General features: G+C 57.9%; 128 protein-coding genes and 2 tRNA genes (2 of these 130 only partly in view). 44 read left to right on the top strand and 86 right to left on the bottom strand.

From position 1 onward, the window contains the following. From secY to rpmC, 13 genes are all read right to left on the bottom strand, one after another. A protein-coding gene (secY, locus tag C1J04_RS13940) for a preprotein translocase subunit SecY (protein ID WP_037945112.1) crosses the window boundary here: on the bottom strand, window positions 1-1,128 show its 5' portion. Its footprint begins 237 nt before the window's first position; 1,128 of the gene's 1,365 nt are visible here — the first part of the coding sequence; its start codon is at window positions 1,126-1,128; its stop codon lies beyond the left edge, outside the window. Window positions 1,129-1,248: 120 nt separating this feature from the next. Next, on the bottom strand, window positions 1,249-1,731 hold the full coding sequence (gene rplO, locus C1J04_RS13945; protein WP_009825296.1) for a 50S ribosomal protein L15: 483 nt from the start codon (window positions 1,729-1,731) through the stop codon (window positions 1,249-1,251). Between the two features lie 240 nt (window positions 1,732-1,971). Then, window positions 1,972-2,160: a 50S ribosomal protein L30 gene (gene rpmD, locus C1J04_RS13950; RefSeq protein ID WP_005849797.1), complete on the bottom strand. Its 189-nt coding sequence runs from the start codon at window positions 2,158-2,160 to the stop codon at window positions 1,972-1,974. A gap of 2 nt (window positions 2,161-2,162) precedes the next feature. Then, on the bottom strand, window positions 2,163-2,744 hold the full coding sequence (gene rpsE, locus C1J04_RS13955) for a 30S ribosomal protein S5 (protein ID WP_005849799.1): 582 nt from the start codon (window positions 2,742-2,744) through the stop codon (window positions 2,163-2,165). A 109-nt stretch (window positions 2,745-2,853) separates the two neighbouring features. Beyond that, entirely contained in the window at window positions 2,854-3,213 is a 360-nt protein-coding gene (gene rplR / locus C1J04_RS13960; protein ID WP_005849801.1) for a 50S ribosomal protein L18, read from the bottom strand. An 11-nt stretch (window positions 3,214-3,224) separates the two neighbouring features. Next, complete coding sequence (rplF, locus tag C1J04_RS13965) at window positions 3,225-3,758, bottom strand: 50S ribosomal protein L6 (RefSeq protein ID WP_005849804.1); 534 nt, start codon at window positions 3,756-3,758, stop codon at window positions 3,225-3,227. A gap of 10 nt (window positions 3,759-3,768) precedes the next feature. Further along, on the bottom strand, window positions 3,769-4,161 hold the full coding sequence (gene rpsH / locus C1J04_RS13970; RefSeq protein ID WP_005849806.1) for a 30S ribosomal protein S8: 393 nt from the start codon (window positions 4,159-4,161) through the stop codon (window positions 3,769-3,771). A gap of 12 nt (window positions 4,162-4,173) precedes the next feature. After that, window positions 4,174-4,479 carry a 30S ribosomal protein S14 gene (gene rpsN / locus C1J04_RS13975; protein ID WP_005849808.1) on the bottom strand — a complete coding sequence of 102 codons (306 nt, stop codon included), beginning with the start codon at window positions 4,477-4,479 and terminating at the stop codon, window positions 4,174-4,176. A 19-nt stretch (window positions 4,480-4,498) separates the two neighbouring features. Next, window positions 4,499-5,062, bottom strand: coding sequence for a 50S ribosomal protein L5 (gene rplE / locus C1J04_RS13980; RefSeq protein WP_005849810.1), 564 nt, complete (start codon window positions 5,060-5,062; stop codon window positions 4,499-4,501). Further along, window positions 5,055-5,366 (bottom strand): 50S ribosomal protein L24, encoded by a 312-nt coding sequence (rplX, locus tag C1J04_RS13985; RefSeq protein WP_005849812.1) that lies wholly within the window; start codon window positions 5,364-5,366, stop codon window positions 5,055-5,057. Before rplX ends, rplE begins: the two co-directional genes overlap by 8 nt. Next, a complete protein-coding gene (rplN, locus tag C1J04_RS13990; protein ID WP_005849814.1) occupies window positions 5,366-5,734 on the bottom strand; it encodes a 50S ribosomal protein L14 in 369 nt (122 codons plus the stop codon). The genes rplX and rplN overlap by 1 nt, the downstream gene beginning before the upstream one ends. A gap of 157 nt (window positions 5,735-5,891) precedes the next feature. Beyond that, entirely contained in the window at window positions 5,892-6,131 is a 240-nt protein-coding gene (gene rpsQ / locus C1J04_RS13995) for a 30S ribosomal protein S17 (RefSeq protein ID WP_005849816.1), read from the bottom strand. 15 nt (window positions 6,132-6,146) lie between these two features. Further along, complete coding sequence (rpmC, locus tag C1J04_RS14000; RefSeq protein WP_005849818.1) at window positions 6,147-6,353, bottom strand: 50S ribosomal protein L29; 207 nt, start codon at window positions 6,351-6,353, stop codon at window positions 6,147-6,149. A 161-nt stretch (window positions 6,354-6,514) separates the two neighbouring features. Here rpmC and C1J04_RS14005 point away from each other — a divergent pair, with 161 nt between their 5' ends. Further along, window positions 6,515-7,135, top strand: coding sequence for a TIGR02466 family protein (locus tag C1J04_RS14005; protein WP_009825297.1), 621 nt, complete (start codon window positions 6,515-6,517; stop codon window positions 7,133-7,135). Here C1J04_RS14005 and C1J04_RS14010 read toward each other — a convergent pair. Then, window positions 7,132-7,344 carry a hypothetical protein gene (locus C1J04_RS14010; RefSeq protein ID WP_005849822.1) on the bottom strand — a complete coding sequence of 71 codons (213 nt, stop codon included), beginning with the start codon at window positions 7,342-7,344 and terminating at the stop codon, window positions 7,132-7,134. The genes C1J04_RS14005 and C1J04_RS14010 overlap by 4 nt on opposite strands. A 213-nt stretch (window positions 7,345-7,557) precedes the next feature. Between C1J04_RS14010 and C1J04_RS14015 the strand changes: the two genes are divergently transcribed. Next, window positions 7,558-8,022, top strand: a complete 465-nt coding sequence (locus C1J04_RS14015; protein WP_009825298.1) for a hypothetical protein — start codon at window positions 7,558-7,560, stop codon at window positions 8,020-8,022. Between the two features lie 92 nt (window positions 8,023-8,114). Here C1J04_RS14015 and rplP read toward each other — a convergent pair whose 3' ends face one another. From rplP to rpsL, 14 genes are all read right to left on the bottom strand, one after another. Next, the gene (rplP, locus tag C1J04_RS14020) at window positions 8,115-8,528 is read right to left on the bottom strand and encodes a 50S ribosomal protein L16 (RefSeq protein WP_005849828.1); all 414 of its coding nucleotides are present in this window, start codon (window positions 8,526-8,528) and stop codon (window positions 8,115-8,117) included. A gap of 13 nt (window positions 8,529-8,541) precedes the next feature. Further along, the gene (gene rpsC / locus C1J04_RS14025; protein WP_005849830.1) at window positions 8,542-9,249 is read right to left on the bottom strand and encodes a 30S ribosomal protein S3; all 708 of its coding nucleotides are present in this window, start codon (window positions 9,247-9,249) and stop codon (window positions 8,542-8,544) included. Then, window positions 9,249-9,629, bottom strand: a complete 381-nt coding sequence (rplV, locus tag C1J04_RS14030) for a 50S ribosomal protein L22 (protein WP_005849831.1) — start codon at window positions 9,627-9,629, stop codon at window positions 9,249-9,251. The genes rpsC and rplV overlap by 1 nt, the downstream gene beginning before the upstream one ends. A gap of 3 nt (window positions 9,630-9,632) precedes the next feature. Further along, window positions 9,633-9,911, bottom strand: a complete 279-nt coding sequence (gene rpsS / locus C1J04_RS14035) for a 30S ribosomal protein S19 (RefSeq protein WP_005849833.1) — start codon at window positions 9,909-9,911, stop codon at window positions 9,633-9,635. 3 nt (window positions 9,912-9,914) lie between these two features. After that, entirely contained in the window at window positions 9,915-10,757 is an 843-nt protein-coding gene (gene rplB / locus C1J04_RS14040) for a 50S ribosomal protein L2 (protein WP_005849835.1), read from the bottom strand. 272 nt (window positions 10,758-11,029) lie between these two features. Beyond that, on the bottom strand, window positions 11,030-11,905 hold the full coding sequence (locus C1J04_RS14045) for a DUF1206 domain-containing protein (RefSeq protein ID WP_009825300.1): 876 nt from the start codon (window positions 11,903-11,905) through the stop codon (window positions 11,030-11,032). A 203-nt stretch (window positions 11,906-12,108) separates the two neighbouring features. Beyond that, the gene (locus C1J04_RS14050) at window positions 12,109-12,405 is read right to left on the bottom strand and encodes a 50S ribosomal protein L23 (RefSeq protein WP_005849839.1); all 297 of its coding nucleotides are present in this window, start codon (window positions 12,403-12,405) and stop codon (window positions 12,109-12,111) included. Continuing rightward, the gene (rplD, locus tag C1J04_RS14055) at window positions 12,402-13,019 is read right to left on the bottom strand and encodes a 50S ribosomal protein L4 (RefSeq protein ID WP_009825301.1); all 618 of its coding nucleotides are present in this window, start codon (window positions 13,017-13,019) and stop codon (window positions 12,402-12,404) included. The genes C1J04_RS14050 and rplD overlap by 4 nt, the downstream gene beginning before the upstream one ends. Beyond that, window positions 13,016-13,858, bottom strand: coding sequence for a 50S ribosomal protein L3 (rplC, locus tag C1J04_RS14060; protein WP_009825302.1), 843 nt, complete (start codon window positions 13,856-13,858; stop codon window positions 13,016-13,018). The genes rplD and rplC overlap by 4 nt, the downstream gene beginning before the upstream one ends. A gap of 18 nt (window positions 13,859-13,876) precedes the next feature. Next, entirely contained in the window at window positions 13,877-14,194 is a 318-nt protein-coding gene (rpsJ, locus tag C1J04_RS14065) for a 30S ribosomal protein S10 (protein WP_005849850.1), read from the bottom strand. 319 nt (window positions 14,195-14,513) lie between these two features. Continuing rightward, window positions 14,514-15,689: an elongation factor Tu gene (gene tuf, locus C1J04_RS14070; protein WP_009825303.1), complete on the bottom strand. Its 1,176-nt coding sequence runs from the start codon at window positions 15,687-15,689 to the stop codon at window positions 14,514-14,516. Window positions 15,690-15,793: 104 nt separating this feature from the next. Next, entirely contained in the window at window positions 15,794-17,920 is a 2,127-nt protein-coding gene (gene fusA / locus C1J04_RS14075; protein WP_005849854.1) for an elongation factor G, read from the bottom strand. A gap of 83 nt (window positions 17,921-18,003) precedes the next feature. Further along, window positions 18,004-18,474 carry a 30S ribosomal protein S7 gene (gene rpsG, locus C1J04_RS14080; protein ID WP_005849857.1) on the bottom strand — a complete coding sequence of 157 codons (471 nt, stop codon included), beginning with the start codon at window positions 18,472-18,474 and terminating at the stop codon, window positions 18,004-18,006. Between the two features lie 176 nt (window positions 18,475-18,650). Next, the gene (rpsL, locus tag C1J04_RS14085; RefSeq protein ID WP_005849863.1) at window positions 18,651-19,022 is read right to left on the bottom strand and encodes a 30S ribosomal protein S12; all 372 of its coding nucleotides are present in this window, start codon (window positions 19,020-19,022) and stop codon (window positions 18,651-18,653) included. 404 nt (window positions 19,023-19,426) lie between these two features. Between rpsL and C1J04_RS14090 the strand changes: the two genes are divergently transcribed. After that, window positions 19,427-20,233, top strand: a complete 807-nt coding sequence (locus C1J04_RS14090; protein ID WP_009825306.1) for a putative rhamnosyl transferase — start codon at window positions 19,427-19,429, stop codon at window positions 20,231-20,233. Here C1J04_RS14090 and C1J04_RS14095 read toward each other — a convergent pair. From C1J04_RS14095 to C1J04_RS14150, 12 genes are all read right to left on the bottom strand, one after another. Further along, the gene (locus C1J04_RS14095; RefSeq protein ID WP_037953900.1) at window positions 20,230-21,108 is read right to left on the bottom strand and encodes a DMT family transporter; all 879 of its coding nucleotides are present in this window, start codon (window positions 21,106-21,108) and stop codon (window positions 20,230-20,232) included. The genes C1J04_RS14090 and C1J04_RS14095 overlap by 4 nt on opposite strands. A 167-nt stretch (window positions 21,109-21,275) precedes the next feature. After that, a complete protein-coding gene (rpoC, locus tag C1J04_RS14100) occupies window positions 21,276-25,523 on the bottom strand; it encodes a DNA-directed RNA polymerase subunit beta' (RefSeq protein ID WP_005849869.1) in 4,248 nt (1,415 codons plus the stop codon). A 94-nt stretch (window positions 25,524-25,617) separates the two neighbouring features. Continuing rightward, window positions 25,618-29,754 carry a DNA-directed RNA polymerase subunit beta gene (gene rpoB / locus C1J04_RS14105; protein ID WP_005849870.1) on the bottom strand — a complete coding sequence of 1,379 codons (4,137 nt, stop codon included), beginning with the start codon at window positions 29,752-29,754 and terminating at the stop codon, window positions 25,618-25,620. A 284-nt stretch (window positions 29,755-30,038) separates the two neighbouring features. Further along, window positions 30,039-30,410: a 50S ribosomal protein L7/L12 gene (rplL, locus tag C1J04_RS14110; RefSeq protein WP_005849872.1), complete on the bottom strand. Its 372-nt coding sequence runs from the start codon at window positions 30,408-30,410 to the stop codon at window positions 30,039-30,041. Window positions 30,411-30,485: 75 nt separating this feature from the next. Further along, window positions 30,486-31,001, bottom strand: a complete 516-nt coding sequence (gene rplJ, locus C1J04_RS14115) for a 50S ribosomal protein L10 (protein ID WP_037941629.1) — start codon at window positions 30,999-31,001, stop codon at window positions 30,486-30,488. 398 nt (window positions 31,002-31,399) lie between these two features. After that, entirely contained in the window at window positions 31,400-32,098 is a 699-nt protein-coding gene (rplA, locus tag C1J04_RS14120; protein ID WP_005849875.1) for a 50S ribosomal protein L1, read from the bottom strand. A gap of 1 nt (window position 32,099) precedes the next feature. Then, window positions 32,100-32,525, bottom strand: coding sequence for a 50S ribosomal protein L11 (gene rplK / locus C1J04_RS14125; protein ID WP_005849876.1), 426 nt, complete (start codon window positions 32,523-32,525; stop codon window positions 32,100-32,102). Between the two features lie 159 nt (window positions 32,526-32,684). Continuing rightward, window positions 32,685-33,218 carry a transcription termination/antitermination protein NusG gene (nusG, locus tag C1J04_RS14130; protein ID WP_005849878.1) on the bottom strand — a complete coding sequence of 178 codons (534 nt, stop codon included), beginning with the start codon at window positions 33,216-33,218 and terminating at the stop codon, window positions 32,685-32,687. Window positions 33,219-33,423: 205 nt separating this feature from the next. After that, window positions 33,424-33,621: a preprotein translocase subunit SecE gene (gene secE / locus C1J04_RS14135; protein WP_005849880.1), complete on the bottom strand. Its 198-nt coding sequence runs from the start codon at window positions 33,619-33,621 to the stop codon at window positions 33,424-33,426. A 130-nt stretch (window positions 33,622-33,751) separates the two neighbouring features. Next, a tRNA-Trp gene (locus C1J04_RS14140) sits at window positions 33,752-33,827 on the bottom strand. Between the two features lie 161 nt (window positions 33,828-33,988). Then, window positions 33,989-35,164, bottom strand: coding sequence for an elongation factor Tu (gene tuf / locus C1J04_RS14145; RefSeq protein ID WP_009825303.1), 1,176 nt, complete (start codon window positions 35,162-35,164; stop codon window positions 33,989-33,991). Window positions 35,165-35,296: 132 nt separating this feature from the next. Beyond that, on the bottom strand, window positions 35,297-35,896 hold the full coding sequence (locus C1J04_RS14150) for a hypothetical protein (protein WP_254655120.1): 600 nt from the start codon (window positions 35,894-35,896) through the stop codon (window positions 35,297-35,299). Window positions 35,897-36,152: 256 nt separating this feature from the next. Between C1J04_RS14150 and C1J04_RS19780 the strand changes: the two genes are divergently transcribed. The 3 genes from C1J04_RS19780 to C1J04_RS14160 are packed head-to-tail and all read left to right on the top strand — an operon-like array spanning window position 36,153 to window position 38,428. Beyond that, window positions 36,153-36,539: a helix-turn-helix domain-containing protein gene (locus C1J04_RS19780; RefSeq protein WP_368074075.1), complete on the top strand. Its 387-nt coding sequence runs from the start codon at window positions 36,153-36,155 to the stop codon at window positions 36,537-36,539. Then, entirely contained in the window at window positions 36,536-37,111 is a 576-nt protein-coding gene (locus tag C1J04_RS14155; protein ID WP_162797836.1) for an IS630 family transposase, read from the top strand. Before C1J04_RS19780 ends, C1J04_RS14155 begins: the two co-directional genes overlap by 4 nt. A gap of 36 nt (window positions 37,112-37,147) precedes the next feature. Continuing rightward, entirely contained in the window at window positions 37,148-38,428 is a 1,281-nt protein-coding gene (locus C1J04_RS14160; protein ID WP_254693840.1) for a cytochrome P450, read from the top strand. Here the strand turns inward: C1J04_RS14160 and C1J04_RS14165 are convergent. Genes C1J04_RS14165 through C1J04_RS14175 form a run of 3 tightly spaced genes read right to left on the bottom strand, consistent with a single transcriptional unit; the run spans window position 38,425 to window position 43,159 of the window. Further along, window positions 38,425-39,519: a M48 family metallopeptidase gene (locus C1J04_RS14165; RefSeq protein WP_009825311.1), complete on the bottom strand. Its 1,095-nt coding sequence runs from the start codon at window positions 39,517-39,519 to the stop codon at window positions 38,425-38,427. The genes C1J04_RS14160 and C1J04_RS14165 overlap by 4 nt on opposite strands. Then, window positions 39,516-40,820, bottom strand: a complete 1,305-nt coding sequence (locus C1J04_RS14170) for a DUF898 family protein (protein ID WP_254693841.1) — start codon at window positions 40,818-40,820, stop codon at window positions 39,516-39,518. The genes C1J04_RS14165 and C1J04_RS14170 overlap by 4 nt, the downstream gene beginning before the upstream one ends. 11 nt (window positions 40,821-40,831) lie before the next feature. Then, complete coding sequence (locus C1J04_RS14175; RefSeq protein WP_037953906.1) at window positions 40,832-43,159, bottom strand: DNA topoisomerase IV subunit A; 2,328 nt, start codon at window positions 43,157-43,159, stop codon at window positions 40,832-40,834. A 201-nt stretch (window positions 43,160-43,360) separates the two neighbouring features. Here C1J04_RS14175 and C1J04_RS14180 point away from each other — a divergent pair, with 201 nt between their 5' ends. The 6 genes from C1J04_RS14180 (at window position 43,361) to C1J04_RS14205 (ending at window position 47,541) form a co-directional block, all read left to right on the top strand. Then, window positions 43,361-44,014: an SH3 domain-containing protein gene (locus C1J04_RS14180; RefSeq protein ID WP_009825314.1), complete on the top strand. Its 654-nt coding sequence runs from the start codon at window positions 43,361-43,363 to the stop codon at window positions 44,012-44,014. A 31-nt stretch (window positions 44,015-44,045) separates the two neighbouring features. Further along, window positions 44,046-44,873 (top strand): SDR family oxidoreductase, encoded by an 828-nt coding sequence (locus C1J04_RS14185; RefSeq protein ID WP_009825315.1) that lies wholly within the window; start codon window positions 44,046-44,048, stop codon window positions 44,871-44,873. Between the two features lie 58 nt (window positions 44,874-44,931). After that, window positions 44,932-45,138, top strand: a complete 207-nt coding sequence (locus C1J04_RS14190; protein WP_037953908.1) for a twin transmembrane helix small protein — start codon at window positions 44,932-44,934, stop codon at window positions 45,136-45,138. Then, window positions 45,138-45,710 carry a cob(I)yrinic acid a,c-diamide adenosyltransferase gene (locus C1J04_RS14195; protein ID WP_009825317.1) on the top strand — a complete coding sequence of 191 codons (573 nt, stop codon included), beginning with the start codon at window positions 45,138-45,140 and terminating at the stop codon, window positions 45,708-45,710. Before C1J04_RS14190 ends, C1J04_RS14195 begins: the two co-directional genes overlap by 1 nt. A gap of 146 nt (window positions 45,711-45,856) precedes the next feature. After that, complete coding sequence (locus C1J04_RS14200) at window positions 45,857-46,615, top strand: electron transfer flavoprotein subunit beta/FixA family protein (protein ID WP_009825318.1); 759 nt, start codon at window positions 45,857-45,859, stop codon at window positions 46,613-46,615. Beyond that, entirely contained in the window at window positions 46,615-47,541 is a 927-nt protein-coding gene (locus C1J04_RS14205; RefSeq protein ID WP_009825319.1) for an electron transfer flavoprotein subunit alpha/FixB family protein, read from the top strand. Before C1J04_RS14200 ends, C1J04_RS14205 begins: the two co-directional genes overlap by 1 nt. 50 nt (window positions 47,542-47,591) lie before the next feature. Here the strand turns inward: C1J04_RS14205 and C1J04_RS14210 are convergent, their stop codons facing one another. After that, entirely contained in the window at window positions 47,592-48,416 is an 825-nt protein-coding gene (locus tag C1J04_RS14210) for a DUF6473 family protein (RefSeq protein WP_037953911.1), read from the bottom strand. 158 nt (window positions 48,417-48,574) lie between these two features. Between C1J04_RS14210 and C1J04_RS14215 the strand changes: the two genes are divergently transcribed. After that, a complete protein-coding gene (locus C1J04_RS14215; protein WP_005849905.1) occupies window positions 48,575-49,450 on the top strand; it encodes a 3-hydroxybutyryl-CoA dehydrogenase in 876 nt (291 codons plus the stop codon). 65 nt (window positions 49,451-49,515) lie between these two features. Here C1J04_RS14215 and C1J04_RS14220 read toward each other — a convergent pair whose 3' ends face one another. Genes C1J04_RS14220 through C1J04_RS14250 form a run of 7 tightly spaced genes read right to left on the bottom strand, consistent with a single transcriptional unit; the run spans window position 49,516 to window position 54,880 of the window. Next, entirely contained in the window at window positions 49,516-50,406 is an 891-nt protein-coding gene (locus tag C1J04_RS14220; protein WP_009825321.1) for a lysophospholipid acyltransferase family protein, read from the bottom strand. A 55-nt stretch (window positions 50,407-50,461) separates the two neighbouring features. Beyond that, window positions 50,462-50,731, bottom strand: a complete 270-nt coding sequence (locus C1J04_RS14225) for an HPr family phosphocarrier protein (RefSeq protein ID WP_005849908.1) — start codon at window positions 50,729-50,731, stop codon at window positions 50,462-50,464. Between the two features lie 15 nt (window positions 50,732-50,746). Continuing rightward, window positions 50,747-51,139 (bottom strand): PTS sugar transporter subunit IIA, encoded by a 393-nt coding sequence (locus C1J04_RS14230; RefSeq protein ID WP_009825322.1) that lies wholly within the window; start codon window positions 51,137-51,139, stop codon window positions 50,747-50,749. Further along, on the bottom strand, window positions 51,136-52,029 hold the full coding sequence (gene rapZ / locus C1J04_RS14235; protein WP_009825323.1) for an RNase adapter RapZ: 894 nt from the start codon (window positions 52,027-52,029) through the stop codon (window positions 51,136-51,138). Before rapZ ends, C1J04_RS14230 begins: the two co-directional genes overlap by 4 nt. Then, window positions 52,022-52,450: an HPr kinase/phosphorylase gene (locus C1J04_RS14240; protein ID WP_009825324.1), complete on the bottom strand. Its 429-nt coding sequence runs from the start codon at window positions 52,448-52,450 to the stop codon at window positions 52,022-52,024. Before C1J04_RS14240 ends, rapZ begins: the two co-directional genes overlap by 8 nt. Window positions 52,451-52,457: 7 nt before the next feature. After that, entirely contained in the window at window positions 52,458-54,137 is a 1,680-nt protein-coding gene (locus C1J04_RS14245) for a sensor histidine kinase (protein WP_174226615.1), read from the bottom strand. A gap of 41 nt (window positions 54,138-54,178) precedes the next feature. Continuing rightward, a complete protein-coding gene (locus C1J04_RS14250; protein WP_005849917.1) occupies window positions 54,179-54,880 on the bottom strand; it encodes a response regulator transcription factor in 702 nt (233 codons plus the stop codon). 364 nt (window positions 54,881-55,244) lie between these two features. Between C1J04_RS14250 and C1J04_RS14255 the strand changes: the two genes are divergently transcribed. Further along, a complete protein-coding gene (locus C1J04_RS14255) occupies window positions 55,245-56,843 on the top strand; it encodes a phosphoenolpyruvate carboxykinase (protein ID WP_005849919.1) in 1,599 nt (532 codons plus the stop codon). A gap of 47 nt (window positions 56,844-56,890) precedes the next feature. On the opposite strand, the gene C1J04_RS14260 is transcribed toward C1J04_RS14255, so the two are convergent. Further along, window positions 56,891-57,607 (bottom strand): hypothetical protein, encoded by a 717-nt coding sequence (locus C1J04_RS14260; RefSeq protein WP_005849921.1) that lies wholly within the window; start codon window positions 57,605-57,607, stop codon window positions 56,891-56,893. A 78-nt stretch (window positions 57,608-57,685) separates the two neighbouring features. After that, window positions 57,686-58,585, bottom strand: coding sequence for a helix-turn-helix domain-containing protein (locus tag C1J04_RS14265; RefSeq protein WP_005849923.1), 900 nt, complete (start codon window positions 58,583-58,585; stop codon window positions 57,686-57,688). 151 nt (window positions 58,586-58,736) lie between these two features. On the opposite strand from C1J04_RS14265, the gene C1J04_RS14270 reads away from it, so the two are divergent. Beyond that, on the top strand, window positions 58,737-59,096 hold the full coding sequence (locus C1J04_RS14270; protein ID WP_009825328.1) for a helix-turn-helix domain-containing protein: 360 nt from the start codon (window positions 58,737-58,739) through the stop codon (window positions 59,094-59,096). Between the two features lie 3 nt (window positions 59,097-59,099). Here C1J04_RS14270 and C1J04_RS14275 read toward each other — a convergent pair whose 3' ends face one another. Next, window positions 59,100-59,867, bottom strand: coding sequence for a sulfite exporter TauE/SafE family protein (locus C1J04_RS14275; protein ID WP_009825329.1), 768 nt, complete (start codon window positions 59,865-59,867; stop codon window positions 59,100-59,102). 146 nt (window positions 59,868-60,013) lie between these two features. On the opposite strand from C1J04_RS14275, the gene C1J04_RS14280 reads away from it, so the two are divergent. From C1J04_RS14280 to C1J04_RS14305, 6 genes are read left to right on the top strand one after another with little or no spacing between them, the layout of a single operon-like run. After that, complete coding sequence (locus C1J04_RS14280; RefSeq protein WP_009825330.1) at window positions 60,014-61,699, top strand: acyl-CoA dehydrogenase family protein; 1,686 nt, start codon at window positions 60,014-60,016, stop codon at window positions 61,697-61,699. Between the two features lie 49 nt (window positions 61,700-61,748). Next, window positions 61,749-62,093, top strand: a complete 345-nt coding sequence (locus C1J04_RS14285) for an META domain-containing protein (protein WP_254693842.1) — start codon at window positions 61,749-61,751, stop codon at window positions 62,091-62,093. Beyond that, window positions 62,044-62,439 (top strand): IS66-like element accessory protein TnpA, encoded by a 396-nt coding sequence (gene tnpA / locus C1J04_RS14290; protein WP_114865386.1) that lies wholly within the window; start codon window positions 62,044-62,046, stop codon window positions 62,437-62,439. The genes C1J04_RS14285 and tnpA overlap by 50 nt, the downstream gene beginning before the upstream one ends. Beyond that, complete coding sequence (tnpB, locus tag C1J04_RS14295) at window positions 62,436-62,786, top strand: IS66 family insertion sequence element accessory protein TnpB (protein ID WP_072630505.1); 351 nt, start codon at window positions 62,436-62,438, stop codon at window positions 62,784-62,786. Before tnpA ends, tnpB begins: the two co-directional genes overlap by 4 nt. A 59-nt stretch (window positions 62,787-62,845) precedes the next feature. Continuing rightward, window positions 62,846-64,486 (top strand): IS66 family transposase, encoded by a 1,641-nt coding sequence (gene tnpC / locus C1J04_RS14300; RefSeq protein ID WP_114865387.1) that lies wholly within the window; start codon window positions 62,846-62,848, stop codon window positions 64,484-64,486. Continuing rightward, window positions 64,483-65,085 (top strand): plasmid pRiA4b ORF-3 family protein, encoded by a 603-nt coding sequence (locus C1J04_RS14305; RefSeq protein ID WP_114865388.1) that lies wholly within the window; start codon window positions 64,483-64,485, stop codon window positions 65,083-65,085. Before tnpC ends, C1J04_RS14305 begins: the two co-directional genes overlap by 4 nt. Window positions 65,086-65,264: 179 nt before the next feature. On the opposite strand, the gene recO is transcribed toward C1J04_RS14305, so the two are convergent. From recO to folK, 11 genes are all read right to left on the bottom strand, one after another. Next, entirely contained in the window at window positions 65,265-66,002 is a 738-nt protein-coding gene (gene recO, locus C1J04_RS14315) for a DNA repair protein RecO (protein WP_009825332.1), read from the bottom strand. Continuing rightward, a complete protein-coding gene (locus C1J04_RS14320; protein WP_009825333.1) occupies window positions 66,002-66,331 on the bottom strand; it encodes a DUF1491 family protein in 330 nt (109 codons plus the stop codon). Before C1J04_RS14320 ends, recO begins: the two co-directional genes overlap by 1 nt. A gap of 60 nt (window positions 66,332-66,391) precedes the next feature. Beyond that, a complete protein-coding gene (gene era, locus C1J04_RS14325; protein ID WP_005849932.1) occupies window positions 66,392-67,300 on the bottom strand; it encodes a GTPase Era in 909 nt (302 codons plus the stop codon). Beyond that, entirely contained in the window at window positions 67,297-67,983 is a 687-nt protein-coding gene (gene rnc / locus C1J04_RS14330) for a ribonuclease III (RefSeq protein ID WP_005849933.1), read from the bottom strand. Before rnc ends, era begins: the two co-directional genes overlap by 4 nt. Continuing rightward, window positions 67,980-68,816 carry a signal peptidase I gene (gene lepB / locus C1J04_RS14335; RefSeq protein WP_005849934.1) on the bottom strand — a complete coding sequence of 279 codons (837 nt, stop codon included), beginning with the start codon at window positions 68,814-68,816 and terminating at the stop codon, window positions 67,980-67,982. Before lepB ends, rnc begins: the two co-directional genes overlap by 4 nt. 105 nt (window positions 68,817-68,921) lie before the next feature. Further along, window positions 68,922-69,335, bottom strand: a complete 414-nt coding sequence (acpS, locus tag C1J04_RS14340; RefSeq protein WP_005849935.1) for a holo-ACP synthase — start codon at window positions 69,333-69,335, stop codon at window positions 68,922-68,924. 9 nt (window positions 69,336-69,344) lie between these two features. Beyond that, a complete protein-coding gene (locus tag C1J04_RS14345) occupies window positions 69,345-70,097 on the bottom strand; it encodes a pyridoxine 5'-phosphate synthase (RefSeq protein WP_009825335.1) in 753 nt (250 codons plus the stop codon). Continuing rightward, window positions 70,081-70,776, bottom strand: a complete 696-nt coding sequence (locus tag C1J04_RS14350) for a DUF2062 domain-containing protein (protein ID WP_005849937.1) — start codon at window positions 70,774-70,776, stop codon at window positions 70,081-70,083. Before C1J04_RS14350 ends, C1J04_RS14345 begins: the two co-directional genes overlap by 17 nt. A 34-nt stretch (window positions 70,777-70,810) precedes the next feature. After that, window positions 70,811-72,961: a RelA/SpoT family protein gene (locus C1J04_RS14355; RefSeq protein ID WP_009825337.1), complete on the bottom strand. Its 2,151-nt coding sequence runs from the start codon at window positions 72,959-72,961 to the stop codon at window positions 70,811-70,813. Window positions 72,962-72,997: 36 nt separating this feature from the next. Further along, window positions 72,998-73,351 (bottom strand): DNA-directed RNA polymerase subunit omega, encoded by a 354-nt coding sequence (rpoZ, locus tag C1J04_RS14360; protein ID WP_005849941.1) that lies wholly within the window; start codon window positions 73,349-73,351, stop codon window positions 72,998-73,000. 70 nt (window positions 73,352-73,421) lie between these two features. Beyond that, window positions 73,422-74,024: a 2-amino-4-hydroxy-6-hydroxymethyldihydropteridine diphosphokinase gene (gene folK, locus C1J04_RS14365; protein WP_367582011.1), complete on the bottom strand. Its 603-nt coding sequence runs from the start codon at window positions 74,022-74,024 to the stop codon at window positions 73,422-73,424. A gap of 128 nt (window positions 74,025-74,152) precedes the next feature. Between folK and C1J04_RS14370 the strand changes: the two genes are divergently transcribed. The 5 genes from C1J04_RS14370 to C1J04_RS14390 all read left to right on the top strand — a co-directional run bounded on the left by C1J04_RS14370 (window position 74,153) and on the right by C1J04_RS14390 (window position 77,387). Continuing rightward, the gene (locus C1J04_RS14370; RefSeq protein ID WP_005849944.1) at window positions 74,153-74,698 is read left to right on the top strand and encodes a LabA-like NYN domain-containing protein; all 546 of its coding nucleotides are present in this window, start codon (window positions 74,153-74,155) and stop codon (window positions 74,696-74,698) included. Window positions 74,699-74,842: 144 nt separating this feature from the next. Beyond that, the gene (gene ispH / locus C1J04_RS14375; protein ID WP_037953919.1) at window positions 74,843-75,793 is read left to right on the top strand and encodes a 4-hydroxy-3-methylbut-2-enyl diphosphate reductase; all 951 of its coding nucleotides are present in this window, start codon (window positions 74,843-74,845) and stop codon (window positions 75,791-75,793) included. Further along, window positions 75,790-76,242 (top strand): DUF3429 domain-containing protein, encoded by a 453-nt coding sequence (locus tag C1J04_RS14380; RefSeq protein ID WP_009825340.1) that lies wholly within the window; start codon window positions 75,790-75,792, stop codon window positions 76,240-76,242. The genes ispH and C1J04_RS14380 overlap by 4 nt, the downstream gene beginning before the upstream one ends. A gap of 69 nt (window positions 76,243-76,311) precedes the next feature. Next, window positions 76,312-76,767 (top strand): ribonuclease HI, encoded by a 456-nt coding sequence (gene rnhA, locus C1J04_RS14385; protein ID WP_005849948.1) that lies wholly within the window; start codon window positions 76,312-76,314, stop codon window positions 76,765-76,767. Further along, complete coding sequence (locus C1J04_RS14390; protein ID WP_009825341.1) at window positions 76,764-77,387, top strand: trimeric intracellular cation channel family protein; 624 nt, start codon at window positions 76,764-76,766, stop codon at window positions 77,385-77,387. The genes rnhA and C1J04_RS14390 overlap by 4 nt, the downstream gene beginning before the upstream one ends. Before the next feature lie 2 nt (window positions 77,388-77,389). Here the strand turns inward: C1J04_RS14390 and C1J04_RS14395 are convergent, their stop codons facing one another. The 5 genes from C1J04_RS14395 to def (C1J04_RS14415) are packed head-to-tail and all read right to left on the bottom strand — an operon-like array spanning window position 77,390 to window position 80,054. Continuing rightward, window positions 77,390-77,629, bottom strand: coding sequence for a hypothetical protein (locus C1J04_RS14395; protein ID WP_005849950.1), 240 nt, complete (start codon window positions 77,627-77,629; stop codon window positions 77,390-77,392). Between the two features lie 3 nt (window positions 77,630-77,632). Further along, complete coding sequence (gene fmt / locus C1J04_RS14400; protein WP_037953922.1) at window positions 77,633-78,547, bottom strand: methionyl-tRNA formyltransferase; 915 nt, start codon at window positions 78,545-78,547, stop codon at window positions 77,633-77,635. A 30-nt stretch (window positions 78,548-78,577) separates the two neighbouring features. Beyond that, complete coding sequence (gene def, locus C1J04_RS14405) at window positions 78,578-79,075, bottom strand: peptide deformylase (RefSeq protein WP_037953927.1); 498 nt, start codon at window positions 79,073-79,075, stop codon at window positions 78,578-78,580. Beyond that, window positions 79,072-79,539, bottom strand: coding sequence for a peptide deformylase (gene def / locus C1J04_RS14410; protein WP_009825344.1), 468 nt, complete (start codon window positions 79,537-79,539; stop codon window positions 79,072-79,074). Before def (C1J04_RS14410) ends, def (C1J04_RS14405) begins: the two co-directional genes overlap by 4 nt. Further along, the gene (def, locus tag C1J04_RS14415; RefSeq protein WP_037953930.1) at window positions 79,536-80,054 is read right to left on the bottom strand and encodes a peptide deformylase; all 519 of its coding nucleotides are present in this window, start codon (window positions 80,052-80,054) and stop codon (window positions 79,536-79,538) included. Before def (C1J04_RS14415) ends, def (C1J04_RS14410) begins: the two co-directional genes overlap by 4 nt. Window positions 80,055-80,153: 99 nt before the next feature. On the opposite strand from def (C1J04_RS14415), the gene C1J04_RS14420 reads away from it, so the two are divergent. Next, window positions 80,154-81,323, top strand: a complete 1,170-nt coding sequence (locus C1J04_RS14420; protein WP_009825346.1) for a MalY/PatB family protein — start codon at window positions 80,154-80,156, stop codon at window positions 81,321-81,323. A 2-nt stretch (window positions 81,324-81,325) separates the two neighbouring features. Here the strand turns inward: C1J04_RS14420 and C1J04_RS14425 are convergent, their stop codons facing one another. Then, the gene (locus tag C1J04_RS14425) at window positions 81,326-81,685 is read right to left on the bottom strand and encodes a hypothetical protein (protein ID WP_005849957.1); all 360 of its coding nucleotides are present in this window, start codon (window positions 81,683-81,685) and stop codon (window positions 81,326-81,328) included. Between the two features lie 174 nt (window positions 81,686-81,859). On the opposite strand from C1J04_RS14425, the gene C1J04_RS14430 reads away from it, so the two are divergent. Beyond that, window positions 81,860-82,834 (top strand): glutathione S-transferase family protein, encoded by a 975-nt coding sequence (locus tag C1J04_RS14430; protein ID WP_009825347.1) that lies wholly within the window; start codon window positions 81,860-81,862, stop codon window positions 82,832-82,834. Between the two features lie 11 nt (window positions 82,835-82,845). On the opposite strand, the gene smc is transcribed toward C1J04_RS14430, so the two are convergent. Together smc and C1J04_RS14440 are read right to left on the bottom strand one after the other, a co-directional pair. Beyond that, a complete protein-coding gene (smc, locus tag C1J04_RS14435; RefSeq protein ID WP_009825348.1) occupies window positions 82,846-86,301 on the bottom strand; it encodes a chromosome segregation protein SMC in 3,456 nt (1,151 codons plus the stop codon). Between the two features lie 173 nt (window positions 86,302-86,474). Continuing rightward, a complete protein-coding gene (locus C1J04_RS14440; protein WP_114865390.1) occupies window positions 86,475-86,783 on the bottom strand; it encodes a hypothetical protein in 309 nt (102 codons plus the stop codon). A 125-nt stretch (window positions 86,784-86,908) separates the two neighbouring features. On the opposite strand from C1J04_RS14440, the gene C1J04_RS14445 reads away from it, so the two are divergent. Next, window positions 86,909-87,676: an FCD domain-containing protein gene (locus C1J04_RS14445; RefSeq protein WP_009825350.1), complete on the top strand. Its 768-nt coding sequence runs from the start codon at window positions 86,909-86,911 to the stop codon at window positions 87,674-87,676. A gap of 58 nt (window positions 87,677-87,734) precedes the next feature. On the opposite strand, the gene C1J04_RS14450 is transcribed toward C1J04_RS14445, so the two are convergent. The 5 genes from C1J04_RS14450 to C1J04_RS14470 form a co-directional block, all read right to left on the bottom strand. Further along, complete coding sequence (locus C1J04_RS14450; protein ID WP_009825351.1) at window positions 87,735-88,295, bottom strand: F0F1 ATP synthase subunit B; 561 nt, start codon at window positions 88,293-88,295, stop codon at window positions 87,735-87,737. Between the two features lie 3 nt (window positions 88,296-88,298). Further along, window positions 88,299-88,850: a F0F1 ATP synthase subunit B' gene (locus C1J04_RS14455; RefSeq protein ID WP_009825352.1), complete on the bottom strand. Its 552-nt coding sequence runs from the start codon at window positions 88,848-88,850 to the stop codon at window positions 88,299-88,301. A gap of 88 nt (window positions 88,851-88,938) precedes the next feature. Then, a complete protein-coding gene (locus C1J04_RS14460) occupies window positions 88,939-89,175 on the bottom strand; it encodes a F0F1 ATP synthase subunit C (RefSeq protein WP_005849971.1) in 237 nt (78 codons plus the stop codon). A gap of 61 nt (window positions 89,176-89,236) precedes the next feature. After that, on the bottom strand, window positions 89,237-89,995 hold the full coding sequence (locus C1J04_RS14465; protein WP_037941251.1) for a F0F1 ATP synthase subunit A: 759 nt from the start codon (window positions 89,993-89,995) through the stop codon (window positions 89,237-89,239). Window position 89,996: 1 nt separating this feature from the next. Then, a complete protein-coding gene (locus tag C1J04_RS14470) occupies window positions 89,997-90,326 on the bottom strand; it encodes an AtpZ/AtpI family protein (protein WP_005849975.1) in 330 nt (109 codons plus the stop codon). A gap of 251 nt (window positions 90,327-90,577) precedes the next feature. On the opposite strand from C1J04_RS14470, the gene C1J04_RS14475 reads away from it, so the two are divergent. Continuing rightward, complete coding sequence (locus C1J04_RS14475; protein WP_009825354.1) at window positions 90,578-90,958, top strand: ArsR/SmtB family transcription factor; 381 nt, start codon at window positions 90,578-90,580, stop codon at window positions 90,956-90,958. A 206-nt stretch (window positions 90,959-91,164) separates the two neighbouring features. Here the strand turns inward: C1J04_RS14475 and C1J04_RS14480 are convergent, their stop codons facing one another. Further along, on the bottom strand, window positions 91,165-92,055 hold the full coding sequence (locus C1J04_RS14480; RefSeq protein WP_009825355.1) for a DMT family transporter: 891 nt from the start codon (window positions 92,053-92,055) through the stop codon (window positions 91,165-91,167). Then, window positions 92,055-92,930 (bottom strand): LysR family transcriptional regulator, encoded by an 876-nt coding sequence (locus C1J04_RS14485; RefSeq protein ID WP_005849981.1) that lies wholly within the window; start codon window positions 92,928-92,930, stop codon window positions 92,055-92,057. The genes C1J04_RS14480 and C1J04_RS14485 overlap by 1 nt, the downstream gene beginning before the upstream one ends. 123 nt (window positions 92,931-93,053) lie before the next feature. Between C1J04_RS14485 and C1J04_RS14490 the strand changes: the two genes are divergently transcribed. The 11 genes from C1J04_RS14490 to C1J04_RS14540 all read left to right on the top strand — a co-directional run bounded on the left by C1J04_RS14490 (window position 93,054) and on the right by C1J04_RS14540 (window position 101,145). Beyond that, the gene (locus tag C1J04_RS14490) at window positions 93,054-93,635 is read left to right on the top strand and encodes an FMN-dependent NADH-azoreductase (RefSeq protein ID WP_005849982.1); all 582 of its coding nucleotides are present in this window, start codon (window positions 93,054-93,056) and stop codon (window positions 93,633-93,635) included. Window positions 93,636-93,837: 202 nt separating this feature from the next. Next, window positions 93,838-95,346 (top strand): signal recognition particle protein, encoded by a 1,509-nt coding sequence (gene ffh, locus C1J04_RS14495; RefSeq protein ID WP_009825356.1) that lies wholly within the window; start codon window positions 93,838-93,840, stop codon window positions 95,344-95,346. Between the two features lie 88 nt (window positions 95,347-95,434). Further along, window positions 95,435-95,731 (top strand): chorismate mutase, encoded by a 297-nt coding sequence (locus tag C1J04_RS14500; protein WP_009825357.1) that lies wholly within the window; start codon window positions 95,435-95,437, stop codon window positions 95,729-95,731. A 46-nt stretch (window positions 95,732-95,777) separates the two neighbouring features. Then, window positions 95,778-96,164, top strand: a complete 387-nt coding sequence (rpsP, locus tag C1J04_RS14505; protein ID WP_005849986.1) for a 30S ribosomal protein S16 — start codon at window positions 95,778-95,780, stop codon at window positions 96,162-96,164. Window positions 96,165-96,473: 309 nt separating this feature from the next. Then, a complete protein-coding gene (rimM, locus tag C1J04_RS14510) occupies window positions 96,474-96,995 on the top strand; it encodes a ribosome maturation factor RimM (protein ID WP_005849988.1) in 522 nt (173 codons plus the stop codon). Window positions 96,996-97,034: 39 nt separating this feature from the next. After that, window positions 97,035-97,826 (top strand): tRNA (guanosine(37)-N1)-methyltransferase TrmD, encoded by a 792-nt coding sequence (trmD, locus tag C1J04_RS14515; protein WP_009825359.1) that lies wholly within the window; start codon window positions 97,035-97,037, stop codon window positions 97,824-97,826. A gap of 19 nt (window positions 97,827-97,845) precedes the next feature. After that, window positions 97,846-98,805, top strand: coding sequence for a phosphoribosylaminoimidazolesuccinocarboxamide synthase (locus C1J04_RS14520; RefSeq protein ID WP_009825360.1), 960 nt, complete (start codon window positions 97,846-97,848; stop codon window positions 98,803-98,805). A gap of 235 nt (window positions 98,806-99,040) precedes the next feature. Then, the gene (rplS, locus tag C1J04_RS14525; RefSeq protein WP_009825361.1) at window positions 99,041-99,424 is read left to right on the top strand and encodes a 50S ribosomal protein L19; all 384 of its coding nucleotides are present in this window, start codon (window positions 99,041-99,043) and stop codon (window positions 99,422-99,424) included. Between the two features lie 11 nt (window positions 99,425-99,435). Beyond that, window positions 99,436-99,657, top strand: a complete 222-nt coding sequence (gene rpmE, locus C1J04_RS14530) for a 50S ribosomal protein L31 (protein WP_005849993.1) — start codon at window positions 99,436-99,438, stop codon at window positions 99,655-99,657. Between the two features lie 205 nt (window positions 99,658-99,862). Beyond that, a complete protein-coding gene (locus C1J04_RS14535; protein ID WP_009825362.1) occupies window positions 99,863-100,180 on the top strand; it encodes a hypothetical protein in 318 nt (105 codons plus the stop codon). 155 nt (window positions 100,181-100,335) lie between these two features. After that, window positions 100,336-101,145, top strand: coding sequence for a division plane positioning ATPase MipZ (locus C1J04_RS14540; protein WP_005849997.1), 810 nt, complete (start codon window positions 100,336-100,338; stop codon window positions 101,143-101,145). A gap of 68 nt (window positions 101,146-101,213) precedes the next feature. On the opposite strand, the gene C1J04_RS14545 is transcribed toward C1J04_RS14540, so the two are convergent. Then, window positions 101,214-101,660, bottom strand: coding sequence for a MarR family winged helix-turn-helix transcriptional regulator (locus C1J04_RS14545; RefSeq protein ID WP_009825363.1), 447 nt, complete (start codon window positions 101,658-101,660; stop codon window positions 101,214-101,216). A gap of 99 nt (window positions 101,661-101,759) precedes the next feature. Here C1J04_RS14545 and fahA point away from each other — a divergent pair, with 99 nt between their 5' ends. Both fahA and C1J04_RS14555 read left to right on the top strand, forming a co-directional pair. After that, window positions 101,760-103,013, top strand: coding sequence for a fumarylacetoacetase (fahA, locus tag C1J04_RS14550; RefSeq protein WP_009825364.1), 1,254 nt, complete (start codon window positions 101,760-101,762; stop codon window positions 103,011-103,013). 301 nt (window positions 103,014-103,314) lie between these two features. Then, complete coding sequence (locus C1J04_RS14555; protein WP_009825365.1) at window positions 103,315-104,982, top strand: ABC transporter substrate-binding protein; 1,668 nt, start codon at window positions 103,315-103,317, stop codon at window positions 104,980-104,982. A gap of 77 nt (window positions 104,983-105,059) precedes the next feature. Here the strand turns inward: C1J04_RS14555 and C1J04_RS14560 are convergent, their stop codons facing one another. From C1J04_RS14560 to hemE, 5 genes are all read right to left on the bottom strand, one after another. Then, window positions 105,060-106,376, bottom strand: coding sequence for a TRAP transporter large permease (locus tag C1J04_RS14560; RefSeq protein ID WP_009825366.1), 1,317 nt, complete (start codon window positions 106,374-106,376; stop codon window positions 105,060-105,062). A 1-nt stretch (window position 106,377) separates the two neighbouring features. Then, window positions 106,378-106,959, bottom strand: a complete 582-nt coding sequence (locus tag C1J04_RS14565; RefSeq protein WP_009825367.1) for a TRAP transporter small permease — start codon at window positions 106,957-106,959, stop codon at window positions 106,378-106,380. 95 nt (window positions 106,960-107,054) lie between these two features. Next, window positions 107,055-108,089, bottom strand: a complete 1,035-nt coding sequence (locus tag C1J04_RS14570; protein WP_037953934.1) for a TRAP transporter substrate-binding protein — start codon at window positions 108,087-108,089, stop codon at window positions 107,055-107,057. Window positions 108,090-108,301: 212 nt separating this feature from the next. Then, window positions 108,302-108,378 (bottom strand) — tRNA-Met (locus C1J04_RS14575). 62 nt (window positions 108,379-108,440) lie between these two features. Further along, window positions 108,441-109,490, bottom strand: coding sequence for a uroporphyrinogen decarboxylase (hemE, locus tag C1J04_RS14580; RefSeq protein ID WP_009825368.1), 1,050 nt, complete (start codon window positions 109,488-109,490; stop codon window positions 108,441-108,443). Window positions 109,491-109,599: 109 nt separating this feature from the next. On the opposite strand from hemE, the gene hemC reads away from it, so the two are divergent. After that, window positions 109,600-110,058, top strand: the 5' end (the start) of a protein-coding gene (gene hemC / locus C1J04_RS14585; protein WP_009825369.1) for a hydroxymethylbilane synthase. It continues 495 nt past the right edge of the window; only the first 459 of its 954 coding nucleotides appear in the window; it begins with the start codon at window positions 109,600-109,602; the stop codon falls past the right edge of the window.

The raw sequence follows: 110,058 nt of genomic DNA on the forward strand, positions 1-110,058 counted from the left end.
GAGCACCAGAATGCGGTTCACCACATATTCCAGATACTCGGCGGTTTTCTTACCGGGGCGGATGCCGGGGACGAAACCGTTCTGGTTCTTCAGGTTGTCTGCAACCTCGTCAGGTTTGAAGCTGACGTTGAACGTGTAGAAATACGCAAAGAAGACGATCATCGCGACAAAGAACAGCAGGTACAGCGGCTGACCGGGGCCGAAGTTGGCCAGCAGAACCGACATCACCGGACCGGTTGAATTGCCCGAGAACGTGCTGATCGTGACCGGCAGCAGCAGCAAAGAGCTGGCAAAGATCGCAGGGATAACACCGGCGGGGTTCACCTTGACCGGCAGGTGCGAAGAACCGCCGTCGTACATCTTTTGCCCAACCTGACGGCGCGGGTACTGGATGTGGATCTTGCGCAAGGCGCGTTCCATAAAGACGACGAACATGATCGTCGCGATAACCATAACCAGCACGCCAACGATAATCGCGGGGCTGATCGCACCAGAACGACCCGAAGAGAAGAACTGCGCAATCGCGGCAGGAACCTCGGCGATGATGCCAACAAAGATGATCAGCGAGATACCGTTACCGATGCCGCGTGCGGTGATCTGCTCACCCAGCCACATCAGGAACATCGTGCCGCCGACCAGCGTGATCATACAAGCAATGCGGAAATACATGCCCGGATCAGCGGCGATATCACCAGCCTCAAGGGAGACAGCCAAGCCATAGGCCTGCAGCGTCGCCAGAGCCACCGTACCAAAGCGGGTGTATTGGTTGATTTTCTTGCGCCCCTGCTCGCCCTCTTTCTTGAGCTGCTCAAGCGCGGGCACCATCGAGGTCATCAGCTGAACGATGATCGATGCAGAGATGTAGGGCATGATACCCAAGGCAAAGATCCCCATACGGCCAAGTGCGCCGCCGGTGAACATGGAAACCATGCCGCCGATACCTTGACCCGCGCTTTCCATAAACTGGCGCAGGGCGGTGCCGTCGATCCCGGGAACCGGAATGAACGTGCCAAGGCGATAAACGATCAACAACCCCAGAGTGAATAGAATCCGGTTGCGCAGGTCTGTCGCCTTGCCCAACGCGGACCAACTGGTGTTGGCGGCCATGCTTTCGACGGCTGATACCATGATATAGGGCTCTTTCTTTGCAAAAACGCCGCCCAAGCCGTTTTCCGGCGGGCGGCATTTGGGAAAACTCGATTGACTATGTAAGCGGGACGCGTCCCGCTCACAAGGCAAAAGGTCGGGTTACGCGTCTGCGTTTGCCGCGGCAGGTGCTGTGACGGTCAGTTTGCCGCCCGCTTTTTCTACGGCTTCAACCGCGGATTTGGATGCACCGGATACCTGCAGATCAACCTTGGCGTTGAAATCGCCTTTGGCCAGAACGCGGATACCGTCCAACTTGCGACGGACCAGACCGGAGGAAATCAGGGCATCCTCGGTGATCGCGGCGGAGGCGTCGATCTTTTTGGCGTCGATGAATTTCTGGATCAGGCCCAGGTTTACAACGGCATAGGACTTCCGGTTTGGCTTGGTGAAGCCGCGCTTTGGAAGACGTTGGTACAAGGGCATCTGACCGCCTTCGTAACCGTTGATCGATACACCCGAACGGGATTTCTGACCTTTGATACCACGGCCACCCATCTTACCGGTGCCGGAACCAGGACCACGGCCTACGCGCTTGCGTTTCTTGGTGGCACCTTCGTTGTCAGACAGTTCATGAAGTTTCATGTCGCTTCTCCTTTTGCCGGATGTGGCCCCCAGCGACGGGAGCGGCCAAACGCGGCGTTGCATGATTCTTGTGGCGGATTGGTGGCCACTGGGGGCGTATAGACGGGAGGCCCGAAGGTTTCAAGCCCTGCCCCAACTCCCAGATGCCCGAGACAAATGAAAACGCCCCGTAGTTTCCCACGGGGCGTCGATATCGAGCAACAAGACCAATATAAAGTCTCTAGCTTTCTAGGAAAGCGTTCAGCCTTTTTCTTCGATGATCTCAACCATGTGAGAGATCTTGCGGATCATGCCGCGAACGGAAGGCGTGTCTTCCAGTTCACGCACACGGTGCATTTTGTTCAGACCCAGACCAATCAACGTAGCGCGCTGGTCGGCGGGGCGGCGGATTGGCGAGCCAACCTGCTTGATTACGATCGTCTTAGCCATGCTTATGCCTCCTCAGCGACTTGTGCGGACGATTCAACATTGTCCTCACGCTTGGGCAGAATGTCTGCAACTTTCTTGCCGCGACGCTGAGCAACAGCACGTGGCGAAGATTCTTTTTTCAGGCCGTCCATGGTGGCGCGGATCATGTTGTAAGGGTTCTGGGTCCCGATGGACTTCGATACAACGTCCTTAACACCCAGCATTTCGAATACAGCACGCATTGGACCACCGGCGATGATCCCGGTACCTTCTGGTGCTGTGCGCATTACAACGCGACCGGCGCCGTGGCGGCCTTCCATGTCGTGGTGCAAAGTGCGGCCTTCGCGCAGCTGAACGCGGATCATTTGGCGCTTAGCTTGCTCGGTGGCTTTGCGAATGGCTTCTGGAACCTCTTTCGCTTTACCTTTGCCGAAGCCTACACGGCCCTTTTGGTCGCCAACAACGACAAGTGCAGCGAAGCCAAAGCGCTTACCACCCTTAACGGTTTTGGAAACGCGGTTGATCGCCACTAGGCGGTCGGCGAATTCGGGTGTCTCGTCGCGTTGGTTGCGGCGGTTGCCACCCCGGTTGTCATCTCTTGCCATGCGGCATCATCCTTTTGGTGCTGCGCTTGCGCGCGTCATAGAGTCAATCCAAGTGGGCAAAGCCCCCGGATCATCGAGGCGGCGCGAGACCCGCGCCGCCTACGTTCGCTTAGATTTTCAGACCGCCTTCACGGGCTGCATCGGCCAAAGCTTTGATCTTGCCGTGGAACAGGAAACCGCCACGGTCAAAATATGCTTCGCTTACACCGGCCTTCTTGGCACGCTCGGCAATTGCCGAACCAACCTTGGTCGCTGCTTCGATGTTGTTCTTGCCAACAACGCCCAAGTCTTTTTCCATCGAGGACGCGGAAGCCAATGTGACCCCGTTTACGTCGTCGATCAGCTGGGCGCTGATGTTTTTGTTCGAGCGGTGAACGGAGAGGCGAAGACGCCCTGCGTTGACCCGGCGAAGTTTGTTCCGAACGCGCAGGCGGCGTTTCAGAAACAGTTGTCTTTTGCTGTTTGCCATCTGTGCGATCCTTACTTCTTCTTGCCTTCTTTGCGGAAGACGAACTCACCCTTATAGCGGATGCCTTTGCCCTTGTACGGCTCGGGCTTGCGCCATGCGCGGATGTTCGCAGCGACCTGACCAACAAGCTGTTCGTCAATGCCTTCTACCACAATCTCGGTCTGTTTCGGGGCTGTGACTGTCACACCTTCGGGTGCCACATAGTCAACATCGTGGGACAGGCCCAGGTTCAGTTTCAACGTGTTGCCGTTCATGGCAGCACGATAACCAACACCCTGGATCTCAAGCTCTTTTTTGAAGCCTTCGGTGACGCCGGCAACCAGGTTGCTTACCATTGTGCGGCTCATGCCCCACTGCTGGCGTGCGCGCTTGGATTTGCCGCGTGGTGTGATGGTGACCACGTTGTCTTCGACAGCCAATGTAACGTCGTCAGTTGCCTTGAAGGAACGTGTTCCCTTGGGGCCTTTGACTTCGATGGTCTGGCCGCTCACGGATGCTGTAACACCGCTTGGCAGGTCGACCGGTTTTTTACCAATACGAGACATTTTGCTCTCCTTAGAATACGGTGCAGAGCACTTCGCCGCCAACGTTCTGGCTGCGTGCATTCTGATCCGACATCACACCCTTGGGGGTGGAGACAATCGACACACCAAGGCCCTGACGGACAACGGGAATGTCATTGACGCCCATGTAGACGCGGCGACCGGGCTTGGAAACCCGCTTCAGCTCGCGAATAACAGGTTCGCCCTCGTAGTACTTGAGGCTGATTTCAATCGCGGGGTGGCCATCGGCGCCCGTTTTTGCTTCGTAGCCACGGATGTAGCCTTCGTCTGCAAGCACGTCCAGAACCCATGCACGCAGCTTGGAAGCAGGCGTCATGACAGTGGATTTGCCGCGCAGCGAAGAGTTACGGATGCGTGTCAGCATATCTGCGATAGGATCGTTCATCTGATGCGCTCCTTACCAGCTCGACTTGACCATGCCGGGGATTTGGCCCGAAGAGCCAAGGTCCCGCAGCGCGATCCGCGAAATTTTCAGTTTACGGTAGTAAGCGTGTGGACGGCCTGTCAGCTGGCAACGGTTGTGCAGACGCACAGCGCTGGAGTTGCGAGGCAGTTTTGCCAGCTTCAGGGAGGCGCGGAAACGCTCTTCCATCGGCTTGGATTCGTCGCTTACGATCTCTTTCAAGGCAGCGCGCTTGGCAGCGTACTTCTTGACCAGTGCTTCGCGCTTCTTTTCGCGCTCGATCATGGATTTCTTAGCCATATCTAAATCCTCCCCGCGCTTACGATGTGAAGGGCATGTTGAACGCTTTCAACAGTGCCTTCGCTTCAGCGTCGGTTTTCGCCGTGGTGGCGATCACGATGTCCATTCCCCAAGTCTCATCAACTTTATCAAAGTCGATTTCGGGGAACACGATGTGCTCTTTCAAGCCCATGGCGTAGTTGCCACGGCCGTCAAAGCTGTTGCCGTTGATGCCGCGGAAGTCGCGGATACGAGGCATTGCGATCGTGATCAGACGATCCAGGAATTCGTACATACGCTCGCCACGCAGGGTCACTTTCGCACCCAAAGGCATGTCTTCACGTACGCGGAAACCAGCGATGGATTTCTTGGCAACAGTTGTCAGCGCTTTTTGGCCGGCGATTGTTGTCAGGTCTTCCTGTGCGGATTTGGCTTTCTTGCTGTCACGAACAGCTTCTGCACCACAGCCGATGTTCAGAACGATTTTATCCAGACGCGGGATCTGCATTTCGTTCTTGTAACCGAACTCTTCCTTCAGAGCAGCGCGGATTTTGTCCGCGTACTCGCCCTTCAGGCGGGGTGTGTATGTTGCGTTATCAAGCATCGATCACGTCCCCCGTGGTTTTTGCAAAGCGCACTTTCTTGTCGCCTTCAATTTTAAAGCCAACGCGGGTTGCTTTGCCGTTGGCATCAACCAGCGCCAGGTTGCTCAGGTCGATGGGCATCGCTTTGGGAATACGGCCGCCTTGCGACGTCTGGGACTGACGCGTGGCGCGGATTGCCATGTTGATACCATCTACGATTGCTTTGTTGGCCTTAGGGTCAACGGACGAGATGGAACCCGTCTTGCCCTTATCCTTGCCAGCAAGCACGATGACTTTGTCACCTTTGCGAAGTTTAGCAGCCATTACAGCACCTCCGGCGCAAGCGAGATAATCTTCATGAAGTTCTTGGCGCGCAGCTCACGAACAACTGGCCCGAAGATACGTGTACCTACAGGTTCATTCGAGTTGTTCAGGATGACGGCGGCGTTACGATCGAAACGGATGGCTGTGCCATCTTCACGACGAACTTCCTTGGCAGTGCGAACGACGACGGCTTTACGCACGTCACCTTTTTTCACACGACCGCGAGGGATGGCTTCCTTGACCGACACGACAATAATGTCGCCGACGGATGCGTATTTACGCTTGGAACCACCCAATACCTTGATGCACTGAACACGGCGCGCGCCGCTGTTGTCAGCAACATCCAGGTTGGTCTGCATCTGGATCATTTGGTTTCTCCCGACCTTCTGGGGGGCGATGCGTGCCCTAACCCCAGGGTTTCGATTATATTGGTCCGCCCGAAATGGGCATCTCGCCCGTGCCTTTGGGCCTTGCCGCCCTCAGTGTCAAGGGAAACAAGGACCTCAGGCCCGAGCGAGCAGTACCTTAAGCCTCAGCGGCTTGCAGCACTTCCCAACGTTTGGTTTTCGACTTTGGTGCACATTCGATGATGCGAACAGCGTCGCCCACTTTGAATGTGTTGTTCTCATCGTGCGCCCGGTATTTTTTGGACTTACGGATGGTTTTCTTCAGAACCGGGTGCGTAAAGCGACGCTCGACGGAAACGGTTACTGTCTGTGCGTTGGCATCGCTTGTCACGGTGCCTGTCAGGATACGTTTGGGCATACTCTCAGGCTCCTATTATTCAGCAGATGCCGCGGCAGCGGCTTTCTGGTTCAGAACGGTTTTGACACGTGCGACGTCACGCTTAACGGTCTTCAAACGTGCGGAGTTCTCCAGCTGGCCTGTGGCTTGCTGGAAACGCAGGTTGAAGGATTCTTTTTTCAGGTTAACAAGCTCATCGCGGAGTTGATCCGGCGTCTTGTCGTGCAGTTCTTTGGCGTTCATCGCCTCTTCCTTTCGACATCACCAGTAGGCCCCGTATGGGTGACCATGATTCTGGTGGAGTTCATGTGAAAGGTTCCTCTACAGGCCCTACCCCTGTTTGGCAAGCAAGCTTTCTATAAAACCGTATCGCCACCCAGAACAGGCTGATATAGAACGGCCCTATGTCACAGATAGAATCCCTTTTCGTCACCCGTCTTTACCGCGCCGCCCTGTCCGAGCACGGTCAACCCGTTGATCCGGCCGAGCTGGAGGCCGCGTGCCTGTCCATCGCCGAGGATGACGAGGCCGGGCAGGAATGGTGCGAGGAACATGATTTCCCCGGCTACACCAGCTATGCGTCGCTCACCGATCTGCCGTGGCGGTTCCCGATCTTCAAGACGGTGAAGAAAGCGCTGGATAAACACGTCAAGGCTTTTGCAAAGGAACTGGCGTTTGATCTGGACGGGCGCAAGCTCAAGCTGGAAGATCTCTGGATTAACATCCTACCCGAAGGCGGTATCCATACGGCGCATATCCATCCCCATTCGGTGATCTCCGGCACGACCTATGTGGCGATGCCCGAAGGCACGAGCGCGCTTAAGCTCGAAGATCCGCGGCTGCCGATGATGATGGCTGCCCCCGGTCGCAAGAAAGACGCCCCGCGGGAGCTGCGCCAGTTCGTCTATGCAGAACCCGTCGTCGGTGACGTGCTGCTTTGGGAAAGCTGGCTGCGGCACGAAGTGCCGATGAACATGTCCGAAGATGATCGGATCTCGGTCTCGTTCAACTACGCCTGGGGTTAACCACGTTTGGGCGGCGTTGCCTTGCGCGCCGCCTCTTGTTCTTTGATCGCGGCCTTTTCCTCTTTGGTCAGCTTGTTGCCCCACTGATTATTGCTAAGACCCAGATCATCCGGCATCGGCTTGGTCTTGCCCTTTTTGATCGTCCCCCCCTTCTCGAGAAACGCTTTGATCAGGTCTTCGTCGGTGGTGGGCTTGGGCACATGTTTCATGTCAGCTCCTATAGGCAGATTACCCCGAGCCTATGCGCCACGCCTTGCGCTGGCTAGACCCTGCCGCCGCTTATTCATCATGCATTAATGTTTCAAAAATCGCGGGCTGGATCACGTCACCGCGGGTTCAGCAGCTTGTGACTAGGATTGCATGTGTCCCGGTGCCATCTCGACCCCGTTACCGTAAACGATGCGCACATAAGGAAGCCCCACGTGGATACCCCAAACCAAATCCCCCTGCCCGCCCTTGCCCTTGCCGGTCTGGTCGGTGAACTCACATTCGAGGCCTACGCATGGCTCGCCTCTCCCGTCCTGTTCGGCGTCAAGCTAGAACCCGCGAACCTGGTCATCGGGCTAAGCAAAAAGCTTTTAGGCCTGGACCTGACTTACGGCGCGGCCTTCGCCGTCCACTTCCTGATTGGCGCGTTAGGATTTGCAGCGGTGGTCTATCTAACCAAGCGGATGACACAACTCGGCTATATCGGCGCGGGTGCCCTGGCCGGAGTCATCTTGTGGTTTGTCGCCCAAGGCATTTTGGCACCGCTGATGGGGCGTAGCTTCATGATGGGTTTTGGCACCTACACGCAGTCATCCTTCGTGGGGCACGTGGGCATGACCATTGTCATCGCGATGGTCTGGCAAAAGCTGGCGCGCCGCCCCGCCAAGCTGTTTACCTAACCCTTACAGAGGCCGACAAAAACAAAAGCCCCCGCTGATGTCTCAGCGGGGGCTTTTCTATTCATTCTCCGACATGTGTCGAAGCGAAGGTCTTACCAATCTTCGCGTACAACGACGCGGGTTTTGATAGGCAGCTTCATCGCGGCAAGACGCAGAGCTTCTTGTGCAACGTCCTCAGCGACACCGTCGATTTCGAACATAACACGGCCTGGCTTGACCTTGCAGACCCAACGATCCACGGAACCTTTACCTTTACCCATACGAACTTCGATGGGCTTTGCGGTGACAGGAACATCCGGGAAAATACGGATCCAGACACGGCCTTGACGCTTCATGTGACGCGTCATGGCACGACGAGCAGCTTCGATCTGACGTGCAGTTACACGCTCGGGCTCGAGAGCCTTCAGACCGTAGGTACCAAAGTTCAGGTCAGACCCGCCCTTTGCCACACCTTTGATACGGCCTTTGTGCTGCTTGCGGAATTTAGTACGCTTTGGTTGTAGCATCTTTCATTCCCCCTTAGCGACGACCGCCGGCACCGCGTGGTGCTGGGCCGTCTTGCATTTCTTGTGCCTTGCGGTCACGCGCAGCCGGGTCATGTTCCATGATCTCGCCTTTGAAGATCCAGGTTTTGATCCCGATGATGCCGTAAGCGGTCGACGCTTCAACATGCGCGTAATCGATGTCGGCACGCAGAGTGTGGAGCGGCACGCGGCCTTCACGGTACCATTCGGTACGCGCGATTTCTGCACCACCCAGACGACCAGCAACGTTCACACGGATACCCAGGGCACCCATACGCATGGCGTTCTGTACAGCACGCTTCATGGCGCGACGGAAAGAGACCCGGCGTTCCAGCTGCTGTGCGATGGATTCACCAACAAGGGCTGCGTCCAGCTCTGGCTTGCGCACTTCAACGATGTTGAGGTGCAGGTCAGATTTGGTGATCTTGGCGATTTTCTGACGCAGACCTTCGATGTCTGCACCTTTCTTGCCGATGATCACACCGGGGCGCGCTGTGTGGATCGTGACGCGGCACTTCTTGTGTGGGCGTTCGATGATCACACGGGCGATACCGGCCTGTGCACATTCTTTCTTGATGAAGTCACGGATGGCGAGGTCTTCGAGCAGAAGATCACCATAGTCCTTCGTATCGGCGTACCAGCGGCTGTCCCAGGTGCGGTTGACCTGAAGACGCATACCGATCGGATTTACTTTGTTACCCATCAGGCTTGCTCCTCAACTTGACGCACGACAATCGTGATTTCCGAAAACGGCTTGATGATCTTGCCGAAACGGCCACGCGCACGTGGACGACCACGCTTCATGATCAGGTTCTTGCCGACATATGCTTCGGCAACGACCAGTTCATCCACGTCAAGGTTGTGGTTGTTTTCGCCGTTCGCGATGGCGGACTGAAGGCATTTCTTCACGTCCTGTGCGATCCGCTTTTTCGAGAAGGTCAGGTCCGTCAGGGCCTTGTCTACCTTCTTGCCACGGATCATCGCGGCGACGAGGTTCAGTTTCTGCGGGCTTGTGCGAAGCATGCGCAGTTTTGCACGGGCTTCGTTGTCAGCCACGCGGCGGGGATTTTTATCCTTGCTCATGGCTTATTTCCGCTTCGCTTTTTTGTCAGCTGCGTGACCATAATAGGTGCGAGTTGGCGAATACTCACCAAACTTCTGACCGATCATTTCTTCGCTGACGTTTACTGGGATATGCTTGTGACCGTTGTACACGCCGAACGTCAGGCCAACAAACTGTGGCAGGATCGTGGAACGGCGCGACCAGATTTTGATCACTTCGCTGCGACCGCTTTCGCGGGAGGCTTCGGCCTTCTTGAGGACATAAGAGTCAACAAAAGGACCTTTCCATACTGAACGAGACATCTATTAACGCCCCTTCTTCTTGGCGTGGCGCGAGCGTAGGATAAGCTTGCTGGACGCTTTGTTCTTGTTGCGGGTTTTTGCACCCTTTGTGGGCTTGCCCCAAGGCGTAACAGGGTGACGACCACCCGATGTACGGCCTTCACCACCACCGTGAGGGTGGTCGATCGGGTTCATAACAACACCACGTACCGAAGGGCGGATACCCTTGTGACGCATGCGGCCCGCTTTACCATAGTTCTGGTTGGAGTTGTCAGGGTTGGACACGGCACCAACGGTGGCCATGCATTCCTGACGCACCAGACGCAGTTCGCCCGAGGACAAACGGATCTGAGCGTATCCACCATCACGGCCTACGAACTGGGCGTAGGTACCGGCGGCGCGTGCGATCTGGCCGCCTTTGCCTGGCTTCATTTCGATGTTGTGAACGATTGTACCGATAGGCATGCCCGAAAATGGCATAGCGTTACCAGGCTTGATGTCGGCCTTGGCCGAGGAAATCACCTTGTCGCCAACAGCGATACGCTGTGGGGCCAGGATGTAAGCCTGTTCGCCGTCTTCGTACTGGATCAGTGCGATGAATGCGGTCCGGTTAGGGTCATATTCGATACGTGCGACAACCGCGGACATGTCCAGCTTGTTGCGCTTGAAATCGACGATACGGTAAAGGCGCTTTGCCCCACCGCCTGTGCGACGCATTGTGATCCGTCCGGTGTTGTTCCGACCGCCAGATTTGGTCAAACCCTGTGTAAGGGATTTGACCGGGCGGCCTTTCCAAAGCTCCGAACGGTCGATCAGTACCAGCCCACGCTGGCCTGGCGTCGTCGGTTTGTACGACTTGAGTGCCATGTTCTCTGTCTTCCGTTTTGCTTGTCCCCGGCCCCGTCGTGATGGTGCCGAGATGGTTGTAGGGCCCCGAAGGTCCCCAATTTGAAATGCCAGACAAAGAACCCCTTTGCCCAACCTCGCGCGTGGCTAGAACTCACCAATGCGCAAAACGACACAGCCCCGGACGAATCCGGGGCACTGCCGATGGGGTCGTTTAGGGGAGGATCAGCCGAGGGTCAAGGGAGCGTTCGGGAATAGTCGGGAAAACCCGACGTAGACCTACGCGGTGCCCGTCAGGACGCCATTGCCTTGACCTTGCGCGCGACGCTTTCAACCGACGGGTCGGCTGCCTTCGGTACAATACGGTAGACCGCATTCACGAAGCAGAACAGCGAAAACATCAGCAATCCGGCACAGAGCAGCCCAACCAGCACCCGTCCGTAGGCCTGCTGATGCAACCACTCAAACGCCGCATCGATACCGCCAGCATTCGACGCATTGGCACTTATCGCGGCATAGGCGATCAAACCACCGATGATCAGCACCACGACGCCCTGCGCAGCCACGCCGATACGCAACAGCGGATTCCAATGCAGGGTAAAGTGGTTCGCTTCCAAATGCTCGCGATACGACTGCGACGCGGCCTTGTAGAAATAGTAGAACCCCGTGCCCATCGTCGCCAGACCGATCCCGCCCACGACCCACACGCCCGCTGTGGTCTGCAGGAACTGATTCAGCAGCTCCTTGCTGCTAGAGCCAGAGGACGCCACCCCCAGCACCGTCACAGCCAGTGCACCGATGGCACCGTGGATCAGGCCGGTGACCAGCATCCCGAAACGCGCAACGATGCCCTTGGCCCCGCTGCCATATGCCTCGAGGTCCCAAAAGCTATCAACCGCGCGCCAGATCGCATAGGCGAACATCCCCGTGGCGATCGCAAAGATCACTGCAAACCCCGTCGCGCCGTCTAATGACTGCAGCGTCGACTTGGTGCCCTCGGCCTGACCGCCAGATACAACGGACCAGAGCGACAGCCCGGCCACGACAAGGTACACCAATCCGCGCCCGGCATAGCCCGTCCGCATGATCGGCACGGCCCAGGCGAAATCGTCGGGGTCATTACGGGACAGGATCTCTGATCGGGTGGACTGGACGGAGTTGATCGACATAGTGGCGCTATCCCTTCGGGCAAAGCCGGCCCCCATTAGCGGGGCCATTCCTTTGACGTGATGTGCAAGGTCAACGCACCGTAGGTCGGCAAGTTCCCGCGCGATATGCGCACCGGGTATCATCCAGGCACCACCGCCCTGAAAACGGAAAAGGCCCCCCGCCTTGCAGCGAGGGGCCCATTAACTTTTACGTCCAGTCAGAATTACAGACCGGTGGATACGTCGATGGAGTTACCTTCTTCGAGCGTAACGTAAGCCTTTTTCACGTCTTTCCGGCGACCCATCTGGCCACGGAAACGCTTTGCCTTGCCTTTGGTGATGGTCGTGTTCACGGCCTTCACCTTGACACCAAAGAGAGCTTCAACAGCTTCTTTGATCATTGGCTTGTTGCTGTCGATCGCAACTTCGAAAACGACTGCATTGTGCTCGGAAGCCATTGTCGCTTTTTCAGTGATGATCGGCTTGCGGATCACATCGTAATGTTCGTGCTTGGCGCTCATTTCAAACGGGCCTCCAGTGCTTCGATCCCCGCTTTGGTGATCACGAGTGTGTCACGCTTGAGGATGTCATAGACGTTTGCACCCATCGTCGGCAGGATATCCAGACCTTCGATGTTGCGCGCGGCTTGCAAGAAGTTCTCATTTACCGAGGCACCGTCGATGATCAACGCGCGCTTCCAGCCCAGGTTCTTAACCTGTTTGGCCAAAGCAGCTGTTTTCCCATCGGATGTGGCATCGTCGATGATGACCAGGTTGCCGGTTTTTGCCTTGGAAGACAAAGCGTGGCGCAGACCCAGTTTGCGGAACTTCTTGGTCAGATCGTGGCCGTGGCTACGAGGGGTTGGACCCTTGTAGATACCACCCGAACGGAAGATCGGTGCAGAGCGTGCGCCGTGGCGTGCGCCGCCGGTGCCTTTCTGGCGATAGATCTTCTTGGTCGAATAGCTGACCTCGGACCGTGTCTTGACCTTGTGCGTACCCTGCTGCGCGTTGTTACGCTGCCAGCGGACAACACGGTGCAGAATGTCGGCGCGTGGCTCAAGACCGAACAGGGCCTCGTCCAAGTCTACCGAACCGGCTGCGCCGCCGTCGAGTTTGATGACATCAAGTTTCATTCGTCACCTTCCTTCTTGTCCGACTCAATGGATGCTTCGGCTTCGGCAAGTGCGGCAGCTTCGGTCGCTGCTTGCTCTTCTGCCAAGCGTGCTGCTTCTGCGTCGGCCTCTGCAGCGGCTGCTGCGGCGGCTTCTTCAGCGGCTTTCGCGGCTTCGTCAGCGGCGGATTTCAAAGCGGCAGGCAGGATCGCGTCTGCTGGGAACGGCTTTTTCACCGCGTCCTTAACAGTCACCCAACCACCTTTGGAGCCTGGTACGGCGCCTTTGACCATGATCAGACCGCGTGCGCTGTCGGTTTTGACAACTTCGAGGTTCTGCGTGGTAACACGGGCAGCACCCATGTGACCGGCCATTTTCTTGCCTTTGAAAACCTTGCCTGGATCCTGACACTGACCTGTCGAACCGTGCGAACGGTGAGAGATCGATACACCGTGTGTCGCACGCAGACCGCCAAAGTTGTGGCGCTTCATCGCACCGGCAAAACCTTTACCGATGGAGGTGCCTGCAACGTCAACATACTGACCAGCAAAGTAGTGATCGGCGATGATTTCTTCGCCAACATTCAACATGGCTTCGGGGTCCACACGGAACTCCGCAACCTTACGCTTGGGTTCAACCTTTGCCGCAGCAAAGTGACCACGCATGGCCTGCGACGTCCGCTTGGCCTTGGCTGTACCTGCACCAAGCTGAACAGCTGTGTAGCCGTCCTTCTCGGGGGTACGCTGAGCAACAACCTGCAGTTTGTCGAGCTGAAGAACGGTCACAGGGATCTGCTTGCCGTCTTCCATGAACAAACGGGTCATGCCCATCTTTTTTGCAATAACGCCTGAGCGCAACATATTATTACCCTCCTACGCTTATGACTGCAGCTTGATCTCGACGTCCACACCAGCGGCCAGGTCGAGCTTCATCAGCGCGTCCACGGTCTGGGGGGTCGGATCAACGATATCCAGCAGACGCTTGTGCGTGCGGATTTCGAACTGGTCACGGGATTTCTTGTCAACGTGTGGGCCACGCAGAACTGTGAATTTTTCGATCTTGTTCGGCAGCGGGATTGGGCCGCGAACAGATGCACCGGTACGCTTGGCGGTGTTAACGATTTCCTGTGTGGACGCATCCAGCACGCGGTAATCGAACGCCTTCAAACGGATGCGGATATTTTGGCTTTGTGCCATATGTCATCATCCCTCATTGGGAGTAGAAACGAAGAGGAAGAGACGCCTCATCACGGCCCTTCATTGCGTTTTGTCGTAAATCAAACGGGGCGCGTAAAAACGCACCCCGCTGAGACTTGCGCTCTATAGGTCGAGTCGCGCCATGTGGCAAGGGGGGAATCCGAGGTTTCACTCAAATCCGCCCAGTGCGACCGCAATCAGCGGTCAAAGCGGTAGTGTTGCAGTCAGCACCGCACTCTCTCAAGCCACGAAAAAGGCCGCCCCGGGTAGGAGCGGCCTTCGTCTTGCTGCCGGTGCGCGGGATACCCCGCGGGTTGGCTTACTCGGTGATTTTGGAAACCACGCCCGCGCCAACGGTACGACCGCCTTCGCGGATCGCGAAGCGCAGACCGTCTTCCATCGCGATGGGGGCGATCAGCTCCACGTCGAACTGCAGGTTGTCGCCAGGCATAACCATTTCAGTGCCTTCTGGCAGCTGAACGGTACCGGTGACGTCTGTGGTCCGGAAGTAGAACTGTGGACGGTAGTTCGCGAAGAACGGCGTGTGACGGCCACCCTCTTCTTTGGTGAGGATATAGGCTTCGGCTGTGAACTTGGTGTGCGGCTTAACCGAACCTGGCTTACACAGAACCTGACCACGCTCAACACCTTCACGGTCGATACCGCGCAGCAGGGCGCCGATGTTGTCGCCAGCTTCCCCACGGTCCAGCAGTTTGCGGAACATTTCAACGCCGGTACATGTGGTTTTCTTGGTGTCGCGGATGCCAACGATTTCGATTTCGTCGCCAACGTTGATCACGCCACGCTCAACACGGCCGGTCACAACTGTACCACGACCGGAGATCGAGAAGACGTCTTCCACAGGCATCAGGAACGGCTGGTCAACAGCGCGCTCTGGTGTCGGGATGTAGTTGTCGACTTCTTCCATCAGCTTGCGGATGGAGTTCTCGCCGATGTTCTCGTCACGGCCTTCCATCGCCGCCAGAGCGGAACCGGGGATCACAGGGATGTCGTCGCCTGGGTAGTCGTAGGAAGACAGCAGTTCGCGGATTTCCATTTCAACCAGTTCCAGCAGCTCTTCATCGTCCACCTGGTCTACTTTGTTCATGTAGACAACCATGGCGGGGATGCCGACCTGACGGCCCAGCAGGATGTGCTCGCGGGTCTGTGGCATGGGGCCATCAGCAGCGTTCACAACCAGGATCGCGCCGTCCATCTGCGCCGCACCGGTGATCATGTTCTTGACGTAGTCAGCGTGGCCGGGGCAGTCGACGTGCGCATAGTGACGGTTTTCGGTCTCGTATTCGACGTGCGCTGTCGAGATGGTGATGCCGCGTGCTTTTTCTTCGGGCGCGCCGTCGATCTGGTCATAGGCGCGGAAGTCGCCGAAGTACTTGGTGATCGCCGCGGTCAACGTGGTTTTGCCGTGGTCAACGTGACCAATGGTACCGATGTTAACGTGTGGTTTATTACGTTCAAACTTTGCCTTAGCCATGGTGGCCTCCTTGGTTTTCAAATTGGGCGGTGGGTTGAACACCCACCCTACGGTTTGGGTAGGGCGGGGTTATCCCCGCCGTCCCAGTTATTGCAACGCGCCAGTTACGCGAATTTCGCTTGGATCTCGTCAGAGATGTTCTGCGGAACAGGTTCGTAGTGCGAGAACTGCATGGTGAAGTTCGCACGACCCGACGACATCGAACGCAGCGTGTTGATGTAGCCGAACATGTTGGCCAGCGGCACCTGTGCGTCGATCGCGATTGCGTTCCCGCGTGTGTCCTGACCCTGAACCTGACCGCGACGCGATGTCAGATCGCCGATGATCCCGCCTGTGTAGTCCTCGGGAGTGATAACTTCGACTTTCATGATCGGCTCGAGCAGTTTCGCACCAGCTTTGCGCATGCCTTCGCGCATACCCATACGGGCCGCGATTTCAAACGCCAGAACGCTGGAGTCAACGTCGTGGAATTTACCGTCGATCAGAGCAACCTTGAAGTCGATGACCGGGAAGCCCGCCAAAGGACCGGAGTCCATGACCGAGTTGATCCCTTTTTCGACGCCCGGGATGTATTCTTTCGGAACGGCACCACCAACGATGCGGCTTTCGAAGGAATAGCCTTCGCCTGGCTCGGTTGGCATCAGGATCATCTTCACCTCGGCGAACTGACCGGAACCACCGGACTGTTTCTTGTGGGTGTAGGTGATTTCTGCTTCGCGCGAGATGGTCTCGCGGTAGGCAACCTGAGGCGCACCGATGTTCGCTTCAACTTTGAATTCACGACGCAGACGGTCCACCAGAATGTCGAGGTGAAGTTCGCCCATGCCCTTCATGATGGTCTGACCGGATTCCAGATCCGTTTCAACGCGGAAGGAGGGGTCTTCTGCGGCCAGACGCGCCAGACCGGTGGACATCTTCTCTTGGTCAGCCTTGGTTTTAGGCTCAACCGCGATTTCGATAACCGGATCGGGGAAGGTCATTGTTTCAAGAACAACAGGGTCGTTGACGGCGCAAAGCGTGTCACCGGTTGTTGTGTCTTTCAGACCTGCCAGCGCGATGATGTCGCCCGCGAACGCTTCTTGAATTTCTTCACGATCGTTCGAGTGCATCATCATCATACGACCGACGCGCTCTTTCTTACCTTTGGTGGAGTTCAAGAGCGTGTCGCCCTTGTTCAGCACACCGGAGTAGATGCGGGTAAAGGTTAGCGAGCCAACAAAGGGGTCGTTCATGATTTTGAACGCCAGACCGGAGAAGGCCATGTCGTCATCCGCACGGCGTGCGATGTTACGGGTCTCTGTCTCGTCGCCTGGTTTGAAGCCCATGTAGTCAACAACGTCCATCGGGGATGGCAGATAGTCGATAACAGCGTTCAACAGAGGCTGAACACCTTTGTTTTTGAATGCGGAGCCGCAGAGTACGGGGATGAACTTGATCGCCAGTGTCCCTTTACGGATCAGACCGCGCAGGGTGTCGACGTCAGGCTCTGCGCCGTCCATCAGGTAGTTTTCCATGGCTTCGTCATCCATCTCGACCGCAGTCTCGATCAGATGCGCGCGCCATTCGTCGGCCAGGTCTTTCAACTCGGCACGGATTTCGCGTTGTTCCCAGCTCGCGCCAAGATCTTCACCGGCCCAGACCCATTCTTTCATGGTGACCAGATCGATCATGCCTTCCAGCTCGGTTTCGGCACCGATCGGGATTTGGATCGGCGCAGGTGTCGCACCGGTACGGTCTTTGATCATCTTCACGCAGTTGAAGAAGTCAGCGCCGATTTTGTCCATTTTGTTGACGAAAACGATGCGTGGAACCTTGTAGCGGTCCGCTTGGCGCCAAACGGTTTCGGTCTGGGGCTCAACACCGGCGTTGGCGTCAAGAACAGCAACCGCGCCGTCAAGAACGGCCAGCGAACGTTCAACTTCGATGGTGAAGTCAACGTGGCCGGGAGTGTCGATGATGTTCATCCGGTACTTGGTGTCGGATGTCGCGTCGGCTGTTGGCTCTTCCTGGCGCTGCCAGAAAGTTGTCGTCGCAGCGGAGGTAATTGTAATACCGCGTTCCTGCTCCTGCTCCATCCAGTCCATCGTGGCGGCACCGTCGTGCACTTCGCCGATGTTGTGGGACTTACCAGTGTAAAACAGGATCCGTTCGGAGCAGGTTGTTTTGCCTGCGTCGATGTGGGCCATGATGCCGAAATTGCGGTAGCGTGAGAGCGGATAGTCGCGTGCCATTGGGCTGCTTCCTCGAATATATCTGAAACGGATAAATCGCGCCCCGGGGTGGGACGCGACGGGAACGGCTTATGCCGCCCGAATTACCAGCGGTAGTGGCTGAACGCTTTGTTCGCGTCGGCCATCTTGTGGGTGTCTTCGCGCTTCTTAACAGCGGTACCGCGCGATTGAACAGCGTCCAGAAGCTCACCTGCAAGGCGCTCTTCCATGGTGTTCTCGTTGCGGGCGCGGGACGCTTTGATCAACCAGCGGATCGCCAGTGCTTCGCGACGCTCGGGGCGCACTTCGACAGGAACCTGATAGGTGGCACCACCAACGCGGCGCGAACGCACTTCGACGGACGGCTTGATGTTGTCCAGCGCTTCGTGGAAGACTTCGATGGGCGCGCGTTTGATTTTGTCTTCAACACGGTTCATCGCGTTGTAAACGATACGCTCCGCAACCGACTTCTTACCGTCGATCATCAGGTTGTTCATGAATTTGGTGAGAACCAGATCACCGTACTTGGCGTCTGGCAGTACTTCGCGTTTTTCAGCGGCGTGACGACGTGACATTTAAAGCTCCTAATTGTCAGTTGCCGAGGCAGGTTTGGTCCAGTGCGTCTGGTGCATATTGCACCCCGATCGTCCGGCGCTCAGTCTTACTCGGCTCACTCCCTTACGGGAAAACATGGCGGGCGGCGGGATCCGGCATCGTGTATCCGCGATGCGCGACCCCAAACCGACCCAAATTACTTTGGCTTCTTTGCACCATATTTGGAGCGACGCTGCTTACGGTCTTTAACGCCTTGCGTATCGAGAACACCGCGCAGGATGTGGTAGCGCACACCGGGAAGGTCTTTTACACGGCCGCCGCGGATCAGAACAACGGAGTGTTCTTGCAGGTTGTGCGATTCACCCGGGATGTAGCTGATGACTTCGAAACCGTTGGTCAGGCGCACTTTGGCAACCTTACGCATGGCCGAGTTGGGCTTCTTAGGTGTGGTGGTGTAAACACGTGTACAAACGCCGCGCTTTTGCGGGCATTCCTGCAGGTGCATGGATTTCGAACGTTTGATTTTAGGCTGGCGCGGTTTGCGGATCAGCTGTTGGATCGTTGGCATTCCGGTTTTATCCCCGTTTAGCTCACATAAGTGGTGCAGCGGGGCGGACCCCAGTGCGGTTTCAAATTCGGTCACTTCGCACGTCCACGAAGCCTATCTTCCGCCCTACACCACTGGCGCAAAGCAAAATCACCGCAGCGTTCCCGTACCGAGGAAAACGAAGCGGTGGGGTAACAGAGGATCGAGTCAGCAGTAGACCGGATCGTGACCACAGTAGATATGATGTCGGCAAAGCAGGGCGACCCCCGCATCCGAGATAAGGGGCGTATAGGCAGAGTCGTCCACGCTGTCAACAGCCCCCGCCCCCAAGCCGCCCACGGCACGCCAAACGGGTATTCCACCTTGCAAGACACCCCGGCTACCGCGCATATTTATGCCACATTATTCGGACAGGGCGGATCACGATGCAGGTACTTGGGCTATGCCGCTTTTCCTATCCGGCGCTTGGCGGGTTTCAGGTCGGGCATGACTCCACCGCTGATCGTATCGCCTACCTTTATGATCCCGCGCGGCTTGAGGAAAGGTTCCGCCTGTTCGAAACCGTCGCCCTGCCCTGTCTGATGGCGCAAACAGACCCGGAATTCGAAATGATCGTGCTGGTCGGCGATCGCTTTCCCCCTGTCCATCTGGAACGGCTAAAGGCCTTGCTCGCCCCTCTGCCCCAAGCGCGGATTGTGGTAGAGCCGCCGCGCCCGCACCGCGAGGTGATGAAAGAGATTCTGAACAAGGCCCGCCACGCGCGCTCTGAACCCTGTGTGCAATTCCGCTTTGATGACGACGACGCGATTGCAGTCGATTTCGTGGCCAAGTTGCGTAAAGCTGTTGATGACGCCACCCCGCTTCTGGTCCAGCACAAATCCGTCGCGCTTGACTGGAACAAGGGCTACGTGGCCGAGTTCGGCGCGGATGGTATCGCGGCGACCCCGTCGTTCCGGCCGTTCTACACCGCTGCTTTGGCCATGTTCGTGAACGCGGGGTGTCCGCTTACGATCATGAACTTTGCCCACGACAAGCTGCCCCGCTTCATGCCAGCACTCAGCTTTCCCGACCCTGCGATGTATGTCCGTGGCCACAATGGATTTAACGATTCACGCCAAAAGAATGCACGGGCGGTCGACCTATCCCCACTCAGCCCCGAGGAAGAGATCCTGTTCAAGGACCGCTTTGCCATCGACATCGACACTGTGCGCCGCGTCTTTGCCAAAGGTTAAAGCGGCGGCAGCGGGCGGGTGGTGATGCGTTCGCGGTAGAGTGTGAACAGCCCTGTCGCAGCGACGATAGATGCACCAGCGAGTGTTGACGGCACCGGCCAGTCGCCGAACACCAACCACCCGAGAATAAGCGCCCAGATCAGCCCTGTGTAGCGGAACGGCGCGATGAACGATACGTCGCCCACCCGCATCGTCTGCACGCTGAAATAATACCCCATCAGCACAAAGACCGCGGCCGCCGTAATGGCGATCCAATGCGCGGAAGAAACCGGAGCCCACGGCGTGGTGAACTGCGCGAAGGTCGAAAACCCCGTCACGGCCAGCACAGCGGCGAAGGTCACCGTCATCGACGGCACCTCTTTCGACAGGCGGCGGGTGCTGAGGTCGCGCACGGTGACAAAGAACACCGCGATCAGCGCGTAGATCGACCAGATGTTGAATCCGTCGGTGCCCGGTTTGACGATCAGCATCACGCCGAAGAACCCCACAAGGATCGCAGAGAAGCGCCGCCAGCCGACCTTTTCGCGATAGACCAGCGCCGCGCCCAAAGTCACCGTCAGCGGCAGAGATTGCAGAATGGCGCTGAGGTTCGCCAAGGGCATATTGAACAACGCGGTCACGAAGAAAAAGCTCGCCCCGACTTCGGCACCAGACCGGATTGCGACCAGTTTCCAATCGCGCCGGCTAAGACGCAGATGCATCGGGCCAAGCCGCCCCCATAACATCACGATCAACGAGATAGAGACCACACCGCGCAAGAACAGCAGCTGGAACAAGGGCACCGCCCCGCCCGTGGTTTTGGTCATCGTGTCGTTCAACACAAAGGCCGCCATAGAGCCCATCATGAAAAGTGCTCCGGCAAGGTTTGGCGACATCGGGTGGCTTTCAGTTTATTAGGTTGGCTTATCATTGGCGCAAGCCGTGGTGGAAAACCAGCCCACCTGCGTAAATTTTCGACGCTATTTCATCCCCCTGCCCCACAACGAAAAACCCCCGCCGATCTCTCGGCGGGGGCTCTGTTAGTCAGCTATCAAGCCTAGGCTTAGCTGCGGCTTTCGTCGTCGCTGGGGACGTTGTCGAAGACATCGCCACCAACAACATCGTCGGCTGTAGGCTCGGGCGCGGCCAGACGTGCTGCGGCTTCGGCTTCTTCGCGACGGGCCTCGATGACCACGTTGTCACGATCCGTCGCAACCTTGCGCATCTGCTGCGTCGCACCACCGGTACCGGCTGGGATCAGACGGCCCACGATGACGTTTTCTTTCAGGCCAACCAGCTTGTCGCGCTTACCCTGAACCGATGCTTCGGTCAGAACGCGTGTGGTTTCCTGGAAGGACGCCGCCGAGATGAAGCTGCGGGTTTGCAGCGACGCCTTGGTGATCCCCAGCAGGATCGGTTCGCCCTGCGCAGGACGCCCGCCTTTGGACAGCGCTTTGGCACAGGCCTGGTCGAACTCTTGCTTGTCGACGTGTTCGCCTTTCAACAGGGTGGTATCACCGCTGTCCTGGACTTCCCACTTCTGCAACATCTGACGTACGATCACTTCGATATGCTTATCGTTGATCTTAACGCCTTGCAGACGATAAACATCCTGCACTTCGTCGATCATGTAGTCAGCCAGCGCTTCGACACCCATAATCGCGAGGATGTCATGCGGCGCAGGGTTGCCGTCCATGATGTAGTCGCCCTTCTGGACAAAGTCACCTTCCGCAACGGGAATGTGCTTACCCTTAGGCACCATGTATTCGACCTTGTGATCCGGATCCTCGGACGACTCGATCGAGATACGACGTTTGTTTTTGTAGTCCTTGCCATAGCGGACGTACCCGTCGATCTCGGCGATGATCGCGTGGTCTTTGGGGCGACGTGCCTCAAAGAGCTCCGCAACACGTGGCAGACCACCGGTAATATCCTTGGTCTTGGCACCTTCACGCGGGATACGCGCAACGATGTCACCGGCCTTGATTTCAGTCTGGTCCTCAACGGACAGAATGGCATCTACGGACATTGGGTAGGTCACCGGATTGCCCGCATCGTTGCGGACCGGCTCGCCATCGGCATCCACCAGAATGATTTCCGGCTTCAGCTCATTGCCTTTGGGTGCTGCACGCCAGTCGATCACGATCTTCTGTGTCATACCGGTTGCATCATCGGTTTCATCCTTGACCGCGATCCCCGACGTCAGGTCGACGAACTTGGTCATACCGGATTTCTCCGCGATGATCGGCAGCGTGTAGGGGTCCCATTCGAACAGCTTGTCGCCGCGCAGGATCGACTGACCCTCCTTGACGAACAGCTTGGTACCGTAGCCGACCTTGTGGCTGGCACGCTCGTCGCCGTTATCATCAACGATGGCAAGCTTCATGTTCCGGCCCATTACCATGATCTCGCCTGCGGCGTTCTCAAGGGTTTGAGCGTTCTCGAACACAACCTTACCGGACTGCGATGCCTCGAGGAAGGACTGCTGGCCACCCTGCGCAACACCACCAATGTGGAATGTACGCATGGTCAGCTGCGTGCCGGGTTCACCGATCGACTGAGCAGCGATAATGCCGACAGCTTCACCTTGGTTCACCAGCGTACCGCGTGCAAGGTCACGACCATAGCACATGGCGCAGACGCCCTCTTCGGCCTCACAGGTCAGCGGGCTGCGGATCCGTGCGGATTGAACAGCCGCTTCATCGATGATGTCAGCCAGACGTTCGTCGATCACAGTCTGCGCAGGCACCAACACTTCGTCGGTCCCGGGGCGCAGGATGTCATCGGCCGCAACGCGACCCAGCAGACGTTCCGCCAGCGAAGAGACGACCTCACCATCGTTCACAGCCGCTTCGGCCGTGATCGCGGTTTCGGTGCCACAGTCATGCATACGAACGATACAATCCTGTGCCACATCCACCAGACGACGGGTCAGGTAACCCGAGTTCGCTGTTTTCAAAGCGGTATCCGACAGACCCTTACGGGCGCCGTGGGTGGAGTTAAAGTACTCCAGAACGGTCAGACCTTCTTTAAAGTTCGAGATAATCGGAGTCTCGATGATGTCGCCGTTCGGCTTCGCCATCAGACCGCGCATCCCGCCCAGCTGTTTCATCTGTGTGACCGAGCCACGCGCACCGGAGTGCGCCATCATGTAGACCGAGTTCGGCTCCATCACCGCGCCGTCATCGTTGCGACGTTCGGCCGAAATGGCCCCCATCATCGCGTCGGTGACCTTGTCGTTACACTTGGACCAGGCATCGACGACTTTGTTGTACTTTTCACCCTGAGTGATCAGGCCGTCCATGTACTGCTGTTCAAAGTCTTTAACCTGCTCGCGCGTTTCGTCCACCAAGGTCCACTTGGTTTCTGGGATCAGCATGTCGTCCTTACCGAAGGAAATGCCGGCACGGAAAGCTTCACGGAAGCCCATGGTCATGATCTGGTCACAGAAGATAACGGATTCTTTCTGACCACAGTAACGGTAGACCGTATCGATGACCTGCTGCACTTCTTTCTTACGCAGCAGACGGTTCACCAGATCGAACGGCGCTTTGGCGTTCAACGGCAGCAACGCGCCAAGGCGGATACGGCCCGGCGTGGTGTCGTAACGCTTCATCACCTCGTTGCCTTCGGCATCGATCTGTTTGATCCGCGCCTTGATCTTGGAGTGCAGGTGGATCGCACCGGCACCAAGCGCGTGCTCGACTTCCTCGACAGAGCCAAACACCATGCCTTCGCCCGGCATGCCTTCGCGTTCCAGGGTCGTGTAGTACAGACCCAAAATCATATCCTGTGACGGAACGATGATCGGCGCGCCGTTTGCAGGCGACAGAACGTTGTTCGTCGACATCATCAGGACGCGTGCTTCCAGCTGTGCTTCCAGCGAAAGCGGCACATGCACAGCCATTTGGTCGCCGTCAAAGTCAGCGTTAAAGGCGGAACAGACCAGCGGGTGAAGCTGGATCGCTTTACCTTCGATCAGAACCGGCTCGAACGCCTGAATGCCCAAACGGTGCAAGGTAGGCGCACGGTTCAGCATGACGGGGTGTTCGCGGATCACTTCGTCGAGGATGTCCCACACTTCGGGACGCTCTTTTTCCACCAACTTCTTGGCTTGCTTCACAGTGGAAGACAGACCTTTGGCTTCAAGACGCGAGTAGATAAACGGCTTGAACAGCTCGAGCGCCATCTTCTTGGGCAGACCGCACTGGTGCAACTTCAGCTCGGGGCCGGTCACAATGACCGAACGGCCGGAGAAGTCGACGCGCTTGCCCAAAAGGTTCTGACGGAAGCGACCTTGCTTACCTTTCAGCATGTCGGACAGCGACTTCAGCGGGCGCTTGTTGGCACCGGTGATGACGCGGCCGCGACGGCCGTTGTCGAACAAGGCATCGACGGATTCCTGCAACATCCGCTTTTCGTTGCGGACGATGATGTCAGGCGCGCGCAGTTCGATCAGACGCTTCAAGCGGTTGTTCCGGTTGATCACGCGGCGATACAGGTCGTTCAGATCCGACGTGGCGAAACGGCCACCGTCCAGCGGCACCAGCGGGCGCAGCTCTGGCGGGATCACGGGAATGACGGTCATGATCATCCACTCGGGCCGGTTGCCGGACTCGAGGAAGGATTCAACGACTTTCAGACGCTTGATGATCTTCTTGGGCTTCAGTTCGCCGGTCGCCTCTTTCAGATCGGCACGCAGCTGGTCTGCTTCGGCTTCCAGATCAATGGCGGCCAGCATTTCGCGGATCGCTTCGGCACCTATATTGGCCGTGAACGCGTCCATGCCATAGGCATCCTGCGCGTCCATATACTCTTCCTCGGTCATCATCTGACCATAGGTGAGGTCCGTCAGACCGGGTTCGATCACAACGTAGTTTTCAAAGTAAAGAACACGTTCCAGATCGCGCAGGGTCATGTCCAGCATCAGGCCGATGCGCGATGGCAGCGACTTGAGGAACCAGATGTGCGCAACAGGCGACGCCAGCTCGATGTGGCCCATACGCTCGCGGCGGACCTTTTGCAGCGTGACTTCAACACCACATTTCTCGCAGACAACGCCGCGATACTTCATGCGCTTATATTTACCGCACAGGCATTCGTAGTCTTTGATCGGGCCAAAGATACGCGCGCAGAACAGGCCGTCACGCTCTGGCTTGAACGTCCGGTAGTTGATGGTTTCTGGTTTCTTGATTTCACCGAACGACCACGACAGGATCCGCTCAGGCGATGCCAGAGAGACCTTGATTTCGTCGAACGTCTTCATCGGCGCGACGGGGTTGAACGGGTTGTTTGTCAGTTCCTGGTTCATCTTAAATCCTTAGATAAGTCTCGAAAGCGGAGGGAGAGAGGTGTTTCCTGTTTCTGGAAACGGTCCGGGGTTTATGAAAACCCCGGCGCGTGCCTCACTCGTCTTCCTCCGCATCCAGGAGTTCCATGTTCAGGCCAAGACCGCGTACCTCTTTCACAAGTACGTTGAACGATTCCGGAATACCGGCTTCGAAGTTGTCTTCGCCTTTGACGATGCTTTCATAGACCTTGGTCCGTCCGGCCACGTCATCCGATTTCACAGTCAGCATCTCCTGCAGGGTGTATGCAGCGCCGTAAGCTTCCAGAGCCCAGACCTCCATCTCACCGAAGCGCTGACCACCGAACTGCGCTTTACCGCCCAATGGCTGCTGGGTGACCAGCGAGTATGGACCAGTTGAACGCGCGTGGATTTTATCGTCCACAAGGTGGTGCAGTTTCAGCAGGTATTTCACGCCGACGGTCACCGGACGCGCAAACTGTTCGCCCGTGCGGCCGTCGAACAGTACCGACTGACCGGAGCTGTCGAAACCGGCCCGTGTCAGGCTGTCGTTCACATCCGCTTCCTTGGCACCATCGAATACCGGCGTGGCAATTGGGACACCGCGCGCGACGTTCTTGGCTGCGTCCAGCAATGTTTCCTCGTCCATACCCGAGATGCCTTCTTCGTAGACATCGTCGCCATAGGCGTGGTGCATTGCTTCGCGCACAGGTGTCAGATCGCCGGAGCGTTTGTATTCCTGCAGCGCCTCGTCGATGTTGATGCCCAGGCCACGTGCGGCCCAACCCATGTGGGTTTCAAGGATCTGACCGACGTTCATACGCGACGGAACACCCAGCGGGTTCAAACAGAAGTCGACCGGCGTACCATCCGCGAGGAACGGCATGTCTTCCATCGGTACAACCTTGGAAATAACACCTTTGTTGCCGTGACGACCGGCCATCTTGTCGCCCGGTTGCAGCTTGCGCTTCACCGCAACGAAAACCTTGACCATCTTCATCACGCCCGGGGGCAGATCGTCACCACGACGGACTTTTTCGACTTTATCCTCGAAACGTGCATCCAAGGTCCGTTTCTGGATCTCGTACTGCTCGTTCAGGGCTTCGACGATCTTGGCATCATCTTCGTCGGCCAAAGCCAACTGCCACCACTGACCGCGCGACAAGGATGCCAGCAGGTCTTCGGTGATCTCAGAGTTCGCCTTGACGCCTTTCGGGCCTTTGACAGCCGTCTTGCCGATGATCATCGACTGCAGACGCGCGTAGATGTTGCGGTCAAGAATGCCAAGTTCGTCGTCCCGGTCACGGGCCAGACGTTCGACTTCTTCACGTTCGATCTGCAGCGCACGTTCGTCTTTTTCAACGCCGTGACGGTTGAACACGCGGACTTCAACAACGGTACCGAAATCACCGGGCTTCACACGCAGCGATGTATCGCGCACGTCCGAAGCTTTCTCACCGAAGATGGCGCGCAGCAGTTTTTCCTCTGGCGTCATCGGGCTTTCGCCCTTGGGAGTGATCTTGCCGACGAGAATGTCACCGGGTTCAACATCCGCACCGATGTACACGATGCCCGCCTCGTCGAGGTTGCGCAGCGCTTCTTCACCGACGTTCGGAATATCGCGTGTGATTTCCTCTGGCCCAAGCTTCGTATCACGGGCAGCGACTTCGAATTCTTCGATATGGATCGAAGTGAACACGTCGTCACGCGATACGCGCTCAGAGATCAGGATGGAGTCTTCGTAGTTGTAGCCGTTCCAGGGCATGAACGCGACGACCACGTTCTTACCAAGCGCCAGTTCACCCATATCGGTCGATGGACCGTCCGCGATAACCTGACCCTTTTGAACCGTCTCGCCCACTTTCACCAGCGGACGCTGGTTGATGCAGGTGTTCTGGTTCGAACGCTGGAATTTGCGCATGCGGTAGATGTCTACGCCCGCGTCGCCCAGTTCAAGGTCTTCGGTGGCGCGGATAACGATACGGCTGGCGTCGACTTGGTCGATGATACCACCGCGTTTCGCCATATAGGCAGCACCGGAATCCCGTGCGACGACTTCTTCGATACCTGTGCCGACCAGTGGTGCTTCGGCTTGAAGCAAAGGCACCGCCTGACGTTGCATGTTCGAGCCCATCAAGGCCCTGTTCGCATCGTCGTTTTCAAGGAACGGGATCAAGGACGCAGCGACCGAGACCAACTGTTTCGGCGAAACGTCAATCAGATCGACATTCTCGGAAGGCGACAGCGTGTAGTCACCAGATTTCCGTGTCGACACCAGATCGTTGACGAACTTCATGTTCTCATCAAGGTTCGCGTTTGCCTGCGCCACGGTGTGACGCATTTCTTCGGTCGCGGACATATACTGCACGTCATCGGAAACAACACCGTTCGTTACTTTACGGTAGGGTGTTTCGATAAAGCCGTATTTGTTGACGCGGGCGAATGTTGCCAAAGAGTTGATCAGACCAATGTTCGGACCTTCGGGCGTTTCAATCGGACACATACGACCGTAGTGGGTCGCGTGAACGTCACGCACCTCAAAGCCGGCGCGTTCGCGTGTCAGACCACCCGGCCCAAGCGCGGACAGACGACGCTTGTGCGTCACCTCGGACAGCGGGTTGGTTTGGTCCATGAACTGCGACAGCTGGCTGGAGCCGAAGAATTCACGTACCGCAGCAGCCGCTGGCTTCGCGTTGATCAGGTCTTGCGGCATGACAGTGTCGATCTCGACCGAGGACATACGTTCCTTGATCGCGCGCTCCATCCGGAGCAGGCCGACGCGGTACTGGTTTTCCATCAGTTCGCCAACGGAGCGTACACGACGGTTCCCAAGGTGGTCGATGTCGTCGATGTCGCCACGGCCGTCACGCAGATCAACCAGCGCCTTGATACAGGCGACGATGTCGTCACGGTCCAGCGTGCGCTGCGTGTCTTCTTTGTCGAGCGCAAGACGCATGTTCATCTTCACGCGGCCAACCGCGGAAAGGTCATAGCGATCGGCATCAAAGAACAGCGTGTCGAACAGGTTCGACGCGGCTTCGACTGTGGGCGGCTCGCCCGGGCGCATCACACGGTAGATGTCCATGAGCGCGGTGTCGCGGTTCATGTTCTTATCCGCCGCCATGGTGTTCCGCATGTAGGGGCCGACGTTGATGTTGTCGATGTCGAGAAGTGGGATCTCGGTGATGCCCGCGTCGATCAGCTCTTTCGCTGTACCGCCGATGAGCGTGCCGTCTTTATCGTGCTCGAGCGTCAGCTCGTCGCCCGCTTCGACATAGATCGCGCCGGTTTCTTCGTTGATGATATCACGCGCGGCGAATTTACCAGCGATATGACCGAAGGGCAGCAGCAGTTCTGTCACTTTGCCTTCGTCGATCAACTGCTTAACGGCACGGGGTGTAACCTTCTTGCCCTTCTCGAACAGGATCTCGCCTGTTGCGGCGTCAACCAGATCATACGATGGACGTGTGCCCCGCACACGGTCAGGGAAGAAAGGTGCAACCCAGCCTTCGCCGTCTTTCAGCGTATAGTTCACGGTGTTGTAATACGCGTTCATGATCGCTTCTTGGTCAAGGCCAAGCGCGTAGAGCAGCGTTGTTACAGGCAGCTTACGGCGACGGTCGATGCGTGCGAACACGATGTCTTTGGCGTCGAATTCAAAGTCGAGCCACGACCCGCGGTATGGGATGATGCGGCAAGCAAACAGCAGCTTACCCGAAGAGTGGGTTTTGCCTTTGTCGTGGTCAAAGAAAACGCCGGGCGAACGGTGCATCTGGGATACGATAACACGCTCTGTACCGTTCACAACAAAGGTACCGTTTGGCGTCATCAGGGGCATGTCGCCCATGAACACGTCTTGTTCTTTGATGTCTTTTACCGATTTCGCACCGGTGTCTTCATCCACATCAAACACGATGAGGCGCAGCGTCACCTTCAAAGGCGCGCTGTAGGTCATGTCGCGTTGCTGACATTCCTCGACATCGTATTTGGGTTTCTCGAGCTCGTACTTGACGTATTCAAGCACCGACGTCTCGTTGAAGTCCTTGATCGGGAAAACCGACTGGAACACGCCTTGGATGCCGTCACCGTCTGTCGGTGTTTCCGCATCGCCGGAGCGCAGGAACAAATCATAAGAGGATTTTTGAACCTCGATCAGGTTCGGCATCTCCAGCACTTCGCGGATTTTGCCATAGTATTTACGTAGACGTTTCTGGCCAAGGAAGGTTTGCGCCATGTGTCTGTCACCTTTCGTATCTCTTGCCGAGCTCGCCATCACCGGGGCCGTGATGCGCGCCCATAAGAGCGGTAAATCCTGATCAATTCTTGAGGCACGTCCCACCGTACCTCTTCCGACCACTAGGACCTATCCAGAGAAGCATTTCGCGCGAAATACTTTTCAAAACAGATCAGGCTGGACAGGGAATTCCCCGTCCAGCCTTAATTTTTATGGGCTTGCCCAAAGCTTTACAAACTTCGGTCTGCTTTCATCAAGCAAAAACAGCACCCAGATCTAATGGCTTAGGCCAGTTCGATCTCTGCGCCAGCTGCTTCCAGCTTGGCTTTGATGTCTTCGGCTTCGGCTTTATCGATGCCTTCTTTGATCTTGCCGCCAGCTTCAACCAGATCTTTGGCTTCTTTCAGGCCCAGACCGGTGATGCCGCGAACTTCTTTGATCACGTTGATTTTGGATGCGCCGGCGTTCTTCAGAACGACGTCGAATTCAGTTTTCTCTTCAGCAGCCGCGCCTGCATCGGCAGGGCCAGCCATCATCACTGCGCCGCCAGCTGCGGGCTCGATGCCATACTCGTCTTTGAGGATGGTTTTCAGTTCTTGTGCTTCCAGCAGTGTCAGACCAACGATGTCTTCTGCCAGTTTTTTCAGATCAGCCATGTTTAGCTCTTTCCGTTAACGATATGTGTGTTCCAACGCGAGTGTTCAACCCTGCGCCAGCTTGACGATATTGCTTTACGCAGCCGCCTTGTCCTCGATGGTGGACAAGATGGAAGCGATGTTGCTTGCAGGTGCGCCAATGGCCCCGGCGATGTTGGAAGCAGGCGCGCCCAGCATACCCGCGATGGTGGAGATAAGCTCCTCCCGCGAAGGCATCTTGGACACGGCTTCAACACCGGCGACATCCAGTGCGTTCTCACCCATTGCGCCGCCGAGAATGACAAACTTTTGATTCTCTTTAGCGAATTCCTGAGCGACCTTGGCAGCTGCCACGGGGTCTTCGGAATAGGTCAGAACGGTCATACCCGTCAGGAGATCTGCAATGCTTTCGCATGGCTTTCCGTCTAGGGCAATTTTGGCGAGCCTGTTTTTGGCAACACGCACGGCCCCGCCCGCAGCGCGAGCGCGCGCACGAAGGTCCTGCATATCAGCAACTGTCAGGCCGACGTAGTGGCTTACCACAACGACGCCAGAGCTTTCGAAGATTTGGCCGAGCTCTTCGACCAACTGTTCTTTCTGGGCTCTATCCACAGTTTCACTCCAAATCTGGGGGTTACCCCCCGGCTCAATTAAGTCCGCTTACGCGAACAGTCTTGGTCCATTTTACGGGAATAAGCCAAAATAGCCCCACGCTTACGCGAACGGTAATTCTTGCATCTCCCATCTCAGAAAGGAATTAAGGCTTGCGCCACCCTTCGTCTCGGACAGAAGACTCACCATGCGATGCATAGTGAATCGAGGGCTTCTTAGGGAATGCAGCGCGGAATGCCAAGGGGAAACTCGACTTTCTTGCGCCGAGTTTAGGCTAATCTATTTCAAACACCATCAAACCGCGTTTATCCGGCCGGTTTCCGCATAAAAAATCCCCGCATCGGATGGCCAATGCGGGGATCTGATAGCAGACGCATGACTGCGCCTATCGCTGGACCTTACTCGGTTACAGCGTTGTCGACTTCTACAGTCACACCTGGGCCCATTGTGGAGCTCAGCGCGATCTTTTTCATGTAGGCACCCTTGGAGCCGGTAGGCTTGGCTTTGGACACGGCGCCAACGAAGGCACGTACGTTTTCAACCAGCTTGGCTTCGTCAAAGGACAGTTTGCCGATGCCAGCATGCACTACGCCGCCTTTTTCAGCTTTGAACTGAACCTGACCGCCTTTAGCAGCTTCAACAGCTTCTTTGATATCCATTGTAACTGTGCCGACTTTTGGGTTTGGCATCAGGTTACGTGGGCCGAGAACCTTACCAAGACGACCAACAATGGGCATCATGTCAGGTGTCGCGATGCAGCGATCAAAGTCGATCTTGCCGCCTTGGACAGCTTCCATCAGGTCTTCGGCACCAACGATGTCGGCACCTGCTGCTTGCGCTTCGTCAGCCTTGGGGCCACGGGCGAATACAGCAACGCGAACGGATTTGCCGGTGCCGTTTGGCAGGCCGACAACACCGCGAACCATTTGGTCGGCGTGACGCGGGTCAACACCGAGGTTCATCGCGATTTCGATGGTTTCGTCAAATTTCGCGGTTGCGTTGGCTTTGATCAGTGCGACTGCTTCTTCAACGGTCAGATCTTCTTTGCCTACGAATGCTTCGCGTGCGGCGCGGGTGCGTTTTCCGAGTTTTGCCATCTTACTTAACCTCGATGCCCATGGAGCGGGCAGAGCCCAGAATGATTTTCATCGCGGATTCAACATCCACAGCGCTCAGATCGGCCATTTTGGCTTCTGCGATTTCGCGCAGTTGCTTGGTGGTCACGGTACCGACGGTCTCGCGGCTTGGTGTTTTCGCGCCGGAGTTAACCTTGGCAGCTTTCTTCAGGTAGTAGGACGCAGGAGGCGTCTTGATGTCCATGGTGAAGGACTTGTCCTGATAGTAGCTGATCACGGTCGGGCAAGGGGCACCTGGTTCCATGTCCGCTGTCTTGGCGTTGAACGCCTTACAGAATTCCATGATGTTGATCCCGCGCTGACCCAATGCAGGGCCGACGGGTGGGGATGGGTTCGCTTGACCCGCTTTAACTTGCAACTTCATCGTACCGACGAGTTTCTTGGCCATTGGCCTTCTCCTTTTAATGTCGGTGAACTTTCGTTCACCCTATACAACCACAACGCGATGCGGCCGCTTGCTAGCGTGGTGCGGTTGGGCGGCGCGCCGCTGTCCCCTCCCACAAACGAACGGTGTTGCCACCGTATGACGGGTCGCCCCGCCGATCGCTCAGACCTGTTTGTTGACCTGAGTGAATTCCAATTCGACCGGTGTTTCCCGGCCAAAGATCGATACAGACACCTTGAGGCGCTGGTTCTCGTCGTCGACCTCTTCGATCATACCGTCGAAGTCTTCGAACGGGCCGTCCGCCACTTTGACCTTCTCACCCACTTCGAAGTGGATCAGCGTGCGTGGTGCTTCTTCGCCCTCTTGGACGCGGCCCAGGATCGCCGTGACTTCGGCGTCACGCATCGGCATCGGACGGCCCTGCGGCCCTAGGAAACCGGTGACGCGGTTGATCGAGTTGATCAGGTGATACCCGCGATCGGACATCTCCATATGGACCAGCACATAGCCGGGCATAAAGCGACGCTCTGTCGTGACTTTCTTGCCGCGCCGGACCTCGATCACCTCTTCGGTGGGGACCAGCACTTCGTCGATCTGGTCCTCAAGCTCTTGCTCGGCGACCGTGGTGCGGATTTGCTCGGCAATCTTCTTTTCGAAGTTCGACAAAACACTGACCGAATACCATCTTTTCGCCATCTGAACTTGGTCCCTGTCTTGTGATGCAGCAACGGCCACATCTAATTCTCGTAAAAACCAGCCTGTCGCAGCATGCCGGCGGTGAACAAAAAATCGGCGCGCAACACGAATCGCCGCACGCCCCTCTTGATCAGGTCTGCGGGATAGCCCGCAATCGCACATGTTTCAAGAGGGCCACGGCGTTTTAAGGTGCCGCGCCCCTGGATCAGCCGAAGGCGGCCAGGATGTACTGCAATCCGCCACGAATGAGGATATCGACAATCGCAAAGAACACCGCTGTCAACGCGGCAAGGATGAACACCATAACCGTGGTGAGCATGACCTCGCGACGGGTGGGCCAGACGACCTTGGATACTTCGGAACGCACTTGCTGGATGAACTGAAGCGGGTTGACTGTGGCCATGTCGGTTTTCCTGTATACGAACGATTGTGGGGATGTATCTGTCAAAAGCGCTGAATTCAAGGCTTCATATCAAGCTCGCCTACTGGCGAAGCTGGTACACCAAAGTGCGCGTTCTCACATGTGTTGAGATTGGCAGGGGCTGAGGGACTCGAACCCACGACCCTCGGTTTTGGAGACCGATGCTCTACCAACTGAGCTAAACCCCTATGCCGAGTGGTGAGGTAGTCGATATTCGCTGGGGGATCAAGGGCAGATAGACGCATTGCGCAGGAATAATGTCGCACGCCCCTAAGCCACGAAAAAGGCCGCCCCGATTGGGAGCGGCCTTCGTCTTGTTGCCGGTGCGCGGGGTGACCCGCGGGTTGGCTTACTCGGTGATTTTGGAAACCACGCCCGCGCCAACGGTACGACCGCCTTCGCGGATCGCGAAGCGCAGACCGTCTTCCATCGCGATGGGGGCGATCAGCTCCACGTCGAACTGCAGGTTGTCGCCAGGCATAACCATTTCAGTGCCTTCTGGCAGCTGAACGGTACCGGTGACGTCTGTGGTCCGGAAGTAGAACTGTGGACGGTAGTTCGCGAAGAACGGCGTGTGACGGCCACCCTCTTCTTTGGTGAGGATATAGGCTTCGGCTGTGAACTTGGTGTGCGGCTTAACCGAACCTGGCTTACACAGAACCTGACCACGCTCAACGCCTTCACGGTCGATACCGCGCAGCAGGGCGCCGATGTTGTCGCCAGCTTCCCCACGGTCCAGCAGTTTGCGGAACATTTCAACGCCGGTACATGTGGTTTTCTTGGTGTCGCGGATGCCAACGATTTCGATTTCGTCGCCAACGTTGATCACGCCACGCTCAACACGGCCGGTCACAACTGTACCACGACCGGAGATCGAGAAGACGTCTTCCACAGGCATCAGGAACGGCTGGTCAACAGCGCGCTCTGGTGTCGGGATGTAGTTGTCGACTTCTTCCATCAGCTTGCGGATGGAGTTCTCGCCGATGTTCTCGTCACGGCCTTCCATCGCCGCCAGAGCGGAACCTGGGATCACAGGGATGTCGTCGCCTGGGTAGTCGTAGGAAGACAGCAGTTCGCGGATTTCCATTTCAACCAGTTCCAGCAGCTCTTCATCGTCCACCTGGTCTACTTTGTTCATGTAGACAACCATGGCGGGGATGCCGACCTGACGGCCCAGCAGGATGTGCTCGCGGGTCTGTGGCATGGGGCCATCAGCAGCGTTCACAACCAGGATCGCGCCGTCCATCTGCGCCGCACCGGTGATCATGTTCTTGACGTAGTCAGCGTGGCCGGGGCAGTCGACGTGCGCATAGTGACGGTTTTCGGTCTCGTATTCGACGTGCGCTGTCGAGATGGTGATGCCGCGTGCTTTTTCTTCGGGCGCGCCGTCAATCTGGTCATAGGCGCGGAAGTCGCCGAAGTACTTGGTGATCGCCGCGGTCAACGTGGTTTTGCCGTGGTCAACGTGACCAATGGTACCGATGTTAACGTGTGGTTTATTACGTTCAAACTTTGCCTTAGCCATGGAGCAGCCCTTTATATTAATGAGGGCCTGAACCCAGACCCAAACCTATCTGGCGGGCGATGTATTGGGTCTGGCGCATAAAATCAAGCACCTGTTCGCCTCACACCGCCGCAGAATTCATGTAAATGCGCACTAGTTCGCTGTTACCGCCGGCGCAGAGGGGATTTCTGCGCGCTCGATGACCGCGTCCGCCGGGCGTTCGAACCAGCCTTCGGCCTTATTTTGCTTGACCAAATAGTTCTCGATCGACTTTGCCGCATTCTGGCTGAGGTTCTTAAGCTGTTCTTCAGCAGTCTTGGTGTAGCCAGACCCGACAATAGGCCCCTGATCAAGGGATTCGAACACGGTGATCTGGTGCGGTTCGTCCGTAAGCTTCTTACCGGCGGCGTCGTCCCAAACGGTAAGGTTCAGGATCATGATCGACTTGGGCGCAAGCACAAGCGGAATACCCGGAGGGGCAAGAACATAGCCTTCGACACTGACGCCAAAGTGGTAATTGCGAGCGCCTTCATAGCGGTCAAAACGTTCGGCAATGGCGTCTTTGACAGCCGTCGTCAGCACCTCTTCACTGACTTCGCGGCTGATCGGTAGTTTCTGTACCTTCGGCGCGACAACGATGTTGTGGTATAGGTTAAAGTCACCCAAAGGCACCGCCGGCTTGTCGAGGTCGGATGCCCCGTTACACGCAGAAAGGACCACGATACTGATCAAAGCTGATAAAATTCGAACCATTTCATGCCTCCTCGGCGCATTTATGCCCTTTGCGATACCCTAAGGCTGAATAGGGTGCAACGTTTGCTAAAGTGGCACGCACTGGGAGGCGTGCTACCTTATGTCCGTCTGATTTAGGATCATTGCCATGGATCGCCCCCTGCCCGCCCGCGTGGCCTTGGTTAACCAACCCCTAAAGCGTTTCGAAGAAAACCTGAATCGCTGGGGATTCCCAAACTGGTCTGATTGTGATTCATCCTGTTTGGGAGGATGAACTATGTCAGCACCTTTGCCATCAGCGCTTCGGGCGCGGTTTCAGAAATATATTGAGGAAGGGCTAAGCGGGCGAGCGGCGGCAGCGCGCTTGAAGCTATCGCCAGCAACGGGCGCCCGATGGCGGCATCAGATCCAAACGACGGGCCGGGCTGATCCTGCCGTACAGGGTCGTCCAAAAGGGTCAGGGAAATTGGCACCCCATGTTAGTTTTTTCGAAGAGTTGATCACCCAAGACCCTGATATCACACTATTTGAGTTGCGTGATGCGCTTGCTGATGCAACCGGATTGCAAGTCCAGCACTCTGCTATCGGGCATCTGCTAAAGCGCCTCGGATTTACACACAAAAAAAGTCACTGGTCGCTACCGAACGTCACCGTGCCAAGGTGAGGCGACGACGTGAGGACTGGTTCACACACCGTTTGCCAGCCATTGCGCGGATGCCGGAAAGCGTTGTCTTTCTTGATGAAACAGCGGTCAAAACGAACCTCACCCGGCTGCGCGGTTGGGCTCCGCGTGGCGAACGCCTGACGATGGATGCGCCCTTCGGCAGTTGGGGAACCCAAACCCTGATTGCGGGGCTGACACATGAGGCTCTGATCGCACCTTGGGTGATCAATGGCGCGATGGATGGTCCTGCCTTCGCGGCCTATGTGCAGAAGGTCCTGATCCCTGAGATCGCGCCAGGCACGGCAGTCGTTCTCGACAATCTCGCGACCCATCACAACAAAGAAGCCGCTGCGGCGCTCAAGGCTCACGGATGCTGGTTCCTCTATCTGCCGCCATATTCGCCAGATCTGAACCCGATTGAGTTGGCTTTCTCCAAATTGAAGTCCCACCTTAGACGCATCAGTGCGCGATCATTCACCTCGGTGTTCGAAGCCCTTGGCGATATCTGCGCAATGTACTCCCCGCAGGAGTGTTCAAACTACTTTCAGGCTGCCGGATATGCCTCAGGTTAAATTAGAAATGCTTTAGGCCTGTTTCGCAGCCTCGCTATGGCGCGACGTAATGTGCTTAGCATTATTCCTGAAATAGCTGTCAAACAGCCGATGGTCTCTGGCAAAATGGGCAAGCGTTGGCACATGGTTATGGACCCGACTGCCATCCGCGAGATGCTGTTGGATCGGGTTGACGACTACCCCAAATCCTTGGTGACAAAAAACCCTTTGCGCCCCGCGATCGGAGAATCCCTTTTCATTGCGGAGGGTGCGCATTGGCGCTGGCAACGCCGCGCGGTGGCACCGGCCTTTTCGCACCGCAATATGCTAAACCTGTCGCCCATCATGACCGCAGCAGCGCAAAGGTCGGCCGACCGGATCGCCGACGCTGGCCCGCGGGCCATCAATATGCTGGACGAGATGGTCACGTCGACATTCGACGTCATCTCGGATGTCACATTCTCGGGCGGCGACGGGTTTGACCGCGACGCCGTGCACCGCGCCATTGACGACTATATTGCAGAGGCCGGGAAACTGAGCCTTTTCGATATTCTTGGCTTGCCAGACTGGCTTCCGCGCCCAGGACGGGCGATGTCGGGCCGTGCCCTGAAAGACATGAAACGCATTGCCGACGGCGCGATAGATGCGCGGGCCGAACGGGGGCCCAGCGATACGCCGGACCTACTGGATCTTCTCCTTGATGGCACCGACCCCAAGACCAAACGTCAGATGAATACGGCCGAGCTACGGGACAATCTGTTAACCTTCATCGTCGCAGGGCATGAGACGACGGCCCTTACCCTGTCTTGGGCGCTCTATCTGATGGGCTTTGATCAGGCCGTGCAGCAGAAAGCCCGCGCCGAGGCGCAAACCGTGTTGCAGGGGCGCGCGGCGACGGGTGCAGACGTCGAAAACCTAACATACATCCGCCAAATTATCGACGAAACCCTGCGCCTGTACCCGCCAGCGGGGGTGATTTCACGCACCGCGCAGAGAAACGACACCTTGTGCGGCAGGGAAGTTCGGCCCGGCGATACTGTCATGGTGCCGATTTATGCGCTTGGCCGCCATCAGCAGCTTTGGGATCAGCCCGATGTTTTCGACCCCGACCGTTTCAAAGATCGCAAAGCGATCGACCGATACGCCTACCTGCCCTTTGGCGATGGCCCGCGTATCTGCATCGGCGCGTCCTTTGCGCAGCAAGAGGCGGTGATCATCCTTGCGACCTTGCTTTCGCGGTTTCGTTTCACACCGGTCGCCGGGAAAAGCCCTGAACCGGTTATGATCCTGACCCTACGCCCCGAAGGCGGAGTATGGTTAACCGCAACGCCTGCCTAGTCGCAAATCCGCCGCAGGTCGCCCCAGGCGTTCGCGTCGACAATAGCTGAGTATTCAGACTGCGTGCGCGCCGCATCTTGCGCTGCGGCGATGCGGTCATCGAATGATGGATGGCTCAGGAAATGGGCCATCAATGGGTTCGCTTCGCCTTGGGTCTGGCGCATGCGCTCGAACATGGCCCCCATCGCTTTCGGAGACACGCCCGCAGTTGCCAGAAGTTTATGTCCGAACGCGTCTGCCTCTGTTTCGGCCTGCTGGGTATAGGTCGCGCTGATCAAACGCTCTGCCAGAAACAACACCACTGCTCCGCCTGCGAAGTCACCGAACAAAAGCCCCAACACGCCAATCGATCCGGCGGATCGCAACGCATGGCGTGTCGGGTCTCGACTGACAACATGACCAATTTCATGCGCCAGCACAGCGGCGACCTCATCCGGGGACTGGGCTTGTTGGATCAGCCCGTCGAACAGCACGACAATCCCGCCGGGTAGCGCAAAAGCGTTCACCATCGGGTGGTCCAGGACCAGGACAGTCAAATCCTGCACCGGCCCTTCGCCCGTGTTAAGCGCGGTGATCATGCTGGTGAGCGCCGCTTCGCCCGCCGAGGCGTCACAAATGGCGAGGGGCTGCATGCCGCTTTCGTCCAAGGCCCTGCGAATTTGGCCCAATGTCGCCTCACCCAAGGCGGCCTCTCCTGCTGGTGGGATGAAATTCGCCAAGCGGTCCGCCAGAAATGGCACCAGCACTGTAATCTGAAGCAGAACGGCCGCGACGGCTGCGATTGCCCAAGCGAACAAGCGGCCCCGCCCTCGGGCCGGCGCAGGACGCCGGGCGGCAGGAAGATGTTGTAGCAGCGTCTTATCCGCAACGATAAGCCGCGCCAGCGGATCTGTAACTGAGCGCAGGGTATAGTCTTTCCCACGCGCCTGATCGGGCACCAACCGAATATCGCCAAGCCGCCAGAAGATAATATCTTCGCTATCCAATCCAATCTGCAGATTATCGTTCGCAATATGCAGGCTGACATCTTCGGCAACCGGATGATCACCATCAAAATATGCCGCCCCCATGCCGTTAAACCCGACGCTCATATCGCGGCTCCCAGGTCCAACGCCTCTGCAAACCCTTCGGCTTCGGCAAAGTCATCCCGCCCTGACTGGCTGATGCTTTGCAAACCGTCATACCGCGGAAGCGCACAGGTTTTGGCCATGTGACGCATTAACGGAAAGGTGACGAATGTGTTGTAGCAAACGTTCCACATCAAAAAGACCGAGAGGTAAAAGCCCGCCAACACCACGATCGCCAAAGCCCGCGGGATCGGAAGCGTTTCAATGTCGATCCCTAAATCAAACCCCATAAAGGCGCTTGGTCCAATGACGACAAATGCCCCTAAAACTAGCAAAAACACCCCCAGAACGAGGACGGAATATGCGATAAAGCTGCCGAAAACGTAGATGAACGCGATACGCGGTGCGCTTAGCCTCGACGTTATGGCAATACCATTCGCTGTCTTGTGGTTTGCCATTATTCTTTTCGAAACAAAGCGATAGTGCACTGCACCGTAGACCATGCCTAGCAAGCTCACGGGGAAAAGGAGCAACCACCAAGCGCCTTGCATAGAAAATGCTGCGCCCTGCCCGTCAGCCAGCGTTTCGAGCATCTGCAAGGCGAAGCCCGACGTGTCGAAAGTCTGGGGCGCGGCAGATATGTACGCGTAGGCCACGCTACCAAGAAGCAGCAAGGTGAACAAAGCAAACGGAATCGCGGCACGATAGAGCATGCCCCAACGCCCCCCTTGATGCAGCTGTGCCGATCCGAAAAAGGTGCGGTCCGTCATGTATTTTTCAAGGTAGAAGGTCATACGTGGCCAAAGCAGCCCTAGCGAGAAAATGGTGACCAGCCAATGCAGCATAGCGCGCCAGACATACCCCCACGCACCCTTATCAAGGCCAAACCGCACCCCGCGCCATCGCGTCCGTCCCAAGACGTACCGTCGCGCACGATATCGGGCATAGAACCACAGGGGAACAACCCCGAATCCCGCTGCGAAGTACCCTAAGGTCGCGCTCGAAAACACCGAGAAGCTGACGAACATCAGAATCAGATTAATGATTCCGATGTAGAAGGTGAGGATCACAACGGCGATAAAGAATCCCAATAGCTTTTCAATCGGATCGCCGACGTATTCCATCGGATGCCCGCCCGGCCGGATTGCGGACCAATACCATCGCCGCAAACGGGTCTTCATCCAGAACCGGTAAAACCCCAGCGTCATAATCGTGAGAAAACCGGTTTTGAACGCCAACCAAAAGAGCGCGCCGCGCCCCCCGACGAATTGAACCGACATCGCGGGTGCCGAACCACTGGGGTATGAAAGCTCGGCGTCACTCACGTCGCTTGCGATCAACCGAAGCGGTTATCACGCGGGAACCCACGCGGTGCCATGCGCCCCGCTGTCGCGCGTTTACCAGTCCATTCGGTCAGATCAGATTCGGTGCGTGTCCGTCCCGCGGGATCCTGCCAGCTTAGCCCGTTCTCGCGGCTAAACGTGATCGCATCAGACATGCCCCCGTCTTTGTATTTTTGCAGCCGCACACCTTTGCCGCGCCCCATTTCGGGAAGCTCGTCCAAGCCGAACACCAAGACTTTGCGATTTTCGCCCACAACGGCAACGGCATCCGCATCGCCGGTCACCGGCGCGCAAATCATTGCTTTCGCGTCGCCGCGCACGTTCAGCACCTGTTTACCGCTGCGTGTCTGCGCCAGAACATCATCCTCCGGCACGATAAATCCATCCCCGGCCGAGGAAGCCACCAATAGCTTGCGCCCCGCCTTGTGGATCAAAATATCGACAATTTGAACTTCGTTAGGCAGATCCACCATCAACCGCAATGGCTCCCCCATGCCGCGCCCGCCGGGCAAGGTCGATGCAGACACCGTGTAAAAGCGCCCGTTCGACCCGAAAACCAGCAGCCTGTCTGTTGTCTCTGCATGGAAAATAAAGCGGGGGCCGTCCCCATCCTTGAACTTCAACTCGCGGTTCAGATCGATATGTCCCGTCATCGCACGGATCCAGCCCATCTGCGAACAGACAACTGTAATCGGTTCGCGGTCGATCATCGCCTCCAGCGGGACTTCCTCGATCACGCCAGCTTCGGAGAAGCTCGTTCTACGACGACCGATGTTCTTACCGTCCAGCGACCAGTCCTTGCCGAACTGCTTTTTCGTCTCGCGCAGCTGGTCGATGATCGTATCCCATTGGGTACCTTCATTTTCCAGCAGATCTTCGAGGCCCGAGCGCTCCTCCATCAAGGCGGATTGCTCGCGCAGCAATTCGATTTCTTCCAACCGGCGCAACGACCGCAGGCGCATGTTCAAAATCGCGTCGGCTTGAACTTCGGATAGCGCGTTTTCTGTGGAGGGCGCTGGCGGTACATAGCTCGCCTCGTCCATCGCGCGCACGTGATCTTTACCCCAATCCTCGGCCATCAACGCCGATTTCGGGTCCTCGTCATAGCGAATGATATCAATCACGCGATCGAGGTTAAGAAACGCGACGATAAAACCTTCCAAGACCTCTAGGCGGTGGTCGATTTTCTCCATCCGGTGGGTCGAGCGCCGCTGAAGCACCTCGCGCCGGTGATCAAGAAATGCGCGCAGCACTTCCTTCATCGAACATACTTTAGGCGTCACCCCGTCGATCAAGACGTTCATGTTCAACGAGAATCGCACCTCAAGATCAGAGCTGCGATACAGCATCCCCATCAGGACCTCGGGATCAACGTTCTTGGAACGCGGCTCGATGATTAGGCGAATATCGTCGGCCGATTCGTCGCGTACATCGCCCAGAATCGGAATCTTCTTGGTCTGAATAAGCTCTGCAATCTTTTCGATCAGCTTGGATTTCTGTACCTGATAGGGAATTTCAGTGATGACAATTTGCCAAGCACCGCGCCCCAGATCCTCTGTTTCCCACCGACAGCGCAGACGGAAACCGCCCTTACCCGTACGATAGGCATTCGCAATGTTTTCAGGGGGTTCAACGATAATACCGCCAGTCGGAAAATCGGGACCGGGAACGTATTTAAGCAAGGTATCGTCGCGGGCATCGGGCGTTTTGATCAGGTGGATACAGGCGTCCACCAGTTCCGAGATATTATGCGGCGGGATGTTGGTGGCCATGCCAACAGCGATACCCGACGACCCGTTTGCCAGAAGGTTCGGGAACTGCGCGGGCAGAACCGCAGGCTCGGTCAGTGTGCCGTCGTAATTCTCTCTAAAATCGACAGCATTTTCATTCAGACCTTCCAGCATGGCCTCGGCCACGGCGGTCATGCGCGCTTCGGTATATCGGCTTGCAGCGGGGTTATCCCCGTCGATGTTGCCAAAGTTCCCCTGCCCGTCAACCAACGGATAACGCACGTTAAAATCTTGCGCGAGACGCGCCATCGCATCGTAAATCGCAGCGTCGCCGTGCGGGTGATAGTTCCCCATTACGTCGCCGGAAATTTTCGCAGACTTCCGGAATCCCCCGGTGCTGTTAAGCCTCAGTTCACGCATCGCGAATAGAATTCGACGGTGAACGGGCTTTAACCCGTCGCGCGCATCGGGCAGCGCGCGGTGCATAATAGTAGAAAGCGCATAGGTCAGATACCGATCGCCCAATGCACGGCGCAAAGGCTCTGACGAATTGCGAGAATCTGGATCGGCGGGGGTGGTTACATCTGACATCTTCATTGTTTAGCCAAGGCCGCGAGACGCGGCAAGCGACTGTTTGGCGCGCAGCGCCCCAGCACGGTGTGCGGTGTCTCTGTCATGCAACTTTGCAAACATATTGGAACGATTTGGCAGCATTTTATGTTATACTTGATAATACAGCCTTGGGGAGACCTGCTGCGGGTCTAGGCTGTCTGCTATTTCGAGGAATGTGTGATGAAGCGGTTTATTTTGTTGACCTTCGGGTTTCTTGGTTGGGCATTCTACGAGATGAGCGGCGGGGCCGACTTTCAACCCGCGAGTGCTCAGATGGCTGCGAATGCAGACCAGATGCCAGCACAAGAGAATGAAATCACCGCCGAAACCTCAAACGAACCAGTCGAGACGGCAAAGGTCATCCCGGCGGTCGCGACGGCTCCGGTTGATACGACCCCGCCAGGTTTTGAAAGCACCGCGCAAGCTGATGATGCCGAACGCGTTTCTGTCACCCTCACCACCGCATTGAATACAGCGGACACCGGTGCTGCGACTGACGTATCGTATGTGCCTGTTGCCCAGAATATCGCGGCGAACGGGGCGGACACGCCAGCAATTATTCCCAGTCTGATTGTTCCGAATGACAGCGGTGCCGCGATCGTAGAAGCCCGTGCTGAAACGAACCTGAGCAGCGAAGCGGATATTCGTTCTGTATCCGGCAACCGTGTGAATGTCCGTGGTGGCCCCGGCACCGAGTTTCAGGTCGTGAGCAAGCTAGGTCGCGGCGATTCGGTCGAGATTATTCAGGATAACGGCGATGGATGGGTAAAGATGCGTCCCGTAGACGGCGGGCCAGAGGGCTGGATGGCCGATTTCCTGTTGTCGAACGGGTAACTCACCCAACTTTTTCCGAGACAGACTGTTAATGCAACAACGTACAATTTTAATTACCGGCTGCTCCTCCGGGATCGGCTACGCCGCTGCGCATGCATTGCGCGAACGCGGCTGGAGGGTTTTCGCTTCGTGCCGCCAAACGCGCGATTGCGAGAGGCTAGCCGCTGAAGGATTTGATGCGCCCCAGCTCGGCTATACGGATGCCAGTAGCATCGCCACTGCGGTGGATCACGTACTTGAGCAAACCGGTGGCACGCTCGATGCCCTTTATAACAACGGTGCCCATGCGACACCCGGTGCCGTCGAAGACCTTCCCACAGACGCGCTGCGCGAGATATTCGAAAGCAATTTCTTCGGCTGGCACGAGCTTACGCGCAAGATCATCCCTGTGATGCGGGCACAGGGCCACGGGCGCATTATTCAATGTTCGTCCGTCTTGGGATTTGTCACAATGCCGTGGCGTGGTGCTTACAATTCTACGAAATTCGCGCTGGAAGGCTTAACGGACACGCTGCGCATTGAACTGCGCGACACCCCCATTCACGTGACCCTGATCGAGCCCGGGCCCATTACATCCAACATCCGCGCGAACTCTATCCCGCACTTCGAGCGTTGGATCGATTGGAAAAGCTCTGCCCGAAAGGCGCAATACGAAAGCGCGTTGTTAGACAGGCTATACACTGCGAGAGGGCCCGACAGGTTCGAGCTTCCGCCACAAGCAGTCGTTGACAAGCTTATCCATGCGCTGGAGGCCGACCGCCCACGGCCGCGGTATTATGTCACGACACCGACGCGCATCTCGGGCATTTTAAAGCGTATTTTACCAACACGTGCCCTAGACTGGGTGCTCTCTCGATAAATTCGGGTTGCGCTACTGCATGACCCCGCTACATCTTTCAGCAACACAAAGGATGCTTATGTTCGCTGATCCGTTATATATCCTGACCGTCGTTGCCGTGATTGCGGTGGTTATCGTATTGATTTTTGGGCTTGGGGGCTTCGCTGGTGGCGGAGAATTCAATAAGCGCAATTCAAATAAACTTATGCGCATGCGCATCATCGCACAGTTCATCGCTGTCGTTCTCATCGTCATATATGTGTACCTGAGAAAGGACGCTGGCTGATGGTTGTTCTTAATAAAATCTACACCCGCACCGGCGACAAAGGCGAAACCGCGTTGGGAAACGGGGACCGTGTGGCCAAACACGACCTCCGGGTCGAGGCATATGGCACATCCGACGAATTGAATTGTTTTGTTGGTGTCGCGCGGCTTGAAGCGAAGGGCGAAACCGACGCCGCGCTGTCGCGTATCCAGAACGACCTGTTCGACCTGGGCGCTGACCTGTGCCGCCCCGATATGGAAGCGGATGCAGACGCGGAATACCCGCCTCTGCGCCTCGCGGCGGAACAGGTCGACAGGCTTGAACGTGAGATCGACGTGATGAACGCTGATCTGTCCCCGCTGAGAAGCTTTATTCTACCCGGCGGCACCGCACTTGCCGCGCATTTGCACGTGTGCCGGACAGTTGCCCGCCGCGCCGAACGGCTTGCGGTGCACCTGGCAGACAGAGATTCTATCAATCTGGCCACCGTCAAATATCTGAACCGGCTAAGCGATTGGTTTTTCGTCGCGGCGAGGGCTTCAAATAACGGCGGTAAGGACGATGTATTATGGGTGCCCGGGGTAAATCGCTAAGGCCGTCAGTCAGAAACGCCGCGTCGAAAGACAATAAATTACTATTTTTGACTGTTTTGCATTCGATTGCTTCGTTACACCGACGAAGAGTTCACATGATCGGGGCCGAACCGGCCCGGATCGTCAACTGAGGAGAGAGAACGCTCATGAAGGTACTGGTACCTGTAAAGCGCGTGATCGACTACAACGTGAAAGTACGCGTCAAAGCGGACGGCACGGGTGTTGATCTTGCCAACGTAAAGATGTCGATGAACCCGTTTGACGAGATTTCCGTCGAACAAGCGATCCGCATGAAAGAGGCCGGCCAGGTCGAAGAAGTTGTGGTCGTCTCTATCGGCGTAAAACAGGCGCAGGAAACACTGCGCACAGCGCTGGCAATGGGCGCGGACCGCGCGATTCTGATCGTGGCGGCCGACGATGTGCACAACGATATCGAGCCTTTGACCGTTGCCAAAATTCTGAAAGGCGTCGTCGAAGAAGAGAAGCCCGACCTTGTTCTTTGCGGTAAGCAGGCGATCGACAACGACATGAACGCCACGGGTCAGATGCTGTCCGCTCTGCTGGGGTGGTCGCAAGCGACTTTCGCCTCCAAAGTCGACATCGATGGCGACAGCGCTGTTGTGACACGTGAAGTCGACGGTGGTTTGCAGACTATTAAGGTTTCCATGCCTACAGTCGTGACTGTGGATCTTCGCCTGAACGAACCACGCTATGCGTCGCTACCCAACATCATGAAGGCAAAGAAAAAGCCTTTGGATGAAAAGACACCTGCCGATTATGGCGTCGAGGTTTCCAACCGTTTGGAAATCATCAAGACGGCTGAGCCAGCAGAACGTGCTGCGGGCGTCAAGGTCGAGTCGGTCGATGAACTGGTTGCGAAACTTAAAGAAGCGGGGGCTGTGTAATGGCTGTTCTACTCCTTGCAGAAGTAACTGATGGCGAACTGGCACTTGACGCGACATCCAAAGCCGTTGCTGCGGCCAAGATGCTCGGCGATGTTACTGTTCTCTGCGCTGGTGGTTCCGCCGCTGCGGCGGGCGAAGCGGCTGCGAAAATCAACGGTGTTTCCAAAGTTCTGGTCGCCGAGGATGAGACCCTTGGCCACCGCCTCGCGGAATCCACGGCGGCGTTGATCGTATCGCTCGCCGGTGATTACGATCACATCACCGCGCCAGCGACCACAGACGCCAAAAACGTGATGCCACGTGTTGCTGCGTTGCTTGACGTCATGTTGCTGTCCGATGTGTCCGGTGTTATCGACGCCGACACGTTCGAACGTCCCATCTATGCGGGCAACGCGATCCAGACGGTCAAATCCTCGGATCCGAAAAAGGTTATCACCTTCCGCACCACGACGTTTGACGCCGCGGGCGACGGTGGCTCCGCCTCTGTAGAGACGGTATCCGCTGCGGCCGATCCCGGCCTGTCTTCCTGGGTTGAAGACCACGTTGCAGAAAGCGATCGCCCCGAGCTGACATCGGCTGGCGTGGTTGTTTCCGGCGGCCGTGGCGTTGGCTCCGAAGAAGACTTCGCCTTGATCGAAAAGCTGGCTGACAAGCTGGGTGCTGCTGTTGGCGCTTCGCGCGCTGCCGTTGATTCGGGCTATGCGCCGAACGACTGGCAAGTTGGTCAGACCGGTAAGGTTGTCGCGCCCGAACTTTATGTGGCGGTTGGTATCTCCGGTGCGATCCAGCACTTGGCCGGCATGAAAGACAGCAAGATCATCGTCGCCATCAACAAAGACGAAGAAGCGCCGATCTTCCAGGTCGCGGACTATGGTCTGGTGGCAGATCTGTTCGAAGCCGTTCCCGAGCTGATCGAGAAACTGTAAGCCTTTAAGGTTTTCATGGATAAGGCCCGCAGTCACCTGCGGGCCTTTTTCTATTTCAGGTGTTCAATCCTCTGCGCGACCGCCTTCGCAATCTCTTGATGTGCCCGAACGCCGGGGAGCTGTAACGCCCGCTCCTTCTCTACTGCAGGGAACACCATCCCCGCCGTCCCCTCGGACATGGCCGCGTGTGACGGTGTCACATATACCACCCCGGCCGCCAGACGACTCACCTGGACAACCATAGCTTTGGTCACGAACAGAGGCCCCGCACGAGCCTGCGCGCCGATGTCCCGCGTGGGCTTTTCGGGACTAAGGTGAAGCAGCACGCATGGTCCCGTCATTCGGCCAAGCAGCAGGGTCATCCGAGCGATCCAAGCCTGTTGAAGCTCACGCACCACCATCGCGAACCGAGTGGGCGAGACTTGCTTGAGCGCCTCCAATAGGTGGCGTGTGAAATGAAACTCCGCAAAATCAACCTCGGGGTAGATGGAGCAAAGCAGTTTCGACGGTGCGATAAATCTGTCGTTTCGACGAGGGTGCACTGAGTAGTAACGATTCGACATGTTGTGTGCGCCCAACACTTGCACCACGGTCACATGCGCCCCGGCGGCAATTTTCATAACTTCGGCATCATGTAGAAACACATCCAGACCCGCATTTTGGCACCCGAAGTTGATGCAAGGCACCCCGCTAGACAGTTCTACCAACGTAGGGAACGGAGTTTCGACGTAGCGGCCAAACGTCTGGGAGCCGCCAACAAAAACCACATAAGGCGAGGAAGTTCTCCGAAGAGGTCCGCGAAACAGTAGTTTCGACGTGCCATAGCGGCACAACGCGTAGTCCAACCGCCGCCTGCCATCTTCCGTAGCGCCCATACCGTTCACCCTGTTCCACCGCTTTACGGACGCAGAATCGCCCTAAGTATTTTCGATTTCCTTAATGTTCGGATTTGAGAAAAGCTGTCGTGAATTCCGACCCTTGCGGCTGCTACCCCGCCCGCTTTATGCTGCGGCGAAACAAAAGGGGACAGCGCATGGATATCCAGACAATCGGCATCGTTGGCGCAGGCCAAATGGGCAACGGCATCGCCCATGTTATGGCTTTGGCGGGCTACGACGTGCTGTTGAACGATGTAAGCGCTGAAGCACTGCAAAAGGCGGTTGATACCATTACCGGCAACCTCGACCGTCAGGTTGGCCGCGGTAAGGTAACCGAAGCAGACCGTGACGCGACGCTCAAAAGAATCGTGACAACCCAAACACTTGCAGAGTTGGGCCAAAGCGATCTGGTGATCGAGGCGGCGACCGAACGCGAGACCGTCAAGCAAGCGATTTTTGAAGATCTGATCCCCCACCTCAAACCGACCACAATCCTGACGTCGAACACGTCGTCAATTTCGATTACGCGGCTCGCCAGCCGAACCGATCGCCCTGAAAAATTTATGGGGTTCCACTTCATGAACCCGGTGCCCGTGATGCAGCTGGTGGAGCTGATCCGCGGGATTGCGACGGATAAGGAAACTTTTGAGGCCTGCCGCGGCGTCGTTGATAAACTGGGCAAAACTGCGGCCTCTGCCGAAGACTTCCCAGCATTTATCGTAAATCGTATCTTGATGCCGATGATCAACGAGGCTGTCTATACACTCTATGAAGGTGTGGGCTCTGTCGAATCTATCGATAGTTCACTCAAGCTGGGGGCCAACCACCCGATGGGGCCGCTGGAGCTTGCAGATTTCATCGGTCTAGACACCTGCCTGGCGATTATGAACGTGTTGCATGACGGGCTGGCCGATACGAAATATCGTCCCTGTCCGCTGCTGACAAAATACGTTGAAGCGGGCTGGCTGGGGCGTAAATCTCAGCGGGGTTTCTATGACTACCGCGGCGATGTGCCTGTTCCCACGCGATAAATTTGCAGCAAACAGCGGGGGCCAGCCCCCGCGCCCCCGGGATTTATCCCATTTGGAAGATAGCGTTAGTCTTTAAGCGCAAGTGTATGCGCCCGTAGCCACGCCATGAAGCCGCGTGGATCGTCCGCATGAGCGGCCATCTGCTCTGGCGAAAGCGGCGCACCTACGATCGGGCCCTGCGGCTTGTCGCAGGCGTGCACAATCTCGTGGAGCAGAAGCCCCTGTCGCAAGATTGGCGAGATTTTATTCGCAATTTGATAGGCTCTGCTATTTTGCCCTGGAAAGCGCATTGGCACCACTTGCGCGCCCGAGCGCCGGATCATTTTCGCGGTGAATACGTTCCACTCCGCCTCTATGGCAGGGCCGAACATGGTATCCGAAGCCGCTACGACCCCAGAGGGGAACAGCGCGACAACACCGCCATCCTTCAGATGCGCCATCGCTTTGGCGCGCATTTCGACACCTTTGCGCTGCGCATCGGGGTCATGGGGAAACGGCACGGGGATCATATAGCTGCCTGCGACCTCGTCGATAGAGGTCAACAAAGAGCGCGTCAGAATCCGATAATCAGGGCGTACCCGTCCGATCAGATCGGCGAAAATCATGCCATCGACCATCCCGTGCGGGTGGTTCGCAACAACGACCACTGGACCCGTTTTCGGAATGCGATTCAGCTGTTCCTGCGGGGTCGTCAGGTCGATCCCCATCGTATCAAGTGCCGCACGCCAGAACCCCTGCCCTGTGGGCGCGCCCTGTTTCTCGAACTGTCGGATCAGGCGCAGAACCTTGAGCTTGCCGGTGAAAAGTTCGATTGCGCTGATGATCCCCGATTTGACAGGATGATCAAACGTGGAGGCATAGGACAGGCTTCGGCGGTCATACTTCGTGAAGGTCACCGGTTCGCCGCTACCATCGTTCAGTAGGGGCGCAGGGCCGGTTGGCACATTCTCCGTCATGTGGTTAACCCTTTACGCATCACAGTGACCACCGGCCGCATTGCAAACACCGCCGTTACTGGCCTTCGCCGAACTTGTCAGCCACCAAGGCTGTTAACGCATCGGCCAATGCGTCCTGATCCGGGCCGGAGGTCTGTACATCAATCGTACACCCTTTGGACGCCGCGAGCATCAGCAGCCCCATAATGCTGTCACCAGAGGCGGACATCCCGTCCTTGCTGACTTCGGCGCGCGCATCAAAAGCCTCGACGACCTCAACCAGCTTGGCGGAGGCGCGGGCATGCAGGCCTTTTTCGTTTACGATTTTCAATGAGACTTGGGTCATACAATAGGGGCCTTGCTATTCCGCACTAACATTCTGGCTATCAATATATTTTCTGCCGGCCGCCAGGGCCGCGCGCACCGCCTCGGGCACTTCTAGATCACGTGACTTTGCCAGCTTGATCAACATGGGCAGGTTTGCGCCGTAAAGGATCCGACGGTTTTCAGGACGGCATGCAAGCAAACTGAGGTTCGACGGGGACCCACCGAAAAGGTCCGTTACGACGACAACACCATTGCCCGTATCCACGGCATCGGCTGCCTCGCAGATTTCCTGCTGCTTTTCGGTACGATCATGGTCTGCATGGATCGCAATAGCGCGCACGCCGTTTTGCGACCCAACAACATGTTCGATCGCAGCCAAATATTCTTTGGCCAATCCGCCGTGTGCAACAATCACAATACCAATCAACGCGATGTCTCTTCCCGTTTACTACGATCCAGTTCGCGGTGTCTGATGGACACCTGCCAGCCGTCGTTCGAAAGTTTGAACGCCAGATGTTCGGCCAAAGTTACGGAACGGTGTTGCCCCCCTGTGCAGCCAAACGCAAGAGAGATATGCGATTTACCTTCAGTCTTGCAGGCTGGCAGGATCAATTGACACAGAGAGTTTACCTGTGCGGCAAAGCTTTCGAACAGCGGGTCGGCATGCACGTAATCGGCGACCTCTTTTTGTGTGCCGTTCATACCACGCAGCGAGGGTTCCCAATAGGGATTGCGCAAAAACCGGCAGTCAAACACCATATCCGCACTGCGGGGCAAGCCGCGCTTATACGAGAAAGACTGTACGGATACGCTGAGGTGATGCTCCCCATCAAGCGCGAACCAGCGCTCCACTTCCGCACGCAACTGGTGCACATTCAGCTCGGAGGTGTCGATCAGGACATCCGCCAGCGCCAGCACCGGTTCAAGCAGCTCTTTCTCGCGCACGATCCCCTCGACAGGCGTAGCGGTGGCCGCCATGGGATGGCGCCGGCGTGTTTCGGAGAAGCGCCGAAGCAGGACGTTGGTCGCACAATCCAGATATAGCAATTCAATATCTACATCGGGACGAGACCGCATGTCCGACATCAGTTCGATCACGCGATCGGTCGAAAAATCGCGGTTCCGCAAATCAACACCAAGAGCCATCGGACGCAGTTGACCCGGCGCTTCGAGCAAAGCGCGCAGCATCCGCATGGGAATATTGTCGATCGCTTCAAAGCCTGCATCCTCCAACACATTAAGCGTCGAAGATCGCCCTGCCCCCGCGGGGCCGGTCACCAGCACCATGCGCCGGTTGGGTGTTACATCATCAGTCATCTGCTGTGTATTTCATCATCTTTGCCATCAAGTAAACAGAGGCAGCAAAATGAGGCCCGTCGCATCTTTTCAGGCATCGGATTTGGATGCCCATCACGTCTTGGTACGTGATTTCGGGAAGGCGGTTAGGCTCATCTTGGTCAAGGTCTACGATAAGAAAGATCGGTATCGCACTGCGATGTTTCAAGGTCAGCAAGCCGACGCCGCGCGCCTCGATCAACCCTTTGATCGCGGCGGGTGGGTGCGCGATAACCTGGGCATCCTGAACGATCAAATCCGTGCGGTCATCGGCAACCAGCTCGGCGCCCATCGCAATCATCTGCAGCGCCAGCGCGGACTTGCCTTTACCCGAGCCCCCCCTGATCATCACGCCACGCCCATCAATCGCGACGGTGGTGGCGTGGATCGTGCTTTTGGTCATGGCCGGTTCAGGTGGGCAGGCCGACCACAAAGCGCGCGCCAAGGGGATCAGAGGAGATATCGGCGTCCGTGGGCCGGATATTTTCTGCCCAGATCACCCCGCCATGCGCTTCGACAATCTGCTTAGAGATCGCCAGCCCGAGGCCGGAGTTATTGCCAAAATGCTCTTCCGGGCGCTGCGAATAAAAACGCTTAAAGATCTTCGACAGAGCTTGCTCTGGAATGCCGGGCCCCGTGTCTTCGACGACTACAAGAACGCGATTTTCACGTTTGCGTGCCCAGACCCGAATGGCATCGCCGTCTTCGCAGAACGAGACGGCATTGCTGATCAGATTCACAAAAACCTGTGCCAAACGTGCTTCCAACCCGTGCACGATGATCGGCTGTTCGGGCAGATCGGTGATAAAATCGATGCCACGTTTACGCGCATCTTCGCCAAGATACTGACCCAGATTGCTGATCATCATCAGCAGATCAAACGGCTCTTCCTCTTCCTTGACCAATTCGCTGTCCAGACGGGACGCATTCGAAATATCACTAACCAGACGATCCAACCGGCGAACGTCATGGTCGATGACATCAAGCAGTTTTTCGCGCTGGTCCTCACGCTTGATCAGGCGCAGCGTGCCTACCGCAGAACGGAGCGAAGCAAGCGGGTTCTTGATCTCATGCGCGACATCGGCGGCAAACTGTTCGTTTCCGTCAATGCGGTTGTATAATGCGGAAACCATCCCGCGCAGTGCGCCCGACAAGCGCCCTATTTCATCAGGACGCGCCGTCAAATCAGGGATACGAATGCGGCCCGGGTTCATCTTTCGCGCATCTTTATCACGCCCAAGCTCTGCCGCGGCAGCAAGATCGGACAACGGATTTGCGATGGTCGACGCCAGCACGAGGCTCAACCCGATCGAAACCAGCGTCGCGATCACGAACATCTGGAGCACCCTCTCCCGTTCGCCGCGAACCAGTTTGTCAATTTCACCCGCAGCCGAGGTGACGGCGACAACCCCGACTGGCAATCCGTTCTGCACAATCGGCGTAGCAACAGAGAAAAGCGTGCCACCAGTGCCGACAAGATCGTTCCGCACCTTGGTCCCGCCAACCAATGCACCCGAAACCAACGGCTGCAACTGTTCCGCCAACGGAGCAGGATCAGCCGTGGCGTCGGTTTCGAAGGGTCGGGAGAGCAGCCCCCAAAGCCAGCTCAACCCATCGGAAATCAGCGCCGTGTCATCTTCGGCACCGACGTTATTTCGCGCGGCAGCACCCGCGTTCTGCGCAACAAGGCTTTCGGTGGAATCGAATACAAACACCTCGATCCCGCTGCGCAAATCAAGCCGGCCAAGGCTTGCATCCACATCCATCGCCTCGCTCAGGCTGTCAGGCGCACCCGCCGTTGCCAACTGCGCCTCGAAGACATCAGCGATCAGTTCAGCTTCCGAAACCAGTGACGCACCACGCTGCACGGCCAGACTATCGCGAGAAGAGTTAAGATAAAGAATACCGGCGGCCAAAACATTCAACGCAATCAAGTTAAATGTGATGATCTTGCGCGTCAGCGGCGACGCACGCAGAGAGAATAGCCCCCGCCGCGCGCGTTTGCTGCGCAGTTCATCTGTCGCGGTTTTGTCCGGAGCGACCCAATCGTCGCCCAATACAACATCACCGTCCCGATAAGGTGTGGTCATGTCTCGCACAAAATTCCTTTCGACAATGGCCATGGCTCAGGTCACTCTTCGTTGTATCTGTAGCCGATGCCATAGAGTGTTTCGATCGCGGAAAACTCGTCATCCGCAGTCCGCATTTTTTTGCGCAACCGTTTGATATGACTATCGATTGTACGGTCGTCGACGTAAACTTGATCATCATATGCCACGTCCATCAACTGGTCACGTGACTTCACAAAGCCGGGGCGCTGTGCAAGCGCTTGCAGCAACAGGAATTCTGTCACCGTCAGGGATACGTCCTTACCTTTCCAGCTTACCGCGTGGCGCAATGGATCCATGCGCAAATCACCACGTTCGATCACTTTGGTTTCTTCGGTGTCGCCGACCTCGTTGGTTTCCACGGCATCCTGACGGCGCAACAGCGCACGGATACGTTCAACCAAAAGCCGCTGACTAAAGGGTTTTTTCACGTAGTCGTCAGCCCCCATCCGCAGGCCGAGCACCTCGTCAATCTCGTCATCTTTGGATGTCAGAAAGATCACGGGCATCGCGGTTTTCTGGCGAAGCCTTTGCAGCAAATCCATGCCATCCATGCGAGGCATCTTGATGTCCAACACCGCCATGTCGGGCAGCTTTTTGTTGAACGCATCCAACGCGGCTTGCCCGTCATTATATGTCTCGACTTCGAAACCTTCGGCTTCCAACGTCATTGAAACCGACGTCAGGATATTCCTGTCGTCATCCACCAATGCAATTTTAGACATTGCCTGTTCCTTTTATATGCTGCTCAACTGCCATAATATTTTTTCTTTCATTGATCATCAATTTACGCGGCCGAATCAATCGGAAACTGCGAATCGCTCCTCATCTTGGCCATAATCACGCCACAATTTGCTAATGAATGGCTAAATTGCCGCACATATAGGGTGCAGACGCCACGTTACCCCATAGGACTTTACGTTCAATTAAGGACAGTTTCCGCAAACAGTTACATGGTGGCGCTAACTGCGACTAACCTACCTGTTCATACTGTAAATCAACGTGCTAAGAGGCGGACACGACCCCTTGGGTCGAGCCATTTGTGCAAGAATTGGCACCTTTTCTCGGTGCAGCTACAGGAGACATCACATGACGTTAGGCCGCGTAAATCCGCAATTCCGCCTCGAAGACCAAGGCATAAGCGGGCTTGGTGATGTCTATTACAACATGATCGAACCCGCGCTGGTCGAAGCCGCGCTGAAACGGGAAGAAGGCACGTTAGGCAAGGGCGGCGCGTTTCTTGTGACGACGGGCAAATTCACCGGACGCTCCCCCAAGGATAAACATGTCGTAAAAACCGACAGCGTTGCGGATAAAATCTGGTGGGAAAACAACGCCGAGATGTCGCCTGAAGGCTTTGATGCGCTTCACAAGGACATGTTGGCGCATATGCAGGGGCGTGACTACTTCGTCCAGGATCTGGTCGGTGGGGCCGATCCGAAACACGCGATCAACGTGCGTATGGTGACCGAGCTGGCTTGGCACGGTCTGTTCATTCGCCACATGCTGCGCCGCCCCGAGCGCGACGCGCTGGATGATTTCATCGCGGACTTCACCGTAATCAACTGCCCGAGCTTTTCGGCTGATCCGGCCAAACACGACTGCCGCTCGGAAACCGTCATTGCGATGAACTTCGACAAGAAGATGATCTTGATCGGCGGCACAGAATACGCAGGTGAGAACAAGAAATCTGTATTCACCCTGTTGAACTACCTGTTGCCGGAAAAAGGGATCATGCCGATGCACTGCTCGGCCAACCATGCTACCGGCAATCCCGTTGATACCGCTGTATTCTTCGGACTGTCAGGCACAGGAAAGACCACGCTATCCGCCGACCCGGGCCGCACGTTGATTGGTGACGATGAACACGGCTGGTCGGATAACGGGACATTCAATTTCGAAGGTGGCTGCTACGCCAAGACGATCAATCTCAGCCGAGAGGCAGAGCCCGAGATTTACGCGACTACCGAAAAATTCGGCACCGTGATCGAGAACATGATCTTTGATGAAGACACCAAAGAACTTGATTTCGACGATGATAGCCTCACCGCCAACATGCGTTGCGCTTACCCGCTTCACTACATTTCTAACGCCTCGGCGAAAGCGACGGGTGGGCACCCCAAGAATATCATCATGCTAACCTGTGATGCGTTCGGCGTTCTTCCCCCTATCGCGCGCTTGACCCCGGCGCAGGCCATGTACCACTTCCTGTCTGGCTTCACCTCCAAGGTTGCCGGTACCGAACGTGGCGTGACTGAACCCGAGCCTACATTCTCGACCTGCTTTGGTGCGCCCTTCATGCCGCGTCGCCCCGAAGTCTACGGGAACCTTCTCCGCGAGAAGATCGCGGCGCATGGCGCAACCTGCTGGCTGGTAAACACCGGCTGGACTGGGGGCGCTTATGGCACAGGCAGCCGCATGCCGATCAAAGCAACGCGCGCGTTGCTGACCGCGGCCCTGGAAGGGTCGCTCGCCGGGGTAGAGTACCGCAAAGATCCAAACTTTGGCTTTGACGTTCCCGTGGCGGTTACGGGTGTTGCTGACATCCTGCTGGATCCACGCCGGACATGGGACAACCCTGAATCCTACGATCGTCAGGCTGACAAGCTGGTCAAGATGTTTGCAGAAAACTTCGAACAATACCTCCCTTATATTGATGACGACGTAAAAGCCGCCGCCATCGGCTAAAGCTTACCAGAGCCGCGCCAATGCGCGGCTCTTTTTCCATGCGCAGACTATGCTGCTTTCGAAGCTCGGTCCGAGAGCGGCATATCCAGAATAAAGCGCAAATCATCGCGGCCCATATAGGCCATGAACCCTTCGACCGGCGCATCCATTCCGTTGATGAACCACCGCAACGTGCCTGGCTCTGTGTGCATATAGCCATGCCGCGCTGGAAAGCCCTTATACACAACCGAGTTGGTCATAAACGCGATGACATGGTCAGGATCCCAATGCTGCATCGCCTGCCAGAATGCATAGCGCCCCAGCACAGAAGATAGACCTGCGTTTCTGAACTCTCGCGGCGTTGTGCCCACCCAGAACTCCCCATGATAGCACACGTCGCCAGCGATGCGCTGCGCACCCGGCCCCGCGCGATACCGTGATCGGAGAAAATCGATGTCAACGCCGGGCGGCGGAAACTCGACAAATGACCGACGAAGATATTCGGCTAGCTTGGCTCCTTTCAAATCCAGCATACGCATTGCCTGCGTATGCATAACATCGCCTTTGGCATTTCGGCCGACAATCCAAAAGGCATTGGTTTCGTTCAGGTCGTGCGTTTCAGGGTCGAACGGCAGCCCTAGCAAGTGATCCGGACGCGCGTCCTGCAATATCGTCTTATACTCAGCAAAATCATAACCGACCGTTAATGTGATCCCGGCCTCATGCAAAAGTGCGGAACTGCTGGCGATAAACCGTTCGCCGTCTTGAAAACTCAACAACGTCATACTGAACTCTCCTTTGATGCAAGCTGATCAAAGGGTAGCTTATTTATCGGGAATTTTCTTCGATTTTTCGGTAACCGGCTAGAAGCCGACGATTGCATCCTCGGGCATGCCAACCATCGCGTCTTGATCCAACCCAGAGATGGTGACGTGACGTGATCTATCTACCGCGGATATCAAAGCAAAGCTTCCGTCAGGGAAACGGCTCGCCATCAAAAGTCGTTTATAGGCCAATGGGATAAGCTCGCCGCCTGCCGTGTTCCTCGGCATTTGTGTCACAACCTCGTCAAGGCGGACCCCGCCATTCGCCTGAACCTCCCGAAAGGGGAAATCCAGCATCGCCTCAAACTCGGGACCGCCCGGAAAATTGCCGAGAGGGCGGCCAATACTGCTGCGCGCATTTTCCCAACCCCACCAACTTGTGTAGAATGATTCTTGTCCGACTTCGATACAGATCCAACCACTGGGTGAGTCGCGATACACTAGGACATAGGGGCGAATTTGTTGAAAATTCTCATGTTCCAACCGGCCCTCGCTCTGCACCCAGGCCGAGAATGCCTCCTTGATCATTTCAGATTCACCGTCCCAAATCTGGGTAAGTGGCCGTTGCTGTTGATAAAAATTCCATCCGTTGGGTGTTTCGTGGGACAACCGTAAAAGCCCACCCGTGCTCCGCGTGTTGCCCTTGATCCAGACCTTGCCCCGCGCAAGAAACTCACGCGCTTCTGGCAATGCTTCTTCACCACGCTGTGTTAATTTGTACCGGCGCTCATCAACCTCAAACATAGGAGCCCCCAAGAACTCCTCAATTTGGGCGATATGACGCCGAACCGTCTGCCGCGTACTTCCCAACAAGCGCACAGCTTGACTAAGGTTCAACGTATCCGCGAGGACGGTAAAAGATCTAACCATTTCATATAGTAACGGCGGAATTCGGTCCGCGTCAAAATCAACTGGCTTTGGGCTGTCGACAGTGTTCATTCGTCACCAATGGTAAATTAATCATACATTAAGGCATTATTCATAATACACCTTTGGCCACTTTGTAACCACAAATTGAATAAATCTATCCAATTGAACGGAAAGAGTGATTTGGGGATGACTAATTCAACAACAACCGGAGGTAATTAATATGTCGCATCCAGTGGACATCCACGTCGGCAAAAAACTTAAACAGATCCGTACGCTGCGTCGGCTTTCCCAAACTGATGTGGCCAAGCGGTTAAACCTGTCGTTCCAGCAAATCCAGAAATACGAAATCGGGTCAAACCGGGTCGCGGCAAGCCGCCTGTTTGAACTGTCCCAGATTTTAGACGTAACGCCCGCATATTTCTTTGAAGGTCTGCATGACAACACGAATGATGCGCCCAAAGCCGACCCGAGCATCGAGATTGTCAACGCCTTGGCCGCAATAAACGATGACGCGCTCAAGACGCGTATTGTGACGTTTATCGAAGATGTGTCTGGGCTAACGGTCGCGCGTCAGGGCTAAGCCTTAACCAAACACGCCTCGGCGCACCAAGTTTGCGCCTGCAATCAATAGGATGACCAGCGTCGCTTTCTTAAAGGACGCTTGGTCAATCTTATCCATGACTTTGCTGCCAAGCCACATACCGGTGAGCGACGGCAAGATCATGACGGCGGAAAAGGGGACGGTTTCAGCGCGCAGCACGCCAGATCCTAAGTGTGAAAACAACAATAGCACCGCGCCGAGTCCGTAGATGACACCCTGAACCCGCATTTGGTCGTGCTTGGGCGTGCCCAATGCGGTGAGGTAGGCGACGGTAGGCGGCCCCCAAACGGCCGATACGCCACCGACCGCCCCAGCGAAGGCACCTATAAATGCTTCTAGTTTTGTAGATCGGTGCGACAGGGTGAAGCTACGCCCCGTCACCTGCCACAGCGCGAACAATGTGATCGGAACACCAATCACCAGCAGCATCGTATCGGCGGCGAGAAAACGCACGGTCTGCGCTGACAAGCTAAGCGCTATGCCGCCCGCGATCAGAAAAACCTTAAACATTTTGATGGAGTCCCAAGCCGCGGCCACCCCCTGCCGTAGTGCCTGAAACATATTGGTAATTACGGTCGGGAAGATCAGCCCGGCAAGGGCAAGCTCAGGTGACAAGAACATCGTCAGCCCTGAAATCAGCACCAGCGGCATCGCGAACCCCACGACGCCCTTAATGAATCCCGCCACAAGGCCAATTCCAAAGGCGAACGCCCATTCTGACGGCGTCAACAAACTGAAAAACATGTCCATACCGCACGTCATACCAAGATTGCGGCGGAGCGCACGCGAAATCCTCAGCGTAATTTTAAACCAAATTGACGCAGCGAAACGTATCTTTATTGTGCTGCACCTGCGAAAAGGGTATGCCGTGCTTAACCAAACAAGGGAGCTTACAGATGGCACATGATGGACAAGACGTGATTTCTGGCGCGAACATCGTGATCGACGACCTGCTCGCAACCACCAGATCAACGCTGGCCCCGGTAGACCGCCTTTTAGAAGCCGCTAAGTCTGCGGTTCGTGCGACCGTTTCTCAAGACGGGAAAGTGTCGAATACACTGGTCGAAGAAAACCAAACCTCCGCGCATGGTCTTGCGTGGCTTGCAACCTACGCCCAATCGCTTCACCAGATGCAGCTATGGGCAGAGAAGCTCGACGCAGATGGCACGTTTTCCGAAACAGAACAGTTGATCCATCAAATCGCATTCGGCGAATACCTGTGTCAGATTTCCGGCGGCATTCAGATGAACCAAGGGGAAATTCTGCGCTTGCACGATCTTGGCGTCCCTACCGAGGATCAGAACGCGTTTTCCAATGCCGACATCACGACACTGCAGCAACGAGGCAATTCGCAGGCCGCACGCACGCGCCTTGTCGAACTCATGCAAGAGCAAAGCGCCAACATCACCGTCGGGCGGTCTGGCCTTGACGAAGAGCTGGAGATGATCCGCGAACAGTTCCGTCGTTACGCTGTTGAAAAAGTGGAACCATTTGCCCACGAATGGCACCTGAAGGACGAGCTGATCCCGATTGAGGTCATCAATGAATTGGCAGAAATGGGCGTTTTCGGCCTGACGATCCCCGAAGAATTCGGTGGCTTTGGGCTGTCCAAAGCCTCTATGTGCGTCGTCTCGGAAGAGCTGTCGCGCGGCTATATCGGCGTGGGCTCGCTCGGCACGCGGTCTGAAATCGCAGCCGAACTGATCATCGCCGGCGGGACGGACGCCCAAAAAGAAAAATGGCTCCCGCGGATCGCCAGCGCCGAGACCTTGCCCACAGCCGTCTTCACGGAACCGAACACCGGTTCTGACCTTGGTTCTTTGCGCACGCGCGCGGTGAAAGATGGCAACGATTATAAGATAACTGGCAATAAAACCTGGATCACGCACGCGGCCCGGACCCATGTGATGACACTGCTGGCGCGCACGGATCCGCAGACGTCGAACTACAAGGGCCTGTCGATGTTCTTGGCCGAGAAAACGCCGGGTAACGACGCGAATCCTTTCCCTTCCGAAGGCATGACCGGCGGCGAGATCGAAGTGCTCGGCTATCGCGGCATGAAGGAATACGAGCTCGGTTTCGACGGCTTCCACGTCAAAGGTGAAAACCTGTTGGGCGGCGAAGAGGGCAAAGGTTTCAAACAGTTGATGGAAACCTTTGAAAGCGCGCGCATCCAGACAGCCGCGCGTGCCATCGGGGTCGCGCAATCCGCGCTCGACATCTCGATGCAATACGCGATTGATCGCAAGCAGTTCGGCAAGTCTCTCATCAACTTCCCTCGCGTGTCGTCCAAACTGGCGATGATGGCGGTCGAAATCATGATCGCCCGCCAGCTCACCTATTTCTCGGCGTTTGAAAAAGACGAAGGTCGGCGCTGTGATGTCGAAGCGGGCATGGCCAAACTGCTCGGCGCACGGGTCGCTTGGGCCGCGGCTGACAATGGCTTGCAGATCCATGGCGGCAACGGTTTTGCGCTCGAATACAAAATCAGCCGTGTCCTATGTGACGCACGTATCCTCAACATTTTCGAAGGCGCGGCAGAGATTCAGGCGCAGGTCATCTCGCGCCGTTTGCTCGGATGAAGTTCGGGCAGCCTGACGCGTGAATCGTCGGGCTGCCTATCCGGACCCCATGATCAAGCTGACCTCCCTCTTTCTGGCCATAGCCCTGACAACGCAGTGCAGTCAGGACGAAACTCTGCGCGCATATGGGGCCGCCGATCGCCTATGGCGCTTGCAAGAACTAAACGGGGTCCCGTTCTCAACAAACACACAGCTGTCCTTTCCAGAAAAAGAACAGGTTACCGTTCAAGGCCCCTGCAATCGGATGTCCGGCACGAACAAGCTGCCCTACCCCTGGTTTTCTGTAAACCTCCGCCGAGGGCCGTCTGGCTGCTGGGCTGTGAGATCGTTTATCGAGTGTCCTTATGGACGCACACGAAGACACCCCCCGCATTCAAGTTTTGTCGGTCTCTGATACCGGCCGTCGCCGCCGCTGGACGGATGACGAGAAAGTCCGGATCGTTGAGGAAAGCTTTGGCGACGGCGTGACAGTGGCTGAGGTTGCACGACGCCATGATGTTTCGCGGTCTCAGCTTTACGATTGGCGTTATCGCCATAAGAATGGATTGCTTGGTTCTGGCCCGCAATTTTTGCGGGTTATGAAGATCGAAGATGCTTCTGATGGCTCTGACACTGCGCCAGCGCCACAAGTTCCTGTCATGACTATTGATCTTGGCCCGCGGTGTCGTGTGGCGATCCCGTCAGGTTTTGACATGGAAGCTGCTGCGCATCTGCTCAACGGCTTGATGGTGCGGTCATGATCGCGTTTCCGGCTGGAACGAAGGTGTGGATTGCAGGCGGTGTGACGGATATGCGCCGAGGCATGAACACTTTGGCGCTGACAGTGCAACAGGGGCTTGGGCGTGATCCGCATGCGGGTGAGATATTTTGCTTTCGAGGCCGCAAGGGTGACCTGGTGAAGCTGCTCTGGCATGACGGGGTGGGCATGTCGTTATATTTGAAGCGTCTTGAAGCGGGGAAGTTCATCTGGCCGGTGAGCCAAGACGGGACGGCTGTTGCTATATCTGCGGCGCAGTTGGGCTATCTTCTTGAGGGGATCGATTGGCGTAATCCACGCTGGACACAAAGACCCAAAGCGGCTGGATAATTTGTGCTGAAACGCCTGTTTTTATTGGCGTTTAACAGCTTCTGTGGTAAATATTTGCCATGTCCGACGCCGCTTCCGAAATCGCCAGATTAAGCACTGCACTTGCCGCGCAGACCGCCCGAGCGCAGGCTGCGGAAGCCGAATTGGCGCAGGCCCGCGCCTTGGCCTCCTGCACGGACGCAATGATCCAAGAATTAAAGTTGGAGATCGCCAAGCTGCGGCGCGACAAATACGGCATTTCCTCCGAGCGTCGCACGCGGCTGATTGATCAGCTGGAATTGCAGCTTGAGGAATTGGAAGCGGCCGCAACGGAGGATGCGCTGGCGGCTGAGCAGGCTGCGGACAAGGCGAGCGCCGTGCGTGCCTTCACGCGACGCAAGCCCGTGCGCAAACCGTTCCCCGATCACTTGCCCCGCGAGCGGGTTGTCGTCGAAGCACCTGCCGCCTGCACCTGCTGTGGCTCGGACCGGATCGTAAAGATGGGTGAAGATGTCACCGAGACGCTGGAGGTGATCCCCCGCCAGTGGAAGGTGATCCAGACGGTCCGCGAGAAGTTCACTTGCCGAGCTTGCGAGAAGATCAGCCAACCGCCGGCCCCGTTCCATGCCATTCCGCGCGGCTGGGCCGGGCCGCAACTGATCGCGATGATCGCCTTCGACAAGTATGGACAACATCAACCGTTGAACCGGCAATCCGAGCGCATTGCACGGGAGGGAGTTGATCTGAGCCTGTCCACCTTGGCTGATCTGATCGGCCATGCCTGTGTGGCGCTGACCCCCATTCATGCGTTAATCGCGCGCCACGTGCTGGATGCTGGCCGTTTGCATGGTGACGATACCACCGTGCCGCTACTGGCGCGTGGTGGCGCAAAGACGGCGCGACTGTGGACCTATGTGCGCGACGATCGACCCTGGGATGGGGGTGCGCCACCTGCCGCACTCTTCCACTTCTCAACAGATCGCCGGAAAGAACACCCGACACGGCATCTGGCCGAATGGCACGGTGTTCTTCAGTCGGACGTGTATGGCGGCTACAATGATTTGTATCTCGCAGATCGTAGTCCGGGCCCAGTCCGTAGTGCGCTGTGTTGGAGCCACGCAAGACGCAAGTTCTTTGAACTGGCCGACATCAAGGCCATAGCCCGCAAGGGTAAAAAAGTAGCAAAAGAAATCTCGCCCATCGCGCTGGACGCTGTGACGCGGATTGATGCGATCTTTGCGGCCGAGCGTGACATCACCGGCCTGTCAGATGCAGCGCGTCATGAAGCTCGCCAGCAGTGGGTAGCGCCGATGGTCAATGATCTGCATGATTGGATGCTGGCCGAGCGGGCTCGGATGTCAAAGCACAACCCTGTTGCCAAGGCGATCAACTACATGCTCGAGGGCACAGGTCGCTGGGAAGCCTTCACCGCATTCCTTGATGACGGGCGCCTCTGCCTCACGAACAATGCCGCCGAACGGGCGCTCAGAGGGATCGCATTGGGCAGAAAGTCATGGCTTTTTGCAGGGTCTGAACGCGGTGGCGACAGGGCAGCCTTCATGTATACCCTCATCGTCACGGCAAAAATGAACGACATTGACCCGCAGGCATGGATGGCAGACGTCTTGGCGCGACTGCCCGATATGCCTGTGTCTCGCTTGCCAGAGCTGTTGCCCTGGAATTGGAAGGCCGCCATGGAATTGAAGAGGATTGCTGCATGACGCTGGTCGCGCGCATCAAGGTCACATTGTCCGATGTCGAGCCTCAGGTGCTTCGACGCTTTGATGTGCCCCTCAAGATCAAGCTGAACCGCCTGCATGATGTGATCCAGGCTGCCATGGGATGGACCGACAGTCACCTGTATGAGTTCAGGGCCGGCGGCAGCGGCTGGGGCGTGCCAGATCCAGATGGTTTTTACGATGGCCCGATGCCCGCCAGCAAAACCAGCCTGCTTGACGTGATCGAAGATGTGGGAACCAAGACCATCCATTACATCTATGACTTTGGCGACAACTGGCACCACGTGATCAAGATCGAGAAAATCGATGGCTCTATCGCGGGCGCCACCTATCCGCGCCTCGTCAGGGCCATAGGGGCTTGTCCGCCGGAAGACGTCGGCGGCTTCCCCGGTTACGCGGACTTCCTGGACGCCATCGCCGACCCCAAGCACGAAGAACACGGCCAGATGCTGGAATGGTATGGGGGACAGTTCGACCCGGATGAGGCAGAGATCGGCCGCATCCTCGATAGCTTCGAGCGTCTTGCCAAAAAATGGGCACCGAAGCCGCGTAAACCAAAAGCCGCACCCAAACCCCTCTGATCAATACGGCGCGCCCACGGCCTTCGCCGAAGGCTTACGGTTTTCTTTCACGCTCATATCCTCCACCAAAAAGGCATGTCCTGATCTCAGCCAAGAAAACATCGTTATTGACGCGCTCAACAACGCCACCCTCGTCGAGATTCTGAATGACGTCATGATTCTGTCTAACACCGAGAACCTTAATATGGTGTTTCGCGCCGTCGACTAAATGCCTCGACGTAGCGCGCGCGCGCCTCGGGTAGGGGCTTGTCCCCTAGATCGCGCGCCAGATGCCGCTCTAGGAAATATCCCGTGGTTTTGAACGCCAGCGCAATATCCGCATCGCTCGCATCCCCTTCCCCACGTAAAACGGGCGACAATGGCAGCATTTTATCAACCCACTCCCCCGCCCCTTCTCGGGTCACGGCACGCCCCGTTTTCGGAGATACAAAGACCAGCCCGCTGGTCCGTCCGGTCACCGCACAGGCGCTCAGATCAAGCCCATAGCCAAGCTCGTCTAACAGGCTGATTTCCCATTGAAGATAGGCCAATGGCCACAAATCCCCCTGCCCCAATAGATCCAGAAGCGCTTCAGTTCGACGATATAGTGGCGGATGCGCTTCGCGTTCGGGCAATGCAAAGGCAAGCAGCCCCGTCACCGCATTCAACCCCGCAAGGCTCAGCCGATCATGCATAGCCAATGCGGCACGGCTGCGGACGGGCTCTACAGTAAACGCGCCGATATGATCCTCAAGCCGCGCGCGCCATGCGATGTCTAACTGCGCACCCGGTTGGAGAATTGGGGCAATCTTGCGACTGGTACCGCCGCGCACGATCCCAGCGTGGCGGCCGCGCTCGGGGGTGAACACCTCGATGATGGCCGATGTCTCACCATGGCGGCGCGCGCTTAGCAAAATGCCTTGATCGCGCCATTCCATCAGCTCAACCCGTCCTCATGTAGCAGATGCCGACCCTGCCTGTCCTCTACCTCGATCACCCATAGGTCCGGATCAAAACTGCGCTGTCGGCTGATCGACGCATCAACCTCCGGCTCCTGTCCGCTTGTCATTTCGACCCAGGTCCGCCCACCAGAGATTAAATCGAAACTTTTCTGAAAAAGCTGTGCATTTCCATCGAGCGTTGCGAGCTTCACCAACACAGCGCCGCCGGTGTCATCCCCATGCGCGACCACGAACGCAGGAATATCATACACCCGCAGCCGCGCCAGATAGGCATCGACCCAGAACCGCGCGGTCAGCCGGGCCATGACAGCCCCGTCGTTCCAAATGGTGTAAAATCCTCCCCGAAGGGTCGGGCCGCACCAGATCTAGACATTGCCGTCTTTGAACTCCAACCCCATCTCGGAGTAGCGCTCCGCCTCGTCCAGCCAGTTCGGGCGCACTTTGACCTGCAAAAACAGGTGCACTTTCCGCCCCAGAAACTCTTCAAGCTCCTCGCGAGAGGCTTTGCTGACCGCCTTGATCGTCTCGCCCTTGCTGCCAAGCACGATCCCCTTGTGACCGTCGCGCACCACGTAGATCAACTGATCCACCCGCGCAGAGCCGTCTTTACGCTCTTCCCAGTTCTCCGTCTCGACCGTTAGCTGATAGGGCAGCTCCTGATGCAGACGCAGGGTCAGCTTCTCGCGGGTCATTTCGGCGGCGATCATGCGCATAGGCAGATCTGCAATCTGATCTTCGGGATAGAGCCACGGCCCTTCGGGCAATTCGCCCGCCAACCAGTGGCGCAACGTATCCACACCATGCCCCCGCTCGGCCGAAATCATGAATGTTTCGGCAAAATCATAGCGGTCGTTCATCTCTTTGCTCAGCCCCAACAGGACCGGTGCCTCGACACGGTCGATCTTGTTGATCGCAAGCGCGACCTTGCGCCCCTGACCGATGTCAGCGAGGCCTTCCAGGATACGTTCGACCCCTTCGGTGATCCCGCGGTTGGCCTCGATCAGCAGAATGACAACATCGGCATCCGCAGCGCCCCCCCAAGCCGCGGCGACCATGGCGCGGTCCAGACGGCGACGGGGCTGGAACAGACCGGGCGTATCCACGAACACAAGCTGGCTTTCCCCTTCCATCGCGACCCCACGAATACGGGCGCGTGTGGTCTGCACCTTATGGGTCACGATCGACACTTTCGCGCCGACCATGCGGTTCAGCAACGTCGATTTGCCCGCGTTGGGCTCGCCGATCAGGGCGATAAATCCGGCGCGCGTGGTCATGAGGGTCTCTCCAATTGGGCCAAGAGCGTCTTGGCAGCGGCCTGTTCGGCCTGGCGTTTCGATGGGGCTGACGCGACGGCGCTGGCCCCGTTTTCAATCCGGGCGGTAATGGTAAACACCGGGGCGTGGTCTGGCCCCTGCCGGTCGGTCTGAACATAGGCGGGGGGCGGTAATCCGCGCGCTTGCGCCCATTCTTGCAGCGCGGTCTTGGCGTCGCGGGCGTCTTGCTTGACCTGCATCACACGGTCACCCCACAATCGCAGGATCAACGCTTTGGCCTCGTCAAATCCGCCATCCAGATAGACAGCCGCGATGATAGCCTCGATCGCGTCCCCCAACAACGCCTGCTTGCGGCGGCCGCCAGACAACATCTCTGATCGGCCAAGCTTGAGCACAGCGCCCATGTCGATCTCGCGCGCGACCTCGGCGCAGGCTTCCTTGCGCACCAATGCGTTGAACCGCGGGGCCAGTTGCCCTTCGGTTGCGGCCGGGTCAAGTTTCAGCAGCGCTTCGGCCATCACCAGCCCCAGAACGCGATCCCCCAGAAACTCGAGCCGCTGGTTGTCGTCACGATTGGCCGACGACATAGAGGCATGGGTCACCGCACGGTTCAACAGCTCCGGCTTGGCAAAGTGGTACCCGATGCGGCCTTCAAAGGCCCGGAGATCAGCATTTAACTTCACTTGATCGCCTTAAAGAAACGATCGCTGCGCCATGTCCAGAAGAACAACATCGACCGACCGGCCGAGCTGAACATGATCCGGTCCGCGCGACCGATCAGGTTTTCATACGGCACGAAACCGACGCCACCGGCCTGCTGTGCCAGACGGCTATCGGCAGAGTTGTCGCGGTTGTCGCCCATGAAAAAGTAATGCCCTTCTGGCACCGTGTAGACACCGGTATTGTCCGACGCCTGATTGCCAATGTTCAGGATCGCATGTTCGACCCCGTTAGGGAGCACTTCGATCTGACGGGATTTTTCGCATACACCACCGGCACCGACGGCACCGTTCTCGCAACGCGGACGCATACCCTGCGGGCCCTGACGGTCCATCACCTCTTCGAAGACACCATCGTCACGCAATTCGACCGCCGTGCCATTGATGCTAACCACACCGTCGGTGATCTGAACCTTGTCACCCGGCAAGCCGATCAGACGCTTGATGTAATCGCGGCCAGACACGGGGTGACGGAAGACCACCACATCGCCCCGCTCGGGCTCTGACCCGAACAAACGGGTGTTGTCGCCGTCAAACACACCGCAGACGTCTTTCGCGTCGACCTCAATGCCGAACCGCGGCATCATCACGCTGGGACAGGAGGCGTAGGAATAGCCATAGGCCATTTTGTTCACGAAAAGGAAATCCCCGATCAACAACGTCTCTTTCATCGACCCCGAAGGGATCCAGAAAGGCTGGAAAAACAGGGTCCGAAAGACCCCTGCGATCAACAGCGCATAGACGATTGTTTTGATGGTTTCGACAAAGGCGTTGCCGGTTTTCTCTTTGGCGGCCATTTTGGCGCTCCTGTTCATGCGTTCGAGCGTTACATGCGGGTGCCATTGACGCAAGTCAAGCAACCCTGCCCCCGATCCATCGACCGAATGGGCCATGATCTGCCGTTAGGTCTGAATACCTGCCTTCGGGCGGGCTTCGATGACGACAAAGGCCTGCGCCCAGGGATGGTCATCTGTCAGCGTGACGTGAATGATCGCCTCGTGGCCGTCGGGTGTCATCTTGGCCAAACGCTCCGCCGCCCAGCCGGTGACCTCCATCACGGGCTGGCCGGTGCGCAGGTTGCTCACCGCCATATCGCGCCAAGCGATGCCCATGCGTAGACCGGTGCCGAGCGCCTTTGAACACGCCTCTTTCGCGGCCCAGCGTTTGGCGTAGGTGCCCGCGACATCACGGCGACGTTCGGCCTTTAGCTGTTCGACCTCGGTGAACACACGATTGCGGAAACGGTCGCCAAAGCGGTCCAGCGTGCCTTGAATCCGTTCGATATTCGCGAGGTCGGTGCCGATTCCCAAAATCATGCCGCGCCCTCAGCCCTTGCGGGCGTCATCCATCAGGCGGCGCATCTCGGCGATGGCGGGGCCGAGACCCAGAAAGATCGCTTCGCCAATCAGAAAATGCCCGATGTTCAGCTCTTGAACCTCGGGGAAAGCTGCGACGGGGCTAACGGTATCATAGGTGAGACCGTGGCCCGCGTGCACCTCAAGCCCCAGATCATGGGCGAACTTTGACATCTCTTCGAGCTTTTGCAGCTCCTTTTGCGCTTCCTCCCAATGTCCTTCGGCATAGGCGTCGCAATAGGCACCGGTGTGCAGTTCGATCACCTCTGCCCCGATGCGGTTCGCCGCCTCGATCTGGCGCTGATCGGCGGCGATGAAGATGCTGACGCGGCTGCCCGCCTCGCGCAGAGGAGCAATGAAATGCGCCAGCCGGTTTTCCTCGCGTGCGACTTCAAGTCCGCCTTCGGTTGTCCGCTCTTCGCGCTTTTCCGGCACGATGCAAACGGCATGGGGTTTGTGGCGCAGGGCGATGGCCTGCATCTCTTCCGTGGCGGCCATCTCGAAGTTGAGCGGCACGTTCAACACCTCTTGCAGCCCTTCGATATCCGCATCGGTGATGTGGCGTCGATCCTCCCGCAGGTGCGCGGTGATGCCATCAGCGCCTGCCTCTTGCGCGGCGCGGGCCGCGCGCAGCGGGTCCGGATAGGCACCGCCGCGCGCATTCCGCACAGTCGCCACGTGGTCAATATTTACGCCCAGCCGAAGCTTACCTTGTGCCGCCATGGTCTTTCCCCTCCAGAGCCGCCTGCTCTGCCTTGCGTTTCGCCTCTGCCTTGGCCGAGGCTTTCTTTTTCAACAAATCGAACTTGGCCTTGATCGCGCCCTTGCGCCGCTTTTGATAGGCCCGCAGCAAGGGCACGGCCAGATAATAGGCGATCGTGGCGCAGATCATGCCGGGCACGATGCCCCCGATCAGATACGGATAGAACACCTGATGCCAGAAGACCTCAAGCCCCGACCAATCCATGTCACGGCTGGTAAAGATCGCCACAAAGTTGGCCAATAAATCGTGACCGGCGTCAAAGAATTTGCCCCCAAAGGACCGATGCTCCCCCGTCCGCATGTGGGAACCGAGAATCCAGTGCCCCATGGACAGCGATGACAACCCGATCGGGACATAGGTCAGCGGGTTGCCAAAAAACGTCCCCATCAATGCGGCCAGCAGATTGCCCCGCATGACACGCGACACCAGCGCCGCCACGATAAAATGCATACCGTAGAAGGGCGTAAACGTGGTAAAAACACCGGCCCAGATGCCACGCGCAATGCGTTCGGGCGTATCGGGCAAGCGGCGCATCCGGTGTTTGACATAGTGAAACGCCCGCGTCCAACCACCCCGAGGCCACATGAATTCAGCCATCGCGCGCACTGTCGGCTTTGGATCGCGGCGTTTGAAAATCAACAGTTCGTCCTTGGGTCAGTGCAGTCAGGGCGGATCATGCGTCTTTGGTACCTGCCTTGAACAAGTCGGGGTTCCGGTATCGGCTGATCTCGGCGACCTCACTCTCGGCCTCCAACATCGGGATCAAAGAATGCAGATGCGCAATGTCTCGCAGTTCTACGTAGATCAACAACCGGTAAAAGTCAGGCTTGCGGTCCAAAAATTCCAGATCCGCGATATTGGCAGAGGATTGGCCGATGAGCGTACAAATCCGCCCCAGCACGCCCGCCCCGTTGCCGATGGTCAGATCCAGTGTCGCCCCATAGATCGCGGGATGTGGCCCGTCGTGCCAACGCAGATCCAGCCAGCGTTCGGGCTGGTCCTCGTAATGCGACAGACGCTCGCAATCGATGGTGTGGATTTTGACGCCCTGCCCGCGGAAGGTGATGCCGACAATGCGTTCCCCCGGCAGCGCCTGACAACAAGGCGACCGGTCAAAGGATTGCCCCGCTTCCAGCCCCACCACCGCGCGCTTGCGGTCGACATGTTCGCCGGGTTTGGGGCGCAGGTTGGGATAGACGGCCTGCACCACCTCTTGGCCCGTCAGTTCGGCAGAGCCAAGTTGCGCCAAAAGTTCCTCCGCGCTGGAGAGGCGCAGGTTGCGCGCCGCGGTGCGCAGCACTTTCTCCGTCGCCGATTTATTCATCTGCTCGAAGGCAGAGCGGGCAAGTTCGCGTCCAAGGCTGACAAAGCGCGCGCGATCCAGTTCACGCAGCGACCGACGGATCGCCGTCTTGGCCTTGCCCGTCGTTGCGATATCCAGCCATGTCGCCTGCGGTGTCTGACCTTGCGCGGTGATAATTTCGATCGATTGGCCGTTTTTCACCCGCGTCCACAAAGGCACGCGCATCCCGTCGATCTTGGCGCCCACGCAGGCAGACCCGATTCGCGTATGGATCGCATAGGCGAAATCAATCGGCGTCGCCCCACGCGGCAGCTTGACCACCTCGCCCTTGGGGGTAAAGCAGAACACCTGATCGGCGTACATCTCAAGCTTGACCGCTTCGAGGAAATCTTCGTGATCCTCCTCTGAATCGAGCTGCTCTGTCAGTTGCGCGACCCATTTGACCGGATCAACAGCAAAGGGGTTCCGCGACCGCACGCCGTCACGATAGGACCAATGCGCCGCCACACCGGATTCAGCGACATCATGCATCTGCCGCGTTCTGATCTGCACCTCGACCCGTTTGCCGTCACGGCCAGAGACGGTGGTATGGATCGACCGGTAACCGTTCGTCTTGGGCTGGCTGATGTAATCCTTGAACCGACCCGGCACGGCCCGCCAGCGCCGATGGATGGTGCCAAGCGCGCGATAACATTCATCCTCCGAGGTGGTGATAACGCGGAAACCGTAAATATCCGATAAACGGGAAAAGGATTGCTGCTTTTCCTGCATCTTGCGCCAGATCGAATACGGTTTTTTCGCCCGCCCAAAGACTTCGGCCTCGATCCCGGCTTTCTCAAGCTCGTGCCGCATGTCGCCGGTGATTCGCTGGATGACATCGCCCGTTTCGCGCTGAAGGGTGATAAAGCGCCGGATGATCGACTGCCGCCCTTCGGGGTTGAGCACGCGAAAGGCCAGATCCTCAAGCTCTTCGCGCATCCATTGCATCCCCATACGCCCCGCAAGAGGTGCATAGATATCCATCGTTTCACGAGCTTTCTGGATCTGCTTGTCAGGGCGCATCGACTTGATCGTGCGCATATTATGCAACCGATCCGCCAACTTAACCAAAATGACCCGCAGATCTTTCGACATTGCCATGAACAGCTTGCGAAAGTTCTCGGCCTGTTTTGTCTCGTTGGAATTCAGTTGCAGGTTGGTCAGCTTGGTCACACCATCGACCAGTTCAGCGACATCATGCCCGAACTTTTCATCGACGCTGCTATAGGACGCTTTCGTGTCCTCGATCGTGTCGTGCAGCAATGCGGTGATGATGGTCGCGTCATCCAGCTGCTGTTCGGTCAAAATGGCCGCGACAGAGACCGGATGCGTGAAATAGGGCTCTCCGGAATGACGGAACTGGCCCTCGTGCATCTGCTGGCCATATTCATAGGCCAGCCTGATCTGATTTTCGTTCGTCTTAGGGTTATAGGCGCGCACAAGCGCGATAAGGTCGTCAGCCGTAATGTCGGCGGTATTCATACCTGTCCTGCCTATAAGCCCCGAAGGGCGCGGGCCTTAGCCCTGCCCTTGTGCCGCCATCAACTGCCGCAGCAGCATTTCTTCGGACATGCTGTCCTCTTCGGGCTTGTCTTGCTCAGCCCCCATAAGAAGCGCCATTGCGTCCTCTTCGGGTTCATCAACCTCGATCTGGTTCTGGTTGCTTTCGATCAGGCGCTCGCGCAGCTCATCGGCCGATTGGGTTTCATCCGCAATCTCGCGCAGGGACACGACAGGGTTTTTGTCGTTATCGCGATCAACAGTGACCGTAGAACCAGCCGCAATTTCACGCGCACGATGCGCGGCAAGCATGACAAGCTCGAACCGGTTCGGCACTTTATCTACACAATCTTCGACAGTGACGCGGGCCATGGGGATGCTCCAATCATGAATGCTGCAAGAAGCCGACTATTTAGAAGCCATCGGCGGAATTTACAAGGGCCTATTCCAGCGGCCATACCCCCTTTTTATCTGCCTCTGGCAGGTCATTCAACATCTCGCGAACGGTTTTGCCGATCAGGGGGTGACACCAGTCCGGCGCGATGTCCGCCAGCGGCACCAAAACAAAGGCACGATCTTGAAGCCGCGGGTGCGGTAGGATCAGCTGGTCAGGCGCTTTGGCCATCTGCTGTTCAAGCGGAATCTCCCGCCAATCGGTCTGGGTCTGGACATCCGGCAACACCACATCCCCCATCGCGATTAGATCCAGATCGACCGTCCGAGGGGCCCAACGGCTTTGCCGCTCGCGCCCAAGCTCTGCTTCGACGGCATGAAGAATAGCTAAAACTTGATCCGGCTCCCGTTCCACCCTTATACTAGCGGTTGTATTTACGAAATTCGGACCCGACCCCTCGGGAAACGCATAGGTTGAGTAAAATGGGCTAAGAGCGACAACCCGCACGCCCATACCAACCATAATATCAAGGGCCCGTCGCAGAGTTTCTGCCGGCCCTCCCGCAACTGATGATTGATTGCTCCCGAGGGCGATCAGCGCGCACTTGCCGATTTCACCCCCCTTGGGGTCAGGGATGGCCAATGTCTTCACTTGCTGCCTCTCGAAAAAACCTTAGTTAGTATTGTATTCATAGTCGGAAACTAAATTTGAAACATTTCGTTTTATAGCGGCTCTACACGACGCAAATTTCCGAACGACGTGTATTAGGAAGGCACTTCATGTTCTACAAGGACGAACGGCTCGCTTTATTCATCGACGGCTCCAACCTTTACGCAGCTGCCAAGAACCTGGGTTTTGACATTGATTACAAGCTACTGCGGCAGGAGTTCATGCGCCGCGGCAAACTGCTGCGTGCCTTTTACTACACCGCTTTGCTGGAAAATGACGAATACTCTCCCATACGCCCGCTGGTCGACTGGCTGAACTATAACGGGTTCTCCATGGTGACCAAGCCGGCCAAGGAATACACCGACAGCATGGGCCGCCGGAAGGTCAAGGGGAACATGGATATCGAGCTTGCGGTCGACGCGATGGAGCTTGCGCCACATCTTGATCATATCGTGATCTTCTCCGGTGACGGCGACTTCCGCCCGTTGGTCGAAAGCCTGCAGCGCCAAGGCGTACGCGTCTCTGTCGTCAGCACGATCCGCAGCCAACCGCCCATGATCTCGGACGAGCTGCGCCGCCAAGTGGACAACTTTATCGAACTCGAAGACCTGCGCGACGTCATTGGCCGGCCTCCACGTGAAACATCTGACGAATAACCCGCGACGGCGCGCCTAAATCTCCGCATCCCTCATGCCCCCGCAGTACGTGCGCGCGCATTTGAAGCATCAGACTGTGCCGCCGCTGGTCTGGACGATGCGCCGCGCAACCCTTACCTATGGCCCATGCCCAAGGAGAGTGTGATGACCAAACCGCCTTTGACCCTGTATCTTGCCGCGCCACGCGGGTTCTGTGCGGGCGTCGACCGCGCAATCAAGATCGTCGAAATGGCCATCGAGAAATGGGGCGCGCCGGTTTATGTGCGCCACGAGATCGTGCACAATAAATTCGTCGTCGACGGGCTGCGCGAACGGGGTGCGATCTTTGTCGAGGAACTGTCGGAATGCCCCGATGATCGGCCCGTGATATTCTCGGCGCACGGCGTACCGAAAGCCGTACCCGCCAAGGCCGAGGCACGCAATATGGTCTATGTCGACGCGACCTGCCCGCTTGTCTCGAAGGTGCATATCGAGGCGCAACGCCACGCCGACGCCGGGCTGCAGATGATCATGATCGGCCACGCGGGCCATCCCGAAACCATTGGCACCATGGGGCAGCTCCCCCCGGGCGAGGTTCTGCTGGTCGAAACGCCCGCCGATGTCGAAACCGTCGAGGTGCGAGACCCGAGCAAGCTGGCCTATGTCACACAGACAACGTTAAGCGTTGATGACACAGCCGAGATTGTCGCCGCCCTGAACAAACGTTTCCCGAAGATCATCGGGCCGCACAAAGAAGACATCTGCTACGCCACGACCAACCGTCAAGAAGCGGTGAAGGCAATGGCACCGATATGTGATGCGATGCTTGTTGTAGGCGCGCCAAACTCATCGAACTCCCGCCGTCTGGTCGAGGTCGGATCGCGTGCGGGCTGCGATTACGCCCAACTGGTGCAGCGCGCGACGGACATCGATTGGCGCAGCCTCGAGGGGATCAAAAGCATCGGGATCACCGCCGGTGCCTCGGCCCCCGAACAGCTTATCAACGAGGTCATTGACGCGTTCAAAGACCGATATGATGTGACCACCGAAATGGTCGAAACCGCGGTAGAGAATGTGGAATTCAAAGTCCCCCGTGTGCTGCGGGTACCCGCATGACCGGCATCCCCCGCGCGCCGCTTTGGCTTGGCCTTGCCGGGCTTACTCCCTTTGTCTGGGGGGCCTTGACCGGGCTGGTTGATCCCTTGGCGAACTGGGGCGCGGCGACGTTCGGCGGCCGTTTTGTCGGGCCATATATACAGTTGTTCTACGGCACGATTATTCTTTCCTTCATGTCCGGCGTGCTATGGGGATTCGCAACCAAGACCAGCGGGGCGAAGGCGACGGCCGGCTATATCCTCGCCGTGATCCCGGCGCTTTGGGCGTTCTTCATGACAAGCGGCGGCCCCGTGGGTGCGGGGCTGAACCTGATGTTCGGTTTTGCGGGTCTACTGGTCCTTGATGCCGCCTTCTGGCACTGGCGTCTTGCGCCGCGCTGGTGGCTAAAGCTGCGCACGCTTCTGACCGCCATCGTGCTGGCGTGTCTGGCTGTGGGCGTCTTTCTGTAGCAGCGAAACTTGCGGGCGGGGCGTAGATTAGGCTGGACGCCCCCACGCCAGACTGGATAAGGCAGCCCCATGACCAAGCTGATTGCATATACTGATGGTGCCTGTTCCGGCAATCCCGGCCCCGGTGGCTGGGGTGCCCTGATGCGGGCGATGGATGGTGACAAGATCGTTAAGGAGCGCGAGTTGAAAGGCGGCGAACCCGCCACCACCAACAACCGGATGGAGCTGATGGCCGCCATCAGCGCGCTCGAAGCGCTAGCCCGCCCGACCGAGATCACGATCGTCACCGACAGCAACTATGTCAAAAATGGCATCACCGGCTGGATCTACGGCTGGAAGAAAAACGGCTGGAAGAATGCCGCTAAAAAGCCTGTCAAAAACGCGGAGCTTTGGCAGCGGCTGGATGCGGCAAATGCGCGGCATCAGGTCACCTGGGAATGGGTCAAAGGCCACGCTGGCCATCCCGAGAACGAGCGCGCCGATGAACTGGCGCGGGCGGGCATGGCCCCGTTCAAAACCAAATGAGCCTGATCACCCTGCTGGAATATGCCTCCGTTCTGGTCTTTGCGATTACGGGGGCGCTGGTCGCCAGCCGCGCCCAGCTTGACCTTGTAGGCTTCGCCTTTATCGCCTGTCTCACGGCCTTGGGCGGCGGCACACTGCGCGACCTGTTGCTGGATCGAAACCCGATTTTCTGGATTGCGAACCCTACCCATCTCGCCGTGGGCGTCACTGCCGCGATGGTGGTTTTCTTTACCGCGCATCTTCTCGAAAGCCGCTATCGCGCGCTGCTATGGCTCGATTCCGTGGCGCTCGCCGTGGCGGTTGCTGCGGGTACGGGTGTGGCGATCTCGCTTGATCAATCCGCTGTGGTCGTGGTGCTGATGGGGATGATCACAGGCTGCATGGGCGGGTTGATGCGCGATGTTGTCGTGGGGGAAGTGCCGCTTGTTCTGCAACAGGGTGAACTGTATGTGACCGCCGCTTTCGCCGGCGCCGCAACCGCTGTCATCATCCGTAGCATTCTGGGCGACGATGCGCTGGCGCTGTTTGCCGGTGCATGCATGACATGGATTTTGCGTGCCGGATCGCTGTATTTCGGGTGGCACCTACCCGTGTACAAAAGCCGCCCGCCGCGGGTGTAACGTTACTTTCGACGCCAGTGAAACGGCACGATGATCAGCGCCCCGATAGAGGACGCGATGGCGTTCATGCCGGCCGAGTTAAACCCGAAGCCGAACATCAACCGCACGAAATAAAACAGAAAAGCGCCGCCCACGCAGATGATGATCGAGGCAAGATAGCCGTTGCGGGTAAAGCCTGACTTTTCGGCGAAAAAGCCGACAAGCCCCGCGATCACAACCGTGCCAATAAGCGTCGGAAGCATGATTTACCCTTTGCTTAGAACTGTGCCCGCAGCAATCTGCGCACCACGCTGGAACGTTTGCGCATCTTGCGCCGCTTTCCCCGCCCGTTGCAAGCGGATCAGCTGAACCGCACCCTCCCCGCAACCGACGCGCAGAGTGTCATCCAGAACCTCGCCCGCTGCACCCTCGCCCTCGGCAAGCTTCGATGCCAGCACCTTCACCCGCGTGCCGTCCAGATCGAACCATGCACCAGGAAACGGCGACAATCCCCTGATTTGCCGGTCCACCTCTGTTGCGGGGCGCGACCAATCGATCCGCGCCTCGGCCTTGTCAATTTTGCTGGCATAGGTCACGCCCTCTTCGGGCTGCGGTTCCGGTTGCAGGTCAGGCAGATGCCGAAGTGCTTCCACGATCAACTCGGCGCCCATGGCGCTTAGTCGGTCATGCAGTTCGATCGTCGTCTCGGTGGTGCGGATCGGCGTCGCGGCGCGCAACAGCACGGGCCCCGTGTCCAGCCCCGCCTCCATCTGCATGATGCACACACCCGTTTCAACGTCGCCCGCCATGATCGCCCGATGGATCGGCGCGGCACCCCGCCATCGGGGCAACAAACTCGCGTGGATATTCAGGCACCCGGATTTCGGCGCATCCAGAACGGCTTGGGGCAAAATCAGACCATAGGCCACAACAACAGCCACATCCGCGCCGAGCGCTGCAAACTCCGCCTGCGCTTCGGCGGTTTTTAACGAAACGGGGTGACGTACCAATAACCCCAAAGCCTCTGCCCGTTGCTGAACCGGGCTGGGGCGGTCCTTTTTGCCTCGCCCTGCAGGGCGCGGCGGCTGGCAATAGACGGCGGCGATTTCGTGGCCGGCCAAGACCAACGCATCCAACACTGGCACTGAAAAATCAGGTGTTCCCATAAAGATAACACGCATCGAACACTTCCCTTCAAACCGTAGAGGCAATCAGCCCTTGTACTTGCGCGCCTTGCGCAGCAGCATATCACGGCGCGTTTTACTCAGATTGTCGACAAACATCTTTCCGGCAAGATGGTCGATCTGATGCTGAACGCTGGTCGCCTCCAACCCGACGAAATCGCGCGTCACTGTCGCGCCCTGCTCGTCAAGATACCGCACTTTCACACCACGTGGACGCCGGATCTTGGCCGATATTCCGGGCAAATTCGGGCTCGCCTCTTCGTATTCATTCATGATCGCCGACGCGTCGATGACGACAGGGTTTGCCAAACGGATCCGTTTATCCCGCGCTTGCGAGGCATCGACAACGGCGACCTGCAGCGACACCCCGATCTGTGGTGCGGCCAGCCCGACCCCCGGCATCGCGTCCATCGTGTCGATCATGTCGTCCCAGAGCGCACGAATTTCATCATTGATTTCTGCCACTTGCGCGGCAGGTGTCCTTAAACAGGCATGCGGCCACGGAATTATGCGACGAACGGTCATTGGCTTTGCTCCTGCGCGACACGGTCATAAATGACGATGCCATCAAGGTGGTCATATTCATGCTGCACGATCACGGCCTCTGCGCCGGCAAACTTTCGTTCGTGGGTGCCATCAGCATCCGTCCATCGCAACGTAACCTCTGTTGCGCGGGCAATATCCATCGGCACGCCGGGGATCGACAAACATCCCTCTTCGCCAATCGCGCGGGTGTCAGACAGGCTGACAATCTGCGGATTGATACAGGCGACAGGCGTCGGGGTGCCTTCCTTCCAGCCCGCATCGAAAACGAAAATACGCTCGGTCCGGCCAACCTGCGGGGCCGCCAACCCGCGACCGGGCGCGGCATACATCGTGTCGAACATGTCAGCGATCAGCTGGTCGATCTCGGGCGTGCGCGTGGCGACGGGGGCGCACACAGCTGTCAGCCGCGCGTCAGGCCAGGTCACGATGTCCAACACGCTCATCCGCGCGCCAGTTCGCGTTTCAGCTTGGTCATTTTGCGCGTGATCATCTGGCGTTTCATCGGTTTGAGATAATCGATAAAAAGCTTGCCATCCAGATGGTCGATCTCGTGCTGCACGCAGGTCGCCCATAGTTTGGTAAAGGTCTCGGTCTGTTCGTTCCCGTCGATATCGATCCAGCGCACGTCCACATCTGCGGGGCGCGTCACATCGGCAAACTGCTCGGGGATCGACAAACACCCTTCTTCATAGGTGTTCAGCGCGTCCGAGGCGGCGATGATTTCGGGGTTGAACATCACCAGCGGTCGCGGCGCCTCCCCCTCTTCCTTTACGCAATCCATGACGATCAAGCGGTTCATCACCCCGATCTGGGGGGCCGCAAGACCGATCCCCGGCGCGTCATACATCGTGGCGAGCATATCATCAGCCAAGCTGCGCAACTCGTCCGTCATATCGGTCACGGGGGCGCATGGCTTTTTCAGCCGCGGGTCAGGGTGTAGTAAAATATTGCGTATCATTTGGTTGATTTAGGCCAACACCTGCGCCGCTGCAACCTCGGGGCTTGCGGTCTGGTCGATTAGGTTTAGCGTGTCGGCCAAATCTGACAGGAGAACCCCATGAGCTTTGACGAAATCATCGACCGGCGTGGCACCCATTGCGCGAAATGGGACAAGATGGAGCCGATCTACGGCGTCCCCGCGGATACGGGCATTGCCATGTGGGTTGCGGATATGGATTTCCGCCCGCCTCAGGTGGTTCAAACCGCGCTGCAGGATATGTTGGACCATGGTGTCTATGGCTACTTCGGCGATGACAGCAAATATCTGGGCGCCATCCAATGGTGGATGGAGCATCGACACGGTTGGAAAGTCGCGCCCGAGTGGATTTTTACCACGCACGGCTTGGTTAACGGAACCGCGATGTGCGTAGACGCCTTCACCAAGGCCGGGGACGGAGTTGTCCTGTTCACACCGGTTTACCACGCCTTTGCGCGTGTGATCTCCGCCGCAGGGCGGCAGGTGGTCGAATGCGAAATGGCGATAGAAGGCGGCCAGTATACGCTCGATTTCGATGCCTATGACGCGCAAATGACTGGCAACGAGACGATGCTGGTGTTCTGTTCCCCCCATAACCCGGGCGGGCGTGTTTGGTCCCGGTCAGAGTTAGAACAGGTCGCAGCCTTTGCCAAACGCCATGACCTTGTCCTCGTCTCGGACGAGATTCACCATGATCTGGTGATGCCCGGTCATACACACACACCTATGGCCCTGATCGATGGCGTGGCTGATCGGTTGGTCATGATGACCGCGACAACCAAAACCTTTAACATTGCCGGTTCCCACTCCGGCAACGTGATCATCCCCGATCCGAAGCTCCGCGAAACCTTTGCGGCACGCATTGCAGCGATGGGGCTTTCGCCAAACTCCTTCGGTCTGTTTATGGCGACCGCAGCCTATTCGCCGGAAGGGGCCGCATGGGTTGATGATCTGGTCAGCTATCTGGACGGCAACCGGCAGATCTTTGACGCCGCGATTCAGGACATTCCCGGGCTTCAATCCATGTCGCTTCAATCAACCTACCTTGCTTGGGTCGATTTCAGCGGGACCGGAATGGACAGATCAGAGTTCACCCAACGGGTCGAAAACTCCGCTGGGATTGCTGCAAACCACGGGCCAACTTTTGGCAAGGGCGGGGAAAGCTTCCTGCGGTTCAACATCGCCACCCCGCGCGCCCGGGTAGAAGAAGCCTGCAACCGTCTGCGCGAGGCATTCAAAGACCTGCAATAAAATCAATGCGGTGCGTCGACGGTGATCAAGCCCGCCGGCGCATCTGCAGCCCGTTCGAAATCCAGCGCCGCAGACTTCGCGACACGGGTCGCACGTTTGAAATCAAACAGCATTTCGCCGCCTTCTTGCTCTACCGCGACGATCAAACATTGAAACAGATGAGCCGCGCCATCGAATAAATCGACCCGACCGCGCAACTGCGGTGCCGTCTGCGCATCAAGCGAGAAGCCGGTGTCCCAATAACGTAGGACCTTATGCTCCACCCCGTCCGCGTGTACCCGCAAACGTGACGATTTTCGCAGGCTATCCACCCGTGCGGCATCCAGCCCGGCCTGAATGTCTTTCGGCAGTATGGCTTCCACAGTTTCCTCCCTCCAAAGGCTTCCAACATGAAGCGTGACGTGCTGGGATTCAAAATCAAGTGCGCCCCAAGAATTTATTCGACGTGCATCAACGCAGCCCCCCTGTGCGTCGCGTGCTATGGCCTTTCGCCTGTCTGAACTTACCTTGAACACAAACAAGTAAAGGAGTTGTGTATGGGACTGCTGATCGACGGAGAATGGCGCGATAAATGGTACGATACGGAGTCTACCGGAGGTAAGTTTGAACGCTCCACCTCCAAATTTCGCAACTGGGTCACAGCGGACGGCAGCGCGGGCCCGTCAGGAAAATCAGGCTTTCAGGCACAATCAGGGCGGTATCATCTCTACGTCAGCTATGCCTGCCCTTGGGCACATCGCGCACTGATTTTCCGCGCGCTGAAGGACCTTACCGACCATATCAGCGTGTCGGTCGTACACCCCGATATGATGGAAGACGGCTGGACTTTCGCAACAGATTTCGAAGGCGCGACCGGAGACACCCTCTTTGGCAGTGACTTTCTGCGTGACATTTATATCAAAGCCGATCCAAATTTTACAGGCCGCGTCACGGTGCCTGTGCTTTGGGACAAGGCGCAGAACACGATCGTATCTAACGAATCGGCCGAGATCATTCGCATGTTCAACAGTGCGTTTAATGAAATCACCGGCAATACTGATGATTATTGGCCGACTGACCTGCGCGAACAAATCGCCGACATCAACGAACGCGTTTACGAGACCGTTAACAATGGCGTCTACAAGGCCGGGTTCGCGACGTCCCAAGACGCCTATGACGACGCGGTCCATCCGCTTTTTGACAGTTTGACGTGGCTAGAAAGCATCCTCGAAAACAACCGGTTCCTCGCCGGCGACAAGTTGACCGAGGCCGACTGGCGGCTGTTCACGACCCTCGCGCGCTTTGACCTCGTGTATCACACCCATTTCAAGTGCAACCATAAGCGCCTTACCGATTACCCGAACCTTTGGACCTATACGCGGCAACTTTATCAACACGCTGATATCGCCGAGACCGTGCATTTCGATCACATTGTTCGGCACTACCATTTCAGTCAGACCACGGTGAACCCGCATCAAATCATCCCGATTAACCCGAAGGTCGATTTCACCGCCCCACATGGGCGCGATTAGGGACAGGGGCGTTAGGCCACCAGCGTTTCTGCCTTCTTCAAATCGACAGAGACCAGCTGGCTGACGCCCTGTTCCGCCATGGTGACGCCGAACAGCCGATCCATTCGCGCCATGGTGACAGCATGGTGCGTTATGATCAAAAAGCGCGTGTCAGTCTGTCGGCACATCTCGTCCAACAGGTCACAAAAGCGCGTCACATTCGCATCATCCAAAGGCGCGTCGACCTCGTCCAACACACAAATCGGCGCAGGGTTCGCAAGGAACACTGCAAAAATCAGCGCCATCGCGGTCAAGGTCTGTTCGCCCCCCGACAATAGGCTAAGCGTGCTAAGCTTTTTGCCCGGCGGCTGGCACATAATCTCCAACCCCGCCTCCAGAGGATCGTCCGATTCGACCATCACAAGATTGGCCTCACCACCGTTAAAAAGATGTTTAAACAGCATAGAGAAATTGCTGTTCACCTCTTCGAATGCGGTCAGCAAGCGTTCACGGCCTTCTTTGTTCAGGCTCGCGATACCGCTGCGCAATGTCCGGATCGCCTCGGTCAAATCCGCCTTTTCGCCAACCAAAGTATCGTGTTCCGCCTGAACCTCTTTCGCGTCTTCCTCGGCACGCAAGTTCACAGCACCCAAGGCTTCGCGCTGTCCCTTCAAACGGCTCAGCTGGTTTTCAAGAACTTCGACATCGGACATCTCATCAGCATTGATCTCAAGTGTCTCTGCCAGCGCTTCGGGGGTCGTGTCACGTTCTTCATCAATGCGTTCTGCGGCAAGGGCCACCGTTTCCTTCGCCGCATCCGCGCGCGCCTCTGCCCGCGCCCGCGCCTCGCGCGCCTCCGACGCCAAGCGCTCTGCGTCACGCTCAGCCAATGTCGTATCGCGCAAATCGGCTTCCCCGGTAGACAACTGTGCGCTGGCCGCCTGCTTGCGGGTCTCTGCCGCAGAAATTGCGCCCGTCAACTCTTCACGTTTCGCCGCGATCTCTCCGGGGGCAGAGCTCGCTTCGGTCAACTCTCTTTCCGACGCTTCTTTGCGTTCAAGAAGCTCGGCGCTGCGTTTTCCCGCCGTGTCCAGGCGGTTCCGCCAGCCGCCCAATTCCTTGGCGACATCCTGGGCACGTCTCTCGCGTGCGGCACCCTCGCGACGCAGTTCGTCCAGCGCAGAACGCCTCGTCATCATCGCGATGCGCGCGCCTTCAACGGTCTGTCGCAACATCTCCACATCGGCGCGGGCACTTGAGACGTCGTCAAGCGCGGCAAGCGCATTCTCTGCCTCCGTCACCAAACGTCGACCCTCGATCGCCTCTTCCTCGTGGCGGGCGACGGCCAATCCCAAACTGTCCAACCGGCTCTCCGCCAGATTCCGATCCGCCTCAGCCCGGCTTAGGGCCCGTCCTGCATCCGCAACAGCACGGTCTGCATCGCGCCGCAGCGCCCGCGCATTTTTGTCTGCTTCTGCCTGAGCGAGCAGAAGCTTTTGCAATGTTTCATGTGCATCACGCGCAGCCTCTGCCCGTTGATTCGTTTTCTCTAACCCCTGCTTGAGTACCTCTAAACGGTTAATTTGTTGCAAACGAAGCGCAGCGGCCGAGTGCGCATCCTCCGCCCACGCCCGGAAACCATCCCACCGCCACAAATCACCCTCTGGCGAGACGAGACGCTGGCCCGGCAGCAGCAGCGGTTGAAGCCGCGTGCCGTCGTCCGCGTCGACCAGACCAATCTGGCTCATCCGGCGGTTCAGAACGTCAGGCACCGAGACATGCGCCGTCAGCGGGGTGATCCCCTCGGGTAGCGGCTGGACCGTTGAATAGGCAGGTAAATATGCCCACCCCGAGGGCCCGTCCGCATCGACATCCGGGGCGCGCAGATCATCGGCCAGGGCAGCACCAAGCGCTTTTTCAAACCCGTGCTCGACCTGCAGGCGGTCCAGAATTTGACCACCCTCGGCGGTGTCACGCTCTACCAGCTTCGCCAGCGCGCCTGCTTCGGCGCGAATGGCGTTCAGCTCGCCCTCGGCCTCTGACCGTTCGGCACGGGCATCTGCCTCGCGACTTTGGGTGGCAGCGCGGTCCTCTTCCGCCTTTTGCAAGGCTTCCTCGGCAGCGACAGAGGCCGCATGCGCCTGTGTCTCTGCAGCTTGAGCGGCGCTGAAATCGGCGTTTGCTTTCTCGAGTGCGGCGGCACTCTGCGCTACGGCGGCACGCGCTTTATCCGCTTCCGCTTCCGATCGTTGAAGCGTCTTGCGGTGATCGTTCAGCAAACGTTCGGCAGAGCTGTGACGCGCGACCAAACGGGCGACATCCTCGGTCAGCTTCGACAGATCAGCTTCCTGTTTCTCTAGCACGCCGGCGGCCTCTTTCGCGCGCTCTGCCGCCTCCGCGACCGCAGCTTCATGGCCCTCGCCCGCATCCGATAGGTCACGTTCTTCCCGCTCCAACCGCGTGATCGTTTCTTCGGCGTCGCGGTTTAGCTCACCTTCGCGATCCAGATCACGGGTCAACTGCGCGATGCGCTTGGTCAACGCGTCAATCGCGGCCCGGGCGCGGTTTTCCTGATCGCTCAAGGTATCGCGCTGTACACCAAGCCGCTGCACGATAGCGGCCGCGATCGCTTCTTCCTCACGCAGGGGCGGCAAAGCCTCTTCCGCTTTTTGCCGTGCCACAGTGGCCTGACGCACTGCTTTTTCCGCCTCGGCGGCGACGGCCATCTGGCTGCGCAGCGCTTCGGCCGTCGTTTGACGAGCATCCTCGGCCACGCGCCAGCGCCGATACAGCAGCACCCCTTCGGTCCGGCGCAGGGCATCCCCGATATCGCGATAACGCGCAGCCTGACGGGCCTGGCGCGCCAATTGCGAAAGCTGACCGGCAAGCTGTTCAACCACATCGTCGACGCGCGCAAGGTTGGCTTCGGTACCATTCAGCTTCAGTTCAGCCTCGTGACGGCGGGCATAAAGCCCCGAAATACCCGCGGCTTCTTCAAGAATACGGCGCCGGTTCTTCGGTTTGGCGTTGATCAGTTCCGAAATCTGGCCTTGACGTACCAACGCTGGCGAATGGGCTCCCGTTGATGCGTCGGCAAACAGCATTTGCACATCGCGCGCGCGCACATCCTTTCCAGCCGCCTTATAGGCGCTACCGACATCACGGGTGATCCGCCGGATGATTTCGATGCTATCACCGTCGTTAAACCCAGCCGGCGCGAGACGTTCGGAGTTGTCGATATGCAACGCGACTTCGGCGAAGTTCTTGGCCGGACGAGAGGACGCGCCGGCGAAAATCACATCTTCCATACCGCCACCGCGCATAGCGGTCGGACGGTTTTCGCCCATCACCCAACGGAGCGCTTCAAGCAGGTTGGACTTGCCGCAACCATTCGGGCCAACAACGCCGGTTAGACCATCCGAGATGATCAGATCAGTGGGGTCTACAAAGCTTTTAAAGCCTGTCAGCCTGAGTTTGGAAAACCGCAATGTTCGTGCCCGCCTGATTCTTATGGATAGCCAGAATTGCGGATCATCGGGTTTAGAGTCAACGCGACCCCGCTAGGTAGAGCGGGAAGTAGCCGCCTTATCCACAAGATATTGTTATTCTATGTCTGTTATCGCGTTTCCCTTTCGCTATGGTTGTTTGACGGTACTGCCCCTCATCCGCAGTCCAGCTTTCCGACGGCAAGCGCTTGATCCCCCGCGACATGCGTGACCTCGCACCCGCTGACCTGCGCCATCGCCCGCGCCGCACGGTCGCGGATTGGGCCGAAACGGGGGGCGTATTCCATATTGGTGCGTATCGCTTCAGCCTGATTGCCGTTAACGCGGACGTCAAAGTCAGAACCGTCCACCGTTATGGCGGTGGCAGGCAGGCCACTGAAATGCGCGCTCGGCATGTTGCAGCCCGTGACAAACACCATCACCAAGGCGCACAGCAAGACGGTAAGGAATCGCGTATCTCTCATCATGAGCCCATCTAACGCGCGGCACCTTAAGCGAGTGTTAATGCGGCCCAAAATTCAGCAAAAAACATTCGCGTTGCCGCCCCGCCCCTCCGGTCATATAATTTGACCAATCCAAGGAAACGCCAATGCCCTTTCAGCCTATCGCCTCCGAAAAACTGTCAGCCGCTGTCGTACGGCAGGTCGAACAGTTAATCCTGCGTGGCATTCTGCGGCCCGGCGAACGGCTACCCGCAGAGCGTGAGTTGGCAGAGCGTCTGGCCGTTTCGCGCCCCTCGCTCCGGGATGCTATTGCCCAGCTTCAGGCCAGCGGATTGCTGACCGCAAAGCCCGGCGCCGGGGTCTATGTCGCCGATGTGCTCGGCAGCGCGTTCTCCCCTGCCCTGACAGAGCTTTTTGCACGTCACGACGAAGCGGTGTTCGACTATCTTTCGTTCCGCCGCGACATGGAAGGGCTGGCAGCCGAACGGGCCGCGCGGCTTGGTTCTGACACCGACCTTGGGGTCATTCAGGCGGTTTTCGACAAGATGGAAGCCGCACACCAGAAGCGTAACGCAGATGACGAAGCGCAACTTGACGCGCAGTTTCACATGGCGATCACAGAGGCGAGCCATAACGTCGTCATGCTGCATATGATGCGGTCGATGTATGATCTGCTGCGTGGCGGCGTGTTCTACAATCGCGAAGTCATGTTCAAACAGCGCACAACGCGCACCGCCCTGCTGGATCAACACCGCGCCATCAACGACGCATTACAGGCACGTGATCCCGCCGCGGCACAAGCCGCGGTAGAGGCGCATCTGACCTATGTCGAGAACGCCCTGCGCGATCATCAAAAGGCCGAGCGTAATGAAGATGTCGCGCGACAACGTCTTCAACACGAGACAAACACCTAGCCCAGCATAAAAAGGCCCCGGTCAATACCGAGGCCTTTTAAAGTCAGTTCGTTAAAACTTAATGAAGCTTTGTGTCGACTTCTGCAATTGCACTGTCGATCAACGCATTGCCTTCCGCGGCTGTCATCTTCTTGGCGATAACATCCTTGGCAGCGGCAATGGCCACAACAACAGCTTGATCGCGAACTTCTTTAACGGCAGCAGCCTGAGCGGAGTCGATCTGCTCTTCAGCGGCGGCCATACGGCGCGCGATGGATTTCTCCAAGTCGGCACGTGCCTGATCCGCGGCTTCGTTCGCTTCGGCCTTGGCCGATGTCACGATACGGTCCGCTTGCTCTTTCACTTCCTGCTGCTTGCGTTCGTAGCTGGCAAGAAGCGTCTGCGCTTCTTCACGCAGCGCACGGGCTTCGTCCAGTTCGGACTTGATGCCTTCGGCGCGGCTGTCGAGCATGCTGCCCATCATCTTTGGCACTTTGAAATAGATCAAAACACCGACGAAAAGCAGGAAAGCCAGCAGGACGATAAAGTCCGTATTGCGCAGCGAAAAGAACACCTCACCAGCTGCAAAAGCAGGGGAGGCGACCAGACCGGCGATGAGGGCTGAGAAGGTCAAACGCATGGCTTATCCTTTCATCCGGGCATCGACGGCCGCGGAAATTGTTTTCGCGTCAGCAGAGCCACCGACGGCGGCGACGATTGCCTCGGCTGTGTCTTTGGCAACAGCTTCAACGTTCTCCATCGCGGAGGCGCGGATCTCGCTGATCGCTTTTTCGGACTCTGCAGATTTGGCGGCAATCTCGGCGTCTGCCTTGGCAATCGCTTTGTCCAGATCGGCCTGAATATCGGCTTTCGCGGCGGCGATGATCTGCTGTGCTTCTGCACGGGCGTCGATCAAGGCTTTGTCGTAAGCGGCCTCTGCTTCCGTCGCTTTGACCTTCAGGTCTTCGGCGGCGGCGATGTCATTGGTGATGGTGCCCTGGCGCTCCGCCAGAACAGCGCCGATGCGTGGCAGGGCAACGCGCGACAGAATAAAGTAAATTGCGACCAGAGCGACGATAAGCCAGAAAATCTGGTTGCCGAACCAATCAATGCAAAGCTGTGGCATACCAATGGCGCTGCCAAATTCGTTGACGCATGTGCCAGCGATTTCCGTAATAATCGGTTCCGTCGCCATAGCGGGCTCCTGTCAAAGCGTGGAAGTCTTTCGGGCAGCGCGCCATAGCGCACTGCCCGAAGCGTAAGGACGTAGGTGTCTTTTAAGCTTAGACAGCGAACATCAGCAGCAGAGCGACGAGGAACGAGAAGATCCCCAGGGCTTCTGCAAAGGCGATGCCGATGAACAGAGTTGCTGTTTGACCAGCAGCAGCAGATGGGTTGCGCAGTGCGCCAGCCAGGTAGTTGCCTGCAACGTTGCCCACACCGATGGCTGCGCCACCCATGCCGAATGCTGTCAGACCTGCGCCAATGAATTGGCCCATTTGTGCGAGTTCGCCTTCCATGTCATTTCTCCTTACAATGGAATTTTGGTGATTGGTCAGGCGGGAATATCCCGCCTTGGTGTTAGTGGTGCGGGTGCAATGCGTCTTTCAGATAAACGCATGTGAGGATCGCGAAAACATATGCCTGGATGAAGGAAACCAACACCTCGAGACCATACATTGCCGTGATCGCAAGAACCGAGAAGGGGGCGATTGCAGCAAGTGCCGCGAAGCCCGCGAAAACCTTGATCACGGCGTGACCCGCCATCATGTTACCCGCAAGACGGATAGAGTGGCTGACCGGACGTACAAAGTACGAGATCAGCTCGATCACGGCCAGAACCGGACGCAGTGCCAGGGGCGCGCTGCTGACCCAGAACAGGCTCAGGAACGATGCGCCGTTCTTGACGAACCCCAGAATAGTCACACCGAAGAACACGGCAAAGGCCATCACGGCGGTGACCGAAATATGCGATGTCGGGGTAAACGCCATCGGCAGCAGGCCCAGGAAGTTCGAGAAGACGATAAACATGAACAGGGTCATGATGTAGGGGAAGTATTTCACCCCTTCTTTACCGCAGATATCCTCGACCATCTTGTAGATGAAGCCATAGGCCAGTTCAGCGACCGACTGCATGCGCGACGGGATAACCGACCGTTTGGAGGTGCCCAGAACCAGCAGCGCAAAGATCGCCAGAACGGCAACGGCCATCCAGACTGTTGCGTTGGTGATCGTGTACCAGGATACAGCGCCGTCGCCAAAGAATGGCTTGACGATGAACTGATCCATCGGGTGAAAAGCCAAACCGCCTGTTTCTTCGCCGTGTGCTTCTGCCGCCATGTCAGGGCCCTTTTTCTTCATCGGCCACATCGGCCATCTTCTTTTCCTGGATTTCCTGCGCGGAGCGGAGCATCGTCTTCACCCCTGCCGCAAGGCCCAGCATTACAAACAGCACCATGAAAATCGGGAGCGTTCCTAAGAACCAATCCAACGAGTATCCGATGCCAAAACCGATCCCCAGACCGGCGCAAAGTTCGATCACCATCCGCCAGGCCAGCGATGCCTGGGAATAATGTTCATCCGCCCGGGGTTTTGGAGCCTGCGCCCGTTTGGCTGCTTCGATCTTTGCCTCAAGCTGCTTTAGCCGCTGCTGTTGGTCCGGATCGGTCACGCCAAAATCCCTGTTGGATGTGTTGCGCAGTAGCTACTTTCACACCGCTTCAGAGTCAACTCTGTTAGCCGACCACCCAAGACACTGTAATCAAAAGGTTTTACGCTGAGCCGCGGTTCATATTCAGGTGCAAACTGCCCGCACTCCTTGCAAATTCACGCGACAATCATATTCAACCTTTTGGTTAAGCGTGGTTTCCGCTACCTCATAAGAACCGCCCCTACCCGCGCATCAAGGACATCCAGACAGCCGTGCCCCAACCGCCCGCCACACAGCTCGACGCGATTTTTGCCGCGCTCGCCGACCCCACGCGGCGCGCCATTCTGGCGATGCTTCTTGAGGATGATATGGCCGTCACAGACGTCGCCGACCCCTTCGGTATTTCGCTTGCTGCGATATCGAAACATCTGTCGGTGCTGGAACGTGCAGGTCTGATCGTGCAGGAAAAGCGCGGGCGGCTCAAATGGTGCAAGCTTGAGCCAGCCGCACTCAAGGCCCCGTCCGTGTGGATGCAGGGCTTCGGTCAATATGACCCGATCAATCTTGATGATTTTGAAAGGTTTCTGGCCGCCGAAATACGCGAAACGTCAGGGGATGCGGCGCAGAATGATCCGGGGACGTTTGAAGAGTAGATAAATATTGGCCCTCCTGCGACGAGGTTTTACACAGAAGGGCCAAACTTGATGTTATTAAATGACGCCGAACGCAAAGCGCAGGATCGCCAGAACAACAACAATCAAACCGATCAGATAAATAATGCTACGCATTAGAATAGTCCCTTTATAAACTTTATGTGACCTTAACGCTGGATATGTCGGATCGGTTCCCGCCCTTTTGATCAAACCGCTTTGGTATCGTCCCGCAACAGCAGATACAGCGCGACAATCGTCAGCCCGACGCCCCCGAAGACAAGCGGGCCGGGTGCGCCATTGCCCAAAGCGACTTCCCACAGAATAACCCAGCTGGGCGTCAGATAGGTATAGGCCATCACCTTTGCCGACGGCAGCCGCAGGGACGCAAATTGCAGCAATACAAAAGTCGCGGCAGAAGCAGCTATCGCGACGTAGAGGATGGTGATCCACACAATCGCGGGCAGCGCGGTCCAGTCCGTCCCCAGCACATCGCGCCAGCCATAGATGAACAGCAACGCACCACCGGCGATCAGCGTGCCCAAGGTGAACACCACCGCCGGCTCTCCGCGGTTCAGCTTGCGCACCATCGGCGTATAAAGCGCATGGCTTACGCAGCCGACGAAATACACCGCTTCGCCATACCCGAGCTCGAACCGCCGCAGCGCGGCCAGATCCGCGCGAAAAATTACCCAAAGCGCGCCGACCGCACCGATGGCCAGCGCCAGCGCCATCCGCCCTGTGGTCACCTGCCGCAACAAGAGCCACCCAAACCCCGCTGCAATCACCGGCGTCAGCGTAAACACCGCCGCCGCACTGACGGGGCGCGCGGTCTTCAACCCCTCGAACATCAGCACGAAATAGACCGCGAAAAGCCCCCCAAGCACCAAATAGCGCCAAGGCGCGCGCGTGGCCCCTTTCGGCACACCCGTCGTCGCAGCGACCGCCACGGCAATCACCATGCCCGCGATCACGAACCGCGCCGCATTCAACGCCGTGGGCGAGATCAGATTGGCCGACAGCGACCCAAGCGAAAACGATCCCGCCACCAGCGCCGAAAACGCCAGCATCGCCAGATGCCCCTGCAGATCAGATCGCATCACAGCCCCGTCTTGACGGCTTTTTTCAGGTACGACAGCAAGGCCTGCACCTTCGGCGTGCGGTGCAGATCAACATGGGTGACCAGCCACAGCATCGAATCCCATTCCGGCAGATGCGGATGCACCTCGACCAGATCGGGGTTGGCGCGCCCCTCGATCAGATCGACAAACCCGATCCCCGCCGCTTCCAGCACCGCAACGCGGAGCGCGTCTGCATGGAGACCGCGGAAGGAGATCGCATGGGCAGGCACCACCTCGCGCATCCATTTGAAGAAGGGCGCACGCATCTGCGCGTCATCATGGCCGACAAACCGATGGTTGCCATACTCCTCGACCCCCGACGGCATCCCGAAGGCCGCGATATAGTCCTTATGCGCGAACAGCCCCATCTGGAACTGATAGAAAGGCTGCACGACGTTGTCCGGCTGCTCGGGCACCTGCCCCGCGCGGATCGCGATATGCGCCTCGCCATACTCCAGCCGGAACAATCGCTCCCCGGTCAGAAAGCGCAGAGTCACATCCGGGTTTTCCCTCTGGAACGCGACCAACAAAGGCGTCATCCAGCTTGAAAGCTCCATCAGAGAGGTCACGACCAGCTCGCCCGACACCGCTTCGCCGCGCCCCTTGATGCGACTGGCAAGCTGGCTGAACTGGTCATCCGTGGCAGAGGCCACACGCAGCAGATCCTCGCCCGCCTCCGTCGTCTTATAACCGCGCGCGTGCCGTTGGAATAGCTTTACCGACAACCGTCGCTCCAGCGCATCCACATGGCGGATCACCGTCGCATGATGGACACCCAGAACCTCGGCCGCGCCACTGACGGTGCCCATGCGCGCCACCTGATAGGCCGTCTTGATTTCTTCCCAATTGTCCATTCTCGGCCCCTCGTCTGCCCGACTGTGCATTATTGAACACATCACCCGCAGTTTCGCCAGTTGCGTTCGCACGAGCAAGGGTCATGTAAAGGCAAGAAAGTTAACACGAAAGGATATCCTCCCATGTCTATTTTGCGTATCGATTCCTCTGCCAACACCACCAGTTCTGTGACCCGCGGCCTCACCGACCGGATCATCGCGCAACTGGGCGACAATGATGTAACCGTCCGCGATCTGGCTCTCGAACCCCTGCCCCAGATCACCGAAACATGGGCCATCGCCCGCGCCACCCCCGAGACAGACCGCACGCCCGAACAAAGCGAAGCGCTGGTTGAATCCGACAAGCTCGTCGCAGAGCTTCTGGCCGCCGACACAATTGTCATCGGCGCGCCCATCTATAACTTCAGCGTGCCCGCGTCGCTGAAGGCGTGGATCGATCTGGTCGCCCGTGTCGGCGTTACCTTCCGCTATACCGAAAACGGCCCCGAAGGTCTGGTCAAAGGCAAGCGCGTGATCGTGGCGATGGCCTCCGGTGGCGTGCCCGCCGGGTCCGAGGCGGATTTCAACACCGGCTATCTCAAGGCCGTTCTGGGCTTCATGGGCATGACCGACGTGACCATCGTGGCCGCCGACGCGCTGGCAACAGATGCCGAAGGCACCATCGCCCGCGCGAACGAAGCTGTGGATGCGCTCAAGGCAGCATAATCCTCGGGCGGCGCGGCGGGTTGACTCAGACCCGCCGCTCGCCTAAACGATCCGCAATCTCCGGAAGCACCATGTCTTCCGGTCTCTGGCGCGGCCAGAGATCGCCCCCCACCAGCGTGTTACGCCCGTGGGGGCATTTGCGTATTCAACGCGGGCATCCTATCTGAGGGGCACCGCAACCGATCGAAGGGGGCCATGGCCCATGTTTGAGAATCTTTCCGAACGCCTCTCCGGCGTCTTTGACCGTCTCACCAAACAGGGTGCCCTCTCGGAAGAGGATGTGAAAACCGCCCTGCGCGAAGTCCGCGTCGCCCTCCTCGAGGCCGATGTTTCCCTGCCCGTCGCGCGTGATTTCGTCAAAGCGGTGCAGGACAAGGCCACCGGTCAGGCCGTCACCAAATCGATCACCCCCGGCCAGCAGGTCGTCAAGATCGTCCACGACGCGCTGATCGACACGCTGAAAGGCGAAGGCGAACCCGGCGCGCTGAAAATTGACAGCCCCCCCGCCCCGATCCTGATGGTCGGTCTGCAAGGCTCCGGTAAAACCACGACCACGGCCAAGCTCGCCAAACGTCTGAAAGACCGCGACGGCAAGCGCGTGCTGATGGCCTCGCTCGACGTGAACCGCCCTGCGGCGATGGAGCAGCTGGCGATCCTCGGTGTGCAGATCGGCGTCGATACGCTGCCCATCGTCAAAGGCGAAAACCCCGTCCAGATTGCCAAACGCGCAAAGACGCAGGCATCGATGGGTGGCTACGACGTCTATATGCTCGACACCGCGGGCCGCCTCTCCATCGACGAAGAGCTGATGCGCCAGGTCGAAGCGGTGCGCGATGTCGCCAACCCCCGTGAAACCCTGCTGGTCGTCGATGGTCTCACCGGCCAGGACGCCGTGCAAACCGCGGAAAATTTCAACGACCGCATTGGCATCTCCGGCGTCGTGCTGACCCGTATGGACGGCGACGGCCGCGGCGGTGCTGCGCTGTCGATGCGCGCCGTCACCGGCAAACCCATCAAATTCGTCGGCTTGGGCGAAAAGATGGATGCGCTGGAAACCTTCGAACCCGAACGCATCGCGGGCCGTATCCTTGGCATGGGCGATATCGTCGCCCTGGTCGAGAAAGCGCAAGAAACCATCGAGGCTGAACAAGCCGAAAAGATGATGAAGCGCATGGCCAAAGGTCAGTTCAACATGAACGACCTGAAAATGCAGCTTGAACAGATGCTCAAGATGGGCGGGATGCAAGGCATGATGGGCATGATGCCCGGCATGGGCAAAATGGCGAAACAGGTCGAAGACGCAGGTTTTGATGACAAGATCCTCAAACGCCAGATCGCCCTGATCCAATCCATGACCAAGAAAGAGCGCGCCAACCCCGCGCTGCTTCAAGCCAGCCGCAAAAAGCGCATCGCCAAAGGCGCAGGTCTGGAAGTGTCCGAACTCAACAAGCTCATGAAAATGCACCGCCAGATGGGCGACATGATGAAAAAGATGGGCAAAATGGGCAAGGGCGGCATGCTCAAACAAGCCATGAAGGGCATGATGGGCAAAGGCGGCATGCCCGGCGGCATGGACCCGTCCCAGATGGACCCCAAGGCGCTGGAAGCCGCGGCCAAACAGATGGGCGGCAAACTGCCTGGTGGTCTGGGCGGTATGGGGGGCGGCATGGGTCTGCCCGGCGGCCTCTCCGGTTTCGGGAAAAAGAAATGATCCGCGCTTCATTTTGCCAGATAAACTCCCGCCGGAGGCTCCTGCCCGTGCACCGCGCCCTCCCCTTCGCCGTGAAAGGAGCCGCCGCATGACCGATCCCATCACCCGCGCCGCCGAGGTTCTGAAAGAACACCGCGCCTCCATCGACCGTCTGGACGCGATCCTGGTCTATACTCTGGGCGAGCGGTTCAAACACACGCAGGCTGTGGGGAAACTCAAAGCCGAACACGACCTTCCCCCCTCTGATCCGGACCGCGAAGCGAACCAGATCAAGCGGCTCGAAGATTTGGCGAAAGAGGCTGACCTCGATCCCGAATTCGCCAAGAAGTTTCTGAACTTCATCATCGCTGAAGTCATTCAGCACCACAAACAACACCAATCATAGGTCCGGGCGCGTCCCTGACCCCAGTCTCAACTAAAGGAAACTACCTATGTCCATGAAAATTCGTCTCGCCCGTGGCGGCTCCAAAAAGCGCCCCTTCTACCGCATCGTTGCAGCGGACAGCCGCATGCCACGTGACGGCCGCTTCATCGAGAAGCTGGGCACCTACAACCCGCTGCTGGCGAAAGACAGCGAAGAGCGCGTGAAAATGGACGTCGAGCGCGTTCAATACTGGATCAGCCAGGGCGCGCAGCCAACCGACCGTGTTGCACGCATGCTGGAAGCCGCTGGCGTGAAAGAGAAAACCGAGCGGAACAACCCCAAGAAGGGTACCCCCGGCAAGAAAGCACAAGAGCGCGTTGAAGAGAAAGCAGCCAAGGCCGCCGCTGCTGCCGAAGCCGCTGCTGCACCTGCAGAAGACGCCGCCGAAGAATAATCGGCACCTCCCCCGGCGCGGTTCCTGCCGCGCCGGGGATTTCAGGTATATCCGACAGCCCGCATCTTTGCGCGTGCAGCCTGTCCGATGTACGTGGTACACGAAATGACACGTCCCGCCGCAGCGGCCCGCTCTCATCGGTCCCCTGCGCCCCGCCCCTGGACCAGATTGGAAGCTGACAATGTTTCGTCTTTTGCGCCTTCTTCTCATCCTCGGCATCTGGTTCGAACGCACCCTGATGAAATCGGAATGCCGTGCGGGCGAGGGTCAGTGGACCGGTACAATTTGCTTAAACTCGGAGCTTTTGCAGTGAGCGATAAAATTTCGGTGGGCGCGATCTCTGGCGCATATGGTGTCCGCGGGGAACTGCGGATCAAAAGCTACTGCGCGGTGCCCGAAGATATCGAAAGCTACAGCCCGCTCTCGAGCGAGGATGGCACGCGCAGTTTCAACCTCGCGCTGGTGCGTCCGGTCAAAAACGGCTTTGTCGCGCGCATCACTGATGTTACCTCCAAAGAAGAGGCCGACGCCTTGCGCGGCACCGTGCTGTTTGCGCAGCGCGACCAGCTGCCGTCGCTGCCCGACGATGAATTCTACCACACCGACCTGATCGGGCTTGAGGTCTATGACACCGGCGGCACGCTGATCGGCAAGGTCAAGACCGTCCAGAACCACGGCGCTGACGATCTGCTGGAAACGCAGCTTGCGGGCAGCGCGCAGACCGTGTTCCTGCCCTTCACCAAGGCGGCGGTGCCCACGGTCGATCTGGCCACGGGCCGCATCATCGCCGACCCGCCCGAGGGCATCCTGCCCGATGCAAAAGACGTCTAAGCCCGTACGAAAGGCCCGCATGACACAGGCCGCGATCACATGAGCACCCCTTCACGCTCCCACGGGCGTCAATCTGTCCGTCCGACGTTCAAGCCGCGCGAGCTGATGCAGGACACACCCGATTACGCCGGCGTCTGGCGGGCCGAGATCGTGACCCTCTTCCCCGAACTGTTCCCCGGTGTGCTGGGAGCCAGCCTGACGGGCCGCGCCCTGCAAGAAGGCACATGGCAGCTGCGCACCCATGATCTGCGCGGCTACGGCGTAGGCAAACACCGCAATGTTGACGACACCCCCGCGGGCGGCGGCGCAGGTATGGTCATGCGCGCAGATGTCGTCGGCCCCGCGATCGAGGATGCGATGGCCGGTGCCGCCGGACGCTGGCCCATCCTCTATATGTCTCCGCGCGGGCGGCGGTTTGATCAGGCGATGGCGCAGGATCTGGCCACCTGCTCCGGCGTGACTATCCTTTGTGGCCGTTTCGAAGGCGTCGACGAGCGTGTGATCAACCATTACGGCATCACCGAAGTCTCCCTTGGTGATTTTGTCATGACCGGCGGAGAGTTGGCCGCGCAAGCCATGATCGACGCCACCGTGCGGCTCTTGCCCGGTGTCTTGGGCAACGCCGACAGCGTGGTCGAGGAAAGCCATTCCTCTGGCCTGCTGGAACATCCGCAATACACCCGCCCCGCCGAATGGAAAGACCGCCCCATTCCGCCGGTTCTCATGTCCGGCAACCACGGCGAGATTGCCAAATGGCGGCAGGCCCAGTCAGAAACCCTGACAGAACAACGACGCCCCGACATGTGGGCGAAATATACGTCCAAGAAGTGACCCCCACGGAAGGCAGACCATGACAGACCTGACCCGCACCCTTGATCACGCCCGCATTGATGAGCTGCCGAACCCCTATTTCGGCAAGGTGCGTGACTGCTACGACCTGCCCGACGACCGGCGCATCCTGATTTCTTCTGACCGTATTTCGGCTTTTGACCGTATCCTCACCTCCATTCCGTTCAAGGGTCAGGTGTTGACCCAGACCGCGCGGTTCTGGTTCGACAACACCTCCGACATCTGCCCCAACCACGTGCTCGACTACCCCGACCCCAATGTGGTGATCGGCAAGCATCTGACCATCCTGCCCGTAGAGATCGTCGTGCGCGGCTATCTTGCCGGCTCCACAGGGACATCGGTGCTGACGCTATACAAGAAAGGTGAACGGGAGATGTACGGCCACCGCTTCCCCGATGGCCTGCGCGACAATCAGGCGCTGCCCGCGCCGATCATCACCCCCACCTCCAAGGAATTCGACGGCGGCCACGATGCTCCGCTAACCGCCCAAGAGATCGTGGACCAAGGGCTGTTGACCCAGGCGCAATGGGACCAGATCAGCGACATCGCCCTGAAGCTCTTTGCCCGCGGTCAGGAAATGGCGGCGAAAAACGGGCTGATCCTCGTGGACACAAAATATGAATTCGGCACCGATGCGCAGGGCAATATCCTGCTGGCCGATGAAATCCACACTCCCGACAGCTCGCGGTTCTGGCTCGCCGAAGGCTATGACGCCGCGCTGGAAAACGGCACACGCCCGCCGTCCTTCGACAAGGATGTGATCCGGTCCTGGGTCGATGCCCGCTGCGACCCCTATCACGATGACATCCCCGAAATCCCCGCCGACCTGATCGCCGCCACCTCGCAAGTCTATATCGACGCCTACGAGGCGATTACCGGCCAACGTTTCGTCCCTGATCTGGAGGGCGACACCGTGCTGGACCGCGTGCGGCACAATCTGCGCCCCTATTTCACCGGCTGAAAACATGCGCGTGTACGGGTGATACGCTCTTGATCTGAAGGGGCATCCCGCCTATACGACGCGCAAGTCTGGAATCGCGCACGTGCGGCTCCAGTCTTTTCTGCATCCGCAGATGACAAGCAAAGATGACCCTACCTTCGATGGGACGCCACGGCGGGCCCGCCAGACAGACCGAAGCTATTGGATCGCACAAAACTTCGTGGACTAACCGCGAGCATTCATAGGAGACGATCAGATGAACCTGATTGCTGAGATCGAGGCGGAACAAATCGCCGAACTGGGGAAAGAAATCCCAGACTTCCGCGCCGGTGACACCATCCGCGTGGGCTTTAAAGTGACCGAAGGTACACGTACCCGCGTTCAGAACTACGAAGGCGTCTGCATTGCACGCAACAACGGCCACGGCATTGCCGGTTCGTTCACCGTGCGCAAGATTTCCTTTGGTGAAGGCGTAGAGCGCGTATTCCCGCTGCACTCCACCAACATCGAAAGCATCACCGTTGTCCGTCGTGGCCGTGTGCGTCGTGCGAAACTGTACTACCTGCGCTCGCGTCGTGGTAAGTCGGCACGTATCGTTGAAAACGTACACTACAAGCCAAAATCTGGCGCGAACGCGTAAGGAGAGCTGTCATGAAAGCCGATACACACCCCGATTACCACACCATCAACGTCAAAATGACAGATGGCACCGTTGTGGAAATGAAATCGACCTACGGCAAAGAAGGCGACCAACTGGCGCTGGATATTGACCCCTCCGTGCACCCTGCATGGAACGGCGGCACATCCCGCCTGATGGATACCGGCGGCCGCGTGTCCAAGTTCAAAAACAAATACGCAGGTCTGGGCTTCTAAACCCTTTCCATTGCGGAATTCAGAAATGGCGTGCCCTCGCGGGCGCGCCATTTTTCGTTTCATGACTGTGACTTAACCCGAGGCGCGACATCGCGTCCCTGCCCAAGGGTCAGGTCACATTTTACGGAACAAAGCGGCGGCTGTTTAGGTTTTAGAAAGCAACTACGGCCCATAGTCCTCTCAGCCCTCCACGAAAGGTTCGCTGATGCCCGCTTTCCCGCTCTCTACCCCACCCCGACCGGCTCGCGGTGCCAACAGCGGCAAGGCCCCGCGCGCGCAGGCTGATCCCGCCCCCCTCCCGGTCGAGGATTTGACCGCAGCCCGCGATCTGGTCGCCCGTGGCAGCTATGCGCAGGCGCTGGTGCTTGCTGGCGCGCTGGAACGTTTGCACGGGCCCCATGATGCGCTGACCCAGATCGCCGCTGATTGCCGCGCCCATCTGGCTGTGACCCAGGATACCGCCGTCGCGATCGACACCGGCGGCATGGGCGCGCACACCCCGCCGCTGCGCCGATCGGGCTAGCGGGCACTGCCCCTGCGCGGCGCGTTCCAGCGGGTGAATTTCGCAACAATAACCACAATCTAGAGCCACAAACGCTTTCAAAAGCGCCATCGCTGCCATATGGTTTTTCCCAATGTGACCCCGATAAAAACGGGGAGTGAAAGGGACAAAAGGCAATGGCGCATATCATCGTCGTCGGGAATGAAAAAGGCGGGGCGGGGAAATCCACCGTTTCGATGCATGTGGCGACAGCCCTTGCACGGATGGGGCATAAGACCAGCGTGCTGGATCTGGACCTGCGCCAACGCACCTTCGGGCGCTATGTCGACAACCGTAAATCCTTCCTCGCCAGTGCCGAGCTCGATCTCCCCTCGCCCGAGATGCACGAATTGCCAGAGATCGAGGCAAGCAGCTTGCAGCCCGGCGAAAACATCTACGACCACCGCCTCAGCGCCGCCGTGGCAGAGCTTGAACCGACGTCCGATTTCATCCTGATCGACTGCCCGGGGTCCCATACCCGTCTCAGCCAGGTGGCGCATTCGCTTGCCGACACGCTGATCACGCCGCTGAACGACAGCTTTATCGATTTCGATCTGCTGGCGCGCACCGACGCTATGGGCGACAAGATCACCGGCCCTTCCGTCTATTCCGAAATGGTCTGGAACGCGCGGCAGTTGCGGGCACAAGCGGGCCTTGCCCCGATCGACTGGATCGTCGTGCGCAACCGCATGGGCGCGCAGCGCATGGTGAACAAGGACAAGATGGAACGCGCCATCGCCAACCTGAGCAAACGCATCGGGTTCCGCATTGCCCCCGGTTTTAACGAACGCGTCATCTTCCGCGAGCTCTTCCCCCGTGGCCTGACCCTGCTCGACCTCAAGGATATCGGCGTCAAGCAGCTGAACATCTCGAATGTCGCGGCACGGCAAGAGCTGCGCGACCTGATGAAAGCGCTGGACCTACCCGGCGTCGACATCAACTTTTGAACCTGCGCGCGGGGGCATGTGCCCCCCGTCGCCCTCCCCTTCGCCCTCTGGCCCCCGACAGCTCGCCGTCAGCCCGCGCTGCCCTGCCCCGCCGCCAGCTTCACCAGCAACCGCTTCAGCGTCTCCCGCTCCGCCGCCGTTAAATCCGCCGTCAGACGCGCATCATAGGCCTTTGCCACCTCGTAAAGATGCTCATAGGCCGCGCGACCCTGTGTCGTCAGGGACAGCATCTCGGTCCGCCGGTCCTGATCCCCGCGCAGCCGCGTCACAAAGCGTCGCTCTGTCAACTTTTGCACCGCACGGCTGATCTTGGTCTTATGCATATTCGCCCGCTGCCCGATATCGCTGGCCGTCATCTCGCCATAAAGCCCCAGATGAAACAGCACCCGCCACTCGGTCCGCAGCATGCCGTAGCGATCTTTATAGGTGCGCTGAAACGCCAGACTGCTCGCTTCCGCTGCCTGATTTAGAAGGTAGGGCAGAAAATGGGTCAGCTCGAAATTCCGGTCTGGCATCAGGGCAATCGCTTGTTAGTTACACAAAGGACTATTACCAACGAAGCAGATTTTGCAAGGTAGCTTTCAGGCACCCGCAGCGACACGCAAGGAACACCGATGACATTGCTTACCTCTTGGGTTGAAAGCGCGAACAGCGCCGACACCGACTTCCCGCTCAACAACCTGCCTTACGGTGTGTTTTCCACCGACACGCTCGAACCGCGCTGCGGCGTGGCGATCGGGGATATGGTGCTCGACATGGCCGCGGTAGAGGCCGAAGACCTGATCCTGCTCCACTTCGATCCCGTCTTCGATGTGCCCTTTTGGAATGACGTCATGGATCTGGGCCCCGACGCATGGGCCACCCTGCGCGACCGCCTGACCGACCTGCTGGCAACCGGCAGCCCCGACCAGGCCAAGGTCGCCCCGCATCTTGTCCCCATGGCTGACATCCGCCTGCACATGCCGATTGTCGTCTCGGAATACACCGATTTCTACGCGGGCCGGCACCATGCCACCAACGTCGGCACCATGTTTCGGGGCGCGGAAAACGCGCTGCCCCCGAACTGGCTGCACATGCCCATCGGCTATAACGGCCGCGCCTCGACCGTTGTCGTCTCCGGCACCGACATCCGTCGGCCCAACGGGCAGATCAAAGCGGCGGACGCCGAGACCCCGCATTTCGGCCCCAGCCAGCGCCTTGATATCGAGCTCGAGATGGGGGCCATCGTCGGCACCTCCACCGATATGGGCGACACCCCCAGCGTGGCCGAAGCGGACGAGATGATCTTTGGCTATGTGCTGCTGAATGATTGGTCCGCGCGCGACATTCAGGCGTGGGAGTATCAACCGCTCGGGCCGTTTCAGGCCAAGGCCTTCGCCACCAGCATCTCTCCGTGGATCGTGACGAAAGCGGCGCTTGAACCGTTCCGCGCCTCCACGCCCGAGCGCGAGGTTGATCTGCTGCCCTATCTGGCAGAGCCGAAACCGATGCTCTACGACATTGACCTGTCTGTGATCATCCAGCCCGATGGCGGCGCACAACAGGTCATCGCGCATACCAATTACAACACGATGTATTATTCCGCCCCGCAACAGCTGGCGCATCACGCGGCGTCGGGCTGCGCGATGAACGCGGGCGATCTGCTCGGCTCCGGCACCATATCCGGCCCCGACAAAGATGCCCGCGGCAGCCTGCTTGAACTCAGCTGGGGCGGCGCGGAACCGATCGCGCTGAACGATGGCACCACCCGCAGCTTTGTGCAGGACGGTGATACGATGATCCTGACCGGCCACGCCGCAGGCGACGGGTATCGCATCGGCTTCGGGGCCTGCACAGGTACGATCCTCCCCGCGAAACCCACGCCATAACCGCGCTTCATTTTGCCAAATAAACTCCCGCCGGAGGCGCCCGAGAGCGCGCCACGGGTCGCGCGTCTGATCCTGAACCGGATCGGGCGCGCAGTGCTTTTTGCGCAAACTCCGGAGACCGCCGCTGCTGCGGGTTGACGCACCGCCGCGCAATGCTTGAAACTCTGTGATACATGCTAGTTACATTCCTAGCCAATAAACGCAGCAAAGCTGCATCACCGCAAAGCATCCAGCGCCTGTGCTTGTGCTTCGTATCCGCCGCCCGAACCACAGGGGCAGCACCCGACCAGAGAGGAAGATCATGACGTTCTTAACCCGTACCGGCACCCCCTTACCCGCCGCCATTCACGCCTCTGCCGAAGCTGCCAAACGCGATCCGGTCAGCCGACGCGAATTTCTGGCTCTCGCCAGCGCCTTTGGGGCCACGGCGACAACCGCCTATGCGATGATCGGCATGGCAGCGCCCGCACATGCGGCCGCGCATAAATCCGGCGGCACCGTACGGATGCAGATGGAGGTCCGCGCGTTGAAAGACCCGCGCACCTACGACTGGTCGCAGATCGCCAACATCACCCGTGGCTGGCTTGAATATCTCGCGATCTGGGAGAATGACGGTACCTTCACCCCCGCATTGCTCGAAAGCTGGGAGATCAACGAAGACGCCACCGAATATGTGCTGAACGTGCGCAAAGGTGTCACGTGGAACGATGGCACGCCCTTCACCGCCAACGATGTGGCGCGCAACATCACGGGCTGGTGCGATAAATCGGTCGAGGGCAACTCGATGGCCGGGCGCTTTGCCACGCTGATCGACGAGGACTCCGGTCAGGCGATCGAAGGCGCGATCACCGTGGTGGATGACCATACGGTCAAGCTGTCGCTGCCCCGCCCCGACATCACCCTGATCCCCGGCATGGCCGATTACCCCGCCGCCATCGTCCCCGAAGGGTTTGATCCGGAAACCATGCTCGACAACCCAGTCGGCACCGGTGCCTACCTGCCCGAATCTGTCGAAGTCGGGATCAAGGCCGTGTTGGTCAAGAACCCCGACCACACGTGGTGGGGCACCGAGGTCTACGGCGGGCCCTATATCGACCGGCTGGAATACATCGACTACGGCACTGACCCTTCGGCCTTTGTCGCCGCCGCCGAAGCAGAAGAGATCGACGCCACCTATTCCATCGAGGGTGAATTCATCGACGTGTTCAGCACGCTGGACGGCTGGAACCAGAACGAAATCGCCACGGGTGCGACTATTGTGATCCGCCCCAACCAACTGGCCGAGGTGGATGGCAAGACACCCTACGCCGATGCGCGTGTCCGCCGAGCGCTGGCCATGGCGGTCGATAACGCCGTGCTGCTTGAACTGGGCTATGCCGGTCGCGGGCTGGTGGCCGAAAACCACCATGTCGGCCCGATGCACCCCGAATATGCCGAGCTTCCCCCGCGCGAGGCGGACCCCGAAGGTGCCCGCGCCCTGATGGAAGAGGCCGGCATGGCCGACTACGAGCACGAGCTGTTTTCCATCGACGACGCATGGCGCAAGGACACCACAGATGCGGTCGCCGCACAGTTGCGCGACGCTGGCATCAAGGTGAAACGCACGATCCTGCCCGGGTCGACCTTCTGGAACGACTGGACGAAATACCCCTTCTCCTCGACCAACTGGAACGCGCGTCCGCTGGGTGTGCAGATCTGGGCGTTGGCCTATCGCTCGGGCGAGGCGTGGAACGAATTTGGCTGGTCCAACCCCGAATTCGACGCCCTCCTGACCGAGGCCCTGTCGGTCGCCGATGTCGAAAAACGTCGCGCTCTGATGGCCAAGGGCGAAGCGCTGATCCAGAACGAAGGCGTCACGATCCAGCCTTACTGGCGCTCGCTTTATAATCACACCCGCGAAGGGCTGGTCGGGGCCGGACACCACATCGGCTTTGAATACCACCCTGCGCGGATGGCCTGGACGTCGTAACCACCCGTTTGCCATTCCCAAAACAAAAGGGCCGCGTCTGACGCGGCCCTTTTTTCATGTCACAGCGCTGTGCCCTGTCAGGGCAGCAGGAACAGCGTGATCGCGGGGAACATCACCAGAATGATCACCCGCACGATGTCGGAGCCGACAAAATACATCACGGCCTTATAGGTCTCTGTCATCGGGGTTTCACGGTCCATCGAGTTGATGATGAACAGGTTCATCCCCACCGGCGGCGTGATCAGACCCACCTCGACCACGATCAGCACAAGGATGCCGAACCAGATCGCCAGATGCTCTGTGCTCATCCCGAAATCCATCGCCGAAATGACGGGGAAAAAGATCGGCACTGTCAGCAGGATCATCGACAGGCTGTCCATCAGGCAGCCGAAAACGAGGTAGAAGACAAGGATCACGACCAACACGAACCACGGGCTATAGCCCTGCCCCACGACCCAGTCAGCCATGAATTGCGGCACGCCCGACAGGGCCAGAAAGCCGTTATAGAACCCCGCCCCCAGCACGATGAAAAAGATCATCCCCGTGGTCTTGGCCGTGCCCATCAGGCTTTCGCGCAAGACGGCCCAGTTCAGAGTGCCTGCCAGCAACGCCGCCAGACCAGTGCCCGCAGCGCCCACAGCCGCGCCTTCGGTCGGGGTGAACCACCCCAGATAGATGCCGCCCACGACGACGAAAAAGATCACCAGCACCGGCCACGTATTCGCCAGCGCCTTGAAGCGGTCCCCCATGGGCACCGCAGGGCGCACGCCCGCCGATTTGGGGTTCAGACGCACATAGATCGAGATCGTGATAACATAGCCGATGGCCGCCAGCACACCGGGCAGGAAGGCCGCCAGAAACAGTTTGGCGATATTCTGTTCGGTCAGGATCGCATAGATCACCAGAATGACCGACGGCGGGATCAGGATGCCCAATGTCCCCCCCGCGGCCAGTGTCGCGGTGGAAAACCCGCCGGAATAGCCATAGCGGCGCAGCTCGGGCAGCGCGACCTTCGACATGGTCGCCGCTGTCGCCAGCGAGCTGCCGCAGATCGCGCCAAAGCCCGCGCAGGCCCCCACGGCCGCCATCGCCACACCCCCGCGACGATGCCCCAGAAAGCTCTCTGCCGCTTTGAACAGGGCCTGGCTCATTCCCGATAGGGTCGCGAATTGGCCCATCAGCAGGAACATGGGAATGATGCTCAGCGAATAGCTGGAAAACGTCGTGTAGGTCTCGGACTTGAGCTTTGACAGCAGCGGCGTGGGGTTGCCCCCCATCGCCAGATACCAGCCGCCAAACCCGCACAGCAGCATCGCCAGCCCGATGGGGGCCCGCAAAAAGATCATCAGCAGCAGCACCGGAAAGGACCAGAAGCCCAGTTCTAGGTTGGTCATCTTAATGGGCCCCTTGTTCGCTGGGAAGAATATCGGTGCCGCGGATCGCCTCTATCACGCGGATCACGGCGCAATAGACAGACACAACACTGGCAATCACGCCGGACGCAAAGCTGGCGGCATAGGCCCACCACACCGGAAATTGCAGGAACAATGTCGTCTCGCCATTGCCAAGATAGCGTTGCATCCCTTCGTAGAGACGCCAGATGATCAGCACGATCACCGCGGCCAGAACGACCTCCCAAAAAGCAATGATCCAGCGGTTCACCCGCGCCGGCAGGAAAGAGGTAAACACATCCACCGTGGCATGGGCGCCGTAATACTGGCAGATCGGCAGGAACGAGAAGATGGCGAAAGCGACCCCCGCCTCCAGCAATTCATAATTGCCGTTGATCTCGCCGATGCCCATGTCAATCAGCCCCTGCGACAGGCCGGTCAGCTTCTCCTGAAAGAAGGGGCTATGCAGCATCTTGTTGACCGTGCGCCCGATGATAGAGGCCGTGGTCATCAGCACCAGTGCCATCAGCACCAGCCCTCCGATCACGGCGGTAAAGCGGGCAAGAAAATATATCAGCCGACGCATGGTTCTCTCAATCTTGTCTAGGTATTTTGGGGTGTATCAAGCAATCAGGCCCGCGGCGCAGGGATGCACCGCGGGCCTGCTATCGTCGTCAGGGATTACTTGCCGTAGGCATCCATCAATTCGCGCGCTTCGTCGATCAGCGCCTGACCGTCGATGCCCTTGCTGTCCATATCGGCAATCCAGCTGTCATAGATCGGCTGCGACGCGTCGCGCCAGACCTGGGTCTCTTCTTCGTTCAGCTCGACGATGTTGTTGCCCAGATCAACCGCGACCTGACGCGCGGGGCCATCGGCATCCGCCTGTGTGCCCCCCGCAAAGACCGAGAATTCCAGACCGGAGTTTTCATCCAGAACCTTTTTCAGCTCATCCGACAGCCCGTCATAGCGGTCCTTGTTCATCGCCAGCACAAACGTCAGCGTATAAAGTGCGGCACCGTCAAATTCGGTGTGGTTCTTCACCAGTTCCGGCACTTTCAACGATGGCGTCACTTCCCACGGGATCGTGGTGCCGTCGATCACGCCCTTGGACAGACCTTCGGGAATCGCCGGAACCGGCATGCCCACTGGCGTCGCGCCGGTAATCTCGAGCAGCTGGTTCACCAGACGCGACCCGCCGCGAATCTTCAGACCCTGCATATCGTCGGGCGACCGCACTTCGGTGTTGGTGTGCAGCATGCCGGGGCCGTGAACCCATGTGCCCAGAATATGTACGTCCTTGAACTCGGTGTCTTTCATATGCTTTTCGAACATCTGCCAATAGGCAGAGCTCGCCGCGCGGGCGTCGGTGACCATAAAGGGCAGCTCGAACACTTCGGTCGTGGGATAGCGACCGGGGGTATAGCCCACCACGGTCCAGACGATATCGGCCACACCGTCAATCGCCTGGTCCATCAGCTCCGGTGGCTTCCCGCCAAGCTGCATGGAGGGGTAGCGTTCAATCTTGATCTTGTTGTCGCTGGCGGCTTCGACCTTATCGGCCCAGACATCCAGAATAAGTTTGGGCACATTGGCCTGTGGCGGCAGGAACTGGTGCATGCGCAGGGTGACCTCTTGCGCCATCGCGCCGGTCGCGCTCATGCCAACGGCAAGGGCCGCACCCGCGATCCCCATCAGGGTTCTTCTCATCATCATTCTAATCTCCCGTGTTCAGTCAAAACGGACCGCTCTGTTGCCGAGCAGTTCCGAGCCTTTAGCTGAGTGACACTCTGACACCAGCGACAGGGGATTATCAATCACCTCCGGTACAAGCGGATGAAAAACACGCAGCTCGGGAACACGACACACGACAGGCCATGCTGAACAACAGCTATCCTACAAAAGTCACATCTATGCGGGGGGGGAGATGGTGGCGTTACCTGGATTTGAACCAGGGACCTAACGATTATGAGTCGTTCGCTCTAACCAACTGAGCTATAACGCCATCGGCGCTCCGAGTATGACAGGCTTCGGCCCCCGTCAAGAGCCAAAGCCAATCTTATTTGATTATTCGCCCTCGCGCACCGTATCAATCATGCGCTGCACGTTGTCAGGGTCGGCATCCGGCGTGATCCCGTGACCAAGGTTAAAGATATGCGGGCCCTTGGAGAAGGCTTTGACGATCTGGCGCGTCTCATCCACCAGCGCCTGCCCGCCGGTAACCATATGGGTCGATGCAAGGTTGCCCTGCACGCAACCGTCCACCTGCACATGTTTGGCCGCCCAATCCGCCGAGACGGAATTATCCAGCGCCACACAATCCACCCCCGTCGCCTTGGCGAAGCCGATGTATTTATCGCCGGCCTCGCGCGGGAAACCGATGATCGGAATACCGGGGTGGCGCTTCTTCAGCTCTTGCGTGATCTCGCGCGCAGGGGTCAGCGCGTATTTCTCGAAAGCATCGCCCGGCAGCGACCCCGCCCAGCTGTCAAAGATCTTCATCACCTCGGCGCCTGCGTCAATTTGCGCAGACATATATTCGATGGTTGCCTTGGTAATCAGGTCCAACAGCTTCTCGAACAGGGCGTTATCCTGGGTGCGCAGCAGATGCGCAGGCCCCTGATCCTTGGTCCCCTGCCCCGCGATCATATAGGTCGCGACAGTCCAGGGCGCACCGGCAAAGCCGATCAACGTCGTCTCGCGCGGCAGCTCACCGGCAAGGTTGCGCACCGTCTGATAGATCGGGTTCAACGTCTCGTGGATATCGCCCACGGGCCGCAGCTGGTCAAAATCCGCCTGTGTGGTGACCGTGGACAGGCGCGGCCCTTCGCCGGTGACAAACCACAGATCAGCGCCAAGTGCCTGAGGTACAAGCAAAATATCCGCAAAGAGGATCGCCGCATCAAACCCGTAACGACGGATCGGCTGCAAGGTGACCTCGGTCGCCAGCTCGGGGTTGTAGCACAAAGACAGGAAATCCCCCGCCTGCGCCCGCGTCGCCTTATACTCGGGCAGATAGCGCCCGGCCTGCCGCATCATCCAGATCGGCGGCACCGGCAGCGTCTCTCCGGCCAATGAACGCAGAATGGTTTTGCTTTGCGTGTCGGTCTGCGGCATCGGGAATTCCTACTCTTCAATGGTTTTGTCTTAGGTCAAGATGTAGCGCCGCGATGTCAAGGCAATGGCACCGCTTGTCAGATCAAATCCACACCCCTAAAGAAGAGCCATGACTGTGAACCTGCCCACCCCCGAAAACCCCATGCGCATCGGCACCCGCGGCTCGCCACTGGCGATGGCCCAGGCCTATGAAACCCGCGCCCGTCTGGCCGCCGCGTTTGAAATCCCGCAGGCGGCGTTTGAAATCGTCGTGATCAAAGTCACCGGCGATGTCATTCAGGATCGCCCGCTCAAGGACATCGGCGGCAAGGGCCTGTTCACCCGCGAAATCGAAGAAGACCTGCTGGCGGGCAAAATCGACATCGCCGTGCATTCGATGAAAGACATGCCCACGATCCAGCCGGGGGGCCTGCTGCTTGATACCTACCTGCCGCGCGAAGACCCCCGCGACGCCTTTGTCGCGCCCACCCTCTCGGCGCTGGACCAACTGGCCGAAAGCGCGGTCGTCGGCACCTCCAGCCTGCGCCGCCGTGCGCAGCTGCTGCACCAGCGTCCCGACCTGCAGGTC

Source organism: Sulfitobacter sp. SK025, from assembly GCF_003352105.1.
Lineage (GTDB): Bacteria > Pseudomonadota > Alphaproteobacteria > Rhodobacterales > Rhodobacteraceae > Sulfitobacter > Sulfitobacter pontiacus.

Excerpts from the sequence above, each read along its gene's own strand:
- rplO (WP_009825296.1), bottom strand. The coding sequence starts at position 1,731 with ATGAAACTTCATGAACTGTCTGACAACGAAGGTGCCACCAAGAAACGC.
- rpmD (WP_005849797.1), bottom strand. The coding sequence starts at position 2,160 with ATGGCTAAGACGATCGTAATCAAGCAGGTTGGCTCGCCAATCCGCCGC.
- rpsE (WP_005849799.1), bottom strand. The coding sequence starts at position 2,744 with ATGGCAAGAGATGACAACCGGGGTGGCAACCGCCGCAACCAACGCGAC.
- rplR (WP_005849801.1), bottom strand. The coding sequence starts at position 3,213 with ATGGCAAACAGCAAAAGACAACTGTTTCTGAAACGCCGCCTGCGCGTT.
- rplF (WP_005849804.1), bottom strand. The coding sequence starts at position 3,758 with ATGTCTCGTATTGGTAAAAAACCGGTCGACCTGCCAAGCGGTGTTACA.
- rpsH (WP_005849806.1), bottom strand. The coding sequence starts at position 4,161 with ATGAACGATCCTATCGCAGATATGCTGACACGCATCCGTAACTCTTCG.
- rpsN (WP_005849808.1), bottom strand. The coding sequence starts at position 4,479 with ATGGCTAAGAAATCCATGATCGAGCGCGAAAAGAAGCGCGAAGCACTG.
- rplE (WP_005849810.1), bottom strand. The coding sequence starts at position 5,062 with ATGCTTGATAACGCAACATACACACCCCGCCTGAAGGGCGAGTACGCG.
- rplX (WP_005849812.1), bottom strand. The coding sequence starts at position 5,366 with ATGGCTGCTAAACTTCGCAAAGGTGACAAAGTCATCGTGCTTGCTGGC.
- rplN (WP_005849814.1), bottom strand. The coding sequence starts at position 5,734 with ATGATCCAGATGCAGACCAACCTGGATGTTGCTGACAACAGCGGCGCG.
- rpsQ (WP_005849816.1), bottom strand. The coding sequence starts at position 6,131 with ATGCCCAAACGTATCCTGACAGGCACCGTGACAAGCGATGCCAACGCA.
- rpmC (WP_005849818.1), bottom strand. The coding sequence starts at position 6,353 with ATGAACGCCAAAGAACTGCACGACAAGACGCCGGATCAACTCCGCGAT.
- C1J04_RS14005 (WP_009825297.1), top strand. The coding sequence starts at position 6,515 with ATGTCACAGATAGAATCCCTTTTCGTCACCCGTCTTTACCGCGCCGCC.
- C1J04_RS14010 (WP_005849822.1), bottom strand. The coding sequence starts at position 7,344 with ATGAAACATGTGCCCAAGCCCACCACCGACGAAGACCTGATCAAAGCG.
- rplP (WP_005849828.1), bottom strand. The coding sequence starts at position 8,528 with ATGCTACAACCAAAGCGTACTAAATTCCGCAAGCAGCACAAAGGCCGT.
- rpsC (WP_005849830.1), bottom strand. The coding sequence starts at position 9,249 with ATGGGTAACAAAGTAAATCCGATCGGTATGCGTCTTCAGGTCAACCGC.
- rplV (WP_005849831.1), bottom strand. The coding sequence starts at position 9,629 with ATGAGCAAGGATAAAAATCCCCGCCGCGTGGCTGACAACGAAGCCCGT.
- rpsS (WP_005849833.1), bottom strand. The coding sequence starts at position 9,911 with ATGTCTCGTTCAGTATGGAAAGGTCCTTTTGTTGACTCTTATGTCCTC.
- rplB (WP_005849835.1), bottom strand. The coding sequence starts at position 10,757 with ATGGCACTCAAGTCGTACAAACCGACGACGCCAGGCCAGCGTGGGCTG.
- C1J04_RS14045 (WP_009825300.1), bottom strand. The coding sequence starts at position 11,905 with ATGTCGATCAACTCCGTCCAGTCCACCCGATCAGAGATCCTGTCCCGT.
- C1J04_RS14050 (WP_005849839.1), bottom strand. The coding sequence starts at position 12,405 with ATGAGCGCCAAGCACGAACATTACGATGTGATCCGCAAGCCGATCATC.
- rplD (WP_009825301.1), bottom strand. The coding sequence starts at position 13,019 with ATGAAACTTGATGTCATCAAACTCGACGGCGGCGCAGCCGGTTCGGTA.
- rplC (WP_009825302.1), bottom strand. The coding sequence starts at position 13,858 with ATGTTGCGCTCAGGCGTTATTGCAAAAAAGATGGGCATGACCCGTTTG.
- rpsJ (WP_005849850.1), bottom strand. The coding sequence starts at position 14,194 with ATGGCACAAAGCCAAAATATCCGCATCCGTTTGAAGGCGTTCGATTAC.
- tuf (WP_009825303.1), bottom strand. The coding sequence starts at position 15,689 with ATGGCTAAGGCAAAGTTTGAACGTAATAAACCACACGTTAACATCGGT.
- fusA (WP_005849854.1), bottom strand. The coding sequence starts at position 17,920 with ATGGCACGCGACTATCCGCTCTCACGCTACCGCAATTTCGGCATCATG.
- rpsG (WP_005849857.1), bottom strand. The coding sequence starts at position 18,474 with ATGTCACGTCGTCACGCCGCTGAAAAACGCGAAGTACTGCCAGACGCC.
- rpsL (WP_005849863.1), bottom strand. The coding sequence starts at position 19,022 with ATGCCAACGATCCAACAGCTGATCCGCAAACCGCGCCAGCCTAAAATC.
- C1J04_RS14090 (WP_009825306.1), top strand. The coding sequence starts at position 19,427 with ATGCAGGTACTTGGGCTATGCCGCTTTTCCTATCCGGCGCTTGGCGGG.
- C1J04_RS14095 (WP_037953900.1), bottom strand. The coding sequence starts at position 21,108 with ATGTCGCCAAACCTTGCCGGAGCACTTTTCATGATGGGCTCTATGGCG.
- rpoC (WP_005849869.1), bottom strand. The coding sequence starts at position 25,523 with ATGAACCAGGAACTGACAAACAACCCGTTCAACCCCGTCGCGCCGATG.
- rpoB (WP_005849870.1), bottom strand. The coding sequence starts at position 29,754 with ATGGCGCAAACCTTCCTTGGCCAGAAACGTCTACGTAAATACTATGGC.
- rplL (WP_005849872.1), bottom strand. The coding sequence starts at position 30,410 with ATGGCTGATCTGAAAAAACTGGCAGAAGACATCGTTGGTCTGACACTG.
- rplA (WP_005849875.1), bottom strand. The coding sequence starts at position 32,098 with ATGGCAAAACTCGGAAAACGCACCCGCGCCGCACGCGAAGCATTCGTA.
- rplK (WP_005849876.1), bottom strand. The coding sequence starts at position 32,525 with ATGGCCAAGAAACTCGTCGGTACGATGAAGTTGCAAGTTAAAGCGGGT.
- nusG (WP_005849878.1), bottom strand. The coding sequence starts at position 33,218 with ATGGCGAAAAGATGGTATTCGGTCAGTGTTTTGTCGAACTTCGAAAAG.
- secE (WP_005849880.1), bottom strand. The coding sequence starts at position 33,621 with ATGGCCACAGTCAACCCGCTTCAGTTCATCCAGCAAGTGCGTTCCGAA.
- tuf (WP_009825303.1), bottom strand. The coding sequence starts at position 35,164 with ATGGCTAAGGCAAAGTTTGAACGTAATAAACCACACGTTAACATCGGT.
- C1J04_RS14150 (WP_254655120.1), bottom strand. The coding sequence starts at position 35,896 with ATGGTTCGAATTTTATCAGCTTTGATCAGTATCGTGGTCCTTTCTGCG.
- C1J04_RS19780 (WP_368074075.1), top strand. The coding sequence starts at position 36,153 with ATGTCAGCACCTTTGCCATCAGCGCTTCGGGCGCGGTTTCAGAAATAT.
- C1J04_RS14160 (WP_254693840.1), top strand. The coding sequence starts at position 37,148 with ATGGCGCGACGTAATGTGCTTAGCATTATTCCTGAAATAGCTGTCAAA.
- C1J04_RS14165 (WP_009825311.1), bottom strand. The coding sequence starts at position 39,519 with ATGAGCGTCGGGTTTAACGGCATGGGGGCGGCATATTTTGATGGTGAT.
- C1J04_RS14175 (WP_037953906.1), bottom strand. The coding sequence starts at position 43,159 with ATGTCAGATGTAACCACCCCCGCCGATCCAGATTCTCGCAATTCGTCA.
- C1J04_RS14180 (WP_009825314.1), top strand. The coding sequence starts at position 43,361 with ATGAAGCGGTTTATTTTGTTGACCTTCGGGTTTCTTGGTTGGGCATTC.
- C1J04_RS14185 (WP_009825315.1), top strand. The coding sequence starts at position 44,046 with ATGCAACAACGTACAATTTTAATTACCGGCTGCTCCTCCGGGATCGGC.
- C1J04_RS14190 (WP_037953908.1), top strand. The coding sequence starts at position 44,932 with ATGTTCGCTGATCCGTTATATATCCTGACCGTCGTTGCCGTGATTGCG.
- C1J04_RS14195 (WP_009825317.1), top strand. The coding sequence starts at position 45,138 with ATGGTTGTTCTTAATAAAATCTACACCCGCACCGGCGACAAAGGCGAA.
- C1J04_RS14200 (WP_009825318.1), top strand. The coding sequence starts at position 45,857 with ATGAAGGTACTGGTACCTGTAAAGCGCGTGATCGACTACAACGTGAAA.
- C1J04_RS14205 (WP_009825319.1), top strand. The coding sequence starts at position 46,615 with ATGGCTGTTCTACTCCTTGCAGAAGTAACTGATGGCGAACTGGCACTT.
- C1J04_RS14210 (WP_037953911.1), bottom strand. The coding sequence starts at position 48,416 with ATGGGCGCTACGGAAGATGGCAGGCGGCGGTTGGACTACGCGTTGTGC.
- C1J04_RS14215 (WP_005849905.1), top strand. The coding sequence starts at position 48,575 with ATGGATATCCAGACAATCGGCATCGTTGGCGCAGGCCAAATGGGCAAC.
- C1J04_RS14220 (WP_009825321.1), bottom strand. The coding sequence starts at position 50,406 with ATGACGGAGAATGTGCCAACCGGCCCTGCGCCCCTACTGAACGATGGT.
- C1J04_RS14225 (WP_005849908.1), bottom strand. The coding sequence starts at position 50,731 with ATGACCCAAGTCTCATTGAAAATCGTAAACGAAAAAGGCCTGCATGCC.
- rapZ (WP_009825323.1), bottom strand. The coding sequence starts at position 52,029 with ATGACTGATGATGTAACACCCAACCGGCGCATGGTGCTGGTGACCGGC.
- C1J04_RS14240 (WP_009825324.1), bottom strand. The coding sequence starts at position 52,450 with ATGACCAAAAGCACGATCCACGCCACCACCGTCGCGATTGATGGGCGT.
- C1J04_RS14245 (WP_174226615.1), bottom strand. The coding sequence starts at position 54,137 with ATGACCACACCTTATCGGGACGGTGATGTTGTATTGGGCGACGATTGG.
- C1J04_RS14250 (WP_005849917.1), bottom strand. The coding sequence starts at position 54,880 with ATGTCTAAAATTGCATTGGTGGATGACGACAGGAATATCCTGACGTCG.
- C1J04_RS14255 (WP_005849919.1), top strand. The coding sequence starts at position 55,245 with ATGACGTTAGGCCGCGTAAATCCGCAATTCCGCCTCGAAGACCAAGGC.
- C1J04_RS14260 (WP_005849921.1), bottom strand. The coding sequence starts at position 57,607 with ATGACGTTGTTGAGTTTTCAAGACGGCGAACGGTTTATCGCCAGCAGT.
- C1J04_RS14265 (WP_005849923.1), bottom strand. The coding sequence starts at position 58,585 with ATGAACACTGTCGACAGCCCAAAGCCAGTTGATTTTGACGCGGACCGA.
- C1J04_RS14270 (WP_009825328.1), top strand. The coding sequence starts at position 58,737 with ATGTCGCATCCAGTGGACATCCACGTCGGCAAAAAACTTAAACAGATC.
- C1J04_RS14275 (WP_009825329.1), bottom strand. The coding sequence starts at position 59,867 with ATGGACATGTTTTTCAGTTTGTTGACGCCGTCAGAATGGGCGTTCGCC.
- C1J04_RS14280 (WP_009825330.1), top strand. The coding sequence starts at position 60,014 with ATGGCACATGATGGACAAGACGTGATTTCTGGCGCGAACATCGTGATC.
- C1J04_RS14285 (WP_254693842.1), top strand. The coding sequence starts at position 61,749 with ATGATCAAGCTGACCTCCCTCTTTCTGGCCATAGCCCTGACAACGCAG.
- tnpA (WP_114865386.1), top strand. The coding sequence starts at position 62,044 with ATGGACGCACACGAAGACACCCCCCGCATTCAAGTTTTGTCGGTCTCT.
- tnpB (WP_072630505.1), top strand. The coding sequence starts at position 62,436 with ATGATCGCGTTTCCGGCTGGAACGAAGGTGTGGATTGCAGGCGGTGTG.
- tnpC (WP_114865387.1), top strand. The coding sequence starts at position 62,846 with ATGTCCGACGCCGCTTCCGAAATCGCCAGATTAAGCACTGCACTTGCC.
- C1J04_RS14305 (WP_114865388.1), top strand. The coding sequence starts at position 64,483 with ATGACGCTGGTCGCGCGCATCAAGGTCACATTGTCCGATGTCGAGCCT.
- recO (WP_009825332.1), bottom strand. The coding sequence starts at position 66,002 with ATGGAATGGCGCGATCAAGGCATTTTGCTAAGCGCGCGCCGCCATGGT.
- C1J04_RS14320 (WP_009825333.1), bottom strand. The coding sequence starts at position 66,331 with ATGGCCCGGCTGACCGCGCGGTTCTGGGTCGATGCCTATCTGGCGCGG.
- era (WP_005849932.1), bottom strand. The coding sequence starts at position 67,300 with ATGACCACGCGCGCCGGATTTATCGCCCTGATCGGCGAGCCCAACGCG.
- lepB (WP_005849934.1), bottom strand. The coding sequence starts at position 68,816 with ATGGCCGCCAAAGAGAAAACCGGCAACGCCTTTGTCGAAACCATCAAA.
- acpS (WP_005849935.1), bottom strand. The coding sequence starts at position 69,335 with ATGATTTTGGGAATCGGCACCGACCTCGCGAATATCGAACGGATTCAA.
- C1J04_RS14345 (WP_009825335.1), bottom strand. The coding sequence starts at position 70,097 with ATGGCGGCACAAGGTAAGCTTCGGCTGGGCGTAAATATTGACCACGTG.
- C1J04_RS14355 (WP_009825337.1), bottom strand. The coding sequence starts at position 72,961 with ATGAATACCGCCGACATTACGGCTGACGACCTTATCGCGCTTGTGCGC.
- rpoZ (WP_005849941.1), bottom strand. The coding sequence starts at position 73,351 with ATGGCCCGCGTCACTGTCGAAGATTGTGTAGATAAAGTGCCGAACCGG.
- C1J04_RS14370 (WP_005849944.1), top strand. The coding sequence starts at position 74,153 with ATGTTCTACAAGGACGAACGGCTCGCTTTATTCATCGACGGCTCCAAC.
- ispH (WP_037953919.1), top strand. The coding sequence starts at position 74,843 with ATGACCAAACCGCCTTTGACCCTGTATCTTGCCGCGCCACGCGGGTTC.
- C1J04_RS14380 (WP_009825340.1), top strand. The coding sequence starts at position 75,790 with ATGACCGGCATCCCCCGCGCGCCGCTTTGGCTTGGCCTTGCCGGGCTT.
- rnhA (WP_005849948.1), top strand. The coding sequence starts at position 76,312 with ATGACCAAGCTGATTGCATATACTGATGGTGCCTGTTCCGGCAATCCC.
- C1J04_RS14390 (WP_009825341.1), top strand. The coding sequence starts at position 76,764 with ATGAGCCTGATCACCCTGCTGGAATATGCCTCCGTTCTGGTCTTTGCG.
- C1J04_RS14395 (WP_005849950.1), bottom strand. The coding sequence starts at position 77,629 with ATGCTTCCGACGCTTATTGGCACGGTTGTGATCGCGGGGCTTGTCGGC.
- fmt (WP_037953922.1), bottom strand. The coding sequence starts at position 78,547 with ATGCGTGTTATCTTTATGGGAACACCTGATTTTTCAGTGCCAGTGTTG.
- def (WP_037953927.1), bottom strand. The coding sequence starts at position 79,075 with ATGACCGTTCGTCGCATAATTCCGTGGCCGCATGCCTGTTTAAGGACA.
- def (WP_009825344.1), bottom strand. The coding sequence starts at position 79,539 with ATGAGCGTGTTGGACATCGTGACCTGGCCTGACGCGCGGCTGACAGCT.
- def (WP_037953930.1), bottom strand. The coding sequence starts at position 80,054 with ATGATACGCAATATTTTACTACACCCTGACCCGCGGCTGAAAAAGCCA.
- C1J04_RS14420 (WP_009825346.1), top strand. The coding sequence starts at position 80,154 with ATGAGCTTTGACGAAATCATCGACCGGCGTGGCACCCATTGCGCGAAA.
- C1J04_RS14430 (WP_009825347.1), top strand. The coding sequence starts at position 81,860 with ATGGGACTGCTGATCGACGGAGAATGGCGCGATAAATGGTACGATACG.
- C1J04_RS14440 (WP_114865390.1), bottom strand. The coding sequence starts at position 86,783 with ATGAGAGATACGCGATTCCTTACCGTCTTGCTGTGCGCCTTGGTGATG.
- C1J04_RS14445 (WP_009825350.1), top strand. The coding sequence starts at position 86,909 with ATGCCCTTTCAGCCTATCGCCTCCGAAAAACTGTCAGCCGCTGTCGTA.
- C1J04_RS14450 (WP_009825351.1), bottom strand. The coding sequence starts at position 88,295 with ATGCGTTTGACCTTCTCAGCCCTCATCGCCGGTCTGGTCGCCTCCCCT.
- C1J04_RS14455 (WP_009825352.1), bottom strand. The coding sequence starts at position 88,850 with ATGGCGACGGAACCGATTATTACGGAAATCGCTGGCACATGCGTCAAC.
- C1J04_RS14460 (WP_005849971.1), bottom strand. The coding sequence starts at position 89,175 with ATGGAAGGCGAACTCGCACAAATGGGCCAATTCATTGGCGCAGGTCTG.
- C1J04_RS14465 (WP_037941251.1), bottom strand. The coding sequence starts at position 89,995 with ATGGCGGCAGAAGCACACGGCGAAGAAACAGGCGGTTTGGCTTTTCAC.
- C1J04_RS14480 (WP_009825355.1), bottom strand. The coding sequence starts at position 92,055 with ATGCGATCTGATCTGCAGGGGCATCTGGCGATGCTGGCGTTTTCGGCG.
- C1J04_RS14485 (WP_005849981.1), bottom strand. The coding sequence starts at position 92,930 with ATGGACAATTGGGAAGAAATCAAGACGGCCTATCAGGTGGCGCGCATG.
- C1J04_RS14490 (WP_005849982.1), top strand. The coding sequence starts at position 93,054 with ATGTCTATTTTGCGTATCGATTCCTCTGCCAACACCACCAGTTCTGTG.
- ffh (WP_009825356.1), top strand. The coding sequence starts at position 93,838 with ATGTTTGAGAATCTTTCCGAACGCCTCTCCGGCGTCTTTGACCGTCTC.
- C1J04_RS14500 (WP_009825357.1), top strand. The coding sequence starts at position 95,435 with ATGACCGATCCCATCACCCGCGCCGCCGAGGTTCTGAAAGAACACCGC.
- rpsP (WP_005849986.1), top strand. The coding sequence starts at position 95,778 with ATGTCCATGAAAATTCGTCTCGCCCGTGGCGGCTCCAAAAAGCGCCCC.
- trmD (WP_009825359.1), top strand. The coding sequence starts at position 97,035 with ATGAGCACCCCTTCACGCTCCCACGGGCGTCAATCTGTCCGTCCGACG.
- C1J04_RS14520 (WP_009825360.1), top strand. The coding sequence starts at position 97,846 with ATGACAGACCTGACCCGCACCCTTGATCACGCCCGCATTGATGAGCTG.
- rplS (WP_009825361.1), top strand. The coding sequence starts at position 99,041 with ATGAACCTGATTGCTGAGATCGAGGCGGAACAAATCGCCGAACTGGGG.
- rpmE (WP_005849993.1), top strand. The coding sequence starts at position 99,436 with ATGAAAGCCGATACACACCCCGATTACCACACCATCAACGTCAAAATG.
- C1J04_RS14535 (WP_009825362.1), top strand. The coding sequence starts at position 99,863 with ATGCCCGCTTTCCCGCTCTCTACCCCACCCCGACCGGCTCGCGGTGCC.
- C1J04_RS14540 (WP_005849997.1), top strand. The coding sequence starts at position 100,336 with ATGGCGCATATCATCGTCGTCGGGAATGAAAAAGGCGGGGCGGGGAAA.
- C1J04_RS14545 (WP_009825363.1), bottom strand. The coding sequence starts at position 101,660 with ATGCCAGACCGGAATTTCGAGCTGACCCATTTTCTGCCCTACCTTCTA.
- fahA (WP_009825364.1), top strand. The coding sequence starts at position 101,760 with ATGACATTGCTTACCTCTTGGGTTGAAAGCGCGAACAGCGCCGACACC.
- C1J04_RS14555 (WP_009825365.1), top strand. The coding sequence starts at position 103,315 with ATGACGTTCTTAACCCGTACCGGCACCCCCTTACCCGCCGCCATTCAC.
- C1J04_RS14560 (WP_009825366.1), bottom strand. The coding sequence starts at position 106,376 with ATGACCAACCTAGAACTGGGCTTCTGGTCCTTTCCGGTGCTGCTGCTG.
- C1J04_RS14565 (WP_009825367.1), bottom strand. The coding sequence starts at position 106,959 with ATGCGTCGGCTGATATATTTTCTTGCCCGCTTTACCGCCGTGATCGGA.
- C1J04_RS14570 (WP_037953934.1), bottom strand. The coding sequence starts at position 108,089 with ATGATGATGAGAAGAACCCTGATGGGGATCGCGGGTGCGGCCCTTGCC.
- hemE (WP_009825368.1), bottom strand. The coding sequence starts at position 109,490 with ATGCCGCAGACCGACACGCAAAGCAAAACCATTCTGCGTTCATTGGCC.